Annotated in this window: 110 protein-coding genes, 1 rRNA gene, 1 riboswitch and 2 other annotated features (1 of these 114 only partly in view); of the genes, 48 read left to right on the top strand and 63 right to left on the bottom strand. The window is 47.7% G+C overall.

Annotated elements, in window-relative coordinates:
* From recJ to F941_RS00745, 10 genes are all read right to left on the bottom strand, one after another.
* Positions 1-120, bottom strand: partial view of a single-stranded-DNA-specific exonuclease RecJ gene (gene recJ / locus F941_RS00790; RefSeq protein WP_018573033.1) — the beginning only. The gene continues 1,584 nt to the left of window position 1, outside the view; the window shows 120 of its 1,704 coding nt (coding positions 1-120); the start codon lies at positions 118-120; the stop codon falls past the left edge of the window.
* The gene (gene pdxH / locus F941_RS00785) at positions 121-777 is read right to left on the bottom strand and encodes a pyridoxamine 5'-phosphate oxidase (protein ID WP_005006753.1); all 657 of its coding nucleotides are present in this window, start codon (positions 775-777) and stop codon (positions 121-123) included.
* A gap of 11 nt (positions 778-788) precedes the next feature.
* Positions 789-2,120 (bottom strand): phosphoglucosamine mutase, encoded by a 1,332-nt coding sequence (gene glmM / locus F941_RS00780; protein ID WP_005006752.1) that lies wholly within the window; start codon positions 2,118-2,120, stop codon positions 789-791.
* A gap of 127 nt (positions 2,121-2,247) precedes the next feature.
* Positions 2,248-3,714, bottom strand: coding sequence for an IMP dehydrogenase (guaB, locus tag F941_RS00775; RefSeq protein ID WP_005006750.1), 1,467 nt, complete (start codon positions 3,712-3,714; stop codon positions 2,248-2,250).
* Between the two features lie 208 nt (positions 3,715-3,922).
* Positions 3,923-4,288 (bottom strand): YkgJ family cysteine cluster protein, encoded by a 366-nt coding sequence (locus F941_RS00770; protein ID WP_018573034.1) that lies wholly within the window; start codon positions 4,286-4,288, stop codon positions 3,923-3,925.
* Positions 4,289-4,382: 94 nt separating this feature from the next.
* Positions 4,383-5,180 (bottom strand): oxygen-binding di-iron domain-containing protein, encoded by a 798-nt coding sequence (locus F941_RS00765; RefSeq protein ID WP_005006745.1) that lies wholly within the window; start codon positions 5,178-5,180, stop codon positions 4,383-4,385.
* A gap of 182 nt (positions 5,181-5,362) precedes the next feature.
* Positions 5,363-5,941 (bottom strand): TMEM165/GDT1 family protein, encoded by a 579-nt coding sequence (locus tag F941_RS00760; protein WP_005006743.1) that lies wholly within the window; start codon positions 5,939-5,941, stop codon positions 5,363-5,365.
* 74 nt (positions 5,942-6,015) lie between these two features.
* Positions 6,016-6,160: riboswitch (yybP-ykoY riboswitch) on the bottom strand.
* Between the two features lie 196 nt (positions 6,161-6,356).
* Complete coding sequence (locus F941_RS00755) at positions 6,357-8,315, bottom strand: 2-oxo acid dehydrogenase subunit E2 (RefSeq protein ID WP_005006741.1); 1,959 nt, start codon at positions 8,313-8,315, stop codon at positions 6,357-6,359.
* Positions 8,316-8,317: 2 nt separating this feature from the next.
* Positions 8,318-11,020 (bottom strand): pyruvate dehydrogenase (acetyl-transferring), homodimeric type, encoded by a 2,703-nt coding sequence (gene aceE, locus F941_RS00750; protein ID WP_005006739.1) that lies wholly within the window; start codon positions 11,018-11,020, stop codon positions 8,318-8,320.
* 333 nt (positions 11,021-11,353) lie between these two features.
* Positions 11,354-12,043 carry a M23 family metallopeptidase gene (locus F941_RS00745; protein ID WP_005006737.1) on the bottom strand — a complete coding sequence of 230 codons (690 nt, stop codon included), beginning with the start codon at positions 12,041-12,043 and terminating at the stop codon, positions 11,354-11,356.
* Between the two features lie 109 nt (positions 12,044-12,152).
* Between F941_RS00745 and F941_RS00740 the strand changes: the two genes are divergently transcribed.
* Positions 12,153-12,593 (top strand): DciA family protein, encoded by a 441-nt coding sequence (locus F941_RS00740; RefSeq protein ID WP_005006735.1) that lies wholly within the window; start codon positions 12,153-12,155, stop codon positions 12,591-12,593.
* 96 nt (positions 12,594-12,689) lie between these two features.
* On the opposite strand, the gene lpxC is transcribed toward F941_RS00740, so the two are convergent.
* The 8 genes from lpxC to gshB form a co-directional block, all read right to left on the bottom strand.
* Positions 12,690-13,592 carry a UDP-3-O-acyl-N-acetylglucosamine deacetylase gene (lpxC, locus tag F941_RS00735; RefSeq protein ID WP_026253447.1) on the bottom strand — a complete coding sequence of 301 codons (903 nt, stop codon included), beginning with the start codon at positions 13,590-13,592 and terminating at the stop codon, positions 12,690-12,692.
* A gap of 125 nt (positions 13,593-13,717) precedes the next feature.
* A complete protein-coding gene (gene ftsZ, locus F941_RS00730; RefSeq protein WP_005006733.1) occupies positions 13,718-14,914 on the bottom strand; it encodes a cell division protein FtsZ in 1,197 nt (398 codons plus the stop codon).
* A gap of 157 nt (positions 14,915-15,071) precedes the next feature.
* The gene (gene ftsA / locus F941_RS00725; protein WP_005006731.1) at positions 15,072-16,334 is read right to left on the bottom strand and encodes a cell division protein FtsA; all 1,263 of its coding nucleotides are present in this window, start codon (positions 16,332-16,334) and stop codon (positions 15,072-15,074) included.
* Between the two features lie 73 nt (positions 16,335-16,407).
* Positions 16,408-17,262, bottom strand: a complete 855-nt coding sequence (locus tag F941_RS00720; RefSeq protein WP_005006730.1) for a cell division protein FtsQ/DivIB — start codon at positions 17,260-17,262, stop codon at positions 16,408-16,410.
* Positions 17,263-17,265: 3 nt separating this feature from the next.
* Entirely contained in the window at positions 17,266-18,195 is a 930-nt protein-coding gene (locus tag F941_RS00715; protein ID WP_005006723.1) for a D-alanine--D-alanine ligase, read from the bottom strand.
* A 61-nt stretch (positions 18,196-18,256) separates the two neighbouring features.
* On the bottom strand, positions 18,257-19,705 hold the full coding sequence (gene murC / locus F941_RS00710; RefSeq protein ID WP_005006721.1) for a UDP-N-acetylmuramate--L-alanine ligase: 1,449 nt from the start codon (positions 19,703-19,705) through the stop codon (positions 18,257-18,259).
* A 12-nt stretch (positions 19,706-19,717) separates the two neighbouring features.
* Positions 19,718-20,815, bottom strand: coding sequence for an undecaprenyldiphospho-muramoylpentapeptide beta-N-acetylglucosaminyltransferase (murG, locus tag F941_RS00705; RefSeq protein ID WP_005006719.1), 1,098 nt, complete (start codon positions 20,813-20,815; stop codon positions 19,718-19,720).
* Positions 20,816-21,116: 301 nt separating this feature from the next.
* Entirely contained in the window at positions 21,117-22,061 is a 945-nt protein-coding gene (gshB, locus tag F941_RS00700) for a glutathione synthase (protein WP_005006718.1), read from the bottom strand.
* A gap of 189 nt (positions 22,062-22,250) precedes the next feature.
* On the opposite strand from gshB, the gene F941_RS00695 reads away from it, so the two are divergent.
* The 3 genes from F941_RS00695 to F941_RS00685 all read left to right on the top strand — a co-directional run bounded on the left by F941_RS00695 (position 22,251) and on the right by F941_RS00685 (position 25,284).
* A complete protein-coding gene (locus F941_RS00695; RefSeq protein WP_154649268.1) occupies positions 22,251-23,687 on the top strand; it encodes a hypothetical protein in 1,437 nt (478 codons plus the stop codon).
* A gap of 75 nt (positions 23,688-23,762) precedes the next feature.
* Positions 23,763-23,960, top strand: a complete 198-nt coding sequence (locus F941_RS00690) for a DUF3565 domain-containing protein (protein WP_005006714.1) — start codon at positions 23,763-23,765, stop codon at positions 23,958-23,960.
* Between the two features lie 184 nt (positions 23,961-24,144).
* Complete coding sequence (locus F941_RS00685; protein WP_005006711.1) at positions 24,145-25,284, top strand: catalase family protein; 1,140 nt, start codon at positions 24,145-24,147, stop codon at positions 25,282-25,284.
* 417 nt (positions 25,285-25,701) lie between these two features.
* Here the strand turns inward: F941_RS00685 and F941_RS00675 are convergent, their stop codons facing one another.
* Genes F941_RS00675 through F941_RS00665 form a run of 3 tightly spaced genes read right to left on the bottom strand, consistent with a single transcriptional unit; the run spans position 25,702 to position 27,445 of the window.
* Positions 25,702-26,136 carry a hypothetical protein gene (locus tag F941_RS00675; protein WP_005006707.1) on the bottom strand — a complete coding sequence of 145 codons (435 nt, stop codon included), beginning with the start codon at positions 26,134-26,136 and terminating at the stop codon, positions 25,702-25,704.
* A gap of 3 nt (positions 26,137-26,139) precedes the next feature.
* Positions 26,140-27,162, bottom strand: coding sequence for a hypothetical protein (locus F941_RS00670; protein WP_005006705.1), 1,023 nt, complete (start codon positions 27,160-27,162; stop codon positions 26,140-26,142).
* Positions 27,116-27,445 (bottom strand): hypothetical protein, encoded by a 330-nt coding sequence (locus F941_RS00665; RefSeq protein WP_005006703.1) that lies wholly within the window; start codon positions 27,443-27,445, stop codon positions 27,116-27,118. Before F941_RS00665 ends, F941_RS00670 begins: the two co-directional genes overlap by 47 nt.
* Positions 27,446-27,521: 76 nt before the next feature.
* Between F941_RS00665 and F941_RS00660 the strand changes: the two genes are divergently transcribed.
* Positions 27,522-28,163, top strand: coding sequence for a hypothetical protein (locus F941_RS00660; RefSeq protein ID WP_005006701.1), 642 nt, complete (start codon positions 27,522-27,524; stop codon positions 28,161-28,163).
* A 248-nt stretch (positions 28,164-28,411) separates the two neighbouring features.
* On the opposite strand, the gene pyrE is transcribed toward F941_RS00660, so the two are convergent.
* Positions 28,412-29,062 carry an orotate phosphoribosyltransferase gene (gene pyrE / locus F941_RS00655; protein WP_005006699.1) on the bottom strand — a complete coding sequence of 217 codons (651 nt, stop codon included), beginning with the start codon at positions 29,060-29,062 and terminating at the stop codon, positions 28,412-28,414.
* A gap of 39 nt (positions 29,063-29,101) precedes the next feature.
* Between pyrE and F941_RS00650 the strand changes: the two genes are divergently transcribed.
* The gene (locus F941_RS00650) at positions 29,102-29,920 is read left to right on the top strand and encodes an exodeoxyribonuclease III (protein ID WP_005006697.1); all 819 of its coding nucleotides are present in this window, start codon (positions 29,102-29,104) and stop codon (positions 29,918-29,920) included.
* Between the two features lie 603 nt (positions 29,921-30,523).
* The gene (locus F941_RS00640) at positions 30,524-30,871 is read left to right on the top strand and encodes a Spx/MgsR family RNA polymerase-binding regulatory protein (RefSeq protein ID WP_005006695.1); all 348 of its coding nucleotides are present in this window, start codon (positions 30,524-30,526) and stop codon (positions 30,869-30,871) included.
* 130 nt (positions 30,872-31,001) lie between these two features.
* Here F941_RS00640 and F941_RS00635 read toward each other — a convergent pair whose 3' ends face one another.
* A complete protein-coding gene (locus F941_RS00635; RefSeq protein WP_005006692.1) occupies positions 31,002-31,439 on the bottom strand; it encodes a DUF2147 domain-containing protein in 438 nt (145 codons plus the stop codon).
* Between the two features lie 155 nt (positions 31,440-31,594).
* Between F941_RS00635 and F941_RS00630 the strand changes: the two genes are divergently transcribed.
* Complete coding sequence (locus F941_RS00630; protein WP_005006690.1) at positions 31,595-32,506, top strand: alpha/beta hydrolase; 912 nt, start codon at positions 31,595-31,597, stop codon at positions 32,504-32,506.
* Between the two features lie 110 nt (positions 32,507-32,616).
* Here the strand turns inward: F941_RS00630 and F941_RS00625 are convergent, their stop codons facing one another.
* On the bottom strand, positions 32,617-33,183 hold the full coding sequence (locus tag F941_RS00625) for an FMN-dependent NADH-azoreductase (RefSeq protein WP_005006688.1): 567 nt from the start codon (positions 33,181-33,183) through the stop codon (positions 32,617-32,619).
* Positions 33,184-33,429: 246 nt separating this feature from the next.
* Between F941_RS00625 and F941_RS00620 the strand changes: the two genes are divergently transcribed.
* On the top strand, positions 33,430-34,617 hold the full coding sequence (locus F941_RS00620) for a GGDEF domain-containing protein (RefSeq protein WP_026253448.1): 1,188 nt from the start codon (positions 33,430-33,432) through the stop codon (positions 34,615-34,617).
* Positions 34,618-34,626: 9 nt separating this feature from the next.
* Here F941_RS00620 and F941_RS00615 read toward each other — a convergent pair whose 3' ends face one another.
* From F941_RS00615 to F941_RS00595, 5 genes are all read right to left on the bottom strand, one after another.
* Positions 34,627-35,295, bottom strand: coding sequence for a glutathione S-transferase family protein (locus F941_RS00615; RefSeq protein ID WP_026253449.1), 669 nt, complete (start codon positions 35,293-35,295; stop codon positions 34,627-34,629).
* 14 nt (positions 35,296-35,309) lie between these two features.
* Positions 35,310-37,106, bottom strand: coding sequence for a protein-disulfide reductase DsbD (gene dsbD / locus F941_RS00610; RefSeq protein WP_005006682.1), 1,797 nt, complete (start codon positions 37,104-37,106; stop codon positions 35,310-35,312).
* Positions 37,107-37,161: 55 nt separating this feature from the next.
* Entirely contained in the window at positions 37,162-37,941 is a 780-nt protein-coding gene (locus F941_RS00605) for a transporter (RefSeq protein WP_026253451.1), read from the bottom strand.
* Between the two features lie 21 nt (positions 37,942-37,962).
* Positions 37,963-38,505: an ankyrin repeat domain-containing protein gene (locus F941_RS00600; RefSeq protein ID WP_005006677.1), complete on the bottom strand. Its 543-nt coding sequence runs from the start codon at positions 38,503-38,505 to the stop codon at positions 37,963-37,965.
* A 144-nt stretch (positions 38,506-38,649) separates the two neighbouring features.
* Complete coding sequence (locus F941_RS00595; RefSeq protein WP_005006675.1) at positions 38,650-39,015, bottom strand: HPF/RaiA family ribosome-associated protein; 366 nt, start codon at positions 39,013-39,015, stop codon at positions 38,650-38,652.
* A 486-nt stretch (positions 39,016-39,501) separates the two neighbouring features.
* On the opposite strand from F941_RS00595, the gene F941_RS00590 reads away from it, so the two are divergent.
* Both F941_RS00590 and F941_RS00585 read left to right on the top strand, forming a co-directional pair.
* Entirely contained in the window at positions 39,502-40,239 is a 738-nt protein-coding gene (locus tag F941_RS00590) for an outer membrane protein OmpK (protein WP_005006673.1), read from the top strand.
* Between the two features lie 93 nt (positions 40,240-40,332).
* Positions 40,333-40,836: a GNAT family N-acetyltransferase gene (locus F941_RS00585; RefSeq protein WP_005006672.1), complete on the top strand. Its 504-nt coding sequence runs from the start codon at positions 40,333-40,335 to the stop codon at positions 40,834-40,836.
* On the opposite strand, the gene F941_RS00580 is transcribed toward F941_RS00585, so the two are convergent.
* The 3 genes from F941_RS00580 to F941_RS00570 form a co-directional block, all read right to left on the bottom strand.
* Positions 40,828-41,337, bottom strand: coding sequence for a DUF1877 family protein (locus F941_RS00580; protein WP_005006671.1), 510 nt, complete (start codon positions 41,335-41,337; stop codon positions 40,828-40,830). The two genes, F941_RS00585 and F941_RS00580, sit on opposite strands and share 9 nt — an antisense overlap.
* Positions 41,338-41,582: 245 nt before the next feature.
* Positions 41,583-43,463, bottom strand: coding sequence for a DNA topoisomerase IV subunit B (gene parE, locus F941_RS00575; RefSeq protein WP_005006670.1), 1,881 nt, complete (start codon positions 43,461-43,463; stop codon positions 41,583-41,585).
* A gap of 253 nt (positions 43,464-43,716) precedes the next feature.
* Positions 43,717-44,358 (bottom strand): YqiA/YcfP family alpha/beta fold hydrolase, encoded by a 642-nt coding sequence (locus F941_RS00570; protein WP_005006669.1) that lies wholly within the window; start codon positions 44,356-44,358, stop codon positions 43,717-43,719.
* A 240-nt stretch (positions 44,359-44,598) separates the two neighbouring features.
* Between F941_RS00570 and F941_RS00565 the strand changes: the two genes are divergently transcribed.
* Positions 44,599-45,930 carry a PGAP1-like alpha/beta domain-containing protein gene (locus tag F941_RS00565; RefSeq protein ID WP_005006668.1) on the top strand — a complete coding sequence of 444 codons (1,332 nt, stop codon included), beginning with the start codon at positions 44,599-44,601 and terminating at the stop codon, positions 45,928-45,930.
* An 82-nt stretch (positions 45,931-46,012) separates the two neighbouring features.
* On the opposite strand, the gene F941_RS00560 is transcribed toward F941_RS00565, so the two are convergent.
* Complete coding sequence (locus F941_RS00560; RefSeq protein ID WP_005006661.1) at positions 46,013-46,540, bottom strand: disulfide bond formation protein B; 528 nt, start codon at positions 46,538-46,540, stop codon at positions 46,013-46,015.
* 19 nt (positions 46,541-46,559) lie between these two features.
* A complete protein-coding gene (gshA, locus tag F941_RS00555; RefSeq protein WP_005006653.1) occupies positions 46,560-48,137 on the bottom strand; it encodes a glutamate--cysteine ligase in 1,578 nt (525 codons plus the stop codon).
* Between the two features lie 207 nt (positions 48,138-48,344).
* On the opposite strand from gshA, the gene F941_RS00550 reads away from it, so the two are divergent.
* From F941_RS00550 to F941_RS00535, 4 genes are all read left to right on the top strand, one after another.
* The gene (locus F941_RS00550) at positions 48,345-48,884 is read left to right on the top strand and encodes a DUF924 family protein (protein WP_005006652.1); all 540 of its coding nucleotides are present in this window, start codon (positions 48,345-48,347) and stop codon (positions 48,882-48,884) included.
* Positions 48,885-48,938: 54 nt separating this feature from the next.
* A complete protein-coding gene (locus F941_RS00545; RefSeq protein WP_005006651.1) occupies positions 48,939-49,496 on the top strand; it encodes a CC0125/CC1285 family lipoprotein in 558 nt (185 codons plus the stop codon).
* Between the two features lie 22 nt (positions 49,497-49,518).
* Complete coding sequence (locus F941_RS00540; RefSeq protein ID WP_018573047.1) at positions 49,519-50,826, top strand: DUF445 domain-containing protein; 1,308 nt, start codon at positions 49,519-49,521, stop codon at positions 50,824-50,826.
* Positions 50,827-51,012: 186 nt separating this feature from the next.
* On the top strand, positions 51,013-51,606 hold the full coding sequence (locus F941_RS00535; protein WP_005006649.1) for a hypothetical protein: 594 nt from the start codon (positions 51,013-51,015) through the stop codon (positions 51,604-51,606).
* A gap of 17 nt (positions 51,607-51,623) precedes the next feature.
* Here F941_RS00535 and F941_RS00530 read toward each other — a convergent pair whose 3' ends face one another.
* Positions 51,624-51,950, bottom strand: coding sequence for a DUF2798 domain-containing protein (locus F941_RS00530; RefSeq protein WP_005006648.1), 327 nt, complete (start codon positions 51,948-51,950; stop codon positions 51,624-51,626).
* A 137-nt stretch (positions 51,951-52,087) separates the two neighbouring features.
* Between F941_RS00530 and argS the strand changes: the two genes are divergently transcribed.
* A complete protein-coding gene (gene argS / locus F941_RS00525) occupies positions 52,088-53,893 on the top strand; it encodes an arginine--tRNA ligase (RefSeq protein ID WP_026253454.1) in 1,806 nt (601 codons plus the stop codon).
* A 108-nt stretch (positions 53,894-54,001) separates the two neighbouring features.
* Positions 54,002-54,601 (top strand): SPOR domain-containing protein, encoded by a 600-nt coding sequence (locus tag F941_RS00520; protein ID WP_005006644.1) that lies wholly within the window; start codon positions 54,002-54,004, stop codon positions 54,599-54,601.
* Between the two features lie 137 nt (positions 54,602-54,738).
* Here the strand turns inward: F941_RS00520 and asd are convergent, their stop codons facing one another.
* The 5 genes from asd to F941_RS00495 all read right to left on the bottom strand — a co-directional run bounded on the left by asd (position 54,739) and on the right by F941_RS00495 (position 60,128).
* Positions 54,739-55,593 (bottom strand): archaetidylserine decarboxylase, encoded by an 855-nt coding sequence (asd, locus tag F941_RS00515; protein ID WP_005006642.1) that lies wholly within the window; start codon positions 55,591-55,593, stop codon positions 54,739-54,741.
* On the bottom strand, positions 55,590-56,438 hold the full coding sequence (locus tag F941_RS00510; RefSeq protein ID WP_018573049.1) for a sulfurtransferase: 849 nt from the start codon (positions 56,436-56,438) through the stop codon (positions 55,590-55,592). The genes asd and F941_RS00510 overlap by 4 nt, the downstream gene beginning before the upstream one ends.
* Positions 56,439-56,585: 147 nt before the next feature.
* A complete protein-coding gene (gene pncB / locus F941_RS00505; protein ID WP_005006638.1) occupies positions 56,586-57,794 on the bottom strand; it encodes a nicotinate phosphoribosyltransferase in 1,209 nt (402 codons plus the stop codon).
* 115 nt (positions 57,795-57,909) lie between these two features.
* Positions 57,910-58,440: an ankyrin repeat domain-containing protein gene (locus tag F941_RS00500; RefSeq protein WP_005006636.1), complete on the bottom strand. Its 531-nt coding sequence runs from the start codon at positions 58,438-58,440 to the stop codon at positions 57,910-57,912.
* A gap of 170 nt (positions 58,441-58,610) precedes the next feature.
* Entirely contained in the window at positions 58,611-60,128 is a 1,518-nt protein-coding gene (locus F941_RS00495; RefSeq protein WP_005006634.1) for a catalase, read from the bottom strand.
* A 225-nt stretch (positions 60,129-60,353) separates the two neighbouring features.
* On the opposite strand from F941_RS00495, the gene dtd reads away from it, so the two are divergent.
* The gene (gene dtd, locus F941_RS00490) at positions 60,354-60,794 is read left to right on the top strand and encodes a D-aminoacyl-tRNA deacylase (protein WP_005006632.1); all 441 of its coding nucleotides are present in this window, start codon (positions 60,354-60,356) and stop codon (positions 60,792-60,794) included.
* 91 nt (positions 60,795-60,885) lie between these two features.
* On the opposite strand, the gene F941_RS00485 is transcribed toward dtd, so the two are convergent.
* The 3 genes from F941_RS00485 to serB all read right to left on the bottom strand — a co-directional run bounded on the left by F941_RS00485 (position 60,886) and on the right by serB (position 63,482).
* Positions 60,886-61,365 carry an SCP2 sterol-binding domain-containing protein gene (locus F941_RS00485; protein WP_005006630.1) on the bottom strand — a complete coding sequence of 160 codons (480 nt, stop codon included), beginning with the start codon at positions 61,363-61,365 and terminating at the stop codon, positions 60,886-60,888.
* A 153-nt stretch (positions 61,366-61,518) separates the two neighbouring features.
* Complete coding sequence (aciT, locus tag F941_RS00480) at positions 61,519-61,851, bottom strand: AciT family ciprofloxacin tolerance protein (RefSeq protein WP_005006628.1); 333 nt, start codon at positions 61,849-61,851, stop codon at positions 61,519-61,521.
* A gap of 410 nt (positions 61,852-62,261) precedes the next feature.
* On the bottom strand, positions 62,262-63,482 hold the full coding sequence (serB, locus tag F941_RS00475; protein WP_005006627.1) for a phosphoserine phosphatase SerB: 1,221 nt from the start codon (positions 63,480-63,482) through the stop codon (positions 62,262-62,264).
* 77 nt (positions 63,483-63,559) lie between these two features.
* Here serB and F941_RS00470 point away from each other — a divergent pair, with 77 nt between their 5' ends.
* The gene (locus tag F941_RS00470) at positions 63,560-64,813 is read left to right on the top strand and encodes a hypothetical protein (RefSeq protein ID WP_005006625.1); all 1,254 of its coding nucleotides are present in this window, start codon (positions 63,560-63,562) and stop codon (positions 64,811-64,813) included.
* Between the two features lie 73 nt (positions 64,814-64,886).
* Here F941_RS00470 and ppk1 read toward each other — a convergent pair whose 3' ends face one another.
* The 4 genes from ppk1 to mhpT all read right to left on the bottom strand — a co-directional run bounded on the left by ppk1 (position 64,887) and on the right by mhpT (position 70,245).
* Entirely contained in the window at positions 64,887-66,950 is a 2,064-nt protein-coding gene (ppk1, locus tag F941_RS00465) for a polyphosphate kinase 1 (protein ID WP_005006624.1), read from the bottom strand.
* 145 nt (positions 66,951-67,095) lie between these two features.
* Positions 67,096-68,076, bottom strand: a complete 981-nt coding sequence (locus F941_RS00460; protein ID WP_026253455.1) for a bile acid:sodium symporter family protein — start codon at positions 68,074-68,076, stop codon at positions 67,096-67,098.
* Between the two features lie 84 nt (positions 68,077-68,160).
* Entirely contained in the window at positions 68,161-68,799 is a 639-nt protein-coding gene (pncA, locus tag F941_RS00455) for a bifunctional nicotinamidase/pyrazinamidase (protein ID WP_005006620.1), read from the bottom strand.
* A gap of 234 nt (positions 68,800-69,033) precedes the next feature.
* Positions 69,034-70,245, bottom strand: coding sequence for a 3-(3-hydroxy-phenyl)propionate transporter MhpT (gene mhpT / locus F941_RS00450; RefSeq protein ID WP_005006618.1), 1,212 nt, complete (start codon positions 70,243-70,245; stop codon positions 69,034-69,036).
* 730 nt (positions 70,246-70,975) lie between these two features.
* On the opposite strand from mhpT, the gene dapA reads away from it, so the two are divergent.
* Genes dapA through purC form a run of 3 tightly spaced genes read left to right on the top strand, consistent with a single transcriptional unit; the run spans position 70,976 to position 73,254 of the window.
* Entirely contained in the window at positions 70,976-71,875 is a 900-nt protein-coding gene (dapA, locus tag F941_RS00445) for a 4-hydroxy-tetrahydrodipicolinate synthase (RefSeq protein WP_005006616.1), read from the top strand.
* Between the two features lie 13 nt (positions 71,876-71,888).
* On the top strand, positions 71,889-72,497 hold the full coding sequence (locus tag F941_RS00440) for a hypothetical protein (protein WP_005006615.1): 609 nt from the start codon (positions 71,889-71,891) through the stop codon (positions 72,495-72,497).
* Positions 72,498-72,534: 37 nt separating this feature from the next.
* A complete protein-coding gene (gene purC, locus F941_RS00435; RefSeq protein WP_005006614.1) occupies positions 72,535-73,254 on the top strand; it encodes a phosphoribosylaminoimidazolesuccinocarboxamide synthase in 720 nt (239 codons plus the stop codon).
* A 147-nt stretch (positions 73,255-73,401) separates the two neighbouring features.
* On the opposite strand, the gene F941_RS00430 is transcribed toward purC, so the two are convergent.
* Positions 73,402-74,679, bottom strand: coding sequence for a replication-associated recombination protein A (locus F941_RS00430; RefSeq protein ID WP_005006612.1), 1,278 nt, complete (start codon positions 74,677-74,679; stop codon positions 73,402-73,404).
* Between the two features lie 265 nt (positions 74,680-74,944).
* Between F941_RS00430 and F941_RS00425 the strand changes: the two genes are divergently transcribed.
* Both F941_RS00425 and F941_RS00420 read left to right on the top strand, forming a co-directional pair.
* Entirely contained in the window at positions 74,945-77,083 is a 2,139-nt protein-coding gene (locus F941_RS00425; protein WP_005006610.1) for a sensor domain-containing protein, read from the top strand.
* A gap of 53 nt (positions 77,084-77,136) precedes the next feature.
* Positions 77,137-77,616, top strand: a complete 480-nt coding sequence (locus F941_RS00420) for a 2-thiouracil desulfurase family protein (RefSeq protein ID WP_005006606.1) — start codon at positions 77,137-77,139, stop codon at positions 77,614-77,616.
* A gap of 78 nt (positions 77,617-77,694) precedes the next feature.
* Here the strand turns inward: F941_RS00420 and F941_RS00415 are convergent, their stop codons facing one another.
* Complete coding sequence (locus F941_RS00415; protein WP_005006604.1) at positions 77,695-78,147, bottom strand: YcgN family cysteine cluster protein; 453 nt, start codon at positions 78,145-78,147, stop codon at positions 77,695-77,697.
* Positions 78,148-78,338: 191 nt separating this feature from the next.
* Between F941_RS00415 and F941_RS16110 the strand changes: the two genes are divergently transcribed.
* Positions 78,339-78,497: a DUF1328 domain-containing protein gene (locus tag F941_RS16110; protein WP_005006601.1), complete on the top strand. Its 159-nt coding sequence runs from the start codon at positions 78,339-78,341 to the stop codon at positions 78,495-78,497.
* Between the two features lie 69 nt (positions 78,498-78,566).
* Here the strand turns inward: F941_RS16110 and murJ are convergent, their stop codons facing one another.
* Together murJ and ampD are read right to left on the bottom strand one after the other, a co-directional pair.
* Positions 78,567-80,117, bottom strand: a complete 1,551-nt coding sequence (gene murJ / locus F941_RS00405; protein WP_171065486.1) for a murein biosynthesis integral membrane protein MurJ — start codon at positions 80,115-80,117, stop codon at positions 78,567-78,569.
* 77 nt (positions 80,118-80,194) lie between these two features.
* Complete coding sequence (ampD, locus tag F941_RS00400) at positions 80,195-80,767, bottom strand: 1,6-anhydro-N-acetylmuramyl-L-alanine amidase AmpD (protein ID WP_005006597.1); 573 nt, start codon at positions 80,765-80,767, stop codon at positions 80,195-80,197.
* Between the two features lie 178 nt (positions 80,768-80,945).
* Between ampD and nadC the strand changes: the two genes are divergently transcribed.
* Complete coding sequence (nadC, locus tag F941_RS00395) at positions 80,946-81,791, top strand: carboxylating nicotinate-nucleotide diphosphorylase (RefSeq protein ID WP_005006596.1); 846 nt, start codon at positions 80,946-80,948, stop codon at positions 81,789-81,791.
* A gap of 66 nt (positions 81,792-81,857) precedes the next feature.
* Here nadC and F941_RS00390 read toward each other — a convergent pair whose 3' ends face one another.
* From F941_RS00390 to rph, 3 genes are all read right to left on the bottom strand, one after another.
* On the bottom strand, positions 81,858-84,068 hold the full coding sequence (locus F941_RS00390) for a phosphocholine-specific phospholipase C (RefSeq protein WP_005006591.1): 2,211 nt from the start codon (positions 84,066-84,068) through the stop codon (positions 81,858-81,860).
* 21 nt (positions 84,069-84,089) lie between these two features.
* Positions 84,090-84,224: a hypothetical protein gene (locus F941_RS16795; RefSeq protein ID WP_005006590.1), complete on the bottom strand. Its 135-nt coding sequence runs from the start codon at positions 84,222-84,224 to the stop codon at positions 84,090-84,092.
* A 140-nt stretch (positions 84,225-84,364) separates the two neighbouring features.
* Positions 84,365-85,081 (bottom strand): ribonuclease PH, encoded by a 717-nt coding sequence (gene rph / locus F941_RS00385; RefSeq protein WP_026253456.1) that lies wholly within the window; start codon positions 85,079-85,081, stop codon positions 84,365-84,367.
* Positions 85,082-85,261: 180 nt separating this feature from the next.
* Between rph and F941_RS00380 the strand changes: the two genes are divergently transcribed.
* Positions 85,262-85,945, top strand: a complete 684-nt coding sequence (locus F941_RS00380) for a TetR family transcriptional regulator (RefSeq protein WP_005006584.1) — start codon at positions 85,262-85,264, stop codon at positions 85,943-85,945.
* Between the two features lie 55 nt (positions 85,946-86,000).
* Here F941_RS00380 and F941_RS00375 read toward each other — a convergent pair whose 3' ends face one another.
* Entirely contained in the window at positions 86,001-86,618 is a 618-nt protein-coding gene (locus F941_RS00375; RefSeq protein ID WP_005006582.1) for a thiol:disulfide interchange protein DsbA/DsbL, read from the bottom strand.
* 182 nt (positions 86,619-86,800) lie between these two features.
* Here F941_RS00375 and ubiG point away from each other — a divergent pair, with 182 nt between their 5' ends.
* From ubiG to F941_RS00310, 13 genes are all read left to right on the top strand, one after another.
* Positions 86,801-87,514 carry a bifunctional 2-polyprenyl-6-hydroxyphenol methylase/3-demethylubiquinol 3-O-methyltransferase UbiG gene (gene ubiG, locus F941_RS00370; protein WP_005006581.1) on the top strand — a complete coding sequence of 238 codons (714 nt, stop codon included), beginning with the start codon at positions 86,801-86,803 and terminating at the stop codon, positions 87,512-87,514.
* Positions 87,511-88,221, top strand: coding sequence for an HAD family hydrolase (locus F941_RS00365; protein ID WP_167571624.1), 711 nt, complete (start codon positions 87,511-87,513; stop codon positions 88,219-88,221). Before ubiG ends, F941_RS00365 begins: the two co-directional genes overlap by 4 nt.
* A 49-nt stretch (positions 88,222-88,270) precedes the next feature.
* Positions 88,271-89,017, top strand: a complete 747-nt coding sequence (locus F941_RS00360) for a YciK family oxidoreductase (RefSeq protein ID WP_005006577.1) — start codon at positions 88,271-88,273, stop codon at positions 89,015-89,017.
* Between the two features lie 149 nt (positions 89,018-89,166).
* Entirely contained in the window at positions 89,167-89,586 is a 420-nt protein-coding gene (locus tag F941_RS00355; protein ID WP_005006575.1) for a hypothetical protein, read from the top strand.
* Between the two features lie 604 nt (positions 89,587-90,190).
* A complete protein-coding gene (locus F941_RS00350; RefSeq protein ID WP_005006573.1) occupies positions 90,191-90,592 on the top strand; it encodes an RcnB family protein in 402 nt (133 codons plus the stop codon).
* Positions 90,593-90,809: 217 nt separating this feature from the next.
* A complete protein-coding gene (locus F941_RS00345) occupies positions 90,810-91,181 on the top strand; it encodes an RcnB family protein (RefSeq protein WP_005006571.1) in 372 nt (123 codons plus the stop codon).
* Between the two features lie 130 nt (positions 91,182-91,311).
* The gene (argA, locus tag F941_RS00340) at positions 91,312-92,664 is read left to right on the top strand and encodes an amino-acid N-acetyltransferase (protein WP_005006569.1); all 1,353 of its coding nucleotides are present in this window, start codon (positions 91,312-91,314) and stop codon (positions 92,662-92,664) included.
* Positions 92,665-92,993: 329 nt separating this feature from the next.
* Complete coding sequence (locus F941_RS00335) at positions 92,994-93,941, top strand: sulfonate ABC transporter substrate-binding protein (RefSeq protein WP_005006567.1); 948 nt, start codon at positions 92,994-92,996, stop codon at positions 93,939-93,941.
* Between the two features lie 30 nt (positions 93,942-93,971).
* On the top strand, positions 93,972-94,964 hold the full coding sequence (locus F941_RS00330; protein ID WP_005006565.1) for an aliphatic sulfonate ABC transporter substrate-binding protein: 993 nt from the start codon (positions 93,972-93,974) through the stop codon (positions 94,962-94,964).
* Positions 94,965-95,001: 37 nt separating this feature from the next.
* On the top strand, positions 95,002-96,171 hold the full coding sequence (gene ssuD, locus F941_RS00325; RefSeq protein WP_005006563.1) for an FMNH2-dependent alkanesulfonate monooxygenase: 1,170 nt from the start codon (positions 95,002-95,004) through the stop codon (positions 96,169-96,171).
* On the top strand, positions 96,171-96,986 hold the full coding sequence (gene ssuC, locus F941_RS00320; protein WP_005006561.1) for an aliphatic sulfonate ABC transporter permease SsuC: 816 nt from the start codon (positions 96,171-96,173) through the stop codon (positions 96,984-96,986). The genes ssuD and ssuC overlap by 1 nt, the downstream gene beginning before the upstream one ends.
* Positions 96,987-97,000: 14 nt before the next feature.
* The gene (locus F941_RS00315) at positions 97,001-97,804 is read left to right on the top strand and encodes an ABC transporter ATP-binding protein (RefSeq protein ID WP_005006559.1); all 804 of its coding nucleotides are present in this window, start codon (positions 97,001-97,003) and stop codon (positions 97,802-97,804) included.
* Positions 97,805-98,175: 371 nt separating this feature from the next.
* Positions 98,176-98,796, top strand: a complete 621-nt coding sequence (locus tag F941_RS00310) for a TetR family transcriptional regulator C-terminal domain-containing protein (protein ID WP_005006558.1) — start codon at positions 98,176-98,178, stop codon at positions 98,794-98,796.
* Positions 98,797-98,870: 74 nt separating this feature from the next.
* Here the strand turns inward: F941_RS00310 and F941_RS00305 are convergent, their stop codons facing one another.
* From F941_RS00305 to F941_RS00295, 3 genes are all read right to left on the bottom strand, one after another.
* Positions 98,871-99,437: a 5'-methylthioadenosine/S-adenosylhomocysteine nucleosidase family protein gene (locus F941_RS00305; protein ID WP_005006555.1), complete on the bottom strand. Its 567-nt coding sequence runs from the start codon at positions 99,435-99,437 to the stop codon at positions 98,871-98,873.
* 81 nt (positions 99,438-99,518) lie between these two features.
* Complete coding sequence (locus tag F941_RS00300) at positions 99,519-99,833, bottom strand: hypothetical protein (RefSeq protein WP_005006553.1); 315 nt, start codon at positions 99,831-99,833, stop codon at positions 99,519-99,521.
* Between the two features lie 233 nt (positions 99,834-100,066).
* Positions 100,067-101,197 carry a TDT family transporter gene (locus F941_RS00295; RefSeq protein ID WP_005006550.1) on the bottom strand — a complete coding sequence of 377 codons (1,131 nt, stop codon included), beginning with the start codon at positions 101,195-101,197 and terminating at the stop codon, positions 100,067-100,069.
* Positions 101,198-101,405: 208 nt separating this feature from the next.
* Here F941_RS00295 and ribF point away from each other — a divergent pair, with 208 nt between their 5' ends.
* The 7 genes from ribF to F941_RS00260 all read left to right on the top strand — a co-directional run bounded on the left by ribF (position 101,406) and on the right by F941_RS00260 (position 109,055).
* The gene (ribF, locus tag F941_RS00290) at positions 101,406-102,407 is read left to right on the top strand and encodes a riboflavin biosynthesis protein RibF (RefSeq protein WP_005006547.1); all 1,002 of its coding nucleotides are present in this window, start codon (positions 101,406-101,408) and stop codon (positions 102,405-102,407) included.
* Positions 102,408-102,472: 65 nt separating this feature from the next.
* Positions 102,473-105,319 (top strand): isoleucine--tRNA ligase, encoded by a 2,847-nt coding sequence (gene ileS, locus F941_RS00285; RefSeq protein WP_005006545.1) that lies wholly within the window; start codon positions 102,473-102,475, stop codon positions 105,317-105,319.
* The gene (gene lspA, locus F941_RS00280) at positions 105,312-105,854 is read left to right on the top strand and encodes a signal peptidase II (protein ID WP_005006542.1); all 543 of its coding nucleotides are present in this window, start codon (positions 105,312-105,314) and stop codon (positions 105,852-105,854) included. The genes ileS and lspA overlap by 8 nt, the downstream gene beginning before the upstream one ends.
* On the top strand, positions 105,847-106,329 hold the full coding sequence (locus tag F941_RS00275) for an FKBP-type peptidyl-prolyl cis-trans isomerase (protein WP_005006540.1): 483 nt from the start codon (positions 105,847-105,849) through the stop codon (positions 106,327-106,329). The genes lspA and F941_RS00275 overlap by 8 nt, the downstream gene beginning before the upstream one ends.
* 155 nt (positions 106,330-106,484) lie before the next feature.
* Positions 106,485-107,024, top strand: a complete 540-nt coding sequence (locus F941_RS00270; protein WP_005006539.1) for an NADPH-dependent FMN reductase — start codon at positions 106,485-106,487, stop codon at positions 107,022-107,024.
* A gap of 673 nt (positions 107,025-107,697) precedes the next feature.
* Entirely contained in the window at positions 107,698-107,925 is a 228-nt protein-coding gene (locus F941_RS00265) for a hypothetical protein (RefSeq protein ID WP_018573066.1), read from the top strand.
* Between the two features lie 89 nt (positions 107,926-108,014).
* Positions 108,015-109,055, top strand: coding sequence for a TauD/TfdA family dioxygenase (locus F941_RS00260; protein ID WP_005006537.1), 1,041 nt, complete (start codon positions 108,015-108,017; stop codon positions 109,053-109,055).
* Positions 109,056-109,331: 276 nt separating this feature from the next.
* Here F941_RS00260 and F941_RS00255 read toward each other — a convergent pair whose 3' ends face one another.
* From F941_RS00255 to rrf, 5 genes are all read right to left on the bottom strand, one after another.
* A complete protein-coding gene (locus F941_RS00255) occupies positions 109,332-109,643 on the bottom strand; it encodes an ankyrin repeat domain-containing protein (protein ID WP_005006535.1) in 312 nt (103 codons plus the stop codon).
* 39 nt (positions 109,644-109,682) lie between these two features.
* Positions 109,683-110,528 carry a hypothetical protein gene (locus F941_RS00250; RefSeq protein ID WP_005006534.1) on the bottom strand — a complete coding sequence of 282 codons (846 nt, stop codon included), beginning with the start codon at positions 110,526-110,528 and terminating at the stop codon, positions 109,683-109,685.
* A 100-nt stretch (positions 110,529-110,628) separates the two neighbouring features.
* Positions 110,629-111,978 carry an MFS transporter gene (locus F941_RS00245; protein ID WP_005006532.1) on the bottom strand — a complete coding sequence of 450 codons (1,350 nt, stop codon included), beginning with the start codon at positions 111,976-111,978 and terminating at the stop codon, positions 110,629-110,631.
* Positions 111,979-112,353: 375 nt separating this feature from the next.
* Positions 112,354-113,067 (bottom strand): tetratricopeptide repeat protein, encoded by a 714-nt coding sequence (locus F941_RS00240; protein WP_005006530.1) that lies wholly within the window; start codon positions 113,065-113,067, stop codon positions 112,354-112,356.
* 145 nt (positions 113,068-113,212) lie between these two features.
* Positions 113,213-113,327, bottom strand: a 5S ribosomal RNA gene (rrf, locus tag F941_RS00235).
* A 197-nt stretch (positions 113,328-113,524) separates the two neighbouring features.
* Positions 113,525-114,397: a sequence feature (23S ribosomal RNA rRNA prediction is too short), on the bottom strand.
* A gap of 1 nt (position 114,398) precedes the next feature.
* Positions 114,399-115,155 (bottom strand) — a sequence feature (23S ribosomal RNA rRNA prediction is too short).
* Positions 115,156-115,343 lie beyond the last annotated feature (188 nt).

Raw genomic sequence — 115,343 nt, 5'->3', positions numbered from 1 at the left:
CAGTTCCTGCTCAGATTCCACGCCGCGGCGCGCTAAAATCCGCGCAATGAACGGCGCGACGCCCTGAATTGATTCAGGGCGCGTCAATAATGGCCTTTGCTGTATTAAGGTCTTTGGCATTTACGGCATCAATCGCTGCAAAACCCACTGCCCTTCACGCTTTTCATAGCTCAAGCGGTCATGCAGACGGTTTGGGCGGCCTTGCCAGAACTCATAATAATCCGGCTCTAAGCGGTATCCGCCCCAAAACTCAGGTTTGGCCAGCATATCTTTGCCTTCAACATTATCATGCAGTTTTTGAAAACGCTGCTGCAGTTCTTCGCGGCTGGCAATCACACCGCTTTGCGGGGTGCTGATGTGCGCAGCAATCTGGCTGTCACGCGGCCGCTTATGGTAATAATCCGTCGATTCCTGTTCAGGGATTTTGACGACTCGGCCTGAAACGCGGATTTGACGCTCCTGCTCCTGCCAATAAAACAATAATTCTGCATACGGATTTTCCGCTAAATCATTGCCTTTTTGGCTGTCGTAATTGCTGTAGAAGTCATAGCCGGCTGCTGCCGCGCCGCGCAGCAGCACGGTACGTACATGCGGACGCCCTTGCGCATTCGCCGTTGCCAATGACATGGCATACGGTTCATGCAGCTGCGCTTCCAACGCATGGTTGAACCACAGCAGGAATTGCTCATGCGGATCAGCATTCACCTGATCTTCATGCAGTTCCCCTTTTTGGTAGCTCATGCGCAATTCGCTTAAATCTTTAATCATATCACTCATGACATTTCACCTTATGCCGCGTTTGCGCGCACAGCATCAGCCAAATGATTCGCCAATGCAGTCACTTCATCCAGCTGATCACCCTCCACCATGACGCGGATCACCGGTTCTGTGCCGGACTTGCGGATTAATAGGCGGCCGCGGCCTTTTAATTGCTGTTCAGCTTTATCAAACTCCGCCGCCAATGCAGGCACTGAGTACGGATCAAACATTTGGCTCAAGCGCACATTTACCAGAACATTGGGCAGCAGCTGGAAACCGTCAGTCAATTCATGCAGCGCTTTTTGCTGCTCAACCATGACCGTCAGCACTTGCAGAGACGCAATAATGGCATCACCCGTGGTGCTCTTGTCTAAAGTTAAAATGTGGCCAGATGGCTCACCGCCGGTCACCCAGCCATGATCATCCAAGCCTTGCAGAACATAGCGGTCACCCACTTTAGCGCGAACAAACGGCACTTGCGCTTTTTCCAGCGCAATTTCCAGCGCCATGTTGCTCATCACCGTGCCCACAATACCCGCAGGCTTGTGGCTGGCTTGTGTCGCCAAAATATACAGGATATGGTCACCCGTCACCTGCTCACCGTTTTTATCCACCATAATCACGCGGTCAGCATCGCCATCAAAGGCAATGCCTACATCTGCCTGATGCTTCAGTACGGCTTTCTGCAGATTTTCCGGGTGCGTTGAACCGCAGTCTTCATTGATGTTCAAGCCATCCGGCTCGTTATACAGCGCCACCACTTTTGCGCCCAGCTCACGGTACACCGATGGGCCAACGCTGTAGGCAGCGCCATTGGCGCAGTCCACGACAATTTTTAAATGCGACAGGTCTAAATGATAAGGGAAGGTCGATTTGCAGAATTCAATATAGCGGCCATTGGCATCTTTTACCCGCACACTTTTACCCAAGTTGGCCGTGTCTTCAATAACCATATCCTGCTCTAGCTCTTGGTTAATGGCATCCTGCAATTCATCCGGCAATTTTTTGCCTTCGCTTGAGAAAAATTTAATGCCGTTGTCAAAGTACGGATTGTGCGATGCAGAAATCACAATGCCAAGGCTGGCATGCAGCGCCCGGGTCAAATGCGCAATGGCGGGTGTTGGCAAAGGGCCAAGCAAATGCACGTATACGCCGGCAGCATTCAAACCCGCCTGCAGCGCAGCTTCTAAAATATAGCCGGAAAGGCGGGTATCTTTACCCAATACAACAATCGGTTTGCTTTTTTTGCTGGTGCGCTTTAATACTTTACCTGCGGCAAACCCCAGCTTTAATGCAAACTCAGGTGTAATCGGAAGTTCCCCAAACTTTCCGCGAATGCCATCCGTACCGAAATAACTCATCTTTTACTCACTTTCTTATTCACATGCGGTGATATTGATCAACCCATTCATACTGGATTCACTTTACACCAAAAACAAAAAAGCCGTCATAAAAATGACGGCTTTCCAGCGCTTTGATTACTAAAAATCAACCAACACGGTAGTTTGGCGCTTCTTTGGTAATGGTCACGTCATGCACATGGGATTCTGACATGCCCGCTGCGGTAATTTTTACAAATTTCGCATTTTGACGCAGGTCATCCACAGTTGCAGAACCGGTATAGCCCATAGACGAACGCAGACCGCCCATCATCTGGTGCACAATATTGCCCATCGGGCCTTTGTACGGCACACGGCCTTCAATGCCTTCCGGCACTAATTTCTCAGCGCCCGCTTTAGAGTCCTGGAAATAACGGTCAGCAGAACCTGTTGCACCCGCCATTGCGCCCAATGAACCCATGCCGCGGTAAGCTTTATAGTAACGGCCTTGGAAGAATTCCACTTCACCCGGCGCTTCTTCAGTACCCGCCATCAGCGAGCCCACCATGATGGTGCTTGCGCCAGCGCCAATGGCTTTCGCCATATCGCCAGAGAAGCGGATGCCGCCGTCAGCAATCAATGGAATCTGTTCTTTCAATGCATTCGCAACGGAATCAATTGCAGAAATTTGCGGCATGCCGATGCCCGCAACAATACGCGTGGTGCAGATTGAACCAGGGCCGATACCAACTTTCACCGCATCTGCGCCAGCATCCAATAAAGCCAATGCCGCATCGCCTGTGGCAATGTTGCCGCCAATCACTTGCACTTGCGGATAGTTGGCTTTTACCCAGCGTACACGCTCAATCACGCCAGCTGAATGGCCATGCGCCGTATCCACAACAATCGCATCCACACCCGCTTCAACCAGCGCTTCAACGCGGCTTGGCGTTTCAGCGCCTGTGCCTACGGCTGCGCCAACGCGCAGGCGGCCCAAGTCATCTTTACAGCTGTTTGGGTACAACTCAGCTTTACGGAAATCAGTCACCGTAATTAAGCCTTTTAATTCGTTGTTTTCGCCCACCACCAATACTTTTTCAATACGGTGCTGCTGCAATAAGGCTTGGATGTTTTCTTTAGATTCATTTTCACGAACAGTCACAAGGCGGTCTTGCCCAGTCATGATATTGCTGACCGGCTGTTCTAAATTGGTCACAAAGCGTGTATCACGGCCTGTGACGATACCGACCACTTTGCCGTCTTTAACAACGGGCACGCCGCTGATGTTGTTGGCTTGAGTAATTGCAATCAAGTCACGAATTGTAGTTTCAGGCGTCACGGTAATTGGATCTTTCACCATGCCGGCTTCAAATTTTTTCACACGGCGCACTTCAGCGGCTTGCGCTGAAATATCCATGTTTTTGTGCAAAATACCAATACCGCCGTTTTGCGCCATCGCAATCGCCATACGTGACTCAGTCACAGTATCCATTGCTGCCGAAACCAGAGGAATATTCAGATTAATGCCGCGAGTCAGGCGTGTCTTTAGAGAGACATCTTTTGGGAGAACAGTTGAGTAGGCAGGGAGTAATAAGACATCATCGAAGGTTAGCGCTTCTTGAACGATGGTCAACATAACAGTCTCACTGGTAATTTCCGTGCGCCATTATAAACAAAAAAATGGCTTTTATTCATGCCTATTTCAGCCAAAGCGGCTTTTTTTTGTCAAAACTTCTGCTTTAGGTCTTGTAAATGAACGCAACTGCTTATTTTTATATTGTTTTCAGCATTCAATTTTATTTCTTGCGGTCAAGGCAGAGCCGCAGCTCCGCCTGGCGTCAACCTCAGCAAACCTGATCAAAATCGTCGTCATTGACAGGTTCAGGCGCCTCAATCTGCACAAAAGGAATCATATTATGCGCAACGCGCGCCTTATTGCACTGCGCGTCGGCAATTTGCACTTCTTTGCAGGATGAACTGCGCGCTGCATACATGCCGCAGCTCACCTGCCGGCCAATTTCCCCCTCAAGCGCGATACAGCGCGGTGAAGGCTGATTGGTGCCCGCCATGCAGGAATACACTGCTGTGACCGGTTCCGTATAGTGTTCGGGCATATTCAGCCCTTCCGCCCAGTAAAATGAAACCCTGAAAAAAGCGCAGCAGGCGCCGCAGCTTAAACACGCATCCTGTGTGGGAACTTGAGACAGCATTGTTATTAATTCTCGTCATCAAAAGTGATTTTTTGAAGCTGAATATTAAAAAATACTGCCCTGCCGCTCAATCTTTTTTTATCACTTCCTGCGTTTATTCTGGAAAAGTAAATACAGATTCATCCATTAAATCTGTGCCGCATTCCAGTGTTTCAATCCAGTCCAAAAATTGATTGACCTGCTCTTTGCCCACAAACGGCGTGCCATGCTGCGGCACAATCATTTCAACATCCATGGTGCGCACCATGTTGACCCATAAGCGGATGATTTTGTTATTGCACATATAGCGCTGATGGAAGCCTTTCATTTTCGGGATATGCGCTGCAAAATTTTCTAAGGGTTTCGATGCATCTTCCACCATGGATGCGCCCATATCGCCCGAAAATAAAATTTTCGCGATAGGATCATAAAATTGGAAGTTGCCGACTGAATGCAGAAAATGCGCAGGCACCGCCACAATCTGGCTTTGGCCCAAAGTAATGATTTGACCATGATCCGGCAGCTCAACCAGGCGGTCCAGCCAGTTGCCTTTCATGCGGTCACTCATAAAGGCTGAATTCAAATGCGGCAGGAAACGCGCCCAAAGTTTCGAAGCCACCACTTTGGCGTCGGTATAGACCAGCCAGCGCGGCATAGAGGTAATAATGTCCGGATCCTGATGCGAGGCCATCACATAATCGAGGTTGGTCAGGCGGGTATACTTGTTCAGCTCCATAGTCAGCGGCACATAGGTCAAATCACCGCCCGGATCCAGCACTGCAGCGCGCTCATTATCCAAGATCAGAAACTGATTGGCCTGTACGCCTTCACCTTTAACCAAGCTGGTAAAACTGATGCATTTGTGTGTGCCGTTATCGAATAACACCTGCGACGTAGTGCGGTCAAATGCCATACCTATTCCCCGAAATTCTGTTTTTCTTAAAAGACTTTTATTCCCGTACAACATATATGGAATTACACAAACTTACAATAAATTTAAGACCAATATCATTAGAAATATCAAATAATTGAGAACCATTTTGCATAAAAAAATCCCGATTTTTTAAGTCGGGATTCAAATCTGTCAACGGCTGATCAGAAAAAATAATGCTGTACTAAGGCTGCAATGCCAATAATCAGGAAGACCGCTGCGCCAATTTTATGAATCAAATCGATTGGCAATTTTTCCGCCAATTTATTGCCAACAAAAACGGCTGGCGCATTCACCAGCATAATGCCCAGTGTTGTCCCCAGCGTTACCCAGCCAATGCTGTCAAAGCGGGCCGCCAAGGCCACGGTTGCAACTTGGGTTTTATCGCCAATTTCGGCCAGAAAGAATAAAACAAAGGTTGCGCCGAATACGCCGTATTTTTGCCATTTGTTAATGCTTTCAGTTTCATCATCCAATTCGTCTGGAATCAGCATCCAGACCGCCATTGCAATAAAGCCCAGCGACACTATCCACAGCAGGACTGTCGGACTCAAGACGGTTGTAATCCACTGGCCCAAAATAGCCGAGACGCCATGGTTGACCACGGTGGCAAAAAAAATCGCAATGAGGATGGGAACAGGCTTTCGGAAACGGGCCGCCAGCAGCAAAGCCAGCAATTGCGTTTTATCGCCCATTTCAGATAAGGCAACAACGGCTAAAGAAATCAGAAAAGCTGAAAGCATGATGTGTTTCTCTGGCTAGCAAACAAATACCGATGACTCACCGCTCCTGCTAGCCAAAAATCTGCAGAGTGGTAAATCAAAGGTCTTGCCAACAAAAGAAAGCTTTTAAGAAAAGCTCATTTGGTTCTTTGCTATGATGGCCATGTTCTGTTGAACAAATATGTTGACCATCACCTGTTTACTTTGCGTAAACAGCGGCTACTCCCCAATGAAGTACAGCCATTTTAATGGGCGAAGCGCAATAAAGCAAATTGATTTATAAAGATAGATAAAACAATCCGATCAAGACAATCTAAAAGCTATTCAGCGGGCTGCACCCGCTCAGCCGCTTCCTCATGTTCAAACCCGTATTGCGCAAAGCAATAAACCCTGCCGAAGCAGGGCTTATTTCACAATTCAGAATAATTCGAGATTATCAGATTAACAATGAACGGATATCTTTTAATAATTTCGTCAGCTTATTGGTAAAGCGCGCAGCATCCGCACCATTAATCACACGGTGGTCATAAGACAATGACAATGGAAGCATTAATTTCGGATCGAAGCCTTCACCATTCCACACAGGCTGCATGGCCGCTGGTGAAATACCCAAAATTGCCACTTGCGGCCAGTTGACCAATGGGGTAAATGCCGTACCGCCAATTGCGCCTAAGCTTGAAATCGTAAAATTTGCGCCTTGCAGGTCTTTCGGCGAAAGCTTCTTATCACGCGCTTTCTGACCCAGCACGCCCAATTCAACTGCAATTTCTTTAATCGATTTCTGGTCTGGATTACGCAGTACAGGAACAGTTAAACCATCTGGGGTTGCTACAGCAATGCCCATATGGATTTCATTACGCAATAGTACAGACTTGCCATCATCTGCCAAGTGGCCTGCAAAATCACGCTCTTCTTTCAACAGATGCGCAACCGCTTTAATAATGAAAGCCATAATGGTCAGGCTGATGCCTTCTTTCTTAAAGTTGCCCTTAAGGTCATTACGCCAAGCTTCAAGCTCGGTAATATCCGCGGCATCAAACTGCGTGACTTGCGGAATAAAGTTGTTCAAAGACAGCTGCGGAATGGATACCTGCTGCAAGCGCGTCAAGACTTTCTCTTCGACACCGCCAAACGCTGTGAAATCCGGAAGCTTTGGCAAGCCAGAAACTTGAGCAGCAGCCTGAGCGGCTGGAGCAGCCTGAGGCGCAGTTAAACGCGCTTTGACAAATGCTTTCAAATCTTCCTTCATGACACGCGCATGCGGGCCAGACGCACTCACTTCAGACAATACAACGCCTAATTCACGCGCCAGCTTGCGTACAGCCGGGCCTGCATAGACTTTCGCATTGGCGTCATTCTGCGCTTTCGTTAGCTTGTCTGCGCCTTGAACAGGAGCTGAGGCTGGCGCTGCAGCCTGAACAGCAGGTGCAGGCGCCGCTTTCACTGCTGCTTTTGGCGCTTCCGCTTGAACGGGTGCAGCTGCCGGCGCCGCTGACTGGCCTTCAACCGTCACTAAAGCAATGCCTTCACTCACACTCTGCCCGAGCTGAACATGAATCGCCTTAATCACGCCTGCTGCGGTGCTTGGCACTTCTACAGTCGCTTTGTCCGATTCCACAACCACAATACTTTGGTCTTTTTCCACCGTATCGCCTACAGACACCAAAATCTCTGCAACCGCGGCTTTATCTACGCCTAAATCAGGCACAGCAATTTCAATCGCGCCTGTTTGCACTGGCGCAGCCTGAGCCGCAGCTGGCGCTTCTACAGGCGCAGGAGCTGCTGAGGCAGTTTCTGCTTTTGGCGCTTCTGCTGCCGGCGCTGTGCCTGCAGTTTTGACTTTGAGGATGACCACGCCTTCTTTCACGCTATCGCCAGCCTGAATTTCAATCGCTTCAATGATTCCCGCCACAGGACTAGGCACTTCCACAGACGCTTTGTCGGATTCCAGCAGAACCAAACTGTCATCCACCTCAACGGTGTCGCCTACTTTCACTAAAATTTCAGCAACTGTGGCTTTTTCCACGCCAATATCCGGCACCTGCACATCAACCACTTGCGAAGCCGCCGCAGATGCAGCTGGAGCCGCTTCCGCTTTTACTTCAACGGGTGCAGCAGGCTGCGCCGCCGCTTGAGGCGTTTCCGCAATAGCTGATGCTTCAGTTTGACCTTCTGCTTCCAACTCAATTAAAACCGCGCCTTCAGCAACATCATCGCCCAGCTGAACCAAAATGCTTTTCACCACGCCTGCCGAAGTGCTTGGCACTTCAACAGAGGCTTTATCCGACTCAAGCAATACAATACTGTCATCAACACTGATAGCATCGCCCACTTTAACCAAAATTTCCGCAACAGTCGCTTTATCTACACCAATATCTGGAGTCGTAATTTGCATGATCAGTTCTCCTCTTTGTAGTCAGCAACTGCATGCAGTTCCGGATGCGCTTGAGGCAGCCACGCCACTGGGCGGTCTGTATCTAATTCAAAGCTGGAAATCGCATCTTTCACTAAACGCGCATCCACTTCGCCTTCATCTGCCAATTTTTTCAGCGTCGCCACCACAATGTGCGCAGCATCAACACCGAAATAACTGCGCAAATTCGCGCGCGTATCCGAACGGCCATAACCATCTGTACCTAGGGCAACGAATGGACGGTTGTCTGGAAGATAAGCGCGGATCTGTTCACTGTATGCGCGCATATGGTCTGTAGCCGATACCACAATGCCGCTGGTGCCGCGAAGCTGCTGTGAAATCCACGCTTCTTTTGCCGTTTCCGCCATTGGATGCAGGCGGTTGTATTCTTCGCACGCCATGCCGTCACGCGCCAGTTCATTGAAGCTGGTTACGCTGAATACATTTGAGTGAATTTGATATTCATCACGCAGAATTTGCGCGGCTTTGATCACTTCACGCAGAATCACGCCTGAACCCATCAGCTGAACCGTGGCTTTTTCATCTTCCTGCAGTAAATACATACCACGCTTGATGCCTTCTTCAGCGCCTTGCGGCATTTCAGGGTGTTCATAGTTTTCGTTCATGACCGTTAGGTAATAGAACACGCGCTCTTGATTGACATACATGCGCTGTAAACCATCATGCACAATGACTGCCAATTCATAACCGAAACATGGGTCATAAGACACGCAGTTTGGAATGGTATTGGCCAAAATGTGCGAATGGCCATCCTGATGCTGCAGGCCTTCACCGTTCAATGTGGTACGTCCCGCTGTAGCGCCCAATAGGAAGCCTTGCGCCTGCGCATCGCCCGCTGCCCATGCAATATCGCCGATACGCTGGAAGCCGAACATTGAGTAATACATGTACATCGGAATCATTGGCAGGTTATTGGTTGAATAACTGGTTGCCAGCGCCGCCCAAGCACTCATCGCGCCCGCTTCGTTAATGCCTTCCTGAAGCATGTGGCCGTCTTTGGCTTCACGGTAATGCATCAGCTGTTCTTGGTCTTCTGGGGTATATTTTTGACCATGCGCGGCATAAATACCCAGCTGACGGAACATGCCTTCTAAACCGAAAGTACGCGCTTCATCTGGAACGATCGGCACAACGCGGTCTTTAATGGCTTTCTCTTTCAATAATGCAGAGATTAAGCGCACCATTACCATGGTGGTTGACTGCTCTTTGCCACCGCTGCCTTTCAATACTGCATCAAATACAGATAATTCAGGAATAACGAGTTGTTCACTTTCTTTACGGCGGGCAGGCAAGTAACCGCCTAAAGCTTCACGGCGCGCTTTCATGTATTTCAGTTCAGGCGAGTTTTCGCTTGGACGGTAGAAAGGCACTTCTTCTAACTGCTCATCATTAAATGGCAAATTGAAACGGTCACGCACATATTTCAAAGATTCAAGCTGCATCTTTTTAATTTGATGGGTTTTATTGACTGCTTCAATTTCTTCAGACAAGCCGTAGCCTTTGACTGTTTTCGCCAGAATTACCGTCGGCTGGCCTTTGGCTGTGCATGCTTCCGCATAAGCCGCAAAGACTTTGTATGGGTCATGGCCGCCGCGGTTTAGATTATCAATATCTTCATCGCTTAAATCTTTGACCAGTTCCGCAGCTTCCGGATATTTGCCAAAGAATTTTTCACGCGTATATGCGCCGCCTTTCACTTGATAACGCTGGAAATCGCCATCGACCGCTTCTTCCATCACGGCCTGAAGCGCGCCAGTCGTATCCTTCGCCAGCAATGGGTCCCAATGACGACCCCAAACGACTTTAATCACACGCCAGCCTGCGCCGCGGAATAAAGACTCAAGTTCCTGAATGATTTTACCGTTGCCGCGCACTGGGCCATCCAGGCGCTGCAGGTTGCAGTTCACCACCCAAATCAAGTTGTCCAGTTTTTCACGGCCCGCCAGTGAAATTGCGCCCAAGCTTTCCGGCTCATCCATTTCACCATCGCCCAGATATGCCCAGACTTTACGGTCTTCTTCTTTGATCAAGCCGCGGTTCATCAGGTACTTTTGGATATGCGCCTGATAAATCGACATAATTGGCCCGAGACCCATTGATACGGTCGGGAACTGCCAGTAATCCGGCATCAGATATGGATGCGGGTAGCTTGGCAAGCCAATGCCGCCGACTTCACGGCGGAAATTATTCAAATGCTCTTCGGTTAAACGGCCTTCAAGGAATGAACGCGCATAAATACCCGGCGCGCAGTGGCCTTGGTAATAAATCATGTCGCCGCCGAAGCTGCTGCTGTTGGCGCGGAAGAAGTGGTTAAAGCCAACATCATATAAGGTTGCCGAAGATGCAAAGCTGGCCAAGTGGCCGCCTAAATCATCGCCGGTCTTATTGGCGCGAAGCACCATTGCCAAAGCATTCCAGCGGATCAGCGCGCGGATGCGGCGCTCCATATCCTGATCACCGGGCATTGCCGGCTGTTCTTCAACTGAAATGGTGTTGCGGTAAGGAGTATTTAGACGCTGAATAGGAACATGCTTAGCGATTGCGCGCTGATACAGTTTTTCCAGCAGAAAAGCCGCCCGCTCCGTTCCCATATGCTGTAAAACTGAATCGAATGCATCTTGCCATTCTTGGGTTTCCTGCGCATCTGTATCGCTGTAGAAAGCCATATTTCACCTATCCTGTGAGCCTAATTTTATACTTCTATATGTATCATATTTTCATCCAGCTCAGTTATGGCTGCAAATGAATACGGCAATCGACCAATATTTAGGAAATAAATAGACATTGACCATAACTTACACAAATTATCAAAATAGAGCCAATAAAGTGCAAATATTAACCGAATCCTATTCTATAAAGTGATACTGTCAAAAGTGTAGTGATGAAATGTAAAAAGCCACTGTTCGAGTCTGAAACCCCAACAATGGCCTTTTAAAGTAAAACAGTTTTTTGAGTTTTTATAATGCTGTGCGCTTTTGAATCATGAATGGAGCAGCTTATTAAGGCAGCATGGCCAAATAAGTCGATGGATTTTTACGCTGGCCATCTTTTACAACTTCGTAGTGCAAATGCGGGCCTGTACAGCGGCCTGTACAGCCAACATTGGCAATTTGCTCGCCCGCTTCAACGCGGTCACCCACACGCGCAATGAGGCGTGAAGCATGTGCATAACGGGTTAAATAGCCATTGCCGTGGTTAATTTCGACATATTGGCCATAGCCTGTACCCCAGCCTGATTTCGTGACAATGCCTGGGCCAGTCGCGTAAATCGGTGTACCGCTCGGCGCTGACATGTCTAGACCGGAATGGTTTTCTGCACGGCCGCCCATGGTACGGCCGCCGAAGTCTGAACTGACCCGCTTTAAATCCGGAAGCGGATGCGCAACCAGCCAAGAATAGGGATTATTTGAAGATGCAGAATAGGATTTTGAACTGCTTGAACCGTATTTTTTCGCAATTGAGGCATTATTCAATTCAATGCTCTTTTCGCGCAGCTTCACGTTCAATTTTGTTTCAGCGGGAATATCCATATCGCTGGATTCAGAATAAGCACCTTGAGCCAAAGTGCGGGTTAACTGCTCAATACGGTCTGTTGAACCGTCCTGCGTTACCTCAACCAAGTCCGCGAATGCAACTGATGCTGCTGACGCGGCGAATGAAAATGCCAATAAAATACGGCGCAAATGCATAAAAAACCTCATTAAAACTGTTCTTAATCGAATTCCTTGAGTGATCTCTTCCTTGATATCTACTGAAAGAAGCGCATAAGATTAGGACATAAACATGAAGGAAATATGAATGTCTGAACCCCTGAACGTCTTTCAACAAACAAGAAAACACATAAAAACAGGAAACTTTTCGTTTCTCTCATCGCAAGTCGCCGCATGGCAGAAACTGACGAAACTCGTGCAACCTTTATTGCCCCAGCCGGAGCAATGGCAAGTCGTTTGTTATCAAAATGGTGTGCTGATGCTGACTGGTGAAAATCAAGCGCTGGTGAGCCAGCTGGCCTATCTTCAAAAGCAATACATTGCTCAGCTTTCACAAATACATGAATTGAAAGAATTAAACAAGATCCAAGTACGTTTAAGACATCCATCTCAAACGGCGCTGACTCCTGAAAAACCGCCCAAATCACTTAGCCCAGAAACACAGGATATGCTGCGCAATGCTGCTGACTTTGTGAGCGACCCTAAGCTTAGCCAAGCTATGCTGCGTTTGGCAAGCAATAAAAAGTAACCGGCTCAGGATCGAGCACGGCCTTTGAAATTATTATGTGACCTGCTTTGCATTTTATTTTGTTATATTATAACGCAACATTTAAAAGACAAGGACTTATGTCACACTGACATAAGAAATTGGGCAAAGATTGATGTCATCAAATGTTACAATTTCGTAGCTGCTTGGATCACTTTTGACATTGCGCAGCAGCTGATTATTTAAAGCATGGCCCGACTTATAGGCATCATATTTAGCGATAATTTGATGGCCCAGCAGATATAGATCACCCACGGCATCTAATATTTTGTGACGAACAAACTCATCCGCAAAGCGCAAGCCTTCTTCATTCACCACACCGGTATCATCCAATCCGACCGCGTTATCCAAGCTTGCACCCAGCGCTAAATTATTCGATTTCAAGTAATCTAGATCTTTCATAAAGCCAAAAGTACGCGCTTCACTCACTTCATATACAAAAGTTTCAGTCGAGAAATCAATGGATGCTGACTGGTCTTCTTTCTTAAATGCAGGATGATCAAAATCAATAGTGAAATTCAGCTGAAAGCCTTCATGCGGACTGAAGACTGCTTTTTTATCATCAATAAACGCCCCGACAGGCTTTAATATTTTAATGAATTTTTTTGGCGCGTCCTGCTCAGCCAAACCGCCCTGCATCAGCAAATAGATAAATGGCCCGGCACTGCCATCCATAATCGGCACTTCCGACGCAGACACTTCAATAATGAGGTTATCAATGCCCAAGCCTGCAATCGCGCTCATGATGTGTTCAATCGTGCCGACTTTGGCATTTTCCTGAACCAAATTTGAACACATGAATGCTTCCTGAATCAGCATGGCATCCGCAGGAATCTCAATTTGAGGCTCCAAATCGATACGTCGAAACACGATTCCCCCGTCTGCATGATGCGGCACAAAGTTAATCATAACTTTTTGCCCACTATGTAGACCAATTCCGCTCGCTTTCACGACGCGCTGCAGGGTACGCTGTTTCAACATGCTTTTCATTCATCGGTAGATCAAACCGCTATACGTTAGCATATTTAGCCATTGATAAAAAACAAAAAAGGCAGCGTTGCTGCTGCCTTTTTATTTTTTTAACTTAAAAATCAACGGACTGTTAATCACTTGCGCTGCTGATTTTTTAAATAATCCTGAATGCTCATTGGCGTTGGACGCGGGCTGGACACTGCAGGAGCTGGCTGTATTGGCATGCCATTCGTTCCATCCGCCTGCTGACGCTGAATTGCAGGAACATCATCTTCATCAGCCGCACTCTGCGCCGCAGACTGCTGGCGGACTGCCTGTACGCTCGGGCGTTTCACAGGTTCCGCAGAATCTGCAGAGTTGCGGGTTAAGCCTGTCGCAATAACCGTCACACTGATTTCATCACGCGCATCCGGATCAAACACTGTGCCGTAGAACACTTGACCTTCATCCAAATCGACAATCTGGTTCACGACATCGGTAATTTCTTCAATTTCACCGAAAGTGACATCATCGCCGCCTGTCACGTTAATCAGGATGCCTTTAGCATTCATGATCGTCACGTTATCCAGCAATGGGCTGCGGATCGCTTGTTCAGCGGCTTGGCGCGCACGGTTTTCACCGCGGCCGCTGCCCGCGCCCATCATCGCATAGCCGCGCGTGCTCATTGCCGTTTTCAAATCGGCAAAGTCAAGGTTGATATGGCCGGGACGAACCACCAAATCAAAAATACTGCGCACCGCATTCAACAAAACATCATCCGCTTTTTTATAAGCGTCTTTCATTGAAATGTCGCGGAATACTTTCAGCAAACGCTGGTTGGGAATGATAATCAGCGAGTCCACATGCTGCTCTAAAGCTTCAATGCCCTTCTCTGCAGACTGCTGACGGCGCTTGCCTTCAAAGTTGAACGGCGTAGTGACCACGCCAACGGTCAGAATGCCCATTTCTTTGGCAATTTCAGCAACCACTGGCGCTGCGCCTGTGCCTGTGCCCCCCCCCATGCCGGCAGTCACAAACACCATGTCTGTGCCTTCCAAGTGCTGACGGATCAGCTCACGGCTTTCTTCAGCGGCCGCCTGACCGACTTGCGGGTTTGCGCCGGCACCCAAACCGCGCGTGCCTTGCTCGCCCAGCTGGATTTTAAATTGCGCATTCATGCGGTCCAGCGCTTGCTTGTCTGTATTTGCACAGACAAATTTTACACCCTGAATATCTGATTCCAGCATGTGCTGCACAGCGTTTCCGCCTGCACCGCCTACACCGAATACAGTGAAACGGGCTTGACCAATGCTGTCGCTTTGATCGTCTTCTAAAAATTCAAATGAGGCCATGACCTGTAAAATTCCTAATCTTAATCGGCAGTCACATCAGCCCGTATACTGCCTTGATCTTAATAAAATTGTTTTTAGAATGCGGTTCCAGCCTGAGCTTGTCAAGTTCAAGCGATATTCCGTACAACTTCCCAACAATATTCCCAAAAATTTCCACCTAAAAGATGGATTTCAATGTTTCATTCAAGCCTGACCATGCGCGCTTGACCCGCTGCGCCATTGACAGCGGCTCAGAATCATCCTGCTCTACAATGGTATCTTGCGTATCACTTTGGCTGAACATCAGCAAACCCGCCGCCGTTGCATATTGCGAACGGCGCAGCGCAGCCTGATTCTGGTCTTCCGCGTGCACCTGCACCGGCGGATTGCCCAAATGCGCAGACACACCCAGTGCTTTCCGCGCAAAGCTCACCATGCCTTCAATTTGCCCTGCATCGCCCGTCAGCACAACGCCATGGTATAAACCATGAATCGCGCCATTGCGCTCCAGCACATCACGCACCAAGCCCAGGATTTCATCGTAGCGGGCAATAATGATTTCAGTCAGCTCAATGCGGCTGATCGTTTGAGGACCATCAATGCCTTGGAACTGAATCATATGATCTGGCTTAACCACTTTCAGGTCGACACAGCCATACAGCAGCTTAATGCGTTCGGCTTCTTCTGTCGTGGTTTGCAGCACCGCTGCGATATCCCGGGTGACATGCTCACCGCCGCGCTGCAACGTATGCGTCATCGCCAAGCGGCCATCTAAATATACCGCAACATTCGTGGTGCCTGCACCGATATCCAGCAAGCAGACGCCATATTCGCGCTCATCTTTCAGCAGGCTGGCTTCCGCTGTCGCCAAACTGGAAATTACCATGCGCTCCACACCAATATTGGCGCCTTTCAATGCACGATCCAGGTTCTGCATGGTGCTGATCGGCAGCATCATCAAATGATAGTGCCCTGTCATGCTGTGCGCTGACATGCGGATCGGGTTCAATACCCATTCCGGCGCATCATCCAGTTCAAAACCCAGCGGCACAGCGCTGACCAGGTAATGATCTGATGTTAAATGGCTGGCTTTGGCCAGCTCTAATGCACGCACCACTTCATTGGTTGTTATCGTATGGTCCGTATTTTCTACAGGCGTGCGCCCAGAGGCATAAAAACTTTTCAACTCAGCGCTAGGGATGGAAATCCAGGCAGAATGCACACGGCACTCCGCCATATCTTCCGCTTCCTGCACTGCATTTTTAATTGCGGTAATAACCTTATCGAGACTGACAATTTTGCCTTTATTCATGCCTCGGTTACGAGCGGTCGCCATGCCAATCACCTGGATATTATCCGGCGCATGAACTTTACCAATCAAAACTGAAACTTTATGTGTCCCAATGTCAATCGCAACAACCGAGGGAACAGCTTCATTCATTATTTACTACTACCATTCACATGTGTGTTTAATTTATGGCGCGAAGCCTCTGCGTATACGTATAAGCCAAACATTATGGCTTTACGGCTATTCCGTCCGCAATGCCTGTGTCATTAATCGTTACAACAAAGCGGCCATTTGCTATTTTCGGCGGCGCAGCGTTTTTCCACTGAATTGCCAAACCGTTGCGATAGCGTAAGTCGATTGCTGAGATATTAGACCATACCGGCTTTAAATCTGCAGTTGCCAGATGACTCAAGCGTTGAAGCTTACTCATGGTTTGATCCTGATCGACAATAATGCGCAGGCCAGAATCAAACTGCATAAACCAAGTCATGCGTTCTGTTAAATATAATTCTTTTAATCGAATGCCGACTGGAAGGAATAACTGGTTAATTTCATTGTAGCGGCGCATCATCATTTTTGAATGCGTCACAGGCCCATGCAGCAGCGGCAAATTCTGATAATTCCGCGGCGTCACTTCCGTGAACACATCGCCGCTGTCGCTCAGCAGCCGCCCTGTTCCCCAACGCGCGATTGCATTGCGCGGCATCACGCGCACACGAATGGCATTTGGCCAGGCGCGGGATACAACAACACGATCTATCCACGACATCTCCAAGGCGCGATCGCGTATGGTTTTCAAATCTGAGGTGAAATAATTTTCCGTCACCATCGGCGCAACATGCGTCAGCACCTGCCGGCGCTCTGCATCAGAACGGGCGCCCACCACATCCAGCGATGCGACTTGCGCATCTGTCATCACTTTGTACAGCCCGAAAATCCCTGCCGCCAGCACGGCTGCCGCCACCAGCATCAAAAGCCAGCCGCCCGCATTCGCAAGCTTCTCTTTACGGGTCGGAGGCTTGTCGTGAATCGAGGTGACTGCAGCCCGCTTGCGGCGCATTGATGCAGGGAGTTGAGCCATGTCTTAGTGAACCGCACCATTCAGTGTCTGCTCTAAAATAGCCACACACAATTGATCAAAATCCAAACCTACAGCTTTGGCCGCTTTCGGCACTAAAGAATGGCTGGTCATGCCCGGTACGGTGTTGACTTCCAGCAGCCAGAAATTGCCATTTTCATCCTGCATGGCGTCAATTCGGCCCCAGCCGCTGGCGCCGACTGCCTGGAATGCGCGCAGGCATAAAGCCTGCAGGCGCTTTTCTTCATCTTCAGTCAAACCGCATGGAATGCCGTACTGCACGTCATTGCGGTTGTATTTTGCTTCATAGTCATAGAACGCCACATCTTTCGGCGGCTCTAAACGGATCACCGGCAATGCCTGGCCGTTCAGAATTACAATGGTAAATTCACGGCCCGTGATCCATTTTTCAGCCATCACCACAGCATCATGCACTGCCGCTTTCGCAATGGCTTCAGCAAAATCTTCAATTTTTTCAACTTTGCTCATGCCGATGCTTGAGCCTTCATGCACAGGCTTAATGATGAACGGCAGGCCAATGCTGCCGACAATTTCGTTTAAATCTGAATCTTTGCTGACAATACGGTAAGGCGCAGTCGGCAATTCTGAACCTTGCCAGACTTGCTTGGTTTTCACCTTATCCATGCCGATTGCAGAGCCTTGAACACCCGTGCCCGTATACGGAATATTCAGCCACTCCAGCACGCCTTGAATTTGACCGTCTTCACCGCCGCGGCCATGCAGCACAATGAATGCGCGGTCATAGCCGACCAGTTCCGTGACACTGCGCTCTTGCGGGTCAAAGCCTTCCGCGTCAACCCCGGAGCGGACCAATGCCTCAAGTACTGCTGTACCGCTATCTAGAGAAACCCCACGCTCAGCGGATTTACCACCAAGCAACACGGCAACTTTGCCGAACTTTGAAGCATTTGACACGTTTATATCCTTAAACTTTAAACTGGTCGATCAAATCAAAAATCACATCCAAACGGGATGCTTATTTTAAATATAGGCTGTTTTGAGCCAGCTCGATAGAGATAGCTCCCACATTACCTGCGCCCTGCGTTAATAACAAGTCACCCGGCTGCAGCACTTTTTTCATCACATTCTGAAGATTGCCTTCTACCGGGTCTATCAGAGTCGGCTCAACTTCGCCGCGCAGGCGGATGCTGCGCGCCAGCGCACGGCTGTCAGCGCCAACTATCGGCTTCTCACCTGCAGAATAAACTTCCAGCAGCAGCAATTGATCAACTTGTGACAATACATCAACAAAATCATCAAAACAGTCGCGGGTGCGGCTGAAACGGTGCGGCTGGAACAGCATCACCAAACGGCGGTCAGGATGACTGGCGCGGGCCGCTTTGATGGTCGCTTCCACTTCCTTCGGATGGTGGCCATAGTCGTCTACCAGCTTCACATCACCATCTTCAAGCGCAAATTGACCTTGCACCTGAAAACGGCGCCCTACACCGCTGAAGCCTTCCAAAGCGCGTGAAATCGCGGCATCTGAAACCCCTTCATCCGTTGCAATGCCGATCGCCGCCAGTGAGTTCAGAATGTTGTGCGCGCCCGGCATATTGATGGTGACTCGCAATGGCTCACGGTCTTTGCGCAATACGGTAAAGTGTGACTGCATGCCCTCATGTTCAACATCCACTGCGCGGATATCATTATCTTCATTAAAACCGTAAGTCAGCAGCGGACGGCCAATGCGCGGCATAATTTCACGGATATTAGCATCATCACCGCAAACCACCGCCAAGCCATAGAACGGAAGCTTTTGCAGAAACTGCACAAAAGTATCCTTCAATACATCGAAGCTGCCGCCATAGGTATCCATATGGTCCGCATCGATATTGGTCACAACCGCAGCCATGGGCTGCAGGTGCAGGAACGAGGCATCTGACTCATCAGCTTCCGCAACAATAAAGCGGCTTGCACCCAAGGCAGCATTGACGCCTGTACGGTTCAGCAAACCGCCAATCACATAGGTGGGATCAAGATTTTCTTCCGCCAGCATGCATGTTACAAGGCTGGTCGTTGTGGTTTTGCCGTGTGTGCCGGCCACTGCAATCCCATGGCGGTAGCGCATCAATTCGCCCAGCATTTCTGCACGGCGCACAACAGGCACGCGGGTTTCAATGGCGGCTTTGATTTCAGGATTTTCTGGATCAATGGCAGTCGACACCACCAAAACGCTGGCGCCTTGAATATTTTCAGCCGCATGTCCGATATAGACCTGAATGCCGTTTTCTTCCAGCTGAGCCGTCGTTTTTGATGCCTTGATGTCTGAACCCGATACTTTATAGCCTTGGTTCTTCAAGACTTCTGCAATACCGCACATGCCGGCGCCGCCAATCCCCACAAAATGAATGTGTTTGATGCGACGCATTTCTGGCACTTTAATTAACTTTTTCGCTTGCTCAGCAGGAGTTGAAGGAGACATAAATTACTCGGTTTACAATTCTTGAATTAAACGAACCACATGCTGTGCTGCATCTGGCTGTGCCTGCCGGCGCGCTTTCACCGCCATTTCCTGTAACAGCTGGCGGTTCATCAGCGGCTGCAGCAGCGCTGTTAAGCTTTCTGGCGTCATTTCCGCTTGCGGGCAAATTTTCGCAGCCTGAATATCCGCCAGGAATTTGGCATTTGCAGTCTGGTGATCATCCACTGCGCTAGGCAATGGAACAAAAACCGCTGCCAGGCCTGCAGTCGCAATTTCCGTGACGGTCAGCGCGCCTGCACGGCAAATAATTAAATCAGCATCGGAATAGGCTTGCGCCATATCTTCAATAAATGGCGCAACTTCCGCTTTCAGCGTATCCGGCGCATCGGCATAGCGCGCTTGAGTGGCTTCCGCATTGTTTTGACCGCATTGATGAAAGACATTCAGCGGCACATTCAGCTGTTTCAAGGCTTCTGGAACACATTCATTCAATGCGCGCGCGCCTAAGGAACCGCCGACAATTAAAATCCGCAGCGGCTGGCCCGCTTTTTCACGTTCTTGATAGCGCCAAGACGGGTTTAAAATTTCGGTAATTTCTTTACGTACAGGGTTGCCCGTAGTGACCACTTTCTGCTGTGCAGGAAAAGTATGCGGAAAGGCTTCACAGACTGTTTTTGCAATCCGCGACAGCTGCGTATTGGTAAAACCTGCAATCGCATTCTGTTCATGAATCAGCACCGGAATGCCTAAAGCGCGGGCAGCCAGGCCGCCAGGGCCTGCGACATAGCCGCCAAAGCCGGCAACAGCATCAACGTTCAGCTGCTTCATATAGCGCATGGCGCTAAGCGTAGCTTTTAAAATTTTAAAAGGCGCCAATATTTTGCGCACCATGCCATTGCCGCGCACGCCTTGAATATCAATTTGATAAATTGGAAGATTATGATTTTTAAGCAGCCGGTTTTCCATGCCTGTTGGCGTTGCGAGCCAAGAAACTTCACAGCCTTGTTGTTGCAACTCTTTGGCAACAGCGAGCGCTGGAAAGACGTGACCACCGGTTCCGGCAGCCATCATCATAACATGTTTCGGCTTTACTTGCGTTACTTCGGTCACTGTCTAATTCTTCAATTCTAAAAAGAGGCTAAGGATATTCGATTTTAAGCAAACAATTGTAATCACAAACGCATGACCGCGAAAGGTAATTTACTTTTTTTCAACAGGCGTATGATTGTTTTTTTCTACTATTTTAAAAGTTTAAACTAGTTTTATTATTAATCTATGAGAATTGAAAAAAAATCAGACAATTTTTCACTTTAATTGCATTCACTTACAGTTCTTGGAGTTTTTAAACTCCCCTCTCCCTATATTATAAAAAAAAGAGCCCTTTAAGGGCTCTTTTAAATCTAGTGCAAAATTAAGCTTTTAAACCTGCTTCAAGGACATCAAATAAATCATCCGCAATGGACGTGCCGAATTGCGCATCGATTTCACGCACGCAGGTTGGGCTGGTGACATTAATTTCCGTCACGTAATTGCCAATCACATCCAAACCGACAAACACCAGTCCTTTTTCACGCAGGAATGGCCCGACTTTGGCCGCAATGGCTTTATCATTATCAGTCAATGGGCGCGCTTCGCCTAGGCCGCCTGCTGCCAGGTTGCCGCGCACTTCGCCATTTTGCGGAATACGCGCCAGGCAGTACGGCACAGGCTCGCCATTCACCATCAAAATCCGCTTATCGCCTTCCACAATTTCTGGAATGTAGCGCTGCGCCATAATCGGCCGTGTCCCATTATCGGTCAGCATTTCAATGGTTGAGCCAATATTGATGCCGTCCTGATATAAGCGGAAAATGCCCGTTCCGCCCATGCCGTCAAGCGGTTTGACAATGACATCAACATGTTCTTTCAGAAACTCACGAATCAAACTGTCTTGCGATGTCACCAAAGTCGGAACCTGCAGCTCTGGAAACTGCGTCGCAAAGAGTTTTTCGTTGCAGTCACGCAGGCTTTGCGGCTTGTTGATAATCCATGCGCCTTCGCGCTCCGCCTGTTCCAAAATGTAGGTGGTGTAAACGAAGTTCATGTCAAACGGCGGATCTTTACGCATTAAAACCACATCGTAGTCTGCAATCGATTCCTTTTTCTTATCGCCTAATTCGTAATAGTGGTTGTAATCCTCAAAGACTTTTAACGGCGCAATTAAGCCAAAGGCTTTGCCTTGATCAATATATAAATCTTGCTGCAATGCATAGCCCAACTCATGGCCGCGGCGTGCAGCTGCCCACAGCATGGCCATTGAGGTATCTTTTTTCAGGTTTACATTTTCGATGGGATCCATCACAACAAGTACACGCATCTGGAACGCTCATATAAATTTGATTGCTGAAAAGTATAGCGGAGATTAGTGCTGATGTTTTCTGATTTTTTGTGATGCTTATCTTTGAATCAGGCTTGGATAAGCGGCTTATTTAAAGACTGTATTGTATTTATTTTAAAAACTTTGCTGTATTTTAAGCACGAATAAATGAAAAAAAAATGTATAAAAATGCCAAATCATCATCGAACATTTAAATCTGGGGTCATGGCCGGTGTACTGGGAAGCTGCGCCTTTGTCGGCTTAGGCTTTGCTGGAACACTTGGCTTTGAGAAATATCAAAATCATCAAGTGTTAAAGCATATTGAACAGCAAAAACAACTATTCGTTTCGCAAGTGAATCAGCTGTATTTGTCACACACTCAGGAGAGTTCACAGCAAGTGATGCAGCTGCTGCGCCAGTCTTCACAGATTCAAAAAGAAGTCGTTGCCAACTTGGACACAAAAGACGGTATTGTGTTTCGTTTTGAGCAAGTGCAGCTGTCTGCCGAGCTGCAGAACCATGACAGCATCCCTGCTTCACTGGCGGGTCATCATCTGTACTTTCAGCCGCAAATCAATGCGGGACAGCCCATCACAACATGGCAATGTTTCTCAGACTTAGCCGACAAAGTTCGTCCAAAAGACTGTTTATATCGACAAGAAGCGCCTGATCGCTCCGACCTGTTAAGGGCCGCCCTGCTGTCTTCTGTGACGGCTCACCGTCAGCAACGACAAAATTCGAGGTATACGCCACCAATCCAAAATGATTGCACCAAATTTAAGACTCAACTCCCTGCTCAATTTGATGTATTTGCTACAGGCGCTTACTCAGGCAAGGAAACCAATTATCAAATTGACGATAGCGGCCATCAGGCGACCGAAATGGACATCCAAGTTCAGCACAACCGTCCTGTGGTGTTGATTTTAGGTGCCTATGAGCCGACCATTTGGAAAATTAAATGGGAAAGCAACACCAAAATCGTTGGTGTCATTGCAACGGGCTATCACGCACAGCGTGTGATTGGCCTGCCAAAATCCATCCCTGTTTTAGAAAGCTCTTATAAAAATTCGCAGTGCGGCTACAGCTATGTATCGGATGACAATGCCGCAGAAATGAATCAGCTTTCGCAGCGCATTTTGCAACGTGATATTCAAGCGGTTGTGATTGCTCAAAATGGGCGCGCCAATATCGGCAATATCAGTGCAGATACGCAGCTGAGTTCATCACATGAACGTTCCATCAAAGACGTGATTGATCCAAATGCACCTTTGGCTGGCCCAGCTGGCATACAGGATGCAGTATCGAAGGGTTTGCTTCGCCCTGCCACGCGTGCAGATATAGATGCATGGAAAGCATCCTATAATAAAGCGCGCAGCATTCATACCCCGCCTGTGGTCGGCGGATCACCTTCCTCGGGTACAGGCATGGACTATGTGCATTTTGACAGCGCCTATGTCGTTTTAAGAGAAATGACCATTCCTGCGGGTTTATACGGCGCTCATTCGGTGACCTTCTTTGTGCCGCAAGGTGTACCGCGGCCGAAGGGAAATCCGGGACATTCCACCATTTATGAAATGAAGTCCGGCAATTGCTATGGTTCTAGCCCAGATTGTTCAAGATTATAATTTTGAAAACCATTATGCTGATGATATGGGCTTAATGCCCTTTCATCTCGTATGATCTTTTTATAGGGATTGGCTATGCAGCAAGCCATTATTGATTTTGCTTTGGATGATGAAAATCACTGGTACGCGATTTTATCCTGCGGCCACACGCAGCATGTGCGGCATGATCCGCCTTGGCAGAACCGGCCTTGGGTTTTGACGGAGCATGGGCGAAAAGCCAAATTAGGAGTGATGCTGGAGTGCAAGAAATGTGAAACGCGCAGTTTGCTATAGAACGGTTTATAGGAGAAGGCCGCTTTTTCAACTCCGAATAAAATTACATTTTATTTCAAACAATAAAGAGTGAATAAGAAACATCACAGATCATCCCGTTATAATGTGTCTTAAATAATATGTTTAAGCAATGCTGCCTCATCAAAACTAAAATGAATGCAAGCCTTAGGCAAGGAGGCCATCAATGCCGCACCTGATACAGCCCATGCGCCTAAATCCGCTACTCCATACTCTCATGGCTGCCAGCATGTGTACGGCAGTGCATGCAAATACGCCTCCTGCCGCACTGCATACACCGAACAATACGGTTTATCCCAGGATTGATCACCATTTAGGTGAGCGCCTGCATCCCAATGAAGCCGTCAAAGCGGAAGAAATTGCAGACATCATTGCAGCATCCATTCGGAAACAATATTCCTCAGGCTTAGCCCTGCGGGATGCGCATCCTAAGGCGCATGGCTGTGTCCGCGCTGAATTCAAAATCAATGAAACACTGCCGAAAAATCTGGCCCAAGGGGTATTTGTTCCAGGAAAAACCTATCACGCATGGATTCGTTTCTCGAACGGATCTCGTGACGCAACACAGGCAGACATCAAAAGCGATGCCCGAGGCATGGCCATCAAACTATTAAGCGTGCCTGGAAAAAAGCTTTTGCCAGATGAAGCATCTACACAAGATTTCATTATGATTAATCATCCCGTTTTTTTTGTGAATGATCCCGATCGGTATATCTCGTTCATGCAGGATATCAATGGCAGTGGAGTTTTAAAAAAACTTCATATTCCTTTTGCCTTAGGGATAAAAGGCACTTGGATTGCCTTCAATTCCAGGAGCAAAATTTCAAATCCGCTGCAAACACGATACTGGTCGATGGTGCCCTATCAGTTAGGGACAGACCCTGACCGGCAGGCCGTCAAATATTCTGCCCGGGCCTGCTCCGCGCTTACAACGCCTATGCCGCATGCACCTCACCCTAATTTCCTCAGAGAAGCAATGCGCAGTGATTTGCAAAAAGCGGATAGCTGTATGGAGTTTCTAGTACAGCCTAGAACCTCAAATGCCATGTCTATTGAAGACTCCATGACCGAATGGAAAGAAAGCCAAGCGCCTTTTTACACAGTGGCGACCATTCGCATTCCTCAGCAAATTTTTGATACCCCTGAGCAAAATAAATTTTGTGAAAATCTTTCGTTTAGCCCTTGGCATGCACGGCTGGAACATCAACCGCTTGGCGCAATAAACCGTATGCGTAAAGTCATTTACGACCGCATCAGCCAAGTAAGGCATGAAATGAATTCCACCAGTCGATCAGAACCGCATTAATGCGCATTGCCCTTCATTTTCACGCATAAAAAAACCCCGACATCCTGTCGGGGTTTTTCGTATTTGATGCTTCGGTATAACTCCTGTCGTACCTGACTCATCCCTGTGCTGATCTTTATTGTTATTCTTTGGAGCATCCTGCTCTCTATGTCCTCATCATAAGCAATTACTATGGTATGGAGTAGACGCAAAGCGCTTGAATCCATGTACGCCAGGGCGTACGAAACTGACTATTTTTCACCCCAAAATTTAAATGTTTTTTGATCACACTTATTGGCTAAAAGTCACAAATTCGCTTAATAAAAAGCCGACTTGTTTCCAAGTCAGCTTTTGGGTATTTTTTGAGATTATGAAAAATAATTAAATTATTGATTTATATGGTTTTGTTTTGGTTAATTTCGTATAATGCCCATTATATTAAATAGCGTTAGATTTTTCATTTTTTACAACATAGAAACTACTAAAAATAATGAATATTGCTTGAAGAACAACCCATCCAAGAACAGAAAAATTTAAGCACTTAGTGATCGAATCATAAATAATTTCTTTATAGGATGCTGTTTCCAGCATACCCAATAATATTAATTCTATTACGATTAAAAAAAATGCCAAGCTAGAATAAATGTATTTATTTTTTATGAAAATTAATACTACAGAGAAAACTATGGATACCAATCCACACATTCCTAACATGGATGGATCATTGGCAGAAACACCATTTAATTCCTTAAAATAAGTGACAGAATTCATTGATATATATTCATATATACATAAATCCTGTCCAAATTTATCTATGGTATACCCTGCTATACCTGACAAAAATAAAGCGAGTACCGCTAACGGCCTAATCATATTTTATAAACTCAATCGTAAAGATGGGTCGAATTTCCACGTTTCAACTTGTCGCTCAGGATCAGCCCTGCAAGTGCCCTCACAACCGTCAGGTATAGCAATAACATCACCTCCTAAAGCAAGCTTTATTGCTTCCTGCCATTTCCATGAACGTGCATAAACTGCTGTACTCAAACGAGCTTTTGGAATCTCTCCTTTTATCCAACTATTAAGAGCTTTTTCCCCTGCATTGTAAAAAACAGTTGATTCTTGAAGTGTTAACTTTCTTCCTAGAATTTTTCCACCTCGGATTACATTTTTAGCGACTAAGTCCATAGCAATGGTTGCATCTGTGCAAATAACAACAAATACTTCATCAAGCCAATTGGGGTTACGTTTATCAATCTTCATTAAGTCAGCAGCTAAACCAACTTGCATCTCTCCAAAGCCATAACTGTTGTGAGGAAAAATTTCTCCTAAATTACGATAAAAGGATAGAAGATTTTTTCTGTAAGCCCAAACTCCATGCATTTTTTCTTCAAATACAATGGATGCAATAATTTGAGGATCTATGCTATTTTTACTTCCCGCGGTTTTAATTTCATTTCTAAGGTATGCGACCATTCTTAATCCTTCAGGTACAGGGTAAGTTGTAGGCGTAATTCTGTGTTGAATTTTATATTTATCTTCTTCTTTCGTTTTATTTTGGAAAAGTTTTAGGTCATGTTCAGTAATTATTGGACTAGAACCTTGTTCTTTTGTATAAGCCTTACCATGAATTGGAACATTTGAATTGTATTCCGTGCCCGAAGGAAGGAATATTTTAAAAGAAACTGTTGATTTTGTAGGATCTTCATTTTTTTTTAAATTATAATAAACCTCAGCTCCCAAACCATTAGCTTGTATGGGAAGCTTGCTTGTAATTCCAACTCGTCCACTACTTGTGACAAATGTAGCTATAAAGCTGAATTTATCAAAATTTAAAACATTCTTACTTTCTTTAATTTTTAATCTTGCGTAAGATTTGACATGGTTCTTCTTCTTCATATGTATATTTATCAATTAGATGAAAACTAATATTTTCTTCTTTTTCTGTATAAATTGGTGATGTATACCCCTTATCATCTGTAATACCTTCAATCATTTTTCCTGATTCAGTTACAGCAAAGTATGCTTTGTTTTTATGAGGAATATTTTCACCATCAGTAAGCTGTACACTCAAATTAAATAAACCATTCTGGAATACTGGCAATATAGGAATATGGCTCACAACTTGTTCACCTGATTTAAATTGATGTTGACCTGCTTTTACTTCAAATTTTCCACCCATAGGGTTCAACCTTTTTAATAATTTTTATTTTATGGTTTGATTATACAATTCTATTCTTTGAAAACTCCATCACAATATGACATTGACCGTTGCCATAAATCTCAATGATTACATTATTCTTACCGGTGATCATCGGCTGACTATAGAGTGCGAACCGTTTACAGGCTTGCCTGCAAGAACAGTGGTGGATGACTATAAGAAAATTAAGTATTGGGAATATGGCGCAATTACTGTTTCAGGTGATGTTTTACTGATGTATTACTTTCATGAAGTATTAGAGATTTATGCGAAACAGAACAATTGGGATTTTTTACAGGTAGCTCAAGTAGCAAGAGCTATGTATTTAAGTGCTGGTAAACCTGTACAGCATGCAACAGGAACAGCCTTTTTTTCTCTATTTACGTTAGGAAAAGTAGAAGTTATTCATCTATCAATTCAAAAAAATTATATTGAATATGAAGTAATTAATCCTATGTATGCACATTTTTCTCTTTTTGAAGGAACGCCTGACGACCCGATTTATCAATTATTTGTAAATTCTTTGAGAAAAGCAGGAAATTTCTTAAATTTTGAGGATTTTTATAATTATCACACGGAGTTATTAAAATTTTTTTATACAACACAAAAGCGTATAGATAACTCTATAACATCATCCTTTGATTTATTTATTCAAGATAAAAAAACTGGGCAAGGTTTTATAAGAACTATAAGCAATTGATTGTTAGTTTTTCTAAAATTAACATAATACGCGCCATACGAAATATTTTAAATTATTTATTTAATTCATAACCTTACATTAAATCAAAAACCTAAAATAATTATCTTTGGCTTTTTTTAATAATTCTTCACGCTCCACGCCTATTAGTCAACGACTGATCCACATTTTTCATTAGTTTGATTCAATCATTGTGCTTTCAACAAATCATAAAAAAGGCAGCTATTGCTGCCTTTTTTATCACTAAAAAATTAAATGCCGTATTTCACACGGTACGCTTCCATTTTCGCCAAAGCTTCAGTTTTGCCTTTAGCATCTAAGAAAGTCATCAAATCTTTCATGGTAATTAACGCATGCACAGGAATTTCTAATTCTTTTTGCACTTCCTGAATCGCGGACAAAGTACCCTGCCCCTTTTCCTGACGGTCCAGCGCCACCAGAACACCTGCGATTTGCGCGCCGGCATTTTTCAGAATCGACACGACTTCACGGATGGCTGTACCCGCCGTAATCACATCATCAATAATCCAGACTTTTTTGCCCGCAACCGACGCGCCAACCAATACACCGCCTTCGCCGTGATCTTTAGCTTCTTTGCGGTTAAAGCCCCATGGCACACTTACGCCATGATTTTGCGATAAAGCCACGGCAGCCGCTGCGACAAATGGAATGCCTTTGTATGCAGGGCCAAAAATAACGTCTACGTTATCGCATTCTGTTAATTTTGCTGCATAGCCCGAAGCCAGCAATGATAAAGCTTCGCCGTCATTCAGCAGGCCCGCATTGAAAAAATAAGGACTCACGCGGCCCGATTTTAAAGTAAACTCACCAAATTTAAGCACACCGCGTGATAAGGCGAGTTCGATAAAAGCCTGTGGGTTAAATGCCGCTTGCGCTGTCATGGGGTGCTCCATTTTTCTAAGTTGAGGTTAAACCTGAGCATGATACCAAAGACTAGCTATCCAAGTGATCAAAAAATTCTAAGAGTGGTTTCAATTAACGTCAACGGCTTACGCTCTTCTGTGACCAAAGGCTTGCTGGAATGGCTGGAACAGTCTGATGCCGACGTGATCTGCATGCAGGAAAGCCGCATTACTCATGCGCAGTGGACGGATAAATTCAAACCGGAAGGCTGGCATACCCACCTGTTCCCTGCAGAACGCGCAGGGTATGCGGGCACCGCCATCTACAGCCGCTTGCCTTTCCTTTCCGTGACTGACGGTTTGGGTTTTGAACTGGCCGATTCGCAAGGGCGTTTCATTGCTGCTGAATTTGATTTAGGTCTCGAAAAATCGGTACACATCTGCTCGCTGTACCTGCCGTCCGGCTCTTCAGGCGATGAGGCGCAGGCGCGCAAAGATCACTTCTTGGAAGAATATGCAAAAATTCTGAAGCAATGGCGCGATGAGGATAAATCCATCATCGTTTGCGGCGACTACAACATTGTGCACAAGCGCATCGATATTAAAAACTGGTCCGGCAACCAGAAGTCTTCCGGCTGCCTGCCGCACGAACGCGCATGGCTGGATCATATTTATGATGATTTGGGCTATGTCGATACCTTCCGTGAAGTGCGCAAAGAAGCTGAGCTGTACTCGTGGTGGTCCAACCGCGGGCAGGCGCGCGCAAAAAACGTGGGCTGGCGTATTGATTACCACGCCTGCTCACCGGACTGGAAAGACCGCACCGTCAATGCCTGGGTGTTTAAGGATGAATGGTTCAGCGATCACGCGCCCGTGATTATCGACTATAAACTTTAAATCTTCTGTCCAATTCAGTAAACAAGTGTTTACTGAATTAACGACGATTTCGCACAAGCCCTGCCGTTTTAGCAGATTTTACTGACATTCAATTCAGTGCATTATTGTCGCACGGCACAGGGACTTGTCAGGATGACACGAAGGGATAGGACGCCGTAGGAAGAAAGCAAAAATAAGCTCATGATTGGGTTTATTTTTCAAGGATGTGACAATGGACGTTGTACTGAGACCCGCATGATCAGGATGATTAAATGCGGGTTTTCTCTTTTCCGGCCCCTGCATTCTCAATCTTCCGCTCAGTAAAGATCCGCACAGCTTTTTTTGTTTATCCTTTTCATTTTGATCTTCTGCGCTGTGCATTCAATGCGCTTCGTCTCATTTTACAGTTTTGTTATTATCATGCGGGGGATTCCCCTGCCATGCTCTTGGATTATTGTTCTTAAAGCATAGTCTAAAGCCTCTACATGTCCATTTCATGACAGCCTTTCCGTCCGCGCTATCCATTTTTAAATCATGAAAAGGCGGATGCAGAAGATAGAGCTTTCCGGCATTTTTGGTTAATCTGTGGGGCATTGCATGATTTATTTTTTAGGATGTATCCCAATGCTTAAGATTTACGGCATCAAAAACTGCAGCGCCATGAAAAAAGCCTTCGACCTGCTGAATGAATTGGGGCTCGCCTATGAATTTCATGACTATAAAAAGCAGGCGGTTGATGCGGCAACCGTCAAAGCGTGGCTGGATGCCAAAGGCGCAGACCTTATTTTAAATAAGAAAGGCACCACATGGAAAAAGCTGAATGAGGCCGAACAGCAGGCAGCCCTTGCCAGTGAGGCAAATTTGATTGAAACCTTGACTGCGCACAGCAGCATGATTAAACGTCCTGTGCTGCAGACAGAACAAGGCCTGATTGTCGGTTTTGATGAACAAGCCTACCGCAATTTAAAATAAGCCTTGTTTTATCCTTAGTCACAAGCCATTAAAAAACCAGCTGTAAAAAGCTGGTTTTTTTTATGGCTATTCAGAGCCTGAGCCGCCTTTTGGCTCAGCGCCCTAGGCGGGCATCAAAGCACGGCCGCTATCAGTTTGCGCGAATCCAGGTTTGGTTGCGCCCAAGCACAGCTACCCCAATGAATCCGCGAAGCTCAAGCTTTTTGCCGCCGTCTGCAATCTGGCCTTTCAGGCGGTAAGTTTTACCTGATTGCGGATCTAAAATCGTGCCGTCTTCATAGCTGCCGCCGCCGGCATTTTTCAAGCCGCTGACAATACGCAAGCCTTTCAGAGACTTGTTATGGTACGGGCCTTCGCATTTTGTGCAGGCATTTTCTTCACCTTTGGTCAAAATGTTTTGAATGCTGGCAGTCAATGTTCCATTCTTTTGTTCAGTAAATTTCACAATGGCTTTCGGCTGCTTGGTTTTATCGTCAATCGTTTTCCAAGATGTGCCATTTAAAGGGTCTGCAGCGTTTGCAAATACAGTTAACCCGAGCAATCCCAATGCTAGCGCAATTTTTTTCATTTTTGTTTATTTCCCTGGTCTGGTATAGACAGCTTAATTATTAAAAACTCACAACAAATTTGCAATTTTTGAATGTGACCATTTAGTGTAACCTTGTAACTTGTGTTGGTAAATAAGCAAACACTGGCCAAAAAAGATAAAAAGATGGAAACAATATGAAAATATCCCCGCTGACTAAACAATTATTTACAGAACGCTTTCTCAAGACGGCGATCCGCGCGCCAAGCCAGTTGAACTTACCGCCCAGCACAATGCGTTTTACGCTGGAGCAGCTTTGCCGGATCATTCCGCAAAATCCGGATATCCGCATCCGCCCGCTGCGCCTGGCAGGCCTCCGCGCCGAAGAACTCAAACCGCAAAATGAATCCACCCAGCTGATTTTCCATATTCACGGCGGCGCTTTTTTCCTGGGCTCCATGAATACCCACCGCGCGTTCTTGACCCAAGTGGCGGCGCGCACGCAGATGCAGGTGCTGCATCTGGATTATCCGCTGTCTCCGGAGCATCAGTATCCTGAAGCGCTGGAGGCGCTGTTTGATGTGTATTGCCAGCTGCTGGATCAAGGCATACAGGCTAAAGATATCATCCTGTCGGGCGATTCCTGCGGCGCCAATCTGGCTTTGGCGCTGGCGCTTCGGATCCAGAAAGACGCGTTGCCGCAAGTCAGCGGGCTGATTTTAATGTCGCCGTTTTTGGATTTAACCTTAAGCAGCGAGTCGCTGCGCTTTAACCGCAAGCATGATGCCCTGCTGAGTATTGAAGCGCTGGAAGCTGGCATTGACTATTATCTGCCGAAATCAGTCGACCGCGCAGATCCCTGTGTTTCGCCATTTTTTGCAGAGTTGGCTGGATTGCCGCCGATCCATGTGCAAGCGGGTTCTAAAGAAATTTTGCTGGATGATGCGCAGCGCTTTAAAGATAAAGCGGATGAGGCCGGTGTAGATGTTGAATTTAAAATTTACACAGGCATGTGGCACAACTTTCAGATGTTCAGCGCATGGTTTGAAGAGGGCCAGCGCGCTTTGGCCGATCTGTCGGACTTTGCCCACCGCCTAGACCGCGATTAAGCCAGCTGCTGGCTGAAGAGCTGGGCGGCCTGACAAAAAAATGGTCAGCCGAAGCTGACCATACAAATGCTGAATCCATTGAAGGGAGAGGCTTCAGCCGAGGAAATACGTTAAATTGCCTGAATTTTAGTCATTGCATCCGCCATGGCTTTGTCTTTGAGCTCCGCCCCCATGTTGACCCCTTCTGCACGGATAATTTCCACATCATTGACGCCAGTAAAGCCAAATACCGTTTTCAGCATGCCTTCCTGAAAATCAACGGGGCTGTTTTCCCCATAGACACCGCCGCGGCTGCTGGCGATATAGGCTTTTTTACCGCCCGCTAAACCCACAGGGCCATTTTCAGTATATTTAAATGTTTTGCCTGCCACACTGATGCGGTCAATCCATGCTTTCAGCGCGGAAGACAAGCCAAAGTTATACATGGCAGCGCCGACCACAACGACATCCGCATCTAAATACTGCTGAATAATCTGTTCGCCCAAAGCCGCCTGTTCTGCATCTTTACCCATCAGGATTTCAGCAGTTAAATGCGCAATCGGCTGCTGCGCCAAATCTAAATAATCCACTTGCGCATCTGCATGCTTTTCTTTCAGCTGCGCAACAATGGCTTGGCTCAGCTGGCGGGATACAGAAGCATCACCCATGATGCTGGAATCGATATGCAGAACTTTCATGATTAACCCTGTTTCTTAAATTTCTTGATTAAGTGCAGTTTACAAAAAATCATGAATGAGATAATCATCAGTATTAAGACACACCGTCTCATATTTAGAACAATTATTGATTTTTGCCCTCACGACTGGAGAGTAAAAAATAATCATCACCAACACCGGTAAAGCATGCTATTTTAGAATTAAATAATCCTATCTGTATAAACTTAAAGAAAAAAATATAATTAATATAAAGGCGAATGCACGCGTATGAAGATACCTCCGCCCAAAGGCCAAGCCCTCTCGAAGCAGAAAATTAGGAAATATATGCTCGAAGGCGAAGTCATTATGAACTGGAATATCCTCAAAAAATGCGTATTGATGCTTTTTTTAGGAGCGGCGGTTCATCTGACATGGATCATCTGGAAATCCTTTGTCTTGCTCACGCCGAGTGTTTGGCAATGGGTGAATGTTCCGCTCGTTCAGCTGCAACTTAGCTTGAACAGCATTTTTTTCATCCTGCTGCTGATGCTGATCTGGCCCTGCTATGCTTGGCAGCACAAACGCTGGGTCAAGCTGACCCTGCCCTACTTATCAGTCGGGCTGTTTGTTATTTCCCTTTGCCGGGACGGCTATCTGATTGGCGTGCTCAGCCCCGCCACCATGATTTCCTACGTCAGCCTGGTCGCAGTGGGCCTCGTGCTTCTGCCGCGCGTGATTGTATACAGCGCATTCATACCGGCTACATTATATTTAATCGGCAGCGCTTACCTCAGCTATACCGGCAGCTTAAGTTATGGCCCGCTGTTTCAAATCAGTGACCATTATTACAGCAATCATTTTTGGCTGCTGTCGATGCTGTTTTTTATCGCGCCCATCTTATGCACTTGCCTAATCCTGTTTGAAGTTCTGCTGAGCCAGTGGCGGCACCGCGAACACTTGATTCAGCAGCTGAGCCAAATGGATCCGCTGACCAATTTATTCAACCGCCGCAGCATCAATCAGTGCCTTGATCAGTTAAATCATCCTGTGCATGAAAATTATGCGCTGGTGCTGCTGGATCTGGATCATTTTAAGCATATCAATGATCAGTACGGACATCATAAAGGCGATGAAGCCTTGGTAAAAGTGAGCGCAATCCTGAGCCAGCTTTTACGCGGCACAGATGTTGTTGGACGGTTTGGCGGGGAAGAGTTTATCTTAATCCTGCATCACTCCAGCTTAGAGCAGGCGCAGCAGATTGCTGAACGCTGCCGCTCCGCGATTGAACAGATTGAACTGTTTTCAGATGAAGGGCAGCGCATTCAAATTACCGCCAGTTTTGGCATAGCCATTGCGGCAGCGGAATCGCGCCCGCAGCAGCTGCTCAGCCAGGCGGATAAAGCGCTGTACCAGGCCAAAGCCAGCGGACGGAATGCAGTTAAAATTTATTTTGCAGCGTCTGAGCCGGCGGTATAAAGAACCCGATTAACGATCGGCTTCCAAATACCCGATCCGCATCGGTTCAGCCACTGCGCTTTGCACCCATTGCTGAACAGCAGGATACGCCATCATCAGCGCCATATAGCGCTGCGCTGAATCACTGACCGGCAGCCCATAAGTTTTCAAACGCATCACGACTGGCGCATAAAAAGCGTCTGCAATTGAAAATGCCCCGCACAGAAAGCGGTCTAAACTTGGACGCGATGTCCAAATCTGCTCGATGCGCGCCACATCTTTGCACAGGCCTTCATCCTCCGCCCACAACTTTGCGCCTAATGCCTTTAAATCTGCACGGATATTCATTCCGCACTGGCTGCGCAAACACATGAATCCGCTATGCATTTCGGCCGAAATACAGCGCGCGCGGATCCGTAAAGCCAAGTCTGCTGGCCACAGCGGCAACTGAGGGAATTTTTCCGCCAAGTATTCGCAAATGGCCAGAGAATCCCAGATCATCTGGCCGTCATCAAGCAAAACCGGCACTTTGCCATTCGGATTGATGCTCAGCACTTTTTGCTTAAATTCGCCGCCATGCGGCTGCGCAGAAAACGCGATCATGACCTCTTCAAACGGCAAGTCAAACGCTTTCAGCACCAGCCAAGGGCGCATGGACCAGCTGGAATAATTTTTATTGGCGATGAGCAGCTGCATCATAATACTCCTGACGGTCAAAACCGCTGCAATTGCTGCAGCAATTCATCCTCTGTAAACGCGCCGGTTAAACGCAGCCCGCGCACTTCCTGATGCTGCACATCTAAAAACAAATACGTCGGCGGGCCAAGGATATCCCATTGATTCAGCAGGACCTGATGCGCCTCATCGTAATGGCTCAGATCCAGCTTAATGAGATAATAAGGCGCCAAGGCCTGCTGCACCTGCGCTGACTTTAAAATGCGGTGCTCAATAGGCTGGCATGCCACGCACCAGTCGGCATACACATCAATAATCGCTTTTTGCCCGTCAGGTATCTGACGCAGCAGCTGCTGAAACTCAGCCGCAGTTTGCGCCCGGTGCCATACAGCCTGCGCAGAAGCCTGTTCGGCAAAAAAGCGCTGGCTCTGCTGATACTGACTGTATACGGCATAAGGCACAGCCAAACATAAAGCAACGATGTACAGCCATTTCAGCTGCGTGCTGCGCCGGAAAATCTGCCACAGCACGTAGGCTACAAAACTGAGTTCCAGCGCCAGTGACAGCCCTTGCATCCACGCGTCATTCATCAGCGGGCGGACAAAATACAGCGCCAAGCCCAGCATAATAAAGGCAAACAGCACTTTGATCTGGTTCATCCACATGCCGGCTTTCGGCAAAATACGCGACCCCAGCACACTGGCCAGCAGCAGCGGGGTACCCATGCCAAAACCTAAGGTGAACAGCAGCACTGCGCCTTGCCATTGGCTCTGAGTCTGTGAAATAAACAGCAGCGCGCCTGCCAGCGGAGCGGTCATGCATGGCCCCACCAGCAAGGCGGAAACCATGCCCATAACGCCTGCGCCAACAAGGCTGCCGCCTTTTTGCATCGACTGTACATCATCTAGGCGCTGCACCAGCGCGCGCGGCAATTTGATTTCAAACAGCCCGAACAAATTCAGCGCAAAAACAATAAACAGCAGGCTGAAAGCGACTAAAGTGGACGGCTGCTGAAGCCAGCGCTGAAAGTTCAGGCCCGCTGATGACGCAATCAGCCCCAAAACGGCATAGACCATAGCCATGCTGCAGACAAAAGTCAGCGCAATCATCCATGCTTTTAAGCCTTTGCTGTCACGGACGATCAAGGAGGTCAAAATCGGCAGCATCGGCAGTGAGCAAGGCGTAAACGCCAGCAACAGCCCTAAGCCAAAGAACAGCAGCAGGCCATAGGCCAATGAGCTTTGCTGCAGTTTTTCTGACCATATTTGATCTTTGGCCGTCGTAGATTCAGAGGCCGCAGCCTCTTCCTGCCGCACAGGTTCAGACGCTGCAGCGGCGCCATTTTCGGCAGCCAGCGTACTGTTCTGCAGATTGCCTTTGCCGGCTAAATCCAGCAGCTGTTTGGTCTTGCCATGATTCTGCACGCTGACCAAGCCATTGGCATCGGTCTGAAAATCGATGCTTTGCGGCGGATAGCAGACCCGGTCTTTCGCGCAGCCCTGCCAAGTCACATGATACTGCTGCGCCGCCTGTGTCGGAATCTGCAGCTGCAGCTGCCGGTAATACACCTGCACTTGGCCGTAATTCTCATCATGCAGGCTTTCTGCAGGCGGCAGGTTGAGCGCCAGCGGCTGACTGCCCTGCTGCACAGTAATTTTGTGCTGATAAAGATAATAATTCGGCGGAATGTCCCAGCTCAGTTCAGCCTGCTGCTCTGCACTGGAGATGACCGAAACAGGAAAAGCCTCTTCCGCAGAAAGCAGGGCGGTTTCTGCCTGCAGGCCAGCGCTGAAAGCCAGCACGGCTGCAGCTGCGCCATACGCCAATTTATTCATACCAATCGACTCATCCTGAAATCACCTTCAGCTGCAGCTGTTAAAAACTATCTTATTAGAATAAATAAGAAACGCCTAAGCCAGACTGATAGCCTTTATCTTTGCCATTCAAGTCCACGCCCACGCTGGCATCCAGCTGCATACGCTCATTGACGGCATACATCAGCCCTGTGCCCAGTGAATACTCCTGATCTTCACTTTCCGCTTTGCGGAATACAAATTCAGAGTAGCCTGACAGTTTACCCGCAATCTTATATTCAATGGTTGGAATCGCTGAAACGGCCCAGTCGCTGTTCTGCACTTCATAGCGCATGGTTATTGAGGTCTGCAGCAAGTCGCTGTAATTGTACGCCACAGCGGAACTGAGGCTGTAAATATCATCTTCATTGCTGAAACCGTCATTGCCTGTCGCCAAAACAGCTTCAGCTAAAATGGCCATCGACAGCTGTTCATCGTCTAAATCAATGGCTTTTTTCAAGCCAATGCTGACATCTCCCAAACCGTCTTCTTCCATGCTGCGTCCGCCAGCCTTGGTTTTAGACCACGCAGGGCCCTGCCAGCCCAATTGAAGCTCTAACCCTTGCGCGAGGCCTGTCCGCAGCAGCATGTCGCCATTCAATGTGAGATTTTTTGACTTTAGACCCGCTGCGTCAGTGCTTTCCTGATAAGCCGCGCTCGGCAGGCCTTGCTCCCAAGCCAGACGGCCCACTGGCGTAATGCCCGTGCCAAAGCCGGCGCCCGGCCGGTCAAATGAAAATTCCGCAGCCATGCTGTAACTCGTGCTGGCTCCCGCCAGAGCTGCAAATGCAAATGTTTTGATTATTTTACTTTTCATCATCATGCAAATTCTCTGTAATTACTCGAATTCTTTGGTCATTTTGGCGCCATTGCTGCGCAGCAATTCTAAAGTCTGCTTTTCTTCATCCAGTGATTCCGCCCAATTGATTTCATCAAAATCACAATCAAAAAACAAATCGCTGATGGATGAAAGGATGGTCAAGCCATCACTGTCTTTGCTGTTTGGATTCACCTTTTCTTCCAGCAGGCGTTTGACTGCAGGTACGCAGGCGGCGCTGGCGGCATCCCATAAGGGGCCATATAGCTCTTCTGCGTCCCATAAATGCAAATTCACTTTCGCCTGAATCAAGGCCTCTAAAATATCCAGATGCACAGCCAGGCGTTCCTGCTTTTGCTGCGCTGATAATGGCGCGCCAGCTTCATAAGCTTCACACACCCCTTCCCACCATTTAAACAGGCCATCAGACCACACAGAAACCGCAGGCCCCTTATCAAAATCGATAAAATTCGGATTCAGGCCTTCTGCTAAAAGCGACTGAACCTGCTCAAGATTCTGTTCTTCTAAAGCTTGCACAAAAACTTGCTGCTGTGCTGTTAACATGGGAAAGCTCACTTCAAATGATTAATGACTATTATGCCGAATAAACCGCCCTTTGTTTTGACTTAATGTAAACAAGCTGAATTTTCTTTATAAAATCCTGAGGCATAAAAAAAAGCCCCGCAGGGCTCTTTTTTTGAATAACGCTTAAGCGTCTTCATCATCGGTATCAGCATCGGCAAATGCCGGCTGAACCGCACGCGGATTTTCTTTTTTCTCAAACACGTGCTCTAGGCTTCGTTTCAGACGGTCAATTGCGCCATGAATTGCAGTATCGACATTGTGGCTTTTATGGGTAACAACCACAGGCTTTAAGCCCGCTGGACGCGCTTCAATCATGCATTTTATGTCGTCACTGCCGCCCTTGTCCCCATTTTCGTCACTTAAATGCACCGAAAAGTGAGTAATGCGTTCACTATGGCGCTGGAATTCCTGATTCAGTTCTGCACGAACGTATTCGATTAAACGCTCATTATTTTGGATGTTTTTATCTGTACGGATTTCTATGTTCATAATATCATCCTCTAACTTTCTGGATTATCTATAAAATTTTGTGCAAAACTTTCTTATCTTGGCACACTCACACTTGCTGTTTTAAACAGCCAGAACATCTTCAATTTCGTTTGGAACGCTGTCCTCCACATTGAATGATGAACACTTTTATAGTCTGCAGAACTGTGTCCTTATACTTTGAATATCGGGCCTAAGCGGAAAATTTGCAAGTGCTATTTTATGTTTTTTTGAAACCCTTATAAAGTATATGGCTTTCCTGCCGCTGCACGGCATTTCTTCCGCATTTTACGCTGGCCCGCCTCCAGAAAATTGGAAGATAAAAACCTGGCTCATTCGATAAAATTTCAAAAAATAAGGAGTTATCTATATCAAGCATTCAAAATAAAAAAATTAAACTTGAAGTTTTTTTACCTCCAATCATTTTTGGCTTTATTTTTGCTAGAGAATCTGTATGCTTTCAGTGCTTCTCGGGGGAGATATTTTTTAATGAAACTTACACAATTTGTTACTGCATGTGCATTGGCGTCTGCTGCTGCATTGACTCAAGCTTCGCCAGTCGTATGGCAAGACTTCAGCTTAACCGGCCTTTATGGCGACAACTATGAAGTGGGAACTGAAGACCGCACAACAGTAACTGCAGAATATGCGGCTAAACTGAAATATGCAGATGTCTTTTTCTTTGTTGACCAGCAAGTGGACGGCAATGAAGATCATTCTACATATTTAGAATTATCGCCGCGTTTAAGCCTCGGTGAAGTCTCAGGAAAAAAACTTTCTGCTGGCCCAATTAAAGATGTATTAATTGCAACCACGTGGGAACACAATGCCGGATACCGTCAAAACCAAGAATTCAATAACTTCTTGTACGGTGTAGGCTTTGACCTTGATATCCCGTATACACAGTACGCCAGCGTAAACTTCTACCGTGCTGACAATGATATTCTGAAAGATGACTATCAAATGACCATCACTTATGGCGTGCCATTTAAGCTCGGTTCTGAAGATTTCCTGGTTGACGGCTTCCTGGACTGGTCAACTGCTGAAAAAGGCGACCACGCAAGTGAACTGAACTGGACAACTCAATGGAAATGGAATGTCGGCAAGCACATTTCTCCAAAAACCCGCTTATACCTTGGTGTTGAACACTCTGTTTGGAACAACAAATACGGTATTCAGGGCGTAGATCAAAATGATGTCAGCGCTTTAGTGAAATACCACTTCTAATTCCTCAGCGAATTAAAAAGCAAGGCCCAGCGCCTTGCTTTTTTTATGCCTAAGCCCTCTAATAAAAGCTTCTTTTTTCTGCTGTCGTCAGCCATGCCTTTTCAAATCCGCACCGCCACAGAACAAGACTTGCCCTGTATTTTGGCAATTTATAATCCCGAAGTCCTGCATGGTTTCGCCACATGGAATGATCAGGCTTACCGCCTCGAAGATTTCCGGCAAAAACTTCAGCTGTTCCAAAAAAATAATGACCCTTTTTTTGTCATTGAAGATCAGGAAAACTTGAAAATTGCAGGCTATGCGGACTATGCCGCTTTCCGCAATTTTTCCGGCTACCGCCACACCGTTGAGCATTCGCTGTATATCTCGCCGGAATATGCGCGCCAAGGCTTAGGCAAATGCCTGCTGCAGCACCTGATTGCCTATGCCAAACAGCAAGGCAAGCATGTCATGGTGGCTGGCATTGATCATGGCAATGCCGCCTCCATTGCCTTGCATCAGCAATTCGGCTTCCGTCAAACCGGCTATATGCCGCAAGTCGGTGAAAAGTTTGGCGAATGGCGCGATTTGGTGCTGATGCAGCTGGTCTTAGATTAATTTTTCCGGCTTAATCCGCGTTTGAAAGACACTCAGCACTGCTAGATTCTGTCTGGCCGCGTCCCTGTAAAAATCCTGAAGCTGCAGATAAATCAGCTTCAGCTCCGCCAGCCGGATTTCCTGCGCCAATTCTTCAGGCGCTGTCTGCACCACCTCAAACTGATAGCGCTTTTTAAGCTCATCGACACTGAGCTTTTGCAGCTGCTGCTGGATTTCATCTGTCCGCACTACCGTATTATAATGCACCGCTTCAGGATGATCGATCCGTTCCGACAGAGGGTGCTCTGCCTGAATGACGTATTGCAGCGCATTTTGGGCGGCTTGACCTTCAGGATTCAAGGCGCGGTTGACGGCATCCCAAGTATCGCCTAAATAAAGCGACTGCTGGATAAAGGACGATTCAAGTACAGACTGAGCTGTCTCCGCCTCTAAAATCAAAGTTTCTAAATCATTTGGATGAATTAAAAATAAGCTTGCTTCCATCAATTGTCTTCTTGTCATGATCTTCCATTCAGATTAACGCGAAAAAAGAAAAAATATGCTGAGAAATTGTATATGCAGGCCCTTTAGATTTCCTGCTCGCGCTCTGTTTCATGTAAATAATCCATTCTTTTTTTGACAGCAGACGGATGGCGCGCGCGCAATAAGGCAGCATTCAATTCAAATGAGATGCGCGGCATTTCTCTATAAAGGCAACAAAAAAACCGCAATCAATGCGGCTTTTTTTATTTACAGAACTTCATCAATTAAACCGTCAATTCGGCTAAATTTCCTTTTTGTTCAAGCCAATGCTTGCGGTCACTGGAGCGTTTTTTGGCCAGCAGCTTATCCAGCAGCCCAGCAGTAAAATGCGCGTCATCCAAATCCAGCTGCACCAGCCTGCGGGTATTTGGATCCATGGTGGTTTCACGGAGCTGGCTGGCATTCATCTCGCCCAAGCCTTTAAACCGAGTAATTTGCGGGCTTTTTGCTTTGCACTGTTTCAGAATACTGTCCAGCTCTTCATCATCCAGCGCATAATGCACGTCTTTATTGTCATCGATCCGGTACAGCGGCGGCATGGCGACAAACAAATGCCCCTCTTCCACCAAATTTGAAAAATGCTTGACGAACAGCGCGCAGAGCAACGTGGCAATATGCAAGCCATCCGAGTCGGCATCAGCCAATATGCAGATTTTGCCATAGCGCAATTCAGACAGATCATCACTGCCTGGATCGACGCCGATCGCAATCGCAATATCATGCACTTCCTGCGACGCCAGCACTTCATCTGATGACACTTCCCAAGTATTCAAGATTTTACCGCGGATCGGCATGATGGCTTGGAAATTCTTGTCACGCGCCTGCTTCGCAGAACCGCCTGCAGAATCGCCTTCGACAATAAACAGTTCCGACTCTTCCAGCGTATGCCCGACACAGTCAGCCAATTTTCCCGGCAGGGCTGGACCCGAGACAATTTTTTTCCGCTCAACCTTTTTGGCTGCTTTTAAGCGCCGGCCAGCTTTGGCAATCGCCATTTCCGCCAGCTGCATCGCAATCTCTGAATTTTGATTCAGCCACAAAGCAAAAGCATCTTTGGCAATATTTAACACTATGCCAGACGCTTCACGGCTGGATAAGCGTTCTTTGGTCTGGCCAGAAAACTGCGGTTCTTGGAACTTCAGCGACAGAATATAATTCACGCCATCCCAGACATCTTCTGCAGACAGCTTCATATTGCGCGGCAATAAATTGCGCAGTTCACAAAATTCACGGATCGCATCTGTCACGCCTGAACGCAGGCCGTTGACATGCGTGCCGCCTTGCGCGGTTGGAATTAAATTGACATAGCTTTCCTGAACCTGCTCGCCGCCTTCGACATTCCAGCAAATGGCAAATTCCGCGCTGGCGCGTTCAGCCGCGCCTGTTGCGACAAAAGCCGGCATCGGCAGAATTTCACGGTCCTGCAATTCATCCATCAAGTAGTCGACCAGGCCATTTTCAAACTGCCATTCGATTTTTTCGTTATTGATCTCGTCGATGTAAATGATTTGCAGGCCAGCGGCTAATACCGCCTTGGCTTTTAAATTGTGCTTTAACGCTTTTAATGCAAATTTTGGCGAATCGAAATATTTAGCTTCCGGCCAAAAATGCACGCGTGTCCCCGTCGCGCGTTTGGCGCATTTGCCTTCCAGCACTTCCAGCGGCGCTACCGGTTCGCCTTGCGCAAAGGCCATTTTGTGCAGATTGCCCTGACGCTGCACTTCCACTTCTACACGGGTCGACAGCGCATTCACCACGGAAATGCCTACGCCATGCAAGCCGCCTGAAAATTGGTAGTTATCCGTACTGAATTTACCGCCGGCATGCAGCTTGGTCATAATAATTTCAATGCCGCTTTGACCATATTCGGGATGGATGTCTACCGGCATGCCGCGCCCGTTGTCTTCCACAGACAGCGAACCGTCTTTATACACCGTGACGGTAATTTTGCTGGCATGACCGGCCAATGCTTCATCCACAGCATTATCAATCACTTCCTGCGCCAAATGGTTTGGACGGGTCGTGTCGGTATACATGCCCGGACGGCGGCGGACCGGGTCTAAACCAGATAAAACTTCAAGTGATTGAGCCGTATATTGCGTCACGTTGCAAAATTCCCTGCATGATTGGTTAAAAGATTCATCTCAAGCGCTACAGTATATTCTTTTTAGCAAAAAAGCATATGTATCCGTTTGCCGGCGCTATTTCTTTCGCCATTTATCGGTTTTAAACCGCATTTAAGCGTCAAGTTGCGGCGCGCCAGCCTAAAGCCAAACGTCTTTTTGCTCTTTTTTACGGGATTTCACTGCATTTGAACAGATGCCAGCCATCATATTTTTTTCCGCTCCCCCTTAACACTTATGGCTGCCGGATTGATTCAGAGTTTTTTTTTGCGGAGCTGACGTGATCCGATAAAAATTGCAAAATCATCGGAATTTTAGCGGCAAAATCATCCATGCCATGACTGCCCTGCGTTTCACAAATAACCACCGCATTGCTCCCCGGCTGGCTGAAAAAACACAGCGCGTCACGGTAATCCAGCACGTCATCGCCCTGCTGCAGCAGCGCTAAAACGGGTGCAGGCTGGCTCGCTGTTTTGATTGCAGTTTTTTCTAAATCATCCAGCTGCGCATCATCCAGCGACCATTGGGCCGTCACGGCATAAGGCAGCGCCTGATGTGAAAACAGTGCTCGAAACAAGGCCCACGGCTGCATGGCCGGATTAATCAAGACCGCTGGAATGTGATGCCGGGCCGCCAGCTGCAGGGCATAAAATCCGCCTAGGCTGCTGCCGAGCAATGCTGTATTTTCTGGACCCAGCTGCCCAATCAGCTCTGAAACCTGATGCAATGCCAGCAGCGGCGGCTGATTCAAATCCGGCAAGTGCACATGAATATGGCGTGATTTTTCTTCAAGGGATTCATCACAATAACGTTTCAGCATTTGACCTTTAATGGACAAGGCGCTGCTTTGAAAGCCATGCAAATAAATAAGATTCATGCCATATTCCTTGACTCAAACTTGCCCGCATAAGAAGGCGCAGCAATGCGGTGAATACCTCATTGTATTAAAACTGCGTTATCTATTGGATTGTCAGACAAAATAAACAGAACACTGCTGCAAATCTATGTATTTTAAAATGAATTCGAGATGAATGACAAAATAGCAACAAGAAAAGCCATCCCTGCGTTGAAGCAGATCACCGCCTACGCGGGATGCAGAGAAATAGGATAGCAACCAATGCCTAGTTTAACGCCGCTGCATGAAACCTATTGTAAATGGGACCGTACCCCGCCCAGCCAAGCAGATGTTTTAGAAGGCCTAGCACAGCTGGTCACTATGCGTTTCAGCGATGTCGTGCATGACCTGATTCGCAACATTCAGCGTGAACTGCTGATCAGCATCTTTGGCATCAGCGAGCAAAAATCCAAGAAATTTCATAAAATTCCATATGTTGAAAAAATATATCAGCTCACCTACGAAACTTTTTTCAATTATGGAAACTATTTGCTGGCGCCCGGGCTGCGCAGCATTATTGAAAAGTTTCCCCGCCTGCATGAAAAGCAGCTGACACCGACGCTGCATTTTTTAGTGGGCGCGCTGAACGGCGTTTTAGGCGACTATTTGCTGAAATATCATAACCCAATGGCTTTGCCGATGGTGGTGTATGACCATTACGGCGCTGTGCAGAAAGGTGAATTGACTGGGCGCATTACCCTGCTGGTGCATGGCCTCTGCATGAGCCATTTAGACTGGTCAACCCGGAAATACGGCGGCATCGGCGAAAAACTGCTGGCGCAGCGCGATCACAATACCATGCTGTACCTAAACTACAATACTGGGCGGCGCATCTCTGCCAATGGCCGCAGCTTATCCAATACACTGGAAGATTTAGTGCAGCGCAATCCGGGCATTACCAGCATTGACCTGATTGGCCACAGCATGGGCGGACTGGTTTCGCGCAGCGCGCTGTTTTACGGCAAGCAGAATATGTACGGCTGGATTCACCGGGTCGAAAACTTGGTCTGCTTAGGCTCACCGCATCATGGCGCTGTGCTGGAGCGCATCGGGTTTGCCCTGCAGAAGCATTTGCGGCGGATTCCCTTAGGGAAAATTATCGGCCACATTGCCAATATCCGCAGCAACGGCATTTTAGACTTGCGCTACGGCAGCGTGCGGGACGATGACTGGGAACATAACGATGCACGCATTGGCTTGATGGATGACAACCGCAAGCCCGCGCCGATTCCATCCCACATCAATACCTATCTGGTGGCCGGCACCATTGAGTTTGAGAACCGTAAAAACCGCACGCTGCAAGTGATTGGCGATTATCTGGTCAGTGTCAAAAGCGCCTTGGGCGAGCATCCGAACCCGCGCTATCAGCTGAAAGTGCCGGATGCGCACAAAGCGATTTTTTACGGCTTAAACCATTTTGAAATTCAGCATCACCCGCAAGTGGCCGAACAAATTGTGCATTGGTTCTATCCCAATGCTGAGGATATCCACTGCACTGAAATCCATGAGTACATGATGGATTTAAAGCATTTTGAAGGCATCGCCCTGACCTGATCCTGCTGCTGCGGTCAAATAAAAAGCCCTCAATATGAGGGCTTTTTAGCAGTTGAGAGTGTATCTATTCAAGGTTCCGCATTCAGTATTTATCTCTCAGGCGCTTTACTGGCGCTGTCTGATATTTGCGCAGCAGCTGCCACAGGCTGATCAGCGCCAGCACGCAGAAAAACGCCAGCGACCACACCGGCAGCGACTGGCCCAGAAAAGTCCAGTCAACTCTGGCACATTCGCCAGAACCGGTCAGCACTTGCTGAAACACCGATTTTAACGGCAAGGTCTCCAGCCAGTAATCCAAGCCTGGGCCGCAGCTTGGCACTTCATCCGGCGGCAGGCTCTGCAGCCAGACATGGCGGGCAGCCACACCCGCAGACCATAGAATACTCAATGTGCCTAAAAAGGCATACACGCGCTTCATGCCATTAGAAGCGGGGTTATGCAAAAAGGCTATCAGCGAGATTAAGCCGAGCCCGATTAAGCCAATGCGCTGAAAAACACACAGCGGGCATGGATGCAGGCCTTGGCCATGTTCTAAATACAGGGCGAAAGCCATGCCAATGACACTGGCTAAAAACAAAAAACCACTCACGAAGCGATAACTCCATTGCATGGCATATCCTCTTAAGTTTTTATCTGAAATGAGTTAAATATTGTTCAAAACTGATTGATGTATCTTGCTCTAATTCTTGCTGGCGCTGCAGGGACACCTGCGCAGCTTCTGCAAAATAGGCCTGAGTTTCAGCGCTTAGCGGATGCTGTTCATAAGCGCCGGCATGCTGCTGCGCCATATAGCTGCCAAAGCTCCATGTGCCGCCCTGCTTCAAGGTGTCTTCAATCATCTTCGCAGAAAGCGTTTCATCCACTTCATCCACCCGCGACTGCATCACGGCCAATGCATCACGGTACAGATGTGTGGCATAAGCGCTGTCCAGTAAAGCCGATAACGGCTGCATTGCGGTTAAATAGCGGCTGCACCATTCTTCAATCGGGTACGCCTTGCCGTTTTCAGCAATCGATGCATTCGGCGCACGGCCCCGGTTGACGACTTCCGCCTGATTCTGCTCAATAATTTCCTGTTCATCATCCAGCAAGTCCGGACTGTCCTGCAGCAGGCAATACAGCGCCAGCACTTCTAGAAAGCCTGCCGTATTTTCATCAATGCCGACAGGATCATAGGGATTGACATCCACCGCGCGCAGTTCGACATAGCCCACACCGCGCTTCTGCAACGCTTCAGACGGCGTTTCGCCCTCCTGCGGCACCTGCTTAGGGCGCACCAGGCTGTAATATTCATTTTCAATCTGCAGCACATGGTCATTGATTTGAATCGGCTGACCCTGCGCATCATTTAAGCCCAGGCTGCTGAATGGCGCATACGGCGTGTGCACCGCTTTTTGCAGGCCGTCTAAATAGCCGCTGAGATTGTTGTAATGAATGCCCAGCTGTTTTTGCGCAGAATTTTGATAGCCAAAACGGCCCATGCGCAGTGCAGTCGCATAGGGCAAATACAGTGTGCCTTTCAGCAAGGGCAGCAGATGATGCTCACGCCCTGTCATAAAGCATTTGCATACGGATGGGCTGGCGCCCACCACAAACATGACCAGCGGCGTCAGGCGGATAAAGTTGCGGATCAGGCCAAAATAGCGGTGGCTGCGGTAGTCTTGCAGGCTCAGCGCTTTCAGCTGCTCATCCGTTTCCGCATGCTGCAGCGCTTCAAAAAAATGATCGGGAAAAGATAAATTGTAATGCACGCCGGAAATGGTCTGCATGCGGCGCCCATAGCGCACCCCTAGGCCATGGCGGTATAAAGTTTTGAAGCGGCCTACATTGGATGTGCCGTATTGTGCAAGGCGGATGTTTTCTTCCTGATCATCCAGCATGCACGGCATAGACAGCGGCCAGAGCTTTTCATCATTTTCCAGCTGGCGGTGCACCACGGCATGAATATCTTTTAAATAATCCAATGCCTTGCCAATACTGTCTTTAGGCGGTGTAATAAATTCCATTAACGCTTCGGAGTAGTCCGTCGTAATATGCGGATGTGTCAGTGCAGAGCCCAGCGCTTTCGGATGATCGGCCTGAGACAGAAAACCGCTGCTTTGCATGCGCAGGCTTTCGCGTTCTATGCCGCGCAGCATGCCGCTTATATGCGTAGAATCCACCCAAGCCGGTAAAATATCTTGAGAGGTCGATTCGGGCTGACTCATTGCAATCTCGCTTAATGGAAGAACTACTAAAATAAAATCATTTATTTATGCAGTATAACGTGATTTATCTGCTGCACATTATACCCCGCATATTTTTCAGGCAATCTGCGGTTTTATTTTTGCAATTTTTTATCACAAAGTTGCACTATATGACATTTAAAATTTGTGATCTTATTGAAGAATAAATGCTAATAACCCGTAAAATATATGAATTATCAAGATATTTTAGACTTTTGGTTTGCGCCGGAAAACCAGCCCAGCTGGTTTGCAAAGAATGATGCGTTTGATCAAGCCATTGAAAAGCGCTTTAAAACTGTACTGCAGAGCGCGTCCCGCTCAGAACTGTGGAACTGGCGCAGCAGCGCGGAAGGCCGCTTGGCTGAAATCATTGTGCTGGATCAGTTTTCCCGCAATTTATTCCGCAACTCTCCATTGGCATTTGCGCAAGACACGCTGGCGCTGGCCTTAGCGCAGGAAGCCATCAGTCAAGGCCTTGATCAGCAGCTGCGGCCGGAACAGCGTTCATTTTTATATATGCCGTTCATGCACAGTGAATCGCCCCTGATTCATCAATATGCGTTAAAATTGTTTGAAGATCTCGGCAATCCAATTAATCTGGATTTTGAAAAAAAACATAAAGTGATTATTGACCGTTTTGGGCGCTATCCGCACCGCAATCCAGTATTGGGGCGAACGTCCACAGCAGAAGAAGCAGAATTTTTAACCCAGCCCAACTCCAGTTTTTAAATGAACGGTTCGGCCTCTCCCCCCCTTCAACCGCCACGCTTAGGAGGTTAAAGCATGAAAAAATTATTCATTGCGGCCGCTATTGGCGCCAGCTTAATCCTGGCCGGCTGCGCCACCACGCCCTCTAAACCCTTAACTTTTGATCAGCTGGGGCAATTCAGCAGCACCCCGCTGAATGCGCAGACCTTCCGCATCAGCTTTAAAGCCAGCCCGAATATGAGCTATGGCACGGCAGAAGAAATTACCTTGGTGAAAGCGGCGCAGGCCACGGTGCAAAAAGGCTTTCAGTTTTTTAAAGTGCTGGATGATCCAAGCAACCGCACACAGCAGCCGCCGAGGCAGGCTGTCGTTTATCCATCGCCACCACCTTATCCATATGGCTATTACCGCCGTTATCCGGGCTTCTGGCCGGATCCATTCTATGATATGCCGCGGGTGGTCACCTTAGACCCGACGCAAGTGGCCTATACCATTGAATGCTTTAAAACCGAACAGTCAGCGCCCAAAGACGCTTTTGATGCGCGCCTGATTCTGCAGTCTTTAGGCCCGAAGTACGGCCTCAGCAGCACGGGCGAAGTCCTGCCGGCTCCTGAACCGGCTCAATCAAAATAGGAGCGCAGAACGCACTATGCCTATGGATCAAGACCAGACCGCCGTATCCCCGAACCTGCAGCGCAGCAAGCGCTTTGCCACGATTGCCCTCATGACGGCAGTACTGGCCTGGCTTGCGCTGATGGTGGCCGCCAAACTGCTGCCCGAGCATGTCTGGCTGATTCATATTTTGATGCTGTCCGCCGAAGCAGGCGTCGTCGGGGGGCTGGCAGACTGGTATGCCATTACGGTGCTGTTCCGCAACCCGTTCGGGAAAATGCCGATCCCGAAATTTCTGCGTGACCACACCGAAATCATCCCGCGCAACAAAGCCCGCATTGCGGAATCCATGGGCCGTTTTGTGCAGGAAAACTTTCTGTCGCCGCAGGTGGTGGAACGCAGCCTGCAGGATATTGATCTATCGCTGGCGGCCGGCAAATGGCTGGCCAATCCGCACAACAACAAGCAGGTGACTGATGTCATCCAGCAAACAGTGCCGAAAATTTTTGAATTCGTCGGACAGGAGCAAATCGGGCGCTTTATTCAAAGCAACAGCGTGCAATGGGTTAAAAATACGCAGGTGAATCATTTGGCCAGCGAAATGCTGCGCGCTGTGCTGGAAAATGATTTTCATCAGGATGTGCTGCAGCGCGGACTGGATTTGGCGCATGAATGGATGACGCATCATCCTGAACAGGCGGGCGACCTGACCCGCCAGCTGTTTAAAGAGCTTGGCGTCTGGAAGCTGGCCAAAGGCGCCAGCTGGATTGGCATTGATGTGCAGCAGCGCACCATTGACTCGTTAATTGAACGGGTCGAATCCATGCTAGCGGACCCGGAACATCCGTGGCGCAGAAAAATCGAAGAGGCCGGACAGAACCTGATGCTGGAGCTGGCGGATCACCGCAGCCCAGCCAGCATGCGGCTGAACCAGACCAAAGATGCCCTGCTGGACAGCCCGCAGGTGCTGAATTTTATCAGCGGCGCCGTGGTGATTTTATGCGACGCCATCAAAGCCGATTTGCAGAAAGCGGATTCCGGCGTTGCGCAAAACCTGCGCGTGGCCATTCAGCAGGTGGGCGAAAATATGATTTCCAATATTGCCGTGCGCCAGCTGCTGAATGACAAACTCAGCGATGTCGCCATCAGCCTGTCCGGTCAGTACAGTGAAAAAGTCATCCGCTTTATCAGCCAGCGCATTCATGAATGGGATTCCAGTGAAATGATCGGCAAAATTGAAAATGAAGTCGGCGGAGACCTGCACATGATCCGGGTCAATGGCGTGGTGGTTGGCGCCTTTATTGGCCTGATTCTCGGAATTATCCGCGCAATTGTGGAAGTCACGCTGTAACGCGCTGTCCTTGATTAAAATAGGCATCAGGCTTGCGTGATGAATCCATAAAATTTGTACTTTCGCCTGAAAATCGCTAAGCTGGCCGCCGCGTTGCAGCATCCTCAAAATGCGCGGCTAAAATAATATTCCGATTCAATAAAATTATTCCCTGAAATACGGGGACAACAACAATAAGATTGAACTATGCTCAACAAATTCCATGTCTCTGCGCTTTCTGCCGTGTTGACTTTTCCGGCATTGACAGGCTGTCAGCGCATTTCTCAGCACAGCGCGGCATGGCCGGATCAGGTTCTAGCGCTTCTCGGCAAAGAAAAAAAGCCAGAGCTCCATGTGGAAGACACCGCTGAAGTCAGCAAAGCCGCTCAGCTGCGGCTGGAAAAACTGCTGAATCATCTGCCTGCGAATCAGTGGGTCTATCTTGAAAATGCGCAGCAAGGCACGGCGGATCTGCAAAATAAATCGGATCAGAACGTGATTTTATCATTGCGCCTGAATTGCAAAATCACCAGCCAGCGCCCCTCTTTCAGCCTGAGCGGCGCGGATGGCAAGACGCTGCTTAACGCCTATGACGACAGCGCGGGCGCCGTTCAATTTTTACTGGACAACAAAAACTTTGGCAATCCTTTTGATCTGCACCATGCCAAAAAGCTGGAAAATTTTAAATTGGCGCTGATGTCGGCCAAAAACATTAAAATTTTTAATGCATCCAAACTCTATGCCTTCCAAAACAATCAAGCGGAATTATTGCAAAAGCCCGTCAGCTGCCGTGAGCCCTAAAGCATTCCGCTCAGCGCTTATTGCGGCGGACGCATATCCACCAGCAAACCGGCAAATTTGCGCACAAACGGCAGCAAGGTCACGACAATTGGAAAGGCAATCGCCCATGAAATCATCCAGTTGTGCAGCCACAGGGCAATAAAGCCGTCAAACCAGCCCAAGTTGCGCAGCATATTCACACAAGAGATGATGCCGCTCATCAGGCAGGACAAAATAAACGGCACAACAATGGCTGCCCAGCGTGCAGAAAGTTTGGGAATCTTCCCTATAATTTTGGGGCTTTCAGGAGGGGTCTGTTGAGTCATATCGGTCTGGCCTGAAGCACGAATTGATTGCATATTCATATATATCGCCCTCATTCGATATAAGCAACCGGATATTTTTATCGAATATTATTTATTCACAGCAAATGGGTTCACCTAAAGAGTCTGAAATTTGCTATATTTGCTGTTTTTCTGCGACATTTATTTTTCGACTGATTATGAATACGGCAATACAAGCAGCGCTCGACCATGCAGTGCAATCCCTTCAAGCTGAAGGTGTACTCCCATCTGACTGGAAAAATACCAGCACATTGACGCGTACCAAAGACCGAAGCCACGGTGACTTTGCCTCAAATATTGCCATGATCGGGTCCAAAGCTGCCGGTATGAAGCCGCGCGATTTGGCGGAAAAAATTCTGGCCAGCCTGCCGGAAGTTGCGGACATCAGCAAAGCAGAGATCGCAGGCCCCGGCTTTATCAACTTTTTCTTAAACGCCAATCAGCGCTTTGCAGTGCTGGAACAGATTCAGGCGCAAAAAGATCAGTTTGGCCGCACCCAAGCCAATGCGGGCAAACGCATTCAGGTTGAATTCGTTTCCGCCAACCCAACGTCCAGCCTGCATGTTGGCCATGGCCGCGGCGCAGCTTACGGCATGACTGTTGCTAACCTTCTGGAAGCAACAGGCGCAAAAGTGGACCGTGAATATTATGTCAACGACGCTGGCCGTCAAATGGACATTTTAGCCACGTCCACTTACCTGCGTTACCTAGAATTAACCGGCCAAGAATTGGTCTTTCCGAAAAATGCCTATCAAGGCGACTATGTAAAAGAAATCGCGCAAAGCATTATTGATCAGGACGGCGATGCATACGTGCGTCCAGTGGCGGATATCTACAAAGATGTGCCTGAAGATATTCAGTACGCTGCCGAATTGGATGCCGAAGGCAATAAAGTGGTGCTGTCAGGCGACAAAGAAAAGCACATTGACGGTTTGATCCATAATTCGCAAAACCATTTAGGTGCAGGCTACCGCATCTTCCACCAAGCGGCGTTAAAAGCAATTTTAGACGACATTAAAGATGACCTTGGCGAATTTGGCGTAACTTTCAACCAATGGTTCAGTGAAGCATCGCTGACTGAAAAAATTGAAGAAGCGCTGCAAACGCTGGATCAGCGCGGCTTCCTGTATGAAAAAGACGGCAACATCTGGTTCAAATCGACTAAATTTGGCGATGAAAAAGACCGCGTCGTCAAGCGCCGCAACGGTCAAACCACGTATTTCGCTTCCGACATTGCCTACCATCTGAATAAACTGCAGCGCGGCTATACAGACATCGTAGACATTTGGGGCTCTGACCACCACGGCTATATTGCCCGTGTTAAAGCCGCCATTGATGCAATGGGCTATGACTCGAAAAAACTGACTGTCTTATTGGTGCAGTTCGTCAGCTTATGGCGCGGCGGCGAAATGGTGCAAATGTCATCGCGTTCAGGCCAGTTCGTCACTTTGCGCGACCTGCGTAAAGAAGTGGGCAACGATGCAGCGCGTTTCTACTATGTCATGCGCAAATCTGAACAGCACATTGATTTTGACTTAGACCTGGCTGTGTCACAAAGCAAGGATAATGCGGTGTATTACATTCAGTATGCACATGCACGTGTGAACCGCATGGTGGATATTCGCGCGCCTGAAAAAAATATTCCATTTGACCGCAGCCAGTTAGCAAGCTATGACGCATCACTTTTGGTGTCAGACACAGAAACTGAAATTTTGGCAAAACTGGCCGCGTATCCTGAAATTGTGACACGCGCAGCCAATAGCTATGAGCCGCATCAAATTGGCAACTACCTGAAAGAACTGGCCGCGTCTTTCCATGGCTGGTATGCTCAAGAAGATGTCAAAATTTTAGATGAACAAAACGTTGCTTTATCCCAAGCGCGCTTACTGCTGTCTGTAAACGTACAGCAAGTCATCCGCAATGGCTTAGAGCTGTTAGGCGTATCTGCACCGGAAGCGATGTAAGGCGCCGCTCCTGATGAATACTTTCGCGGTATTCATCAGGCAGTACAGCGATAGAGCTGAAAAACCATGCCTCTTGAGGCATCTTTATTAAAATAATGAGGTTCCCACGTGTTTGGAAAAACGCAGCGCGGTGTATCTGAGCGGCCGAATAAGCCGAAAAAGCCTTTAATTCCAGCGTGGCTGGGAACATTGGCGATTATTTTGATCATCCTAAGTTTTGTAGTGGCGTTGATGCTCTGGAAACCGTGGGAACCTGTGAAGCCGAAAAATCAGATTACGTCTGAACACGCGCCGGAAGAAACCAATAAAGACTACCGTTTTTATGACCTTCTGCCGCAGCAGCAAGTCACGCCCATTCCTGAAGAGGCCATCCCTGAAACTAAAAATCAAGGGACCGTCGTCATTGTGGAAGCGCCCAAGGATAGCCCTGCTGAAAATGCAGCGGAGCCTGGCCTGCAAGCCAGCGCTCCTGCACAGGCGCCCAATTATATTCTGCAAGTGCGCAGCTATGATGACCCGGATCAGGCCGATGCGCGCCGCGCGGAAATTATTCTGAACGGCTTATCGGCAGATGTAATGCAAACCACTGAAAACGGAAAGGTTTGGTACCGTGTAGTCTCTGGCCCTTATGATTCGCAAGAAGCTGCTGTCATTGCACAGCAAACCCTGCAGCATAGCGGTATTGATTCCATTGTCGTGAAACGCTGAGCGGATTCAATCAAAAAAGCGCCTTAAAAGGCGCTTTTTTTGCTTTTACTTCCCTTTTCATAAAAAGCGGGAATGAGGAGGATTTATATACAGCATAATCCTCCCCTAGCCCCGCCTTTATCAAAGGAGGGGGAACTTTATGAAAGCGCATGCCCCATGGCTTTGCCCATCACTACCGGAGAATTGGCTTTCAATTCAGCATCCCACTGCATTTTATTTTCTTCAAATAGCACCACAGCGGTGGAGCCTAAATAGAATCGGCCCAATTCCGCGCCTTTGTCCAAGAACAAATTGTGCTGATTCAATTCTAAACGGCCTGTCGGCTTCACTTTGCCAGTGGCCACCGTTTCAATGCCGGCCACAATCATTGCGCCCACTAAAACCACCGCCATGCGGCCCAGTTCGGTATCAAACAGGCAGACCATGCGTTCATTGCGCGCAAATAAGCCCGGAATGTTTTCCGCAGTGGTCTGGTTTACAGAAAACAGCTCGCCCGGCACATACAAGGTTTCAGTCAATGTGCCGGCAAACGGCATATGCACACGGTGATAATCTTTCGGTGACAAATACACTGTGGCAAATTGACCATTTTTAAACGGCTCTGCCAGCTGCGGATCGGCAATCAATTTTTCTGCCGAAAAGTATTGCCCTTTAGCCTGAAAGATATCGCCTTCTTCAATTTTGCCCAGCTGGGAAATCGCGCCGTCTGCGGGAGACACGATGCTGGATGCATCGGCATCAATTTCACGCACGCCGTCTTTCAGCGAACGGGTAAAAAACTCATTGAAGGATTTGAATTTTAAAGCGTTGCTTTGTTCCGCAATCGACATATCAATGCCGTATTGCGCTTTAAATGCAGTAATCACAGCATTTTTCAGTACCGGGTTTTCACTGGCAGCGACTTTGCCAATCACGCGGGACAGCTTGTGCTGCGGCACAACACGCTGCGCTTGAATGAAAATTTGTTTTTTTAATCGTGATGTGATGCTCAAGACGGCAACTCTCCAGTAATGACAGGGCTATCTAAACGGTTGCCCCATTCGCTCCACGCACCATCATAAGCTTGAATATTCCAGCCCAGCAGACGCCCTAAAATATAGGCAAGCCCTGAGCGGTGGTGTGACTGACAGTAAACCACCACGGGTTCATTCATATTGAATCCCAGCTGTTCTAAGCGCTGCTGCGTGCGTTCCAAGGGATGCAATTTTAAATGATTTTCCCGGTTTAGGGCAGTACTCCATTCAAAATGACGCGCACCCGGAACGTGACCGCCGCGTCGCGCAGCCAAACGCAAGCCGGTATATTCATCTTCTGTGCGGCAATCCCAGACTTGCACCGCATTTTGGCTGACCTTTTCCAGAAGCTGATCATAGCTTGTATGATACTGATTTTTATATTTTAAGTTGACAGAAACCAGGTTTTCTACAGGCGGCGCCGTTCCAGCATCAGAAGAAGTCGGCAGGCCTGCGCCCAGCCACGCATGAATGCCGCCATTCAGTAAACTGGTATTTTCAAAGCCTAAGCAATGCAAATTCCAAATCAGGCGCCCTGCCCATGCACCGCCTTCGTCGTCATAAGCCACGACATGATGATCGGGGCTGATGTTTAAATGGCGGATCAGCGCCTCCAAGCCCGCCTGATCCGGCAATAGGCCTGTCGCCTGCTCTTCCTGGCGCACCAGCAGACTGGGCTTCACATGAACGGCCTGCGGGATATGCAGCTGTTCATATACCGAACGGCGGCACAAATCGATGATCCTTAATTTTTCATGGCCCAAATAGGGCGCCAGCTCTTCTGCTTCTATCAGCAATCCTAAATTCAACACAGCATCAGCCATCGCGGTTCGACTATTCATCCATCTACTGAGCTTCGATCTTAGCATAACTGCATTTCACTATTATTCTGAATTTTTGCATTCCTTTTGCAAAATTTCAGATATAAAAAAAGCCGAACCGCAGTTCAGCTTTTGCGGAAATTGCAGCGCTTAAGCCTGCTCTTCCTGAATATCAAAGACCTGGCGCAAATACGCCAGAAAGGTATCGTTATCGGTCATGGTTTTGCCTGGGCTGTCCGAGATTTTAGCGACAGACTGGCCATTGCATTCCACCAGCTTCAATACGATATTCAGCGGGGTTTGCCCCATGTCATTGGTCAAATTGGTGCCGATGCCAAAGCTGACCTGAAAACGGCCTTTGAAATAATGATGCAGATCCCAGGCTTTTTCCAGATTCAAGCCGTCACTGAACGTCAGCATTTTGGTTTTGCTGTCAATTTTTAATTTTTTATAATGCGCATAGGCTTTATCGCCCCATTCATAGGGATCGCCGCTGTCATGGCGCAGGCCGTCAAACAGTTTGGCAAAATACAGGTCGAAATCGCGCAGGAACGCATCCATGCCGACCACATCCGTCAATGCAATGCCCAGATCGCCTCGGTATTCCTGCACCCAAGTTTCCAGCGCCGATTTTTGAAAATTACGCAGCCGCACATCCAGCGCCTGGAAGGCTTGTAAAAATTCATGCGCCATGGTGCCGATCGGCGTAATGTTCAAATCTTTCGCAATCAAAACATTGCTGGTGCCGCGGAAAATATACGGCGAGGCTTGGTTAAATTCTTCAATCACATGCTTTTGCCACTCAAAGCTATAACGGCGGCGTGTTCCAAAATCAGACACTAAAAATGGCGGATCATTGGGGTTTTGTGCCGCTTCATATTGTTTCAGCAGCTCAATCTTGGCGGCAAGGCGGCGCTCGCCTTCAGCCAATACGCCCTCTGTACGGATGCGGCGGAAATACAGTTCATTGACGATCGCCAAAACAAAAATTTCAAACATCATGGCCTGCACCATTGGGCCTTCCACCCAGATGTCCAAACGCCCTTCGCTGTCTATGCCGGCTTTAATAAAGCGGCGCTTCAGCTGGAACAGTTCCAGATAATCGACAAAGTCGCTTTTAATAAAGCGCAGGCTGCGCAAATACAGCAGTTCATCTTCTTTGAATTTTAATTGGCACAGATGATCCAGCTGTTCATTCAAATCATCCAGAATATCCGCCAGCGGATAAACGGTATCTTCAAGGTTGCGGCAACGGAAATGATAAACACTGTGGGTTTGCGGAAATTTATGCAGCACCACCTGAAGCATGGTGAATTTGTACAAGTCAGTGTCTAGCAAGGATTGAATGATTGGAGCCATATCTCTGGAAATTTCGCTGTGCTTTTTGCATTAAAGCATACTTTGCCCAGCGATATTGCAAGTTTTACGTACAGCTAATTGAATTCTAGACCAAAGTTTCAGCACGCCTGCAAGATCATTTCATGCCTTTCGCTGAATCTTTTTCCAGGGACGCGATAATTTGCCGCAGCTGTTTTTCCTGTCCAATCACCTGCGCGAATTCAGCTGCGGTCTTCTGCCCGCTCTTTTGCGCATTGGCGTCACAGTCGACTTTGCGCAGCTGCTTGGCAATGGAAAATTCCATCTTGAATAAAGCGCCCATCAGTGCAGTATTGCCTTTGCTGTCACGCGCGCAGCGGTCGGCGCCATGCGCCAATAACGAGGTGACAATATTCTGATGGCCATAATACGTCGCCATCATTAAGGGCGTGAAGCCTGAAGCATTGCGCACATCAACAGGGAAACCATGCTTAAGGAACTCATTGATGACTTCTTGATTGCCTGTTTTGGCCGCTGCAAAGAAGATGTCAATCAATTCCTGTTGTGAGGTCATCTGATCGCTTGCAGCAGGTTTAGCGGGAGAGATATCTTCAGCGATTGCCACGTTTGCGAATGCGGAACTAAACGCGAGAAGACTGGCTAAAGTCAAATGCTGCACAGCTTTCATGATGAACTCCAACAGAAATCAAATCTTAATTAAAAACTAGGCTCAAATGCAGTCAATCATATTGAGCGCCTGTAAAACTCCCCCTAGGGTGCAGGAAAGGTTTGGAGTTCTACAGGACTTTTCGGAGGTGATTGCGAGACCCTAGTCACCAATTCAAAGACCGATCAGAATCAGTCTTTAAGTTTTGCCGCTTTGGCTTTAACCGTGGCCATGTCGCCCTTCACGGCTTCAGTCATGCGCATGCCGTAGTCTGCGTCTGCTTTATAGAAATAAGACAGCATGATGTGCTTGGTTTCAGAATCTTTCACATTGCCCAGATCTGCAGCCAGGTTCATGATTAAATCGTCTCTTTCTTTGGCCGTGTATGAACGGTAAAGCTCGCCCGCTTGCTTGAAGTTTCGCTCTTTCGTGCCGATTTGCTGCACTGTGCCAGTCAACGGAGTTTGCACTGCGCGCGCTTTCTCAGTTGCTGCTTTTGGCTCTTTACGGCTTGGCTCATAGTTCACGTCAGAATCACGTTCGCTGACATTCATGTAGCCGTCCTGGTTGTTGTTGCTGACTGCAACCACTGGACGGTTTACAGGAATTTGCTGGTGGTTTGCGCCCAGACGGTACATTTGTGTATCTGAGTAAGAGAAGATGCGGCCTTGCAGCAGACGGTCTTCAGACGGCTCAATACCAGGAACCAAGTTGCCTGGCGCAAACGCAGACTGCTCGGTTTCATTGAAGAAGTTCTTCGGCATGCGGTTCAGCGTCAAAGTGCCGGCTTTCGTTTCAGGAACGATGTCAGTTGGCCAAATTTTGGTTGGATCCAGCGGATCAAAATCAAATTTCACGAAATCTTCCGGATCTAAAATTTGAACATACAGATCCCATTTCGGGAAGTTGCCTTTGTTGATATTGGCATACAGATCATTGGTTAAATGATTGAAATCTTTAGCTTGCTGCTCAGCAGCTTCTTTGACATTCAGCCCCTTCACGCCTTGCTGAGAACGGAAGTTGAATTTAACGTATTTGAATTCGCCTTTGCCGTTATACAGCTTGTAAGCATGCACGCCAAAACCGTCCTGTTCACGGTAGCTGGTCGGCACGCCTTGCTTGCCATACACATAAGTCAGCATATTGGTGGCCCATGGCTGGCTCGACAGGAAGTCAAATACACGGTTCGCGTCTTGAACGTTGTTAATTGGACTTGGCTTCATAGCATGGATGAAGTCAGGGAATTTGATCGCATCACGGATGAAGAAGACTGGCGTTTGGTTGCCCACTAAATCCCAGTTGCCTTCCTGTGTATAGAACTTGATGGCAAAACCGTGCGGGTCGCGTAAAGTCTCTGGTGAGCCCTTACCGTGAATTACAGTCGAAAAACGTAAGAATACTGGCGTTTTAGTGCCCGCTTTGAACAATGATGCCAGAGTAATGTCAGACAAATCTTTCGTCGCAACAAATTCACCATACGCGCCTGTACCGCGCGCATGCACCACACGCTCAGGAATGCGTTCACGGCCAAAGCGCTGCAGCTTTTGCACCAATTGCACATCTTGAAGCATTGTGCCGCCCTGTGGGCCAGCAGTAATTGAATTTTGATTATCGCCTACCGGAGCGCCATTATCTTTGGTTAATGGCGCAGCTTGAGCCGCTGCTGTTGCTGATGTGAACATCGCAACTAATAAAGAACGCTTAAACATCGTCTTAATCTCTCTGTTAAATACCTTTCCTGCAGCGCAACGATACTGATATTCAAAGAATAGATAAAACAGATTATTTTTATAAATTCAATCGTATTTTTAAATTGTTTAAAATTTTATCAGATAAAATCAGCAGTTTATCAAAGAATAAAAACCGCCCCTTTCCTTAGCCTCGACTCTTTTTTGCTACAATGTCTGCGTTTTCCATCATCATTTGAGTCCAATATGCGTGCATTGCTTCAGCGTGTTCTAGAAGCCAAAGTGGTTGTAGACGATGCGACTGCAGGAGAAATCCAACACGGAATTTTAGTTTTTCTAGGCATCGGAAAAGGCGATACTTTAGAAAAGGGCCAAAAGCTGATTGATAAGATTTTAAAATACCGTTTTTTTGATGATGAACAAGGCAAAATGGGCTGGAATGTCAGTCAAGCCGGCGGCGGACTGTTGCTGGTCTCGCAATTTACCCTGATGGCGCAAACCCAAAAAGGCCTGCGCCCTGATTTTGGCCCAGCCATGCCGCCCAGCGAAGCCAAAGCGCTGTACGAACAGTTGGTCGGCTATGCAAAAAGCCAATTTGAAAATGTGCAAACCGGTATTTTCGGCGCAGATATGAAAGTACATTTGGTCAATGACGGCCCCGTGACCTTCAATTTAGAAGTTGAATAAGCGCTAGACACAAAAAAGCCCTCCAGATGAGGGCTTTTTTTAATCTTTCTCTAACCCCCTTCTTTAAAAAAGGGGGTTAGAGAAGTAAAACTTACTTGCCGGTTTTTTCTTTAATAAAGCGACGGGCAATTTTAATTTTTTCTTTCACCGGTTTCGGCAATTTAGGCGGGATCAGTTTCGCCACTTTGTTAAACCATACCAATAAGCCAAAGTCGCCTTCCATTTTAATGCTGCCGTTTTGCATGCCTGTCATGAATGCCGTTGGGTCACCTTTCATTAAGGTTTTAACGCCTTGCTCGCTGTCCGCAAACTGCAAGATAAAATCGGCTTTTTCAGCATCGCCTGATACTGTGTCAATTTGTCCATTATTTACAATAATCTGGCGCGCAACACCTAAGTCTGTGCCAATCTGGATACGGAACTGGCGCTCATGAACCAATTCAATAAATTTAGGGCTGGTGCGCGCAAGCTGCTTCATGCGCAACGCTAAACCAGCAACCAGCAAATCCAGCGGATCCGTGCTGACATCAACCAGCGGCAGCTTTACGACAGGGATTGACGATAGTTTCATGACTTTGAGCCTATTGTAATTGTTGGAAAATTGACTGCCTCATCCTACCATAACTTCTAATTTCAGGCGTATGGCTTTGTACAATAATTATCGAGGCGCAATAGATAAAAAATGCGCCCCAAGGCGCATTTTTTAACAAACTGTTTTTAGGACTTAACGGCTAGAGCACCGCTGCTCATCTTCATACACAGGGGTATGCTCTATATAGCGGCGGTTGGCTACAGCGCGCTCTGCACGGCGGTCTTCGCGCAGTAAAACTAAACTAAACACCACCATCGCAGAAGCCATTGCGGTCAGATAGCTGTAGGCTATTGGCAATTCAAACACCGTTTGCGTGCCAAAACGAATGACTTCAATCAGTCCCCAAACCAGCATCCCAGCCAGCATAAAACTTAACCAGCGACGATAAGGCGAGAAGAAAACAGCAATCAACGCAGTGGCAATTAAACCCATGCCAATGATGGTTGCTAAATTCGCTGTTACCATAAAAACCTCCGTCATACGGCAGAACCTGCATGCATTTGCTTTGCCCTTCTGCCGAAAAATACCGTTAAATGAATCAATGGAATATTGTCGATCTCAATCTCTATGCATGCATTATGAGGAGTTTTTTGCATAAAAAAAGTCTTGTATTTTGCGTAAGCGACATAGCTTGTCGTAATATTATTTTGTCATTACATTTTTCCGTTTTCCGCTTTTTCTGGAACAATGATTCCATCCCGCTTGGCGTGTCATTACAAAAAAAACACGGCTTTTATGCATTAAAAAATTATTTTTTCAGATGAGCTTAACCGTTGTTTTTCTCAGCTATTTTCAATTACCGCTGGTCGGCTTTCGCTGTCAATGGACAAAAAAAATGCGGCGCCAGCGCCGCATTTTCATCACCCCGTCATTTTCTATGCGCGGTTTAAATCTTTATCGTGTACACCCAATAGGTACAGCACACCGTCTAAGCCTACACTGGAAATCGCCTGATTGGCATTCTGACGCACCAGCGGTTTCGCACGGAACGCCACGCCCAAGCCTGCAATTGACAGCATCGGCAGGTCATTCGCGCCATCACCTACAGCAATCGCCTGCTCGACAGAGATGCCCATTTCTTTGGCAATATTGGTCAGCAGCAGGGCTTTGCGCGCGCCATCCACAATATGGCCTTTCACCTCGCCAGTGACAACGCCGTCCTGCACATCCAACACATTGGCATGCACTTCATCTATGCCCAGTTTTTCCTGCAAATATTCTGCAAAATACTGGAAGCCGCCTGAAAGAATCGCTGTGCGGTAACCCAAAGATTTCAAAGTTGAAATGAGGCGCTCGGCACCTTCAGTTACCGTCAATCGTTCCGCGATTTTCGGCAGCACAGACGCATCCATGCCTTTCAGCAGCGCAACGCGCGCGCGGAAACTTTGCTGAAAGTCCAGCTCGCCCTGCATTGCACGTTCAGTGATTTCTGCCACTTGAGCACCTACACCCGCTTCAATGGCTAATTCATCAATCACTTCCTGCTCAATCAGGGTCGAGTCCATATCAAAGCAGACCAAACGGCGGTTGCGGCGGTAAGCATTGTCTTCCTGCACCGCAACATCGACACTCAGCTCTGCAGAAAGGCGCAGGCAAGCTGCGCGCATCGCCGCGGCATCCAGCATTTGCCCTTTCAGGCCAAATTGAACGCAGGCGCGTTTCGGGCCATTCTGCTGTCCATTCAGCTCGGGACGCTCGGACAAACGGGTCACGGTTTCAATATTGAAGCCTTGATTAGAGACGATTTTTGTAACCGCCTGTAAGTGCGAAGCCGTCAGTTCTGGCGCCAAAGCCGTCACGATATAGCGTGTACGCCCTCCCTCACTCACCCATTGGTCATATTCTGCTGCAGAGATCGGTTTAAAGCGCACAGTTAAGCCGATATCATGTGCTAGAATCAGTATTTCCTTCATGGCTAATGCTGTCGCAGTTTGATCATCAGACGATACAACAATACCTAAAGTCAGCTGGTTATGGATGACGGCTTGCCCAACATCTAGAATTTGTAAGGAATGAACGGAAAGAACCTGCATTAATCGTGTGAATTGATTAGGCTGGTCAGGTCCTAAAAATGAAATAAGAATGATTTCTCGCATGAAGTGACTCGGGTCTGAGCTGCAACTATTGTGAGAATCATAATCGAAAATGAACTGAATTGCCTTGGAAGTTTACGTTGAATGCGCCTAGACAAGGGCTATTTGCTAGCCTACTGATTATAAGTTTTGCTTTTCATACCTTTTTACTGGTACTGGCAACAACTCACCAGCTGAATGAAAACCGCGCCAGTCAGGGCCAGCTCATGACCAGCCAGCTGGTCACGGACAGCATTTCTGAAATGGAGCCCGCGAATACCGTCTCTCTGGCGCTGCTGGCAGACCGCTATGCCACCAACCCGAGCGTGGCTTCTATCCGTATTTTAAATGCGGATAATCAAGTGCTGGCAACCGGCGGCTTAACCAAAACCCGCGCTGGCGAGGTCTTTGTCCGCGATGCGCTGCAAAATGAAAAGAAAGTCGGCACTGTGGAAATCACCTTAATTAAACCCAGCATTGGCGAAATTCTGCGGACACAGTGGCTGGCGATTCTGGCATCGCTGTTTGTTCACGGCTTGCTTTGGCTGGCTTACCGCGCGATTGCCCGTCCAAGCCGAAGCGAATATCTGGCGCGCATCAACAATGAATCCCGCCTGAAGCATGAAATTCAAACGCTGACCCAAGCGCTGGAGCAGGAAAAGCATAACGCCGCTGTCGCGATTGCGCAGGCGCAGCAGAATGCGCAGCACAAAGCTAAGATCAAAGAAAGCAAGCCTGCAGTGGTCGACAGCAATGATTTAGCGCTGAACATTCAGTTCTACGATCCTAAACAGCTGCTGGATACAGTCAACACGACCGTTTCTGTGCCGTATTTTAATTTATGCCAGATTTTCCTGAATAAAACGGCTGAACTGTGCGTACAGCATTACAAGCTGAACAGTTCCGACATTTGCACGGTGCATAAATTTGATGATCAGGGCGCAACCATCAGCATTGCAGCCGATACGCCAAATGCCCTGCAGTGCTTAGCCATGATCGGCGCAGTCTTCCAATTGCTGTCTGATGTGCTGTACAAACGCTACCGCGAAGAAAAACGCTTTGTGCTGCAAACCCGCAGCGCGGTATCCAGCGCAGTGGAAGCGATGCAGCTGTCATCAGTGCAAGCCGCTGAGCGCCTGGTGCAGCAGCTGTCGGCCAAAGAAAGCGCTGTGCACGTGCCTAATGAACTGCTGAAGGAAATTTCAGAACACTTCCAGCTGGTCAGCCTGCCAAATCCAACCAATGTGCTGACCCGCCATGCCTTTATGGTCAATGGCATGGACAGCGATGCGGCCGAACTGGCGCAAAGCTTCCGCACCGAAATTTTAAAATCCAAGCAGTCTAAAGCCTCTTAAATTGCGGATAAGACATAAAAAAGCCTGACACTGTTCAGGCTTTTTTTATGGAGATAAGACAGCGGAGCCCGCCTTAGACTTTGAGCATTTTTTGCTCCATCAGCAGGCGCTGCGCGCTATGCGCCTGAGCAGGATCAGTGCAGGCTGCCTTTTTCCAATGGCCGTCCGCCTGCAGCTCCCATGCATTTTGATTGTCCTGCAGATAATTGATCAAGCCATCTTTGAAAATGCGCTTTTTCAGGCGGGCATCTAGAATCGGGAAACAGGTTTCCACCCGGGAGAATAAATTTCGGCCCATCCAGTCCGCACTGGCGCAGTACAGTTTTTTCTCGCCGCCATGCTCAAAATAGTACACGCGGGTATGTTCTAAAAAGCGCCCGACGATGGAACGCACATGGATGTTGTCCGACATGCCCTTAACTTGCGGAATCAGGCAGCAGATGGAACGGATAATCAGGTCAACTTTGACGCCGGCTTCTGAAGCGCGGTACAGCGCCGCAATCAGCTGCGGCTCCGTCAGCGCATTGGCTTTAATGATGATGCGGGCTGTTTTACCCGCCTGCGCAAATGCAATTTCCTGATCAATCAGCCGCAGCAGTTCACTATGCAAGGTAAACGGCGCATGCAGCAAGGCTTTTAATTTGGCCATTTTACCCATGCCCGTCAATTCCTGAAACATGCGGTGCACATCTTCACACACTTCAGGCTGTGTGGTCATTAGGCCGTAATCGGTATACATCCGCGCATTGCCAGCATGGTAATTGCCGGTACCTAAATGCACATAGCGCCTCAGCTGACCGCTTTCACGGCGCACAATCAAAATCATTTTGGCATGGGTTTTATAGCCGACAATGCCGTACACCACGACGGCGCCCGCTTCCTGCAGAATATTCGCCACCATAATATTGGACTCTTCATCAAAGCGCGCGCGCAGCTCAATCACCGCTGTCACTTCTTTGCCGTTGCGGGCGGCTTCCGCCAGCACCTGCACAATTTCAGAATCCGGCCCGCTGCGGTACAGGGTTTGCTTCATCGCCAGCACTTTAGGATCTTTGGCGGCTTCTTTCAGCAAGCTGATCACCGGCTGGAACGAATCAAAAGGATGATGCAACAGCACATCCTGCGCCTTTAAAATGTCAAACATGCTCTGCTGCTTGCGGAAGATCTTTGGAATAATCGGGGTAAACAGCGGATACTTCAGCTCAGGACGGTCAAAACTGGAGCTTAAGCGCGACAGGTTAATCGGGCCATGAATGCGGTACAGCTCCTGTTCACTCAGATCAAATTCATCCAGCAGATACTGAATAATGCCGGCAGGGCAATCCTGTTCTATTTCCAAGCGCACTGCGCGGCCAAAACGGCGCGATGACAATTCGTCCTTCAATGCCACAGCCAAGTCATCGACATCCTCGGACAGAATCAAATCTGCATTGCGGGTGACGCGGAAGGCATAACAGCCAGTCGCCCGCATGCCGGGAAATAAGTCACTGATATGCTGCTGAATAATAGCCGTTAAAAAAATTTGCGCGTCAGCACTTCCGGCGACGTCAGCAGGCAGATGAATCAGGCGCGGCAAGGAGCGCGGCGCAGGCACAATCGCCATGGCAATTTCACGGCCGAAAGCATCTTTGCCTTCCAGGCTGACAATAAAATTCAGGCTTTTATTCACCAGGCGCGGAAAAGGATGTGAAGGGTCTAAACTGATTGGCGTTAATACCGGCTGCACGTCTTTGGCAAAAAATTTGGCAATCCATGGCTTGTGCTTTTCTTCAATATCCTGATATTGAATAAATTGAATGCCTTGACTCTGCAGCGCCGGCAAAATCGCCTGATTTAAGATGCCATATTGGGTTTTGACGGACTCATGCACCGCTTGAGACAGTTCCTGCAGCACAACCTCGGTGGGCAATGCATCGGGCGTACGGGCAATAGCATTCAAATCCAGCTGCTTCATTAAGCCCGCGATGCGGATTTCAAAGAACTCATCCAGATTCCGCGCAAAAATAATCAGGAAATTTAAGCGTTCCAATAAAGGCAGGCGGGAATCCTGCGCCTGCGCAAGCACGCGGCGGTTAAATTCAAAAAGCGATAATTCGCGGTTAAAATAAGTCTCCGATGAATGCTGAAAATTTTGCATACCCTCTCAATGCTGTTTTGCAACAGTCTGTTATAAAGCTTACGGGGAGGCATGTTAGGCAGACTTTATGACAAACATGTTACAGCTGTTCGAAACGGGCGGATTTCAGCAGGAAAACCGTCATTTTTCTGTAATAAAAAGAGCGCTAAGGCGCTTCTGATGAGGATGCATCCTGCAGGGCTTTCTGCTGCGCCCGCCCGGTTCTGCTGGCCCAATAGCTGGCCAAAGCAGGCCCTGAAATATTATGCCATAAGCTGAAAATGGCGCTGGGCACAGCCGTCACCGGTGAGGCTGCAAAATGCGCGGCCGCCAGCGCAACCCCTAAGCCGGAATTCTGCATCCCCACCTCAATGGCAACCGCTTTGCAGTCGGCATAAGGCAAATGCAACAGCCTGCTGGCCCAAAAACCCAGCAGGTAGCCCAAACCGTTATGCAGCATCACCACACCCAAAATCAGCAGGCCGGATTCTAAAATCTGCGCTTTGCTGCCGGCAATAATCGCCGCCACAATCGCGACAATCCCCAATACCGAGATCAGCGGCATCACTTGGATATAAGATTCAACCTGACGCTTAAACAGGCTGCGCGCAATCAAGCCCAGCAGAATTGGAAATAGCACCACCTGCAAAATAGACAGCAGCATCGACAGCGCATTGATCTCAATCCACTGGCTGGCCAGCAGATAAAAAATCGCCGGGGTGAGCAGCGGTGCAAGAAGAGTGGAAACTGACGTGCAGGCTACGGACAGCGCCGTATTGCCTCTGGCCATATAGGTAATCACATTGGATGCCGTGCCGCCCGGACAGCAGCCGACCAAAATGACGCCGACTGCAATTTCCGCAGGCAAGGCAAATAACTGGCACAGCGCATACGCCAGCCCCGGCATCACAATAAACTGCGCCGCAACGCCAATCAGTACGGCTTTCGGGCTTTGCAGCACGCCTTTAAAGTCTGCTGCGGTCATGGTCATGCCCATGCCGAACATGATCAGTCCCAGCACCCACGGAATATAGGCTTTCAGCCAAATGAACAGTTCAGGCATCCACAGCGCAATCCCTGAAAACAAGACCACCCAAAAGGCGAAGGTTTTCTGAATCCATTGATTAAAGCTTAAAAATGCGGCCATGCGTTTTCCCTGCTGCAGATCCAAATGAAAAAGGCATCCTGCAAGATACCTGCATTCATCAGTCATATTCTATTGGAACCGAAACTATACCGTTTCCTGCAAACTGACAATATCTTTTGTATAGATGCGCTTCACGCCTTGCGCCAGCATCTCTTGCCATGCATGCTGCAAAGATCCATTCAAATCAATGCCTTTGCAGGCATCCGCAATCACAAAAGACCGGAAGCCCATTTTGCAGGCATCCATCGCCGTCCACGCGACACAAAAATCGGTTGCAATGCCCGCTACAAAGACCGTATCAATCCCGCGCTCTTTCAAATAGCCGGCAAGCCCGGTAGAAGTGCGGTGATCCGCTTCCATGAATGCTGAATAACTGTCGATGCCGGCATGAAAACCCTTGCGGATCACCAGCTGCGCATGCGGCACATTCAAGTCCTGATGCAGTGCCGCATCATGTGTTCCCTGCACGCAATGCGCAGGCCATAAAACCTGCGCACCATACGGCAGCTGAATCGTATCAAAAGGCTGATGGCCTGCATGGTTTTCGGCAAAGGAAATATGATCGGCAGGATGCCAGTCTTGCGTCAGCACCACATTGTCAAAATACTGCGCCAGCTGATTAATCGCTGGAATAATTTGGTCTGCATGGGCGACTGCTAAATTGCCGCCAGGGGTAAATCCATGCTGCACATCGACAATAATCAGTGCGCTCTTGTTTTGCATAATGCTCTTTCCATTTTCTTATTCGTTGCTGACAGCTTCTCAGCATAGCTGAAAAGCCTTAAGTATTCAGGCTTCCTCGGTAAAATGGAATGACCGTTGTTCTGCTTTGCTGACTGTTCAGGGCAAATCTGGCATGTGTTCACTTGCGCATGCGTTGAGCTGCAGGTGAACCCCCGCAGACAAAAAAGCCCGCTGATGCGGGCTTTGTCAAAAATCTTTACAGCCTTGCTGCTTTTACTGCGGTACGCGGCGCACCAGCAGCAGCATAAAGATTGCAGAGATAATAATGCATGGAATCGCCGCAGAAATGACCCCCGCTGCGCCAAAGCCTGCAGCCAGCAGCTGGCCTGCAATAGCCGGCCCAAGCATCGCGCCGATACGGCCAACCGCTGAACCGACGCCGACACCCGTGCCGCGCACTTCAGTCGGGTACACAATCCCGCCAAACGCATACAATACGCCTTGGCAGCCAATCACAAATGCGCCAACCAACGCGGATGCCATATACATTTGCGTTAAAGAACCCGCGCCATTTAGAGCAAATAGGCCTGCCAAGATACCGCCGTACATCAAAACAATCACGTAGGCTTTTTTCCAACGGTCCGTCAGCATGCCTAAAATGATCGTACCGATTGTTGCACTCACCATGAAGTAAAATTGCGCTGTTGCACCGTCTTTACGTGTAAAGCCAAGTTCTGTGAATAGGGATGGCAACCAGCTCAGCATGATGTATACCACCATCAGCGTGAAGAAGTAGCTTACCCAGATACAGAAAGTGCGCATGCGGTTTTCGGTATTGAACAGATCTTTGAATGAACCTTGCGGTGCCGCTTCTGCAGCAGATGTATTTGCAGCCAGCTCTTTAGTCTTTAAGTATTCTTTCGATTCAGGCAGCAGCAAAATCATCAGTGGAATCACAATAATCGGCAGCAAACCGCCCAGATAGAACACATTTTTCCAGTCCGCGCCAAAATCTGTAGTCGCAATGAGTGACAGAATGGCTGCGCCGACCGGCATGCCGCAGTACATCAAGCCCACTGCACGGCCGCGGTTTTGCGGTGTGACCGCTTCAGACGCCAGCGTAATCAGAATCGGCATGGCTGCGCCAAGCCCAGCGCCAGCGAGAAAACGTACCGCCAACAAGCTGTGGAAACTGTTGACCCATGCTGTGAATAGCGTAAATAAAGCAAACACTGCTGTAGAGCAGATCAGGACTTTCTTGCGTCCAATCCGGTCTGCTATACGGCCACCAACCAGTGCGCCAGGCAATAAGCCCAGAATCCCTGCACTAAAAAACACACCCAACTGCGATTTGTCCAAACCAAAGTCCTCACGGATACCTGCAGCGGCAATGCCGGCCGCCTGAATATCCAGGCCTTCAATGACCGCAATCAGGAAACAGATGGCTACCGTGACAATAGCGTGTTTATTGTCTGATTTTTCCATTGTAGAATCCTTGTTCAATCAGTGTTCAAATTAGAATTCCATCATCTATGAGCATGCTGTATAAAATAACTATCAATAAGTTGAACCTTTTGCTCAGGTTTCACCTTAAATAATGGATTTTTAGCGTTTTTTTATGGACCCAATAAAGTCGTAAAAACAATAACTGAACTCTAGACTGAAGCCTGCGTTTTAAGCGTTCATCTTTTCAAATCAGCGCTGAAATGCCAAAATCAGCACATTAGCGGGACAAGTGCTTTATATTTTAAATAGATTATTAAGGTAGTTTTTATTGATCATTTTAATGATGGATCATTCAAAATTGGATAGCTTTCAGATCTATCTTCATCCTTTTTTCCTCTTAAAACCTGAGCAAAAAACACGGATTTCCAGTTTTTCATCGTTTCGGCGCCATGGTAGCAGTTCACTTCAGGCAGCATGCCGCAGCTGAATCCGCTCAAATGGACTGCCTGCCGCGTTTTCTTTGATCACCCCGCCTTTGTGTAAATTTCGCAGAATATCCGCTTGCTTGTTTGAAATAGGCTTTGTATAAAGAATTTTATGGCTTTGACTAAAGCATATTGTTCTTATGCTTACGATCAGTCATAATTTGCATAAGCATTATTCAGCCGCCATGAAGCGCATTGATTTTGCTATAAATCAAAATACGAACCCATCCAAATTCATGTTTCCCAAACTTCGCTTCGGATGGACAAATAGGATTTTTTTCAAAATGACTCAGCAAGCACAGACCATTCAAGGCTCAATTGTCGCAATCGTCACCCCCATGTTTGAAGATGGAAGCGTAGATTGGAAGGGTCTAGAGAAGCTGGTTGAGTGGCATATTGCCCAAGGCACCAACAGCATTGTTGCCGTCGGCACCACAGGCGAAGCATCAACGCTAAGCATGGCTGAACACACGCAAGTGATCAAAGAAATCATCCGTGTGGCCAATAAGCGCATTCCGATTATTGCCGGCACTGGCGCAAACTCTACCCATGAAGCGATTGAGCTGACCAAAGAAGCCAAAGAGCTGGGGGCGGACGCTGCCCTGCTGGTAACGCCATACTATAACAAACCGACGCAGGAAGGCTTGTTCCAGCACTATAAAGCCATTGCTGAAGCGGCTGACATGCCGATGATTCTTTATAACGTCCCTGGCCGTACAGGCGTCGACATGGAAAACGAAACTGTGATCCGCCTAGCTGACATTGCGCAAATTGTCGGCATTAAAGACGCTACCGGCGATGTGCCGCGCGGCCAAGCCCTGATTGAAGGCTTAAAAGGCAAAGACATGACCGTGTATTCAGGCGATGATGCAACTGCTTACCAATTGATGGGCTTAGGCGCGCAGGGCAATATTTCTGTAACAGCCAATGTTGCGCCAAAAGCAATGAGCGAAGTCTGCGCCGCTGCGATTGCCGGCGATGCGGCTGGCGCTGAACTGCTGAATGCCAAAGTTGCAAATTTACACAATATTCTATTTTGCGAATCTAACCCGATTCCTGTGAAATGGGCACTTCATGACATGGGCTTAATCGGCGCAGGCATCCGCTTGCCGTTAACTCCGCTAGCAGAACAATACCGCGCACCGCTTCATGAAGCATTAGCCGATGCGGGCGTTATTCAATAAAGAGCAAAATATTATGCAATTACGTTTAGGATTAACCCTTGCGCTTTCTGTATTCAGTTTAGCCGGCTGCAGTTCCCTCGCCTTTAACAATGGCACCTTGGACTACAAAGACACAACCGAGCTTAATCCGCTGCAATATCCTGAAGGCTCCATGGTTCGTCCTGCAACGCCGCTGTATCCTGCTCCAACGGTTGATCAGCTTGCTATTGAGCATGCCCCTAAACTGGAAAATCAGAAAGGCAACCGTTTTTCCCTGCCGCGTCCTGATGAAAATCAGGAACACGCCATCTCTGATGCCGGCCAGGCCGAAGAAGCTGCTATCAGCCGTCCTCAGCTGGTCACAGACGGAAATCAGAATCCATTGCTCAAAATCGATGGGAATTCTGCTACAATTTGGCAATACACGCTTGCTACCCTCAGCAGCCTTAATCATACCGTCGTTGCTCAAAGCAAAAACCGTTACGAAGTAACTGTTAAAGTCGATCAGCAAACCTATATTTTAAAGCTTTCATCTGTGGGGTCCAGCAACAGCCTTGCTGTGTTCAATGCCGATAACAGTTTTGCAGACAAACAAACCGCTGCAGACCTGTTAACTCAGATTTACCAAAATTGGCCAGCCTAGACACTTCTAGGCATTTTTTTTGAAAAAGGTTCCCTCCATGTTAAAACAAACCTTGCTCTATACTGGTAAAGCGAAATCTGTTTATGAAACAGACAGCGCAGATCACCTCATCCTAGTCTTCCGTGACGATGCATCCGCATTCAACGGCGAGAAAATCGAACAGCTGGATCGTAAAGGTAAGGTGAACAACCGTTTTAACGCCTTTATCATGGAAAAATTGGCTGCTGCCGGCATTGAAACGCACTTTGAAAAGCTTCTTTCTCCGACTGAAGTTTTAGTCAAAAAATTGAAAATGATTCCTGTTGAATGTGTCGTGCGCAACTACGCAGCGGGTTCATTGTGCCGCCGCCTGGGTGTTGAAGAAGGCAAAGAACTGGTTCCGCCTACGTTTGAACTGTTCTTTAAAGACGACGCGTTGGGCGATCCAATGGTCAACGAATCTCAGGCGATTTCTTTAGGCTGGGCTACTGCTGAACAGCTGGCTCAAATGAAAGAGCTGACTTATAAAGTAAACGTCGTGCTTAAAGAGTTATTTGCTGCTGGCGGCATGCTGCTGGTGGACTTTAAACTTGAATTCGGCGTGTTCCATGACCGTATCGTTTTAGGTGATGAATTCTCTCCAGACGGCTGCCGCCTGTGGGATAAAGACACCAAGAAAAAATTGGATAAAGACCGTTTCCGCCAAGGCTTAGGCGGTGTGGTTGAAGCATATGAAGAAGTCGCTGCCCGTATCGGCATCGATCTTTCAGACATCTAATGCATGTCTAAGCTTTAAAGCAAAAAGCCGGGCATTCAGCCCGGTTTTTTTTGACAGAAAATAAACTGCAGAGCTTTGCCAGCCCGCCGCGCTCCAGAATGCATCTTTCAGGGACATTCTCTTTTGCCCAGCCCCTCAGCTGGGTTTTTATTGCTGTTGCTGCTGTTCCTGCATCCAGCGGCGCTGCTGCAGGCGCTCGCCTTCCACTTCGCGTTTATTGCGCGCAGATTCATACAGTTTGGTGCCCTTGAGTTCCGGCGGCAAATATTCCTGCAGCACAAAATGCTCTGGATAATTATGCGGATACAGATAGTCCACGCCATAGCCCTGTTCTTTCATCAGTTTGGTCGGCGCATTGCGCAAATGCAGCGGTACAGGCAAATTCGCAGTCTTTTCCGCAAGGCTCATGGCCTGATTGATGGCTAAATAGGTGCTGTTGCTTTTGGCGCTGGTGGCTAAATACACGGCGCACTGCCCAAGGATAATCCGCGCTTCAGGCATGCCCAGAGCCTGTACAGAGCGGAAGCATTCTCCCGCCAGCAGCAGCGCATTCGGATTGGAATTGCCGATATCTTCAGAAGACAAGATCAGCATGCGCCGCGCAATAAATACCGGGTCTTCCCCGCCTTTCAGCATGCGCGCGAGCCAATACAAGGCAGCATCAGGATCACTGCCGCGGATGGACTTGATCATGGCGGAAACCAAATCATAGTGCTGTTCGCCAGACTTGTCATAACGGGCAATATTCTGCTGCGCGACTTTCACCACCACCGCATTGGTGATGATGTTTTCCTCATCCGGTTCGAAGGTGCTGGCGATTAAATCCAGCAAATTAAGCGCCTTGCGCGCGTCTCCAGCGGCAAACTGCACCAGCGCTTCAAATTCTTCAATTTGGATATAACGCGCTTTGAGAAAACTGTCTGTACGCAGCGCATGCGACAGCAGGGTTTGAATGGATTCGGCGTCCAGCGCATTCAGGGTATACACTTGGCAGCGCGACAGCAATGCGCTATTGACTTCAAAAGACGGATTTTCTGTTGTTGCGCCAATCAGCGTTATCTTGCCTTTTTCGACCGCATTCAGCAGCGCATCCTGCTGTGATTTGTTAAAACGGTGAATCTCATCAATAAACACCACAGGGGGCAATAAGTCACCGCCATCCGCAATCACTTCACGCAGTTCCTTGACCCCCGTATTCAGCGCCGATAAGCTGACAAATGGCCGGTCGACCGCCTGCGCCAGCAGCAGCGCGACGGTGGTTTTCCCAACGCCTGGCGGCCCCCAGAAAATAATGGACGGCAAATGCCCCTGATCAATCATCTGGCGCAGCGGCGCCTGATCTCCCAGCAAGTGATCCTGTCCAATAATTTCGGAAAGGTCTCGGGGTCTAATACGTTCGGGTAGCGGAATATTGCTGTCTGACATCTTCTGATTTCACGGCTGCTAAAAACACGTCGGAAACCATTCTAACACCAGGATTTTAAATCCATGAGCATTATTCATGCAGCCTCCGCCTATATGCTGAAAATTACTCATTGATGAGTTAGTCGAAATGCTCTATGCAAAGCCGAATAAATATGTTTAATTCATTGAGCATTATTAAAATATTTTTATCAAAGAATCAATTTTCCACACTATAAAATGTGATTAATGTCATAATTTGAAACGCAATCATTAAATGGTGGACGTAATGAAGTCGTCATTGAAAAGCAAAGCGCATGCATCCAGGCCGATTAAATCAGAAATTGCAGCCCAATTTCAGCCTCCTGCTATGTTTACAATGCCGGCACTCACCAATCCACCGCCCCATTCTTTCATGGATGATCTGCATTTGCCGATTTGGATCAAAACGCAGCACAGCTCCCCCTATTTCAACAGCGCAATGGCGCAATTTATGGGCCTTGAACAAAAACCGGTTAATGACGAACAGTGGCTTCAGTACATCCATCCTGAAGACTTAGAACACTTGATTATCCTTTGGCGCACAGCCACTTTGACCTCCAAAAGCTTTCATAAAGACTGCCGCGTTAAACACGCTAAACTGGGTTACCGCATGTGCAGCCTGCAGATTAATTTTCCCGCGGCCGAACAGCCCTTATATCAATGGCTGCTCAGCATCACCGACATCCATGAAGAATATGAAAAGCAGCTGCTGCTCAGCCAGCAGATTTTCCGGCAAAATAAAATGCTGGATGCCAGCGTAGACTGCATTAAAATCTTAACGCCAGATGGCAAAGTGATGCATATGAACCGCTCAGGCTGTTTAGCGCTGGGAATCTCCGCCGATGAAAAAAAATTCGGCATGCCTTGGCTGAATTTATTGCCCGGCGATGTCCGCACAGCGGGTGAAAAGGCCTTGCATTTGGCGGCCTCAGGGCAAAATGCGCGCTTTGCAGCCAAAAGCCTGACGTCTGGGCAGGAAGTGCAGCATTGGGATCATATTTTAACGCCCATCATCGATGAAAACGGGGCTACGCAGCAGATTTTGTGCGTATCCCGGAATATCAGCCCGCAAATGATAGCCGAAGAAAAATTGCAGCACGTCATTGAAGAAGATCAATTAACTGGCCTGCTGAACCGCCGGGCATTCAATAAATTATTCAAAATGACCTTGCAGGATGCGCAAAACCGCCAGCAGCAAGTCGGCCTGCTGCTCATCGATTTAGATTATTTCAAGCACGTCAATGACACGCTGGGACATACTGCAGGCGACCACCTGCTGGTGACTTTAGGACAGCGCTTCCAGAACTGTTTTGATGAGCAGATTACCGTAGCGCGTTTAGGCGGTGATGAATTTGCGATTTTAGTGCCTCATCTGAAAAGCCAGGAGCAGCTGCTGAGCATCGCGCATCAGGCCTGGATGCAAATGGAGTTGCCGATCAGCTATACAGGGCAATCCATTAATGGCGGCATGAGTATCGGCTGCTCAATTTATCCGGGCAATGCGCAAAATGCGTCAAATTTATTGAAATGTGCGGACATTGCCTTAAACGATTTAAAGTCCAGCGGCCGCGGCGGCATCCGCATGTTTACTCAATCCATGTTTGAAGCGCTGAAAGTGACCACCAAACAGCTGACCTTAGCCCGCAGCATTTTAAAATTAGACAGCATTGAGCCATATTATCAGCCGAAAGTGCTGCTGCAGGATGGCCGCGTCATTGGATTTGAAGCGCTGCTGCGCTGGCATGACCAGGAAGGGCAATTACAGCTGCCTTGCAATATTTTCGCCGCTTTTCATGATTATGAACTCGCCTCTGGCATCAGCGACACCATGCACCGCAAAATTTTTAAAGATATTCGGCAATGGATGGCGGATGGAATGGAGGTGATGCCAATCTCTATTAATGCCGCCCCTGTTGAATTCTTGCGAGATGACTATGCTGAAAAACTGCTGAAGCGCATGCATGCATATGGCATTCCGCACCATCTGATTGAAGTTGAAATTACCGAACAAAGCCTCTCCGAGCACGGCGCCGACTATGTGATCCGCGCGCTGAACCTGCTGAAAGCAGCCGGTATTCAAATTTCTCTGGACGATTTTGGCACAGGGCATTCCTCATTAACCCGCTTAAGGGACTACCCGATTGACTGCATTAAAATTGATAAAAATTTTGTCGAACGCATGACCAATGACCAGTCTGCTTTGGCCATCGTTAAAACCATCAGCCAGCTGGGCAGCAGCATCGCGCTGGACATTTTAGTTGAAGGCATCGAAACAACTGAGCAGCTGGAAATTTTAAAATCCTGCAATTGCCTTAAAGGGCAAGGTTTTTATTTTTATATGCCAATGAACCATTCAGATGCGGAACAGCTGCTGCCGCGGCTGTAACGCCGTCTTTTTCCCATGCAAGACCGCAATGAACCGGAGAGCGGATTTTATCCATGTATTTAATCAGCGCCTGTTTAGCCGGACAGCCTGTCCGCTATGACGGCAAAGCCTATGAGCATGCTGCCATCCAAAAGCTGATCCGCCAGAAATTAGCCATCACCGCCTGCCCCGAAATGCTCGGCGGGCTTGCCTGCCCGCGGGCAGCGGCAGAAATTTCAGGCGGGACTGCACAGGATGTTTTGGCAGGCCATGCGCAGGTCTTGACTGGGGATGGCGCAGATGTGACGGCCGCTTTTATTTCAGGCGCCTATAAAACACTGGCATTGGCACAAAAACACCATGTTCAAATGGCGGTTCTTAAAGAAAATAGTCCGTCCTGCGGATGCAACTTGATTTACGACGGCAGCTTCAGCAGCAGAAAGATAGCCGGTTCAGGCATTACAGCGGCCTTGCTGCAGCTGCATGGCTTTCAGGTCATCTCTGAACTGGAGTTCTTTGAATATTTAAATCAGCGCAGCGCTCATTTCAAATAATGTTGCGGCCTGCATTGCAAATGCATTCCCGGTCAGGACAAAAAAGCATCATTGAGACCTTCAAACCGCAGTGCATGCTTAGCGCACCCAGCGCACGATATAGTCGTCAATTTCATCTTCGTCCACCTCTTTTTCGCTGATGCAGCGCCCCGCCGCTGATTTTCTCGCTTGAATAATGCTGTCACGGCTGCCGGTGTTTAAATAATGCCATGCAGGCAAACTTTTGCCTTCATTCAGCCGGCGGTAGGCGCAGCTTGCCGGCAGCCAGTAAATTTTCTGCAGCCTTTCAGGGGTCAGCTGAATACAGTCGGGCACAAACTGCAGGCGGTCAGCATAATTTGAACAATGCCCTGTGGCGCAGTCCAGCAATTGGCAAGCCACTTTGGTATACGCGACTTCCTGTGTTTCTTCATCTTCCAGCTTGATTAGACAGCACTTGCCGCAGCCATCGCATAGCGCTTCCCATTCGGCATGGGTCAGCTCAGATAAAGCGTAATTTTTCCAAAATTGCGGGCGAATGGCATCCGTCATGGTCTAAAATTCAGTTTAGGTCATCGGCGCAATTATAACAGCCTCCTCTCACTTTGGATTGCGGCTGTGCAATAGATACTTTTCAATCAGCCGTCACAATCTATTCAAAAGTTCCCAACAAAAGCATAACAATGTGCAAAATTCAATCAACCTATACTGAAGATCAGAATAAAAACACATGGAGAAGTACGATGTTTCGTTGGGCTATTATATTTGCAGTAATCGCATTAATTGCGAGCCTGCTCGGATTTGGCGGCGTTGCAGGGCTATCCAAAGATTTTGCAGTGATCCTGCTGGTGATTGCGGTGATTCTTGCGATTGTTGGTTTCCTGTCACGCGGAAAGGTATAGCGTACTTCTGCAGTCACTAAAAAAATAAGCGCCTCAATAGGCGCTTATTTTCAGGATTGTCTCTGCTTTTTATGGGCGCAAATGGCGCGGCCTGAAGCCGGATGCAATTAATGCAATGCCATATGCAGCGATGCCAACAACACATAATCCAATCACTTCAGCGACGCGGATCCACTGCGACACTTCACCGTTATACCAAGTTAACCCGTACCAAAGCGCAGCGATCATGGCAATATTGGCCAAAGCAAACTGCAGCGCCAGTTTTTTCCAATGCGCGCCAAAACGGAAAATATTGCGTTTATGCAAATAGAAGTACAGCATGCCCGCATTCACCAACGCAGAACCTGAAGACGCCAATGCCAGCGCCATATGCTCTGCATGCCAGTCAATTAGCTTAAAGAAGCCAATAAACACCACGTTTAAAATGGCATTGGCCGCTACTGCCATCAGGCCGACGCGTACTGGTGTTTTGGTGTCTTGCTGCGCATAGAAGCCCGGTGCAAAGACTTTAATCAGCATGAATGAAATCACGCCTGCGCTCATGCACTGCAGCGCCAAAGCGGTCATTTGCGTATCTTCCAGCGTAAATTCACCGCGCTGGAACAGCGCCTGAATAATGGGTGTTGACAGCATAAATAAGGCAATGCTTGCTGGAATGCCGACTAACATAATCACCTTGGCTGCCCAGTCAATCATGCCGCGGAATTTAGCCTGATCCTGCTCGGCATGGCGCGCCGACAGCGACGGCAAAATCACCGTGCCGATTGCGACCCCAATCAGGCCCAGCGGAAGTTCCGTCATGCGCTCTGCACTGTACAGCCAAGACACGGAGCCATCCTGCATAAACGATGCCCAAATGGTGTTCAGCAGCAGGTTGATCTGAGTCACTGAAACACCGAACAGCGCCGGCAGCATCAGTTTCATGATGCGGTCTACGCCTTCATGCTTGAAATCCACTTTGGGCGGGATCAGCAGTTTTTTGTTCCACAGTTCCGGAATCTGAATCGCCAGCTGTAAAATACCGGCGATCAGCACCGCCCAGCCCAAGGCCATAATCGGTTCGGCCATATACGGCGTCAGCCACACGGCCCCTGCAATCATCGCCAAATTCAGCAGGACTGGGGAAAAAGCCGGTGAAGTAAAGGAGCCGTAGCTGTTTAAAATACTGCTGGCGAAAGCCGTCAGCGACATAAACAGCAGATAGGGAATCGTCAGGCGGAACATGTCTGTCGCCAGCGCAAACTTCTCCGGATCATCATGGAAGCCTGGCGCATAGATATAGATGATCGCCGGCGCCGCCACCATCGCCACAAAGGTCAAAGCGCTCATAAAGGTGGTGAGGCAGCCGAATACCCGGCTGATCAGAATCTGCACTTCCGCATGGGTGCGGCCCGTTTTATATTCGGTCAGAACCGGAATAAAGGCCTGAGAAAATGCCCCTTCTGCAAACAGCCGCCGAAAAAAGTTCGGAATACGGAAAGCGACCACAAAGGTATCGAAATCTTTGCCTGCGCCAAATACATTCAGCAGCACAATATCGCGGACTAATCCCAAAATTCGGGACAGCATGGTCATTGCACTGACAATGACGGTCGATCGCCATAATGCCATCGTATTCACCTAATATTTTAATTGCCGCTATTGTAATGAAACTCCGGCTTAACTTTCATTGGTTAATTTAGAGCTAATGTTGTTATTTATTTATTTTTAAAATGGTGCAATTCCGCTCTGAACTTGGACCAGTCAAAAAATGGGCCAGGATCCGTCTTGCGCCCCGGCGCGATATCGGAATGTCCCGCCAAGTGCTGCTGAATTTTTGGATAAGCCCGCTGCAGGCAGGCCGTAACCGCAGTCAGCGCCTGATACTGCGCCTCATCAAAGGGCAAATCATCACTGCCTTCCAGTTCAATGCCAATCGAATAATCATTGCATTCTTTTTGGCCTAAATAGCAGGAGCGGCCCGCATGCCATGCGCGGTCCTTGAAATTGACGAACTGCAGCACCTCTCCGCTTCTTAAAATCAGCAGATGCGCAGACACCTGCATGCCTTCAATGCTTTGAAAATACGGATGCGCAGACCAATCCAGCCGGTTTTGAAAAAACTGCTCGATATAGCCGCCGCCAAATTGAGACGGCGGCAGGCTGATGTTGTGCACCACCACCAGCTGAATATCCGCCTGTTCAGGCCGCTGATTGTAATTGGGCGATGGCACTTGGCGCGCGCCGATCAGCTGGCCATCACGAACCTGAAAGCTTGTTGCTGGGGACATAAATCCATCCTAATAGGCTGCAAAGAATGCTGGAGGCCAGCAAAGAGATGGCTCCCATGCTAAAACTTTCCTTGGTAAATCTCAATTCAGCATTTCAGCTGTATGAAAAATCGCTCATTTTTCAGGAACAATGTTAATATAGCGCGCAAATTTCTTGGGTTAATAGAGACGGAACTTTATGAGCATCTCTCAATCTTTGCTGGAACAATCCATCCAAATCAATATTCAGCAGGCGCTGCAGGAAGATATTGGCGATGGAGACATCACTGCCCTATTAACCCCTGAGGATGAGCAGGCTTCCGCCACAATCATCAGCCGTGAAGGCATGGTTCTTGCTGGCCAGCCATGGGTGAATGCCTTGATTCAGGCCTATGATCCATCTGTGCAGGTGACTTGGCTGAAAAATGACGGCGACCGCGTTGCGCCGGATGAAGCGTTTCTAAAGCTGGCAGGTTCCGCGCGCAGCCTGCTGACCGTGGAACGTCCAGCGCTGAACTTTGTGCAGACGCTGTCCGCTGTCGCAACCAAAACCGCTGAATATGTGAAGCAGCTGGACGGTTTAAAGACCAAACTGCTGGATACACGCAAAACCCTGCCGGGCCTGCGCATTGCGCAAAAATATGCAGTTGCGGTCGGCGGCGGGCAAAACCACCGCTTGGGCTTATTTGATGCCTTTTTAATTAAAGAAAACCACATTATGGCGGCGGGCGGCATCGCTCAGGCCATTGCCAAAGCGCACAGCATTGCCCCGGGCAAGCTTGTGGAAGTTGAAGTTGAAAACTGGGATGAGCTGAATCAAGCGCTGGAAGCGAATGCGGATATTGTGATGCTGGACAATTTCAGCCAGCAGCAAATGATGGATGCGGTGAAGCACGTTGCTGGACGCTGCAAGCTGGAAGCTTCAGGCAATATCACCATTGAAAACCTGCGCGAAGTGGCCACGACAGGCGTGGACTATATTTCGATGGGCGTATTGACCAAGGATGTCAAAGCTGTGGATTTATCCATGCGTTTTAATGCCTAAACTCAAACTGCAAATATAAAAAAGCGCCTGCAGCAGGCGCTTTTTTATTTCAGTCATTCATGCTGGCTATTCAGCGCCCATAAACGGATCTGAATAGCCATCCTTGCCTGTTTCAATGCGTCCCGCAAAACGGCGCTCAAAACTGCTGCCATTATTCAATGTCACGCTAAAATCATACCAGCCATGCACACTTTGCATATCCAGCACCACTTCGCTTTCATTGGCAGCGCTTTTGATCTGCCACGTTTTACCGTCTAAATAGGCATTGGCTTTCACGGTGAGATCAGCGCTCTGCTGCCCATCATGACGGATTTTCAAAAAGATGCGCGGCGCGCATTCTTCCATGCACACTCGAATTTCCGGCAGCGCCTGCAGCTGCTCTTTTTCATTTAAGTCGCCTTTGAATGCGCGATGAAAACCGTTCGGCCCCAAAACCCACAAATCATACTGGCCGTTTTTCAGCGTCCAGTCATCTTCCAGCTGCTTGCCTGCTTGCACCATATAGCGTCTCGGCACAGCACTTAAATCCAGCTGGTCATAGACATGAAACACGCCTGCCTGCACGCCGGTATTCGAGAACAGCAGCTTCACCGCGCCTGCGCCTGCATTCACTTTCGCGCTGGCATGCAGCATATACGGCAGCGCACGTGATGGGCGCAAGCCCGTTTCCTGTTTCGGTTTGGCCTGCAGCACCGGCACCTGCACCTGACTCAACTTTTCCTGATTGCTGCGGATGATATCCGCCTGTTCCTTGCTTTTGCTGCCCTCCAAACTCGGCAGCATGCTGGTATTGGGCGTTTTAAAATCAAAAGCAGACAGCAAATCACCGCAAACCGCACGGCGGTACGGGCTGATATTCGGTTCATTCACTCCAAAACGCTGCTCTAGAAACTGGATAATGGAGGTATGGTCAAACACTTGCGAATTGACCCAGCCGCCGCGGCTCCACGGCGAGATTACATACATCGGCACCCTTACGCCCGGCCCATATACCCCGTGCCAGAAATTCACATTTTCACCGTTTACAAATTCACGGCGCGGCTGCGATGTCGAACCTGCCACAGGCGGATGGTTAAAATATTCAAAAGACAGCTGTTCATCGCTCAGCGTAGTTTTGCCATGCACTTTCAGCACTTCACCGCTGGCGTTAATTTCCCGCGATGGCGCAGAAGGTGACGGCATATGGTCAAAAAAGCCGTCATTTTCATCAAAGTTCACCAGCAGCACGGTTTGGCTCCACAGTTCCGGCTGATCCGTCAATGCATTCAGCAGTTCCTGAATATACCAAGCGCCCTGCACGGGGCTGGATGGCCCAGGATGCTCACTATAGGCTGCTGGCGCCACAATCCAGCTGACCTGCGGCAATTTGCCCGCAGCTAAATCCTGCTTGAACTGCCCCAGCAAACCGCCGTCGTTCGGCATGGTATTGGCAATGCCTTTATACAGCGGTTCTTTGGCGTCGACCGCTTCATCATAAGCAGGGCAGATGGGGAGGCTGTGGCTGACTGGCTGGCCTGACTGCTCGTTCGCAGCACGATATTGCTTAAAGCCCGCCAAGGGATTATCGGTAAAGTTGTCAGGCATATTTTGATAAACCTTCCAGCTGACGCCGGCCTGCTGCAAACGTTCTGGATACGTCGTCCAGTCATAGCCCACGGCAGAGCTGCCGATGCCGTCAAATTCATTCACTACGCTGGCTGTACCTGAACCGGTCGGGCCGTTGGTTCCCGTCCAAATAAATTTGCGGTTCGGATTGGTGCCGGCATGCATGGCGCAATGATAGGCGTCGCATAGGGTAAAGGCATCGGCCAAAGCATACTGAAATTCAGCTTCGGCTTTTTTGTAATAGCCCATTGACTGCGGATTTTTATGTTCAACCCAGTTGCCCATGCGCCCGCAGTTCCATGCCGCCTGCCCGTCTTTCCAAGAATGCGGCGTGCCGCTGACGCGCTGCGCATTGCCCAAACGGCTGTCGAGATGATAGGGATAATACAGCTGATTATTTTTGCCATACTGCTGCCAGACTTTGCGCCCACCCGCCAGCGGAATGCCGAAGCGGTCGCCAAAGCCACGCACGCCTTTCAGCATGCCGAAATAATTGTCAAAAGAGCGGTTTTCCTGCGTCAAAATCACCACATGCTTCACATCCTGCAAAGTCCCCGTTTCAACTTTGGCATCAATCGCCAAGGCTTTTTGAATGCTGAGCGGAAAACTGGCAAATGCGGCAGAGCCGAATAATGTTTTGGTCGAATTTATTAAAAAGTCACGGCGGTTCATTGTTCTATCCTGCTGTTTTTATTATGGGGCGCAATGCATTTTGCAATTGGGCTTCGGCGGCGTTGGCTGCCCGCCAGATACATCGTCATCATCGCCATTGCAGGCGCTCAGCAAAACAGCAGAACTCATGACGAGCAGCATCAAAAAAAAGCGCATTTGTTAGATTCCTTAGAGTTGTATGCGCACATAGAAATAAAGCAGCAAAATGACAGGGCGGTGATGGTTTTATTTCAGCCCGGTGAAAAACAAAAAACGCACCCGAAGGTGCGTCTTTTTTTTGAATTAAATCAGCAGCTTTACCAGCCTAAAGCATCCTGCTGCTTTTTAATGAGTTCCTGTATGCCTTTTTCAGCCAGTTCCAGCATTTCGTTGCATTGCGCGCGGGTAAACGGCTTTTCTTCCGCCGTTCCTTGCACTTCAATAAATTCGCCCGCTTGCGTCATCACCACGTTCAAGTCAGTCTGGCAGTTTGAATCTTCTTCATAGCACAGATCCAGCAGCGCTTCATCTTTAAAAATGCCGACAGACACTGCCGCCACTAAGCCTTTTAATGGGTCATGCTTAATTTTTTTCTTTTCCAGCAGCACATTCATGGCATCAATTAACGCCACAGCAGCGCCGGTAATCGATGCAGTGCGTGTGCCGCCATCCGCTTGAATGACATCACAGTCAATGGTGATGGTGTTTTCACCCAGCTTTTTCAAATCGACCATCGCGCGCAGGCTGCGGCCAATCAGGCGCTGAATTTCCTGTGTGCGTCCGCTTTGCTTGCCGCGGGCAGCTTCACGGTCAGAACGGGTATGCGTAGAGCGCGGCAGCATGCCGTATTCTGCAGTTACCCAGCCTTGGCCCTGGCCTTTTAAGAAACGCGGCACTGAATTTTCGATGCTGGCAGTGCACAGTACTTTTGTATGACCGAATTCAACCAATACTGAGCCTTCCGCATAACGGGTATAATTGCGGGTAATTTTTACTTCACGTAATTGATCTAAAGCACGCTGGTCGATACGCATGTTGAGCCCTTCTTCTGTCAAAAATTTATTGCGCCTAAGTATAGCAGAAGCTGCCTGAAAGATTGACGCGGCATTTACGGATTTACACCTCAGCAGCTGCCGGCCTGGCCGGCCCATGAGCAGCATCGTTTAAATGCCTCTTTTTTGCTAGACTGACTGCACTCAGGAAAAGGTGATTTTATGTCTTTACGCGATGAACGCAAGCAGCAAAGCCGTCAGGCCTTATTGGATGCCGCGCTGCTGCTCAGCACGTCTGGACGGGCGTTCAGCAGCATGAGCCTGCGTGAAATGACCCGCCATGCCAGCCTGGTGCCAGCCGCGTTTTACCGTCATTTTGCCAACATGGATCAGCTGGGGCTGGAACTGATTGATCAGGCGGCCCTGCATTTAAAAGGCGTGCTGCATCAGCTGGGGCAGGCCTATCTGTATCAGCCGAATGCCAAGACCAAAGTCAGCCTGGATATTTTTTTTCAAGCCGTTGCGCATCACCCCGAACCTTGGATTTTTTTAATTTCAGAGCGCTGGGGCGGTTCCGCGGCGCTGCGCCTAGCCATTGACCGCGAAATTCAGTTTTTAATTGATGATTTAGCCAATGATCTGGGGCGGGTTCAAACCATGCAGCAGATACAGCAGGCGCAAGACCGGCGCATGCTGGCGCAATTTCTCATTCAGCTGGCTTTGGACTGGGCCATGGGCTGGATTGAAATCCGCCGGCGCATTGAACCCGGCCAGCAGGCCGAACAGCGCGAAAACTTTAAAACCCAAGCCCTGTTTCAAGTGCAGCTGCTGTTCCGCGGCATCTTAAATTGGGAAAGCGCGCCAGCTGCTGAACATTTTCCCGCGCATCCAATCGATCAAGCCTAAAAAAACCCGCATGTATTGCGGGTTTTAATTGAGCAAAAATTAAGCACAAGGATGCTTATTTCGCTTTGCGTTCCTGTTCAATCAAATAGTTCAACACTTGAGTCACTTTTTGATCTTCACCCTGAATCACATATTTGCCATTTACTGTCACTGCCGGCACGCCAGTCAGCTGATAGCGCTTGGCCAAGTCCTGCGCCTGAGCAATTTTAGAGGTGATTGGGAAGGACTTATAGGTGCTGTTGAATTTCGCTTCTGGAATGCCGAACTGGGTAAAGAACTTGGCGAAAGCAGGCTGTTCTAAAATATTTTGGCCATTGGCTTGAATTTCATGGAACAAAGTCAAATGCGTTTTTGGACGCACGCCTAAAGCTTCAGAGACATAATAGGCGCGCGCGCCCTGCTCCCACAGCGGATTCATCGCCGCCGGCGTACGCACAAAACGCACATCTTTCGGCATTTGCTTCAGCCAAGCCTGCATATGCGGCTCCAGCTTGAAACAGTGCGGACAACCGTACCAGAAGAACTCACGCACTTCAATTTTACCCGGCTTTTCAACAGCGACAGGTGTGGGAAGAACAGTGTAGTCTTTGCCTGCAACAAATTGCGCGGCCATGGCGCTGCCTGAAAAAGCAAAAAGAGCAGCGGCTGCACTGCTGAAAAGGAATTTTTTCATGAAGCTTATAATCCTCTGGAATCATTATGATTAGCTTATGCTCACACTATAAATCAAAACGGCCGGATTTCGTTTTCATTCTGTGAACTTTTTTATGGCTTTTATCGCTTTTTCCAGAATAAACGCTACACTAGCTTCCCATAGACTTTTTAAAATATAACGGCCTGCTTGAGGTGACTCTGATGTCTCAATTGAATGTTGACCCGCAAGAAATTGCCAAATTTGAAGCATTTGCTGCCATCTGGTGGGATCAGCATTCTGAGTTCCGACCGCTGCACATGATTAACCCGCTGCGCCTCAACTGGATTGATGAGCATTCTGGCGGCATCAGCGGGAAAAAAGTGCTGGATGTCGGCTGCGGCGGCGGCATTTTAGCGGAAAGCATGGCGCGCCGCGGCGCGGATGTGCTGGGCATTGATATGGGCTTAGCGCCTTTGAATGTCGCGCGCCTGCATGCCGAGCAGGAAAATGTGCAAAATATCGAATACCGTCAAGTTCCTGTAGAACAATTGGCCGAAGAACAGGCGGGGCAGTATGACGTGGTGACCTGCATGGAAATGCTGGAACATGTGCCTGATCCGGCATCGATCATTCAAGCCTGCCAAAAGCTGGTTAAGCCGGGCGGCCATGTGTTTTTCTCAACCATCAACCGCAACCCTAAAGCCTATTTATTTGCCATTATCGGTGCGGAATATGTGCTGCGCATGCTGGCCAAAGGCACGCATGATTATCATAAATTCATCAAGCCGTCAGAACTGGCGCATGACATCCGCAGCGCCAATCTAAAACTCAAAGACATGACCGGCCTGCATTACAATCCGCTGACCAAACGCTACTGGCTGGCGCCGAATGTTGATGTGAACTACATGGTTCACACCGTCAATGAAGGTGCCTGATGAAAGCAGTCCTGTTTGATTTAGACGGCACACTGATTGATACCGCAGCGGATTTTATCCGCATTCTGCAGGACATGTGCCGTGAAAAAGGCTGCGCCGTGGTGGATGCCGACCTGATCCGCACTCAGGTATCAGAAGGCGCGCGCGCTATGGTTAAGCTGGTTTATCCTGAACTGGATGCCGAAGACCCGGTCTTTTTGGCGCACCGCCAGCGCTTTTTAGATTTATACGGCGCCGATATTGCGGTCGATACCGACCTGTTTGACGGCATGTATCCTCTGCTGGAAGAACTGGAAAGCCATCAGGTTCCTTGGGGCATTGTCACCAATAAGCCGCGCTGGCTCAGTGAATCGCTGCTGCAGGCGCTGAATTTAACAGCGCGCTGTTCGGTTTTGGTTTGCCCTGAAGATGTCAGCAAAACCAAGCCTGACCCGGAACCGATGTATCTGGCCGCAAAAGCCATCAATCTGGATGCCAGAGACTGCATTTATGTCGGCGACCATCCGCGTGACATTGATGCAGGACGCCATGCGGATATGTACACCATTTTGGCAGCCTACGGCTATTTACCGCTGCAGTACAAAGATGACTTAACAGCGTGGCGCGCAGATTGTATAGTGAATAATGTAGAACAATTGCATCAGGCGGTTCGCCAGCTGGTGATTGCGCCGCTCAAAGCAAAAACGCTGACTTCCGAACAGCTATAACAACAGCACAAAACCATCGTGCAAGCACAATAAAACGAGGAGGCTTAACATGAAATATTCAGAATATCAGCCTCGCCCAGATCTGCTGAAAGATCGCATCATCCTGATTACCGGTGCGGGCGACGGTATTGGCCGCGCGGCGGCCATCAGCTATGCGCTGCATGGCGCAACAGTGGTATTGCATGGGCGTACATTGAATAAGCTGGAAGTCATTTATGATGAAATCGAAGGCTTGGGCGCTCCACAGCCGGCAATTTTGCCGCTGCAGCTGTCCAGCGCCTCTCCTCGTGATTATGAATTGCTGGTGGATACGCTGGAACGCCAATTTGGCCGTTTAGACGGTATTTTGCACAATGCCGGCATTTTGGGTGAACGCACAGAATTGGCCAACTACCCTGTAGATGTCTGGGATGACGTGATGGCCGTCAATCTGCGCGCGCCCTTTGTCTTGACGCAGGAACTGCTGCCGCTGCTGCAAAAGTCCGAACATGCTTCTGTGGTTTTTGCCAGTTCAGGCGTAGGCCGTGAAGCCCGTGAACGCTGGGGCGCCTACTCCGTGTCTAAAATTGCCATTGAAGCCGTCAGTACGCTGTTTGCGAAAGAAAATACTCATCCGAATATCCGCTACAACTGCATTAATCCAGGCGCCACCCGTACCGCCATGCGCGCCAAAGCCTATCCGGACGAAGATCCAAAAACCTTGCGGACACCAGAGCAGATCATGCCCGCCTACTTGTATTTGATGGGCGATGACAGCCTGCAGATGAATGGTCAAAGCATTGATGCACAGGATTGAATGACATTCAAACTAAACTGTTAACAGAAAAAGGAAGCCTCGCGCTTCCTTTTTTATTGCGGGCATTTTCCCTCATGCCAAAGCAGCCTTGAAATTTTATGCAATATGCGGATACTTAGTGCCAAATATTTTGAAGCATTGAGAGCGTCATGTCTGACTTGAGCAATATTAGCGTAACCCCAGCCGAAGACGGCATGATCAGCCTGCTGATTGACGGCCAGCCGCTATCTGAAAAATACGGCATGAAGTTTGACCCCAGCATTGCAGAAGAATTGAAGGCGCTCAGCTCCGGACAGAGCGTAAAACTGTTCGAACAGTTTGTTTTCTCTCATAGTGATCTGAATTTTGAACATGCTTACAGCTATACCTTGGGCATTGTCAAAGACGGGGATCACTATAAAGCAGCAAAACACTTTGTCTATAAAATTACCGCTTCAGGCCAGCCGCCCATTGAACATGTGATTACTAAGCAAGGTGAGCCAATGAGCGCTGAGGACGTGCGCGAATTCATTCAAGCGCATATTGCAAAGTCACTGAGCGACTACACTGACCTCAATTACGCTTATTAAGCAGCGCATTCACAACATACCTGCTTGCACAGGCTTATTCCGGTAAGCCTTTTTAGTTCAAAACTGCAATATAAACGCACACTAAATATCTAATTTTTAAATCAAATTCATAAAAATATTTCGTTTTGTAAATTAATACTTCTATTTTATGCTCTTTCAATTGAACATACAGCAAGGCTTAAATTGGCAGGCCAAAAGCGCAAAGTTGAAAGCATCCGTTCTATTGCATCTTTACAGCTGGCTGAAAATTTAATTGCTGCACTGGACAAAGCTGCCGAAACAGAACTATAGCCGTGGCGGCACTGTCCATGCAGCGCCTCACACAGCAAAACAACTAGACTCCTTATACAGCAGCAGCCCGTTAAATCAGCAAAGTTTTTAATTATTTCAGCATGAAAGTCAAAATTTGCTATGCTTGTACGCAATCGGTATAAACGCTGCAGGCAAGCAGTCTAAGCGTTTGTTTTTATTGTGCAGCCAAATGCAAAATATCCGTATTTTCTGCATTTTATTTAAAGAATTATTTATCTTTCTTCACAGTTTCTCTGCATTTTTTGCGTACAGTAGCTGTATTGAAAATAAATTGTTCCTATGAGGATTCAACATGAAAAAGATTTTGGCTGTTTTAGCGATTTCTTTCAGTGCTTTGATGACCAGCAGTCTGAGTAATGCTGCGCCTCACTTTGATCAAGACCGCGGTTACGACCATCCACGGAATTCTAATCAAGGCAAACCAGGCCGTGACTTCCGTGGCGATGATGACGATGACCGTATGCAGAATAACCGCCGCATGCGTGAAGAGCGCGGTGTACAGCGCCTGCAGCAGCACAAATGGCAAACGGGTTATGTCATGCCGCAGCATTACCGCGGAGACGGATATAAAGTCGATTACCGCGACTATGACTTGCCAAAACCGGGCCGCAGCCAGCAGTGGTACAAAATCAACAACGACTATATCTTAGTGAATTCGGAAAATAACAGCATTCTGCGCATTCTTGGCTTATAAATTTGCGCTGCTCAAAAAGCCCAACCCTGTTTGGGCTTTTTTGCGTCTACGGCTCTGAAACCTGCAGTTCCAAAAGCATTCAGCAAAATTGCACAGCTCCTTTTTTCCTTCATCAAATATACAATTCCACTCAATTGCCCTCACGCTTTCTCTGCTCTTTCCCGTTAATTTGAAGGCATCGAAACAAAGATGCTTCAGCAGAATTAAGGTAACCGCAATGAAAAAAGTTCTTACTGCAACCGTATTGGCTTTAACTGGATTAATTGCAGCTTCCGCAATGGCCGCGCCAGATTACCGCAATGATGACCGCCGCTATTCATACGCTTACGGCCAAAATCATCAAGATCAGCGTTTTGATCATAACCGCTATGACCAGCAGCGCTGGAATGACAGCCGTGTAAACCCGAGCCGCCAATGGCGTGCCGGCCAAACCCTGCCGCGCAGCTTTGACTCATCACGCTACAAAGTCAGTGACCGTGAAGCGCGCCGCTTGCCTAGTACCGGACGCTATCAGCAATGGTACAAAATCAATGGCGACTACGTGCTGGTCAACCAGCGCACTGACCGCATTGTGCGCATTATGAACTGATCAGGCAGCAGATCTCTTCTTCCTTAAAAACCGCCATTCAGGCGGTTTTTTGCTGCGAAAAGCATAATTCTTCTGTCAGCCTGCCGATTTTTGATTAGAATCTAAAAGACATTTCGATTTTGAGATCAGCATGCAGATGAATCCGATAGAACCAACAGACAGCACAACTTTGCAATATGTGCACTGGTTTCGGCATTCTGCACCCTATATTAATGCCCACCGCGGTAAAACTTTTGTCCTCATGTTTGACGGCGAAGCGGTGCAGCATGAAAACTTTCAGCATATTATTCATGACATTGCGCTGCTGCACTCTTTAGGCATCCGGCTGATTCTGGTGCATGGCGCACGGCCGCAGATTAATCAGAACTTAAAAGCCAGCCAGCTGCAGACGCCGTTTCATAATCACCGCCGCATCACCACACGCGAATCCTTAGGCGCGGTCATGAGCGCTTCCGGCTCGATCCGCCTGCAAATTGAAGCCCTGCTCTCTATGGGACTGGCCAACTCCCCCATGTACGGCGCGCGCATTGATGTCGTCTCCGGCAATCTGATTACAGCCAAGCCTTACGGCATCCGTGACGGCATTGATTTTCAGCTGTCCGGTGAAGTCCGCTCCGTAGATACCGATGCCATTCAGCGCCATTTAAACAGTCAAAATATTGTATTGCTTGGCCCAACAGGCTATTCCACAACTGGCGAAGTATTTAATCTGCTGGCTGAAGAAGTCGCCACCAAAACCGCCATCAGCCTGAAAGCGGATAAATTAATTTTTTTAGGCAAGCAGCATGGCCTGCTGAATGAGCATGGGCAATTGCAGCGTGAAGTCGCGCCGCATCAACTGGACCGCCATATTCTGCAGTATCAGGATTCCAATCCGGATATTGCGCTGCATCTGCAGGGCGCAAAGACTGCCTCGCTGCAAGGCGTGCACCGTGTGCATCTAATTTCTTATGCTTACGACGGCGCGCTGGTCGAAGAGCTGTTTACCCGCGATGGTTCCGGCACCATGATCACCGATGCGCACTATGAAGAAGTGCGCACGGCCAATATTCAGGATGTCGGCGGCCTGATCAGCCTGCTGCGCCCGCTGGAAGAAGAAGGCATTTTGGTCTACCGCTCACGGGAGCGCTTGGAAAATGAAATCGATCAATTTGCGGTCATTGAACGCGACGGCACCATTTTAGCCTGTGCGGCCCTATACCCGATTCCAACCGCTGAAGGCGAATTGCGTTCCGCAGAAATTGCCTGCGTTGCTGTGCATCCGAGTTACCGAAAATCCAACCGCGGCAGCCAAATTCTGCATTATTTAGAAGAAAAAGCCCGCGCTCTGGGCATTCAGCAGCTGTTTATTTTAACAACACGGACCGCACACTGGTTCTTAGAGCAGGGCTTTGAGCAGGCCAGCGTCGATGAACTGCCCAATGCAAGGCAAGCGCTGTACAATTATCAGCGCAGCTCTATAGTGTGCAAGAAACCGCTTTAATGCGGTTTTTTAATGCCTGCATAGCTAAATTTTAAATATGCTTATGCGAAAAAATTCAGCAAGAAAAAAAATTCATATCCGCCCTCGGCGGACTCTCGCGGCCCCTATTTATGATTTTTCAAATTTATATATATTTTTCATTCATTTATAAATTCATATCCATCTCAGTTCCCGGCTTGATAATGCTTAAAAACACATAAGCTTTGCACTTTTTGATTTATCTTTTTTATTCATGACAAATGAATTTTTTCTTATTTTTTCCGAAAAAGAAAAATCATTACCGTATTCCCTGTCAAATCATGAATATTTTCAGTCAGGAATACACCGCCATGAGCATTCGCCGCACAAATTTTTGGGTTCTGTCTTCAGTTGCGGCTGTAATGATGCTCACTGGCTGCTCCAAACAAGAAGCCGAACAAGCCGTGACCTTAAATATTGGCTATCAAAAATATGGCATGCTGCCGATTTTAAAAGAACGCGGCGTATTAGAAACAGCGCTGAAAAAGCAAAATGTCAGCGTGAAATGGGTCGAGTTCCCTGCCGGCCCGCAGCTGCTGGAAGGCTTAAATGTCGGCAGCGTGGCCTTTGGTGAATCAGGTGAAGCGCCGCCGATTTTTGCACAGGCCGCCAATTCAAATTTGGTCTATGTGGCGAATCAGCCAGCGGCGCCCAAAGCGGAAGCGCTGATCGTGCAGAAAAATTCCAAGATTCAGTCCGTAGCCGATTTAAAAGGTAAGCGTGTGGTCCTGAATAAGGGCTCAAATGTGCATTATCTGCTGCTGAAAGTACTGGAAGCCCACGGTTTAAAGCTCAGCGATATTGAAGTGGTTTACCTTCCGCCTTCTGATGCCCGCGCCGCCTTTGAAAAAGGCGCAGTGGATGCATGGGTGATTTGGGATCCGTTCCTGTCTGCGGCAGAACATCAAATTGGCGCGCGCGTGCTTGCCGATGGTGAAAAGCTGGTCAACAACTACCAATTCTATCTGGCAGACCGCAAATTTGCCGAAGCGCATCCGCAAGTGATTCAAGCCGTAGTCAACGAACTGAACCTATCCACGCAATGGGTGGAAGCACATCAGAACGAAGCGGCCCAATTGCTGGAAAAGCCAACAGGGCTGGATTTTAAAGTACTGAAAACTTCTATTTCCCGCATGGGCTTTGGCGTCACCCCTTTAGCGCCAGAAATCATCAAACATCAGCAGCAGGTGGCTGACGCTTTCTTCGAACAAAAATTAATTCCGCAAAAGCTCAATATAGATGCGGCCATTATTAAATAACAACTATTTATAAAATAAGCAGGTATTACGATGAAGCACATTCAAACCATAAGCTCCGTTGGACTTGTCGCGCTGAGCCTTGCGCTCAGCGCCTGCCAAAAAGAGCAAGCTGTGCAAAAACCGGATACCGAAACAGCTTCTCAAGATGAAATCAAAAAAGTTTCGATAGGCTTTCAAAAGTCCTCTCTGACGCTGCTGGTGGCGCGTGACGAAAAATTCATTGAACAGCAATTCCCGCATGCTGAAGTCGAGTGGAAAGAGTTTCCTGCCGGCCCGCAGCTGCTGGAAGCGCTGGCTGTCGGCGCTGTTGATTATGGCGCTGTCGGCAATACCCCGCCTATTTTTGCGCAAGCGGCAGGCAAGGATCTGAATTATGCGGGCTACGAAGTCTATGGCGATCAAAGCTTGGCGCTGGTGGTTCCGCCGCAAAGCCCCATTCAAAATATCAGCCAGTTAAAAGGCAAACGCATTGCCCTGCAAAAAGGCTCCAATGCGCATGAATTCCTCTCCAAAATTTTAGCTAAAGCAGGATTAAAGTGGACCGATATTCAGCCCATTTGGCTGCCGCCTGCCGATGCCCGCGCAGCCTTTGATAAAAAGTCCGTGGACGCTTGGGCGATTTGGGACCCATTCCTTGCCGCGGCAGAGGTGCAAGGCCATGCCCGCGTTATTACCCGAACCGGTGATTTTGACAAGACCTATGCCTTTTATGTCGCTAATCCTAAATTTATCTCAGCGCATCCAAATGCCGCATCCCGCATTTTAAAAGCCCTGAATCAATCGGATCAGTGGATTGTCAGCCATCAGCAAGTGGCGCTGGGCATCTACCAGAAAAATACAGGCTTAGCGCCTGAAGTCGCAAAAAAAGCCTTTGAACGCCGCGTTAAGCCCGCGCCGATTAATCCATTAAGCCCTGAAGTCGTTCAGGCGCAGCAAAACATTGCCGATGAGTTTCAGAAATTGGGGCTGATCCCCAGCAAACTTGAAATCCAGCCGATTGTCTGGACACCTCCTACGCATTGATCACCGAGCAAGATCATTTTAATTTAAGGAACTTCACATGAAAATTTTCTGGTTTATCCCGACACATGGCGACAGCCGCTACTTAGGCACAAGCAAAGGCGCGCGCACGGTTGATCACGCCTATATGAAGCAGATTGCAGTTGCCGTTGATAATCTGGGCTATGAAGGCGTGCTGATTCCAACGGGACGTTCTTGTGAAGATCCTTGGCTGACCGCGGCCAGCCTGATTGATGCCACTAAACGCTTAAAATTCTTAGTCGCGCTGCGCCCTGGCGTGACCACTCCAGCTTTAGCTGCACGCATGGCGGCAACCTTTGACCGCCTATCCAACGGCCGCGTGCTGCTGAACTTAGTCACAGGCGGCGATGAAAAAGAACTGCAAGGTGATGGGGTTTATGAAGACCATGCAACCCGTTATAAAACAGCCAATGAATACGTCAAAATCTGGCGTGAAATTTTAAGCCGTTCGCATACAGGGGAAAGCTTTACGTTTCACGGCGAACGCTTAAGTGTCGATGATGCAAAACTATTATACCCGCCAATTCAGCAACCGTATCCGCCGCTCTGGTTTGGCGGTTCATCTGATGACGCCATTGAGCTGGCCACGTCGCAGGTCGACACCTACCTGACTTGGGGTGAGCCGCCGGCAGCAGTTAAGGAAAAAATTGCCGTGGTGAAAGCCAAAGCCGAAGCCAAAGGCCGTGAGCTGAACTATGGAATCCGCCTGCATGTGATTGTGCGTGAAACCACTGAAGAAGCATGGCAAGCGGCAGATGAGCTGATCCAATATGTGGATGATGCGACTATTGCAGCCGCGCAAGCCAAATTCAAAACTATGGACTCCGTCGGGCAGCGCCGCATGGCCGAACTGCATAATGGCGACCGCACAAAACTGGAAGTTTCTCCGAACCTGTGGGCGGGCGTAGGCTTAGTCCGCGGCGGCGCAGGCACGGCATTGGTCGGTGACCCAGAAACAGTCGCTGCGCGCATTCAGGAATATGCAAATTTAGGCATCAGCACCTTTATTTTCTCAGGCTATCCGCATTTGGAAGAATCCATCCGCTTTGCAGAGCTGGTCTTCCCGCTGCTGCCGCTGGAAACACAGAAAAAACTGGCCCAGCCGAACCTGACTGGCCCATTCGGCGAGATTGTCGCCAACAACTACACGCCGGATGAAAACAAGAAGAAAATTAAGGAGCCGGCTTAATGTCCAAAACAGTTTCGGCTGAAACCCTTCAGGAAAAACGGGTTTCACGTGGAACACAGTTCGGGCAGCGCTTGCTGCCTTGGCTGTTTCCAATTGCACTCATCTTGATCTGGCAAATTGCCTCTGCCACAGGTTTACTGCAAAGCCGGATCCTGCCTGCACCCAGCGCTGTGGTCACTGCATTTTGGCATTTGCTGGTGAGCGGCGAGCTTTGGCGCCATGTCAAAGTCAGCGCCGGACGCGCCTTAATAGGCTTATTGGTTGGCGGCGGCTTAGGCCTGCTTTTGGGGCTGCTGAATGGCTCTTCCAAAATTGCCTCCAATTTGCTGGATACCACCCTGCAGATGATCCGCAACATCCCAGCGCTGGCGCTGATTCCACTGGTGATTTTATGGTTTGGCATTGATGAAAGCGCCAAGCTGTTTTTGGTCGCAATCGGCGTTTTCTTTCCCATTTACATCAATACCTACCATGGCATCCGCTCGGTCGATCCGCAGCTGATTGAAATGGGCAAAAGCTATGGCTTAAACCGCTGGCAGCTGTATAAAGAAATTATTCTGCCTGGCGCTATGCCCTCCATTCTGGTCGGCCTGCGTTTTTCACTGGGCTTGGTTTGGGTGCTGCTGATTGTGGCTGAAACGATTTCAGCACAGGCAGGCATCGGCTATATGACCATGAATGCCCGTGAATTTTTGCAGACGGATATCGTTCTTGTCGGCATTCTGCTGTACGCCCTACTGGGCAAACTGGCGGACGTACTGGCAGTCGCTTTAGAAAAATACCTGCTGCGCTGGCATTCAGGCTATCAAAAGTAATCAAGGAGCATGAAATGACTGATTTAAGCCTAGGCCGTCATGCCGGCGGCAATACGGCGCCAACCGCCCCCGCAGCAGATATCAACCCACATGCGGTGCTGGGCGCTGAAATTATTATCGAACAGCTGCATAAATTTTACGGCAGCGTCAAAGTGCTGGAAGATTTAGACCTGCACATTCAGCCAGGCGAGTTTTTAGCGATTGTCGGCCGCAGCGGCTGCGGAAAAAGCACCCTGCTCCGCCTCATTGCGGACTTGGAAAAACAAAGCTACGGCGAAATTAAGTTCAAATCAGCACGGCATATCCGCGAAGGCATCAGCGCTGACGACATCCGCGTAATGTTTCAGGATCCGCGCCTGCTGCCATGGCGCAGCATTGAGCAGAATGTGCAGTTAGGCTTGCCAAAGGATGCGCATGGCAATGCTTCCGCCATGCTGGAAAAAGTCGGCCTGAAAGAAAAAGCTGGCCTGTGGCCATCTCAGCTCTCTGGCGGCCAGCGCCAGCGGACGGCGCTGGCCCGCGCCCTTTCGCATAAGCCGCGCATTTTGCTGCTGGACGAGCCCTTAGGCGCACTGGATGCGCTGACCCGTTTAGACATGCAGAATCTGATTGAAAAGCTGTGGACGGAGCAAGGCTTTACAGCCATTTTGGTGACGCATGATGTCAGTGAGGCGGTACAGCTTGCAGACCGAATTATCCTGCTGGACAAAGGCCATATTGCACAGCAGTTCGACGTTAAGCTTCCACGTCCACGCAAAAAAAATATCGACTTTTCAGAACTTGAACAGCGCGTCTTAAATGCCGTTTTAGCTACCTAAAATCGGCCCAGCCGAAAAAATGCATGATCAATGGTTCGTGCATTTTTTCGACCCAATGGATCTCAAATCCATTATTCCGACGGATAACATTTGAATCAGAGAAATGCCCACGAATACCCGCTATTCGCACTTTTAAAGTGCTTAAGAATCTCAATTTCCTTATCTGGTTGCCTCTAAATCCACAAAATACATCTCAATTTTCAATCTATATTTTCTAATTTGATTTAATTCCAAATATCATCATGATTTTAAATGGCAATCTAAAAAATAAATCATCATAAGTCATAAAATGACAAGCTTTGGTTATGCACAAATCTGATGATTTGCCGTACAATTGCCCATTCCCCTTTTTTTCATGTTTTAGAGTGCTAATGGAACAAAAAAAGAGTACACAAAAACGGCATCAGCTGTTAAATGCTGCGCTGGACGTTTTTTCCCTATACGGTTTTAATGGCGCCAGCCTGGATGAAATCGCGCAAATTGCAGAAATGCATAAATCCAATATTTTCTATTATTATGAAAATAAAGAGGCGTTGTACGTTGAGGTTTTGACGACAGTGCTGCAAAAATGGCTTGCGCCGCTGCAAATGCTGGAAGCCGAATTAGAACCCGAAGAAGCCATCACCAACTATTTGATGCAGAAGATTGAAGTTTCGCGCACACAGCCTAAAGCTTCCCGTTTATTTGCACTGGAAGTCATTCAAGGCGCGCCGCATATTCTTGAAATTCTAAAAGGGCCTTTAAAGAAATTAGTCAAGCGTAAAGCCAAAGTCATTGCGATGTGGCAAGAGCAAGGCAAAATTTCAAAAGAAATTGACCCGGAATTGTTTATTCTGAATATTTGGGCTATTACCCAAAACTATGCAGATTTTGCAACGCAAATGGAAATGGTGACCGGCAAAACCTTGCGTAACCGCAGCATGGTGCAGCGCGTGATTCAGCATACAGTGCATATGATGCTTTACGGCGCAATTCCCCGCAGCGAAAAATAATTTCTGCCCCTTGCAGAAATTTGGCATACGGCCATAGTTGATCTATGGCCGCCGAATTCTTCTTTATTAAGCTTTTATTTTACCATCTGATAAAGTTCAAGCAGCTTTCTGGCGCCCAGCAGCAAATTTTCTTCCCAATCCAAATGCGCAGTCTCATTCGCGCCATCGGTAATATATTTTACGGATACCAAGCGCACTCCCAGCTTCTTGCAGACCTTAGCAATCGCATAGCCTTCCATATCCACTAAATTGCACGGCACTTTGGGCTGGCCAATTTCAAAACTGTCCCCTGTCCCGCAAATGCCTTGCGGCAAATGCTGAAAATAGCTGTCTAAGCGGATTTCTGCAGGATGATCATCATCCATCGGCGTCACGCCAACAGCAAAACCCAGCGGCGATACATCCATATCGCGCTGCACAAATTGCGTAACTTCAACCAGCGCATGCGCATCAAAGTGCGAACTGCCTGCCGTGCCCAAATTCAGCAAGACCTTGCAGCCGGTTTTTTGAATCACCTCAAAGGCTTTAAAGGCCGCATTCACTTTACCGATACCGCTGTAGTGCACCTCAATGCCTGCCTGTTCAAATAGGCCTTTAGATTCATTCGGCAGCGCCATCATTAAGGCAAATTCCTGACTCATATGCATCTCCGCTTCTGTATTGCATGCATATAGCATAAATACGCAAAGCCCGCCTTAATTGATTCACCCTTTATCATTCGACTAGATTTTAAATTGCATAGGGCGCTTACCCAGAATCGACGCCATCACAGGCCAATCATTGCGCAGCGATTGAATGATTTTTTCCAGCGCCATATCGCCGTACACGCGATGCTGATGCGTGATTGGCGCCTTCCAAACCTTTGCGGCGGGCCGACACAGGATTTGAATATCCTGCTGATTCACCCTCCATGTATAAGCATGCGCGGCAGGACGCAGCGCCTTTAACATCAAGCGCGGAATCGGAAATTTGCAGCTGCAGGCATATACCCGCGGCTCATAAGCGCCTGCTGGCGTAATCAAACTGTTAAATACCATGCCGGACGAGTCGCCCCATGATATTCCGCTGTCATTTGATGCGGTAAAACTTCAATGGCGGCATCACCCTGTTTGCCCGGTTCTGAACGGAACCAGCCCTCATGCGCAAAAGAGTACGCGTTACATACACAATATTTTGCGCTGCCGCGCCCACCTCTTCCTCACAGCAGCCAATCATCTTATAGCTGGCCCAATGGCCAGCTATAAAAAGGCTTACAGGCTGAGCTCTGCGCTTAATGGCCTTCTAAATAGGCCTTGAGGCACGGAGAGAAGAATAAATGGCCCTGATAGCAGCCGCGCAGGGTTTTGCTGCATACCAGCATCCACAGCAGCGCCAGCGCCGCAGCCAGAACATAGCCGCCAGTTGCAATGAACTGCACGCCTGTTTGCGCTGCAAGATTCATCACGCTCAGGCTAAAGACGCCCAAGGGAAAGGTCATCCCCCACCAGCCCAAGTTAAACGGCAAGCCATCCCGCGCATGTTTGAGTGTGGTGAATACAGCAATGCCTAGCCACCACAGTCCAAAGCCGATCAATATCACAGCCCCCATGATGCCTGCCTGCTGCAGCAGTACGCCTAAAGCATTTAAATCCACAGCTTGCAGCAGCCGCTGCGCTTGCTGTCCGAGCAGCAGCAGCGCTAATGCTCCAGTGCCAATTGGCCCCAGCGCCAGCCAGCTGCTGATCGCCATATCCTTGCTTGGCAGCTGATGCAGCGCTAAACGCAGCACCAAAATGCTCAGTACCGCAAAAGCTGGCAATACAGACATGCCCCACAGCACATAGCTGCCAAATAAAATGCTGACAGCATGGCTTTGCGCGGGCAAATGTTCCAGCAGGACGGCGCCAGATGCTGCCGCTACTTCGCAGGCGACAATCGGCAGCAGCCATACAGCGGTCATGCTTTTCAGCTCATGCTGCTGGCGGCTGTACATGCAAAAAGGCACCAGCCATGCAGTGGCCACAGCCAAAATCACATCGGCATACCACAGCATTTCCGCCAGCGGGATCACCGCAGGCCCATACAGCACCGTGCCGAATTTCAGCAGGCCATTCAGTAAAGTGGCCAGCGCCATCGGAATGGCGCCTAAGAACAGGCTCATGACAGGATGCCGGAAAATTTGACAGGCTTCTTCTGTATAAAACAGCCAGCGGCTGGCGTATAAAACGCTAAATAATAAAAAAAATAAAATATTGATTTGCCACAAGACGGCGCCAAGCTGCCACATAAATGCTTGAGCAAAGGGGAATTCAGGTAAAATCAGCGCCAAGACGCCGGTGCCCATAATGACGGTGAACCAGTTTGGAGTAAAATTCCGGATTAAGTCACGCTTCTGCTGTAATTGATAAAATGGCTTTTTCATTGCATGCTGCTCTTCAAATCCTGTAATCGCTAATTTAAAAGGTTTTTATAATAAGAAAAATTGATTATTTTTAATTTTTAAAATAAGAATTACTGATATCACTACCCTCATCTTAGAAAAATATTGAGTAAAAACACAACAGCAAGACGAAACTGTGAGAATATGGCAATATATAGCCCTTACAAATTTTTGATGTATTGATTCGCCCATGAAGCTGCTCCGCCTGAATGCTTTAGCGTCCGATTTCCAACTCCCCAAAACTGCCGTGACCATTGGCAATTTTGATGGCGTGCATTTGGGTCATCAAGCCATGATCAGCCAGCTTCAGGCGCTTGCGCAGCAGCAGAATTTAAAAACAGCGGTCATGATTTTTGAACCGCAGCCGCTGGAATACTTTAAAGGCTATGAGGCCCCGCCGCGCATTACGTCACTGCGCGAAAAAGTCGAATACCTGACAGAGCTGGGCGTGGACTACATTGTGGTGGCCAAATTTGATAATGCCTTCCGCAATCTCAGCGCTGAAGAATTTGCCGAAATTTTAAAAACCAAACTCAATACGCAAAGCCTAGTGCTCGGTGAAGACCATCATTTCGGCAAAAACCGCCAAGGCAACAGCGAATTTTTACGGCGCTACGGCTTCCACGTCAGTGATCTGCAGAATATTGAAGTGAACGGTGAGCGCGTCAGTTCCACCTTAATCCGCCAAACGCTGCAGGAAGGCGATTTAGCCCATGCCGCGAAATTGCTCGGCCGCCCATACAGCATTACCGGCCGTGTGCAATACGGTGATCAAATTGGCCGCACCATCAACTTCCCGACTATCAATGTGCGCTTAAACCGCCATAAGCCTTGCCTGCATGGCATTTATGGCGTGGAAGTAATGTGCGAAACTGAATCTTTAAAAGATAAAGTTAAATCTGAATGTCCAGATAAAACCGGCATTGCTGGCTATGCGCCAAGCGCGCTTTTTGGCGCAGGCCATGTCGGCACCCGCCCTGCCATTGCGCAGGAACATCCCGAATGGCGATTAGAAGTACATTTTCCTGATGTTTCTGCTAATCTGTATGGCCTGTTAATGCGGGTAACGTTCTTAAACTACGTACACGGCGAAAAGAACTACCCTTCGCTTGAAGCCTTAAAAGCTGGAATTGATGATGATGTCGAGAAACTGCTTGAGTTTCGTCAGAATCACCCCCAATTCCCCTTTTAATATCCCAAATTTTTTTATGTAAAACGCGTCAGTCAAATAGCTGATTAAATTGGAAGACAACTTGCATGAGCGATAAGCAAACTCCTGAAAATGCAGTGGATTACAAAGCCACGCTAAACCTCCCAGGTACTGAATTTGCAATGAAAGCAAATCTCGCAGTACGTGAAGCGAAATGGTTGGAAGAGTGGTATGCCGACAACATTTATCAGCAGATTCGTGCGTCGCGTATTGGCAAGAAAAAATATGTGCTTCATGACGGCCCTCCATACGCAAATGGTCAAATTCACTTAGGCCATGCCGTTAACAAAGTGCTCAAAGACATCATCATTAAAAGTCGTGTGATGGATGGTTTCGATGCCCCGTATGTACCGGGCTGGGACTGTCACGGCTTGCCGATTGAACTGAAAGTAGAAGAAAAAGTCGGCAAAGTGGGTGTGAAAGTTGATGCTTCAACATTCCGTAAAGCCTGCCGTGAATATGCCTACACTCAAGTCGAATTACAAAAGAAAGACTTCGTGCGCATGGGCGTGTTTGGTGATTGGGACAACCCATACCTGACTATGAACTTCAAACAGGAAGCAGACATCGTTCGCTCATTGGGCGCAATTGCTAAAGCGGGCCATATTGAGCCAGGCTTAAAACCTGTGAACTGGTGTTTGGACTGCGGTTCAGCATTGGCCGAAGCGGAAGTTGAATACGAAGATAAAAAATCAGATGCAATTGATGTCGGCTTTACAGTTGTAGATCTTGCCGATTTATCTGCACGTCTAGGTGTTACAGTTAGCGATTCTACAGATATCGTGATCTGGACAACAACGCCTTGGACATTGCCTGCCAACCAAGCGGTTGCACTGCATGCAGACATTGAGTACCAATTGGTCCAAGCGACGGGCGAAAACAAAGTTGCTCAAAACCTGATTTTAGCTAAAGATTTGGTTGAATCTGCGACTGAACGCTACGGCTTTGAAGCATTTACCGTTCTGGCTGATTTTGCCGGTGCAAAACTTGAAAATTTAGTGTTGCAGCATCCACTGATTGCAGAGCGCCAAGTGCCTGTGATTTTAGGCGAACACGTGATTGCAACCAGCGGTACTGGCGCAGTGCATACGGCGCCGGGCCATGGTGTGGACGACTACAAAGTGGGCCTGCTTTACAACTTGAAAGTGGACAACCCTGTGGGCGGCAACGGCGTGTATTTGCCAACTGCGCCAATTTTTGCCGGTGAACATATTTACAAGGCCAATCCTCAAATTATTACAGCCTTGTCTGAAAGCAATAAGCTTTGGGCGCATGTGCCAATCAAGCACAGCTACCCGCATTGCTGGCGCCATAAAACGCCAATCATCTTCCGTGCGACACCGCAATGGTTCATCAGCATGGATGCCAAAGGCCTGCGTCAAAATGCACTCAATGCCATCGAAAATGACATCAGCTTTGTGCCGGATTGGGGTAAAAACCGTATTCAGGCGATGATCGAAGGCCGTCCAGACTGGTGCATTTCACGCCAGCGTACATGGGGCGTGCCAATTCCATTCTTCGTGCATAAAGACACCAATGAGCTTCATCCGCGTACTCCTGAACTGATCGAAGAAGTGGCAAAGCTGATTGAACAGGAAGGCATTGACGGCTGGTATAACCGCGATGCCGCAGCGTTTATCGGTGCAGATGCTGAACAGTACAATGCGGTACGCGATACCCTAGACGTATGGTTCGACTCTGGTACAACCCACTACGCAGTACTGCGTGAACGTGAAGAATTAACAGATCCTGCTGATTTGTACCTTGAAGGTTCAGACCAGCACCGCGGCTGGTTCCAGTCTTCGCTTTTAACTTCTATTGCGATCAATGAACGTGCGCCTTACAAAGGCTTGTTAACGCATGGCTTCGTGGTGGATGAAAAAGGCCGCAAGATGTCGAAGTCTTTGGGTAACATCATTACCCCGCAAGACATCATTAAAGACATGGGTGCAGACGGTTTACGCTTCTGGATCGCATCTGCCGACTACCGTTATGAAATGACCGCAGGTAAAGAAATCTTCAGCCGCGCATCTGACGGTTACCGCCGCATCCGCAATACGCTTCGTTTCTTGCTGGCCAACTTAAATGGCTTCAAGCCATCAACAGACGCGCTTCCTGTAGATCAATTGATCGCGCTTGATCAATACATCCTGCAGCGCGCGGCTGACGTTCAGAAAACTGTTCAGCAAGCTTACGAAGATATGAACTTCCATACCGTCACCAATGCCTTGACCAATTTCTGTATCAATGACTTGGGCGGTTTCTACTTAGACATCATCAAAGACCGTCAGTACACCACCAAAGCGGACTCTGCAGCGCGGCATTCTGCGCAAACAGCGCTGTATCATTTGGTTCAAGCCTTTGTGCGCTGGATGGCGCCAATCTTGAGCTTCACAGCGCAAGAAGCTTGGCCGCTGATTCCTGAGCAGTCAGAGAAATATGTCTTTACTGCTGAGTGGTATGACATTCCTGCAGCATCGGCTGCAAACGTGGTTTCTGAAGCAGAATGGCAAACCCTGATTGCTGTGAAATCTGCAGTGAACAAGCACATTGAAGCTGCGCGTAACGAGAAAACAGTCGGTTCCAACCTGTCTGCGAAAGTAGAGCTTTGGGCATCTGAAGACCTGAAAACTGTTCTTGACCGCCTAGGCGATGAGCTTCGTTTCGTCCTCATTACCTCTCAGGTGCTGGTCAACACATTTGACGCAGCGCAAGGCAATGAATCTGACCTTGAAGGTTTACGCGTAAAAGTATCGGCTGCTGACGGTGAAAAATGCGCGCGCTGCTGGCATGTTCTGCCGGATGTGAATACACATCATGAACATCCAGGCCTTTGTTCTCGTTGTATTATTAACCTCCCTACAGGTCAAGGCGAAGAGAGAAAATATGCCTAATCCGCAAGAAAAAAAGGGCTTATTCCAATTCTACCCGCACAATTTAGTGTGGGTGGGCTTATCCATTATTGCGATTATTTTGGATCAATGGACCAAGCATATTGCCAGCACGCATCTGAATTATGCAGATCCTGTGCCGGTACTGCCCTTTTTAAATTGGACATTACTGCATAACTATGGCGCAGCCTTTAGTTTCTTGTCCGATGCCGGCGGATGGCAGCGTTATTTCTTTACTTCACTGGCAGGTTTAGTGTCTGTAATTTTTGTATTTTGGCTGATGCGTATGCCAAAAACTGTGAAGATTCTCCCGATTGCAATTGCGCTGATTTTAGGTGGCGCAATCGGTAACCTGATTGACCGCATGTCATTGGGCTATGTCGTAGACTTTATTCACGTGTATTACAACAACAGCCACTTCCCTGCTTTTAATATTGCAGACAGTGCCATTACCCTTGGCACCATCTTATTGCTGATTGATACCTTCTTCCTAGAGAAGCAGCGTATTCAACGTGCGGAAGCGCAAAAAAATGACTGATTTTATTAATCCAAACGAAGAAACCCGTATTGAAGACGGCGCCAAAGTGGAGCTTCACTTTTCGGTTGCTATTGAAAACGGCGTAGAAATTGACAATACCCGCAGCCGCGAAGAACCTGTCAGCTTAGTAATCGGTGACGGTAGCTTATTGCCTGGCTTTGAAAAAGCCCTGTTTGGCCTGCGTGCTGGCGACCGCCGCACAGTCAGCCTGCCGCCGGAAGACGCTTTTGGCCCGTGGAATGCTGAAAATGTGCAAAAATTTGATACCGTCAAATTTGATCCTGCGCCTGTGGTTGGCCATATGATTGAGTTTGAAGATAAAGCCAAGCAAAGCCTGTTTGGCGTGATTAAAACGGTCGGTGAAGACATTACCGAAGTTGACTTTAATCACCCTTTAGCCGGTAAAAACATTACCTTTGAAGTGGAAATATTCAAAGTGACGCCTGCCGGACAGCAAGGCGTAAAACTGATGTAAAACCGCTTGCTCTAAAAAAAGCCCTGCCTGGGCTTTTTTTATGCCCGAATTTCGGGCTTCACCTGCTGCAGATACAATTTGCTTATAGGCACGGCCTGATAAAAATCATACTTTAAATACAGACTGATAGATAAAATACCGAACAAGGAAAACCGATGAAAATTTATATAATTGTGGGCAGCGTGCGTGAAGGCCGTACAGCAATCAAAGTCGCCAACTGGGTCAACAGCGCAATCAAGGGTTATGGCTACTCCACTATTCAAACAGAAATCGTCGATCTCAAAGAGTGGAACCTGCCCTTCTTTGCAGGCGCTCATCCGCCAATTACGGGTATTTATGATCAGCCGAAACAGCAGGAATGGGCGGATAAAATCTCTCAGGCGGATGCCGTGATCTTCATCAGCCCTGAATATAACCACGGCTACAGCCCTGCCCTGAAGAATGCGCTGGACTATATTGGCAAAGAATGGTCAGGCAAGCCGGCAGCCTATATCGGGTACGGCGCAACCAACGGATCACGCTCAATTGATCAAATCCGCCAAGTGGCAACCCAGTTGGGCTTGATTGACAGCAACGCGGTGATTGAAATCCGCGACATTTTTTCACGCAACTCTGGCAACACTTTTGAACCGAATCCATTTGATGAAAAAAGCCTCAAAGCTGCCATCGATAAACTCATTCAATATGTGCAATAAGATGTAATCCAGAGCTTACATGGAATGGGGAAATCACCACTTTTCACACATTGCAATTCAGCTTACATTGAATATATACAGAGACAGGATGTCTCGAAAGCCTAAAAACAATAATCATAAGCAGGATAGACGCTGGATGCGTACGGTACGACAGGAGTTATACCGCTGGAATGAATCTAAAAAAGCCTTGGCAGGATGCTAAGGCTTTTTTATTTCTAGTCTCTAAAACTGTCTAATTAAACTGCATATTTCAACTGAAAGCGGTCTTTTAAAAACAGTATAAAATCTCGATTTTCAGTTCTGCGCGGCTTAAAAAGCTCATGTACGTTTTGGCTTACATCACCAGTGGGAAATAGACACTATTCACTTTATCTTTTTCCTTTTATATTTAACTCATACAAGACAGGATGTCTTAAGAAAATAACAATAAACAATGCAGCAGGATGCTGACAGGTACGACAGGAGTTTTACCTAGAATGAATACGGAAAAACCTCAACAGGATGTTGAGGCTTTTTCTTTTCTAATGTGCGCATAACTGCCCTAGAATGCAATAACTTGGTTCTATACCCCATCAACGTTTAAGCAGTTGTCCGCATTTACTTACAGCGTATGCTGTGAAAACCGACTATTTTTAATACTAAAACATTTCTATTGTTAAATCATAAAGACAGGATGTCTTTTAATAAAAAGAAAAAATGCAATCAGCGGGATGCTGCAGGCAGACTGAATAAATGCCTTCTGAATGAATTCGAAAAAGCCTTGGCTTCTTGCCAAGGCTTTTTTATATACCTCGTTTTACAAATAAAACCAGCTGCAATTGGTCGTAAAAGTGGCAGTTCAGCAGCAAAATTTATACTGCGTGTGCAAAACTGTCCTTATAATCCAAACAGCTTCTACTAAAATAAAAACCGCAAGCCAAATATTCTTGCAATTTGACCCGCACAGTTCCATGGAATTGGACAGACAATAAAAACAACGAGAGAAAAAATATGCAGCTGCATCAGCAATTTTTGAATGAATACACCAAGGTGTTTGTCGCAAATGAAAGCAATGCTTCCTGTACGGCCTTAGCGCAATATATTGGTTCACACCGCGAACTATTGATGCAGCAGCTGCATCAATACGGCATTTTGCTTTTCCGCGGCTTCCTGATTGACCAGCCTGAACAGTTTCACCAACTGATAGAACAGTATTTTCAGCTGCAGCCTTGGAACTCTTTCAATCCCAATATGCCCGGCTGGGCAGCCTCTTGGATGCGAAAATACAGCGAAGGAATACTCGGTGCAGGCGATTACCGCCGTTATATTGACCGCAATACTGTACAGCTGGGGCCTGTAGAAAATTCAGTGCAGGGGCCGCATGTAGAGGGCGGGGTCCACTCAGAACGTTCGCGGTATATTGCCTTGTTTTGCCAAGAGCCTTCCACTTATTTAGCAGAAACAGGATTTAATAATTTAGAGCAGATTTGGGATAACTTGCCCAAATCTGCTCAGGAAAAATACCTAGGCGCATGGAATCATTTTTCTTATGTCTCGGCACGTAAAATCAATGCCATCGACCATCTGCTGCTGAAGAAAAGCCCGTTCAGCATTGAAATGCGCAAAGACCGCAAAGCCAAATTAACCTTGCAGCGCTCACCGCTGGTGATCCATCATCCTGAAACCAAAAAACTGGTGCTGCAGCCCTGGGCTTTTGCCAATAATACCAATTCATTTGCGCATCAAGCGGCTCAAAGCTGTTTCGAAAACCGGGGGGAAATCCAAATTGACTCTACCGCAGACGGCATGCAGCTGACATGGGAAATTTACAACCAGCAAGGCAGCCAAATTGAATGGACCGACAGCGAAAAGCAGCAGTTTTTTAATGCGCTTTATCAGGATGCCTTGCTGCTGCAGTGGCAAAAGGGCGATGTCGCCTTAGTGGATAATGTAAAAATTGCCCACTGGCGCATGAATGGTGAACAAGGCAAACGAAAACTGATTCAAATTCAAGCAAATGTATTTAATGCCGATGATCATTACGCGGCTTAAAAGACGGCCTGAAGCGGTTTAAAAAGTGATGTAAGCTTTGGCTTACATCATCTGCTGAAATCGGCGTCTAGGCAGGCTGTGTAAATCAGATTATTCTGCAGTTATTAGGAAATAAGATGTTTCCAAAACATAACAACAAGAAAAATAATATTAAGCACTGGGAAGTGAGGTACGACAGGAGTTATACCTAATACACGAAATACGAAGAAAACCCCAACAGGATGTTGGGGTTTTCTTTTTTTTTTCAGCAATGATTATTCTGCATGTCACCGCTTTTTATAAGCTTTTTAAATACGCTGCAACATCATCATTACCCGCCATTTCCGCAAGCTCTAATGCCGTGTATTGCGTTTTATGCTGCACATCTGCACCTTTCCCTACCAAGAGCTTCACAACGTCTAAATAGCCGTTTTCTGCTGCTGCATGCAGTGCGCTATAGCCTTCTTCATCGGCAGAGTTTACGTCTGCGCCATTGGCTAATGATTTTTCGACTTCAGCCAGTTCACCTAAAGACGCCCAATACACCAGTTCAGGCAGATGCAGTTCTTCATCGTCTTCAGGAATTGGGGAGAATGAGTTGAGTTTCATAGATTGTACATATCCCTAATATTTACTAAAATTATAAAATCAAATTTTCTCTTCAACTGTATCACTATCTATTTTTTTTGATACTTGCAAAGAGGCATACACCCTTTTTTTATGTTTAGGAAATTCTGCAAACTGTAATAACTGGGCAATAAAAAGGTCTTTTTTCCTATTACTCACATTATCTTTATTAAAAGAGTTATCAAAAATGAAGTCAAAAAAGCTTATCGCCATAAAGAAAGTATATTTTGCAATATAAAACAATCCAAAAATGAAAAGGCTAATAATAAATATTATGACTAAAGATTCAACAATATGAATTGATTGAAAAATTGCAAAAATATAGTCCGCATTTATACCAGCTGAAATCATCATTGCAGTAAATAAAGCAACTAATCCCATAAACATAGCTAGAACACGATTTTTAGAATCAATAGAGAAAATAAAATTATAAATTTTTTCTCTACTAATTCCTCTCCCTTTATACTTAGATTGAATAAAATGATATTTCTCAATTTTCTCAATTAAATTTATATATTCATTATTAGGTATAGCTAATATTTCATGAAACCATCTTTTTTTAATTTGTTGTAACGACAACTGATCATTTTTATATAGTTTACGGAATTTAGCCTTCACAATTTCATTTCTTTGTTTTTCTATACCATGAAATAGATAAAAGGTAAAAACCTCTGCTAACCCCATAATCCATAATATAATATTTTGAGTTTCTTTAGTGGTAGACTTTATAAAATAGAAGTAGCCAACTGAACTTGAAAAAAATATAAGCATAGAAATGATCAAGAAAAGAAATATCTTATTTTTAAATTTCCACACTGCTTGGTATGACTCAAATTCTTGATAATACTTTGTAATTAAACTATTCAATAAGATACCTATTAATCATTATACTTATCTTTGTTTTATCACAGCTCTAAAAATGAAAAAAGCCCCCTTACGGAGGCTTTTCTTTTTAAAGAATAACAACTTATGCTTTCGCAATGGAGGCTTCTTTAACATCAATCTTATCACTGTCATTGTCATGCATAATCAACGCAACCGCGATTGCCGTAATCAGTACAGGTAAACCCACTGCCATAAAGTTGAAATGCGCAGGTAAGTTCATACCCAGCAAACCGCCAATCAAAATTGGCCCTACAATCGCACCCATACGGCCAATGGCAGATGACCAGCCAATGCCCGTCGAACGTACTGCAAGTGGGTAGAACTGAGCTACATAGCTATACAGCAGCATTTGCGAACCAATGGACGCCGCACCCGCCAAGAACACCAAGATGTAAAGCAAGAACTGATTCGACTGGAAGCCCATCAAGCTCATTACAATCGCCCCCATCATGCCCAAAACCATCAACACAGGTTTTAAATGGAAACGGTCCGCCAAAATACCGCCGCCGACAATACCCACTACAGCACCCACGTTCATCACCATCATGAACATCAAGCTATTGTCCATAGAGTAGCCTGCCGCCATCATGAGTTTCGGCAGCCAGCTGCTCAGCGCATACATGGTCAATAAACAAGTAAAGAACGCCAGCCAAAACAGCAATGTATTCACTGCACGGCCGCGGCGGAACAGACTCACCACGTTTGCAGCTTCAGGCACACTTTCCTGAGGCAATGAAAATGTTGTTGTCTCCGTCACTTTTACTTCAGGTGCTAAACGCTTCACAATGCTGCGCGCTTTGTCCTGCTTATTTTCTTTCACAATAAATGCCAAAGATTCAGGCAAAAATTTCCAGATTACAGGCAATAAAAATACAGGAATGCCGGCAATAAAGAACATAATCTGCCAGCCGAAATCTGGCGTAAACCATGAACCTAATAGAGCAGCCATAACACCGCCAACAGCATAGCCGCTGAACATCGTTGTCACCAGCGTGCTGCGCATCTTCTGCGGTGCATATTCTGAAGTCAAAGCAACAAGGTTTGGCATCACACCGCCAATGCCTAGACCAGCCAGGAATCGCAAAATAGCGAATTCTGTTGGGTTTGATGCAAAACCGCCAGCAAAGGTTAATCCGCTGAAGAGCACGATGCAGATCATAATGACTTTTTTACGGCCAATTTTATCCGCCAATGAACCGAAGAACATTGCTCCGAACATCATCCCTGCTAAAGCACAGCTTGCAAGCATACCCGCCTGCATCGCTGTTAAACCCCAGTCTTTCATTAACAACGGTAAAACAACGCCGTTAATTGCTAAATCGTAACCATCAAACAAAATAATCAATAAGCACCAAGCCACTACATTGAAGTGGAACGGGGTAAATTTCGCCTTATCGACTATAGAATTTATATCTAAGTTATCCGTCGTCATCGTTCTCATCTCCCATGAGTACTTGTCCAAATTTTTCACATGAATTTTTAAGCAAAACTCAATGTTGGCGCACTATACGCAGGCCAAAATGTATGGACAATTAGACAAATGGATAAATAAATAAAATATGCTTAAATTAATGATTTTAATAATAATTAAATATACTGTTCTTTTATCAAAATATGAGTTTCTATGCTTATTTTTGTATTTAAAGTTTATATCAGACCTTAAATACCTTTAATTTATCTACATAAATTTAAAGAAGTTTTTAACCAAAATTTATTTAAAATCAGAATAAACCACTTTAGCATTCAAAATTTGGTTTCAATTGAAACAATTTCAGATACCCAATACCTTGAAACAAACCATAGGATTTTATTTGACGCTTTTTAAGCTTTTTTCATACTGTGAAAGAATAGATCTTGCGACTTTTTTCCCTTCTTTTATCTGTGATTTATTTAAAATTCGGTCAAAGTTCTTCAAATTTAACTTAGCCTCACTATCCCCTTTTTCCGCAGCCAGAAATATCCATGCATAGGCAATAATATAATCTGTTTCTACACCTTGCCCCTGTGCATATAAAAGGCCAATTTCATTATATGCAGGAACGTAAAACTGTTCTGCAGATTTTAAATACCATAAAAGTGCCTTTTCATAATGCTGTTGAACATATTCTCCTTGCCTATACATTTGGCCTAAGAGAAATTGAGATTGTGCATCACCAGCTTTAGCTGCCCTGCTTTGATATTCCAAAGCGCGATCCATATTTTGATGAACTCCATCTCCTTTAGCATACATAACTGCAAGATTTGCTAGAGATGGCGCATAGCCTTGATTTGCCGACTTTTCAAATAAAATGACAGCTTTATTGAAGTCTTTTGATGTTCCAAATCCTTGATAATACATACTTGCTAGATAATGCGTCGCTGCAAGATCCCCTTGACTTGATGACTCTTCAAACTCATTAAAAGCTTTTGTGTAGTCTTTTTTAGAATAAGCCATTAAACCATCATTAACATCAGCGAATACATATTGAATTCCGATGAATAAATTTAATATAAATACAATATAGCGCTTTTTGCTCGTCATTTTTCTTATCGCTTACTCATTATAAATATCACTATTAAGCTTCAGACTGCGCTCAAGGCTCTCCGCGGGCAATTATTTGCTATTTTTATTTAATGCATAAAAAAACACCCCTAACTGCTTGAGTTAGGGGTGTTTTCGAATAATGAGCTGGCGATGACTTACTCTCACATGGGTAACCCCACACTACCATCAGCGCTAAGAGGTTTCACTTCTGAGTTCGGGAAGGGATCAGGTGGTTCACTCTTGCTATTGTCGCCAGCACAACTGTTATGACTTTGCATTTGGTCTTATCTTTTCAGTGCCGTTGCTTGGTCAAATGAGTTATTAACAGAAGTACTTGAGTTCATTTAATTTGTTCATTGTATCTAGCTTTTTAACTAAATCAAGTTTGATTGATTATATGTGAATCAATTGAAGCATGATATACAGCTGCTTGGGCGTTGTATAGTCAAGCCTCACGAGCAATTAGTACTGGTCAGCTTCATGCGTCACCGCACTTCCACATCCAGCCTATCAACGTCGTAGTCTTCAACGGCTCTTTAGAGGACATAAAGTCCTAGGGAAATCTTATCTTGAGGTAGGCTTCCCGCTTAGATGCTTTCAGCGGTTATCCCTTCCGAACATAGCTACCCGGCGATGCGACTGGCGTCACAACCGGTACACCAGAGGTTCGTCCACTCTGGTCCTCTCGTACTAGGAGCAGATCCTCTCAAATTTCCAGCGCCCACGGTAGATAGGGACCGAACTGTCTCACGACGTTCTAAACCCAGCTCGCGTACCTCTTTAAATGGCGAACAGCCATACCCTTGGGACCTGCTTCAGCCCCAGGATGAGATGAGCCGACATCGAGGTGCCAAACACCGCCGTCGATATGAACTCTTGGGCGGTATCAGCCTGTTATCCCCAGAGTACCTTTTATCCGTTGAGCGATGGCCCTTCCATACAGAACCACCGGATCACTAAGACCTACTTTCGTACCTGCTCGACTTGTGGGTCTCGCAGTTAAGCGCGCTTTTGCCTTTATACTCTACGCGTGATTTCCGACCACGCTGAGCGCACCTTCGTACTCCTCCGTTACTCTTTAGGAGGAGACCGCCCCAGTCAAACTACCCACCAGACATGGTCCTCGCTCCAGATTATGGAGCAGAGTTAGAACCTCAATATTACCAGGGTGGTATTTCAAGATTGGCTCCACCGCAACTAGCGTCGCGGTTTCAAAGCCTCCCACCTATCCTACACAAGTAAGATCAAAGTTCAATGTCAAGCTGCAGTAAAGGTTCACGGGGTCTTTCCGTCTAGCCGCGGGTACACCGCATCTTCACGGCGATTTCGATTTCACTGAGCCTCTGCTGGAGACAGCGCCCCCATCATTATGCCATTCGTGCAGGTCGGAACTTACCCGACAAGGAATTTCGCTACCTTAGGACCGTTATAGTTACGGCCGCCGTTTACTGGGGCTTCGATCAAGAGCTTCGCTTACGCTAACCCCATCAATTAACCTTCCAGCACCGGGCAGGCATCACACCCTATACGTCCACTTTCGTGTTTGCAGAGTGCTATGTTTTTAATAAACAGTTGCAGGGGCCTGGTTTCTGTGGCTGCCAGCAGCTCAAGAAGCAAGTTCTATCACCGCCGGCAGCGTACCTTCTCCCGAAGTTACGGTACCATTTTGCCTAGTTCCTTCAGCAGAGTTCTCTCAAGCGCTTTGGTCTACTCGACCTGACCACCTGTGTCGGTTTCGGGTACGATTCCTGTGCAACTGAAGCTTAGAGACTTTTCCTGGAAGCATAGTATCAGCCACTTCACTGTACAAGTACAGCTTGCTATCAGATCTCAGCATAGAGTACCCCGGATTTGCCTAAGATACATGCCTACATCCTTTCACCTGGACAACCAACGCCAGGCTGACTTAACTTACTCCGTCCTCTCATCGCATTACACAGAAGTATTGGAATATTAACCAATTTCCCATCGACTACGCCTCTCGGCCTCGCCTTAGGGGTCGACTCACCCAGCCCCGATTAACGTTGGACTGGAACCCTTGGTCTTTCAGCGAACGGGTTTTTCACCCGTTTTGTCGTTACTCACGTCAGCATTCGCACTTCTGATACCTCCAGCAGACTTCTCAATCCACCTTCATCGGCTTACAGAACGCTCCCCTACCACTTGCAATAAATTGCAAATCCGCAGCTTCGGCATATAGTTTTAGCCCCGTTACATCTTCCGCGCAGGCCGACTCGACTAGTGAGCTATTACGCTTTCTTTAAAGGGTGGCT

The organism is Acinetobacter bouvetii DSM 14964 = CIP 107468 (assembly GCF_000368865.1).
In the GTDB taxonomy this organism is placed as follows: Bacteria; Pseudomonadota; Gammaproteobacteria; order Pseudomonadales; family Moraxellaceae; genus Acinetobacter; species Acinetobacter bouvetii.
Note: the sequence above shows the minus strand (reverse complement) of the source record. Positions and strands in the feature narration are given on the sequence as shown.

Excerpts from the sequence above, each read along its gene's own strand:
- F941_RS00345 (WP_005006571.1), top strand. The coding sequence starts at position 90,810 with ATGAAAAAAGTTCTTACTGCAACCGTATTGGCTTTAACTGGATTAATT.
- purC (WP_005006614.1), top strand. The coding sequence starts at position 72,535 with ATGTTAAAACAAACCTTGCTCTATACTGGTAAAGCGAAATCTGTTTAT.
- F941_RS00360 (WP_005006577.1), top strand. The coding sequence starts at position 88,271 with ATGAAATATTCAGAATATCAGCCTCGCCCAGATCTGCTGAAAGATCGC.
- F941_RS00305 (WP_005006555.1), bottom strand. The coding sequence starts at position 99,437 with ATGAGTCAGGAATTTGCCTTAATGATGGCGCTGCCGAATGAATCTAAA.
- murC (WP_005006721.1), bottom strand. The coding sequence starts at position 19,705 with ATGTCTCCTTCAACTCCTGCTGAGCAAGCGAAAAAGTTAATTAAAGTG.
- F941_RS00240 (WP_005006530.1), bottom strand. The coding sequence starts at position 113,067 with ATGACGAGCAAAAAGCGCTATATTGTATTTATATTAAATTTATTCATC.
- dsbD (WP_005006682.1), bottom strand. The coding sequence starts at position 37,106 with ATGAATAAATTGGCGTATGGCGCAGCTGCAGCCGTGCTGGCTTTCAGC.
- F941_RS00545 (WP_005006651.1), top strand. The coding sequence starts at position 48,939 with ATGAAAAAATTATTCATTGCGGCCGCTATTGGCGCCAGCTTAATCCTG.
- F941_RS00500 (WP_005006636.1), bottom strand. The coding sequence starts at position 58,440 with ATGAAAGCTGTGCAGCATTTGACTTTAGCCAGTCTTCTCGCGTTTAGT.
- F941_RS00530 (WP_005006648.1), bottom strand. The coding sequence starts at position 51,950 with ATGAATATGCAATCAATTCGTGCTTCAGGCCAGACCGATATGACTCAA.
- F941_RS00590 (WP_005006673.1), top strand. The coding sequence starts at position 39,502 with ATGAAACTTACACAATTTGTTACTGCATGTGCATTGGCGTCTGCTGCT.
- F941_RS00600 (WP_005006677.1), bottom strand. The coding sequence starts at position 38,505 with ATGTTAACAGCACAGCAGCAAGTTTTTGTGCAAGCTTTAGAAGAACAG.
- ribF (WP_005006547.1), top strand. The coding sequence starts at position 101,406 with ATGAAGCTGCTCCGCCTGAATGCTTTAGCGTCCGATTTCCAACTCCCC.
- gshA (WP_005006653.1), bottom strand. The coding sequence starts at position 48,137 with ATGAGTCAGCCCGAATCGACCTCTCAAGATATTTTACCGGCTTGGGTG.
- F941_RS00605 (WP_026253451.1), bottom strand. The coding sequence starts at position 37,941 with ATGAAAAGTAAAATAATCAAAACATTTGCATTTGCAGCTCTGGCGGGA.
- dtd (WP_005006632.1), top strand. The coding sequence starts at position 60,354 with ATGCGTGCATTGCTTCAGCGTGTTCTAGAAGCCAAAGTGGTTGTAGAC.
- argS (WP_026253454.1), top strand. The coding sequence starts at position 52,088 with ATGAATACGGCAATACAAGCAGCGCTCGACCATGCAGTGCAATCCCTT.
- ftsZ (WP_005006733.1), bottom strand. The coding sequence starts at position 14,914 with ATGGCCTCATTTGAATTTTTAGAAGACGATCAAAGCGACAGCATTGGT.
- ubiG (WP_005006581.1), top strand. The coding sequence starts at position 86,801 with ATGTCTCAATTGAATGTTGACCCGCAAGAAATTGCCAAATTTGAAGCA.
- ssuD (WP_005006563.1), top strand. The coding sequence starts at position 95,002 with ATGAAAATTTTCTGGTTTATCCCGACACATGGCGACAGCCGCTACTTA.
- F941_RS00330 (WP_005006565.1), top strand. The coding sequence starts at position 93,972 with ATGAAGCACATTCAAACCATAAGCTCCGTTGGACTTGTCGCGCTGAGC.
- pncB (WP_005006638.1), bottom strand. The coding sequence starts at position 57,794 with ATGGCTCCAATCATTCAATCCTTGCTAGACACTGACTTGTACAAATTC.
- F941_RS00675 (WP_005006707.1), bottom strand. The coding sequence starts at position 26,136 with ATGATTAGGCCGTTAGCGGTACTCGCTTTATTTTTGTCAGGTATAGCA.
- F941_RS00650 (WP_005006697.1), top strand. The coding sequence starts at position 29,102 with ATGATACCAAAGACTAGCTATCCAAGTGATCAAAAAATTCTAAGAGTG.
- F941_RS00255 (WP_005006535.1), bottom strand. The coding sequence starts at position 109,643 with ATGAAACTCAACTCATTCTCCCCAATTCCTGAAGACGATGAAGAACTG.
- F941_RS00510 (WP_018573049.1), bottom strand. The coding sequence starts at position 56,438 with ATGGCTGATGCTGTGTTGAATTTAGGATTGCTGATAGAAGCAGAAGAG.
- F941_RS00570 (WP_005006669.1), bottom strand. The coding sequence starts at position 44,358 with ATGAATCTTATTTATTTGCATGGCTTTCAAAGCAGCGCCTTGTCCATT.
- F941_RS00315 (WP_005006559.1), top strand. The coding sequence starts at position 97,001 with ATGACTGATTTAAGCCTAGGCCGTCATGCCGGCGGCAATACGGCGCCA.
- ampD (WP_005006597.1), bottom strand. The coding sequence starts at position 80,767 with ATGTCCCCAGCAACAAGCTTTCAGGTTCGTGATGGCCAGCTGATCGGC.
- mhpT (WP_005006618.1), bottom strand. The coding sequence starts at position 70,245 with ATGGAAAAATCAGACAATAAACACGCTATTGTCACGGTAGCCATCTGT.
- F941_RS00540 (WP_018573047.1), top strand. The coding sequence starts at position 49,519 with ATGGATCAAGACCAGACCGCCGTATCCCCGAACCTGCAGCGCAGCAAG.
- F941_RS00620 (WP_026253448.1), top strand. The coding sequence starts at position 33,430 with ATGAAGATACCTCCGCCCAAAGGCCAAGCCCTCTCGAAGCAGAAAATT.
- F941_RS00770 (WP_018573034.1), bottom strand. The coding sequence starts at position 4,288 with ATGCTGTCTCAAGTTCCCACACAGGATGCGTGTTTAAGCTGCGGCGCC.
- F941_RS00270 (WP_005006539.1), top strand. The coding sequence starts at position 106,485 with ATGAAAATTTATATAATTGTGGGCAGCGTGCGTGAAGGCCGTACAGCA.
- F941_RS00745 (WP_005006737.1), bottom strand. The coding sequence starts at position 12,043 with ATGCATTTGCGCCGTATTTTATTGGCATTTTCATTCGCCGCGTCAGCA.
- F941_RS00430 (WP_005006612.1), bottom strand. The coding sequence starts at position 74,679 with ATGTCAGACAGCAATATTCCGCTACCCGAACGTATTAGACCCCGAGAC.
- F941_RS00660 (WP_005006701.1), top strand. The coding sequence starts at position 27,522 with ATGACATTGACCGTTGCCATAAATCTCAATGATTACATTATTCTTACC.
- F941_RS00495 (WP_005006634.1), bottom strand. The coding sequence starts at position 60,128 with ATGTTTAAGCGTTCTTTATTAGTTGCGATGTTCACATCAGCAACAGCA.
- F941_RS00685 (WP_005006711.1), top strand. The coding sequence starts at position 24,145 with ATGCCGCACCTGATACAGCCCATGCGCCTAAATCCGCTACTCCATACT.
- F941_RS00260 (WP_005006537.1), top strand. The coding sequence starts at position 108,015 with ATGCAGCTGCATCAGCAATTTTTGAATGAATACACCAAGGTGTTTGTC.
- ppk1 (WP_005006624.1), bottom strand. The coding sequence starts at position 66,950 with ATGCAAAATTTTCAGCATTCATCGGAGACTTATTTTAACCGCGAATTA.
- ileS (WP_005006545.1), top strand. The coding sequence starts at position 102,473 with ATGAGCGATAAGCAAACTCCTGAAAATGCAGTGGATTACAAAGCCACG.
- F941_RS16110 (WP_005006601.1), top strand. The coding sequence starts at position 78,339 with ATGTTTCGTTGGGCTATTATATTTGCAGTAATCGCATTAATTGCGAGC.
- F941_RS00425 (WP_005006610.1), top strand. The coding sequence starts at position 74,945 with ATGAAGTCGTCATTGAAAAGCAAAGCGCATGCATCCAGGCCGATTAAA.
- F941_RS00485 (WP_005006630.1), bottom strand. The coding sequence starts at position 61,365 with ATGAAACTATCGTCAATCCCTGTCGTAAAGCTGCCGCTGGTTGATGTC.
- pdxH (WP_005006753.1), bottom strand. The coding sequence starts at position 777 with ATGAGTGATATGATTAAAGATTTAAGCGAATTGCGCATGAGCTACCAA.
- F941_RS00275 (WP_005006540.1), top strand. The coding sequence starts at position 105,847 with ATGACTGATTTTATTAATCCAAACGAAGAAACCCGTATTGAAGACGGC.
- F941_RS00245 (WP_005006532.1), bottom strand. The coding sequence starts at position 111,978 with ATGACGACGGATAACTTAGATATAAATTCTATAGTCGATAAGGCGAAA.
- aciT (WP_005006628.1), bottom strand. The coding sequence starts at position 61,851 with ATGGTAACAGCGAATTTAGCAACCATCATTGGCATGGGTTTAATTGCC.
- ftsA (WP_005006731.1), bottom strand. The coding sequence starts at position 16,334 with ATGAATGAAGCTGTTCCCTCGGTTGTTGCGATTGACATTGGGACACAT.
- F941_RS00355 (WP_005006575.1), top strand. The coding sequence starts at position 89,167 with ATGTCTGACTTGAGCAATATTAGCGTAACCCCAGCCGAAGACGGCATG.
- glmM (WP_005006752.1), bottom strand. The coding sequence starts at position 2,120 with ATGAGTTATTTCGGTACGGATGGCATTCGCGGAAAGTTTGGGGAACTT.
- pncA (WP_005006620.1), bottom strand. The coding sequence starts at position 68,799 with ATGCAAAACAAGAGCGCACTGATTATTGTCGATGTGCAGCATGGATTT.
- argA (WP_005006569.1), top strand. The coding sequence starts at position 91,312 with ATGCAGATGAATCCGATAGAACCAACAGACAGCACAACTTTGCAATAT.
- F941_RS00295 (WP_005006550.1), bottom strand. The coding sequence starts at position 101,197 with ATGAAAAAGCCATTTTATCAATTACAGCAGAAGCGTGACTTAATCCGG.
- serB (WP_005006627.1), bottom strand. The coding sequence starts at position 63,482 with ATGCGAGAAATCATTCTTATTTCATTTTTAGGACCTGACCAGCCTAAT.
- gshB (WP_005006718.1), bottom strand. The coding sequence starts at position 22,061 with ATGCGTGTACTTGTTGTGATGGATCCCATCGAAAATGTAAACCTGAAA.
- F941_RS00640 (WP_005006695.1), top strand. The coding sequence starts at position 30,524 with ATGCTTAAGATTTACGGCATCAAAAACTGCAGCGCCATGAAAAAAGCC.
- F941_RS00535 (WP_005006649.1), top strand. The coding sequence starts at position 51,013 with ATGCTCAACAAATTCCATGTCTCTGCGCTTTCTGCCGTGTTGACTTTT.
- F941_RS00695 (WP_154649268.1), top strand. The coding sequence starts at position 22,251 with ATGCCAAATCATCATCGAACATTTAAATCTGGGGTCATGGCCGGTGTA.
- F941_RS00635 (WP_005006692.1), bottom strand. The coding sequence starts at position 31,439 with ATGAAAAAAATTGCGCTAGCATTGGGATTGCTCGGGTTAACTGTATTT.
- rph (WP_026253456.1), bottom strand. The coding sequence starts at position 85,081 with ATGCGTATCGACCAGCGTGCTTTAGATCAATTACGTGAAGTAAAAATT.
- F941_RS00440 (WP_005006615.1), top strand. The coding sequence starts at position 71,889 with ATGCAATTACGTTTAGGATTAACCCTTGCGCTTTCTGTATTCAGTTTA.
- F941_RS00755 (WP_005006741.1), bottom strand. The coding sequence starts at position 8,315 with ATGCAAATTACGACTCCAGATATTGGTGTAGATAAAGCGACTGTTGCG.
- F941_RS00300 (WP_005006553.1), bottom strand. The coding sequence starts at position 99,833 with ATGGTATTTAACAGTTTGATTACGCCAGCAGGCGCTTATGAGCCGCGG.
- F941_RS00390 (WP_005006591.1), bottom strand. The coding sequence starts at position 84,068 with ATGAACCGCCGTGACTTTTTAATAAATTCGACCAAAACATTATTCGGC.
- F941_RS00720 (WP_005006730.1), bottom strand. The coding sequence starts at position 17,262 with ATGGCTCAACTCCCTGCATCAATGCGCCGCAAGCGGGCTGCAGTCACC.
- nadC (WP_005006596.1), top strand. The coding sequence starts at position 80,946 with ATGAGCATCTCTCAATCTTTGCTGGAACAATCCATCCAAATCAATATT.
- F941_RS00550 (WP_005006652.1), top strand. The coding sequence starts at position 48,345 with ATGAATTATCAAGATATTTTAGACTTTTGGTTTGCGCCGGAAAACCAG.
- F941_RS00460 (WP_026253455.1), bottom strand. The coding sequence starts at position 68,076 with ATGGCCGCATTTTTAAGCTTTAATCAATGGATTCAGAAAACCTTCGCC.
- F941_RS00335 (WP_005006567.1), top strand. The coding sequence starts at position 92,994 with ATGAGCATTCGCCGCACAAATTTTTGGGTTCTGTCTTCAGTTGCGGCT.
- F941_RS00560 (WP_005006661.1), bottom strand. The coding sequence starts at position 46,540 with ATGCAATGGAGTTATCGCTTCGTGAGTGGTTTTTTGTTTTTAGCCAGT.
- pyrE (WP_005006699.1), bottom strand. The coding sequence starts at position 29,062 with ATGACAGCGCAAGCGGCATTTAACCCACAGGCTTTTATCGAACTCGCC.
- F941_RS00595 (WP_005006675.1), bottom strand. The coding sequence starts at position 39,015 with ATGAACATAGAAATCCGTACAGATAAAAACATCCAAAATAATGAGCGT.
- F941_RS00565 (WP_005006668.1), top strand. The coding sequence starts at position 44,599 with ATGCCTAGTTTAACGCCGCTGCATGAAACCTATTGTAAATGGGACCGT.
- lpxC (WP_026253447.1), bottom strand. The coding sequence starts at position 13,592 with ATGTTGAAACAGCGTACCCTGCAGCGCGTCGTGAAAGCGAGCGGAATT.
- lspA (WP_005006542.1), top strand. The coding sequence starts at position 105,312 with ATGCCTAATCCGCAAGAAAAAAAGGGCTTATTCCAATTCTACCCGCAC.
- F941_RS00765 (WP_005006745.1), bottom strand. The coding sequence starts at position 5,180 with ATGGCATTTGACCGCACTACGTCGCAGGTGTTATTCGATAACGGCACA.
- F941_RS00350 (WP_005006573.1), top strand. The coding sequence starts at position 90,191 with ATGAAAAAGATTTTGGCTGTTTTAGCGATTTCTTTCAGTGCTTTGATG.
- dapA (WP_005006616.1), top strand. The coding sequence starts at position 70,976 with ATGACTCAGCAAGCACAGACCATTCAAGGCTCAATTGTCGCAATCGTC.
- F941_RS00670 (WP_005006705.1), bottom strand. The coding sequence starts at position 27,162 with ATGAAGAAGAAGAACCATGTCAAATCTTACGCAAGATTAAAAATTAAA.
- F941_RS00760 (WP_005006743.1), bottom strand. The coding sequence starts at position 5,941 with ATGCTTTCAGCTTTTCTGATTTCTTTAGCCGTTGTTGCCTTATCTGAA.
- F941_RS00420 (WP_005006606.1), top strand. The coding sequence starts at position 77,137 with ATGTATTTAATCAGCGCCTGTTTAGCCGGACAGCCTGTCCGCTATGAC.
- F941_RS00740 (WP_005006735.1), top strand. The coding sequence starts at position 12,153 with ATGTCTGAACCCCTGAACGTCTTTCAACAAACAAGAAAACACATAAAA.
- F941_RS00375 (WP_005006582.1), bottom strand. The coding sequence starts at position 86,618 with ATGAAAAAATTCCTTTTCAGCAGTGCAGCCGCTGCTCTTTTTGCTTTT.
- ssuC (WP_005006561.1), top strand. The coding sequence starts at position 96,171 with ATGTCCAAAACAGTTTCGGCTGAAACCCTTCAGGAAAAACGGGTTTCA.
- F941_RS00265 (WP_018573066.1), top strand. The coding sequence starts at position 107,698 with ATGTCTTTTAATAAAAAGAAAAAATGCAATCAGCGGGATGCTGCAGGC.
- F941_RS00615 (WP_026253449.1), bottom strand. The coding sequence starts at position 35,295 with ATGATGCAGCTGCTCATCGCCAATAAAAATTATTCCAGCTGGTCCATG.
- F941_RS00415 (WP_005006604.1), bottom strand. The coding sequence starts at position 78,147 with ATGACGGATGCCATTCGCCCGCAATTTTGGAAAAATTACGCTTTATCT.
- guaB (WP_005006750.1), bottom strand. The coding sequence starts at position 3,714 with ATGTTGACCATCGTTCAAGAAGCGCTAACCTTCGATGATGTCTTATTA.
- F941_RS00690 (WP_005006714.1), top strand. The coding sequence starts at position 23,763 with ATGCAGCAAGCCATTATTGATTTTGCTTTGGATGATGAAAATCACTGG.
- F941_RS00665 (WP_005006703.1), bottom strand. The coding sequence starts at position 27,445 with ATGGGTGGAAAATTTGAAGTAAAAGCAGGTCAACATCAATTTAAATCA.
- F941_RS16795 (WP_005006590.1), bottom strand. The coding sequence starts at position 84,224 with ATGCGCTTTTTTTTGATGCTGCTCGTCATGAGTTCTGCTGTTTTGCTG.
- F941_RS00310 (WP_005006558.1), top strand. The coding sequence starts at position 98,176 with ATGGAACAAAAAAAGAGTACACAAAAACGGCATCAGCTGTTAAATGCT.
- aceE (WP_005006739.1), bottom strand. The coding sequence starts at position 11,020 with ATGGCTTTCTACAGCGATACAGATGCGCAGGAAACCCAAGAATGGCAA.
- F941_RS00380 (WP_005006584.1), top strand. The coding sequence starts at position 85,262 with ATGTCTTTACGCGATGAACGCAAGCAGCAAAGCCGTCAGGCCTTATTG.
- F941_RS00585 (WP_005006672.1), top strand. The coding sequence starts at position 40,333 with ATGCCTTTTCAAATCCGCACCGCCACAGAACAAGACTTGCCCTGTATT.
- F941_RS00630 (WP_005006690.1), top strand. The coding sequence starts at position 31,595 with ATGAAAATATCCCCGCTGACTAAACAATTATTTACAGAACGCTTTCTC.
- F941_RS00625 (WP_005006688.1), bottom strand. The coding sequence starts at position 33,183 with ATGAAAGTTCTGCATATCGATTCCAGCATCATGGGTGATGCTTCTGTA.
- F941_RS00580 (WP_005006671.1), bottom strand. The coding sequence starts at position 41,337 with ATGACAAGAAGACAATTGATGGAAGCAAGCTTATTTTTAATTCATCCA.